Source organism: Segniliparus sp., from assembly GCF_051660745.1.
Classification (GTDB): domain Bacteria; phylum Actinomycetota; class Actinomycetes; order Mycobacteriales; family Mycobacteriaceae; genus Segniliparus.
On the sequence record NZ_JBOFQF010000028.1, the window covers coordinates 279338 to 391671 of the forward strand.

Here is a 112334-nt window from a genome sequence, read left to right on the forward strand (position 1 = left end):
CTCGCCGAGCAGGTGCAGTCGCACGAGCAGATCTCGCGGAACCTCAACGAAGGGTGGCGGGGGACCGCCGCCGACCGTGCCGCCGGGGACGTGGACGACCACCTCGCGAAAATGCGGAGCAACGCCGAAGGCGTGGCCCAACTACGGACGGCCTTGAGCAACGCAGGCAACGAGCTCACCTCCGCGCGGTCGAACGTGCTCAACTCCGTGTCGCAGCTGGAGTCCAACGGTTTCCGGGTCGGCCAGGACTGGTCCGTCCAGGACGCGTCCGGCAAGAAAGGCATGCAGCGCTCGTACTTGCAGCGCGACGGCGTGTCCCAGCTGCGCGACGCGCTCACTGGCCTCGACCAGGCGCAAGAGGGAGCAGGCCGGGCGATGCAAGCCGCGCTGGAGGGCATCAAGCCAGTGGACTCGAAGGACGCGATGATGTTCGGACCGAGGAGTCCTGCAAAAGATGAGCCCGAGGTTCCAGCGGCCTGTGCGGCACAGAAGAAAGAATATGACGCGGCTATAGCTGAGCGTGAGCAGCTCACTCTAGCTGGTCCTGGCGAAGCTACCAAGGGGCCTGCAGCTGTTGCCGCTCACAATGAGAAAGTTATGAAAAATGCTGAGCGTGGCGCAGTAGCTAAAAGCGCGCTCAATCTCTGTATCGAAAAAAACAGCGGGGGAGGTCGTCGGCCAGGGCGAAACCCCACTCAAGATAAACGGCTTCAGCCAGGTGAGATTAAGAAACTGAAGAAAGCCGGGATTGATCCAGAGAAATTAAAGGGCGATAAGAGAACTGGTCAGTTGGATTTATTTAAAGATGAAGAGGGAAATATTTATATAAAGCCGAAAGATGGAAGCGGTCCTGGTGAGCCGACAGGAATCAATATTAATAATATAGGAAACTGAATTGGAGCAAGCGATGGAACCTGTGCGTGAGTTGGACGAGTCTTGGCCAACCACTATCAAACCTATTATTAACGTGACCGGATCATTTGATCCGGGTGTCTTTACAAGTGAGATCTCTTTAACTCCAACGGAAACGGCTAGAGCAGGTGATCCGCGCACTCCACATACGCCGTTGCTGAAGTTCGCCGAGGACTCGTGGAGGATGAATCTCGGTGAGCGAGAGTCATTAGATATCGAGGTAGAGCTAGACCGTTTGCTTGCTGTGTTGATCCCGATCTGTGAAAAGTTTAGGACAACTGTAGAAGCGATGGGGCTCAGTGCCGAGGCTGCATTCGTGGTAACTATGAGCAGGATGCCGTACCCTGCCGTATCTCTTAGGCCAGATCAGATCGAACAGCTCGCGAAGCTCGGTATGTCCCTCGATATCGATGTCATGTAGGCCAGTTCTGATAAGTAGAGCATTGAAGCGCTTGATGGGTTGAGGGAGTCTTGTCCGGGTTGGGTAACCTCTCACCCCAGGCGGCGCAGGCCCTCGCGGATCGCCTCGGCGGTCTCCTCGGGCTTGACGAGCCGCCGCCAGGCCGCGCCGAAGACGAAGGTGGCTTTGTCGCCCTTGCGGCGGGGGATGACGTGCAGGTGGGTGTGGAACACGGTCTGCATCGCGGCCCGGCCGTCGTTGACGACGAGATGCGTGCCCGCGACGCCGAGGTCGCTGCGCCGGATGGCGCGGGCGATGCGCTGGCCCATGCGGAAGATCTTCGCGCCGTTCTCCGGCTCCAAATCCTCAAGGTAGGGGCTGTGCGGCTTGGGGATCACCAGGGTGTGCCCCCGCGTCACCGGGCGGATGTCGAGGAACGCGACGACGTCCTCGTCCTCGTAGACCCGGTACGCGGGGCCGACGCCCGCCACGATCGCGCAGAACACGCAGTTCTCGACGGATGTGTCGGCGGGCATGGGGCGCTCAGCCGTTCCGGCGGGTGAAGGACCCTCGGTCGAGGTTGTAGTTCAGGAAGTCGAGGTCGGGCCTGCGGACCCGGCTCCAGTTGAACGCCCACCGGGCGAAGTGCTCGGGCTCGACGATCGGGTAGATGACCTTCTCGACCAGGTTCTCCTGCAGGATCAGGGCGAAGGGCTCGTAATAGCGCTTGCCGTCGATGGTGAACGTCGGCAGGCCCAAGAGGTCCGCGAGCTTCGCCTCGGGGTCCGAGAGGCCGGGGAACTGCTGCCGGGGCTCGGGGCGGATGATCTGGCGCAGCTCTTCCACGTCCTGCGTGGTGAAGAGGAGGGTGTAGTGGAACCCGATGCTCGCGAGGCTCTCGTACTCGTCGTGCACGCCCTTGTGGATCTGGACGCCCGCCTGCGCGAGGGGGTTGTCCGCCAGATGCGCGGGAAGCGGGTGCTTCGCGGTGGCGACCTGCGGGAGGAAGACGAACATGTTGCGCGCGCGGGGCAGCTCGTGCAAGGGCAGCTGCACGTCGGTGGCCTCGGTGGTGGGCAGTCGGAACTCGGGGAACGGCTTGCCGACGAGCGCCTGGAACTGCGGCGCGAGGTCGGGCTCCCAGGGGTCCTGCTCGATGTCGACAGGGAAGGCTTCTCCGCCGAAGTGGATGTCAGGCATGCTCGGCTCCTGCTCGGTCGTAGAATTTCGCTGTCGTCATGGTTCTGCGCTGTGGTCCTTCGCTCTTGTCGCTTCCCCCGTATGGGCGGGTCAAGGCTAGCACGCCCCGGTGCGGAACCCGTATAACCCCGTCTGACATACTCTAACGCCGTCGCCCGTTTGGTGGCAGGAATTCGACAGGAAAGTGAGTTTTCGCATGGCGCAAGCTCTATCGCAAGGCGGGTCAGCGTTGACCCTCGGCGTCGTCCGGGAGACCGGGGCTGACGAGCGCCGAGTGGCCTTGGTGCCGAAGGTCGTGAGCATTTGGACGGCGAAGGGCCTGCGGGTCGTCGTCGAGCCAGGCGCCGGGCTCGGCTCGCTCATCCCCGACGAGCTGTACACCGAGGCGGGCGCCGAGCTCGGCGATCCCTGGTCGGCGGACATCGTCGTCAAGGTGGCCCCGCCGACCGCGGACGAGATCGCGAAGCTGCGCAGCGGCTCCACTTTCATCGGCTTCCTCGCGCCGCGCACCGCGACCGAGAACATCGCGAAGCTCGGCGCGCAGGGCGTGCAGGCCTACGCGATCGAGGCGATTCCGCGTATCTCGCGCGCCCAGGTGATGGACGGCCTCTCCTCGCAGGCGAACGTCTCGGGCTACAAAGCGGTGCTCCTCGGCGCCTCCCTGCTGACCCGGTTCTACCCGATGCTCACCACGGCGGCGGGCACGGTGAAGCCCGCGACGGTCCTGGTGCTCGGCGTCGGTGTCGCGGGCCTGCAGGCCCTTGCCACGGCGAAGCGCCTCGGCGCCCGCACCACCGGCTACGACGTGCGCCCCGAGGTCGCGGACCAGGTCCGCTCCGTTGGCGCGCAGTGGCTCGACCTCGGCATCGAGGCTGCTGGCGAGGGCGGTTACGCCCGTGAGCTCACCGATGAGGAGAAGGCGCAGCAGCAGCAGGCGCTCGAAGACGCCATCAAGGGCTTCGACGTGGTGATCACCACGGCGCTGGTGCCGGGACGCCCGGCCCCGCGCCTGGTCACGGCGGCTGCTGTGGAGGGCATGCGCCCCGGCAGCGTCGTCGTGGACCTCGCGGGCGAGACCGGCGGCAACTGCGAGCTCACCGAGCCCGGCCAGACCGTCGTCAAGCACCAGGTGACGATCGCCTCCCCGTTGAACCTCCCGGCCACCATGCCGGAGCACGCGAGCGAGCTCTACTCCCGCAACATCTCGGCGCTCCTCGAGCTTCTGGTCAAGAAGACCGAGGCGGGGGCGCTCGCCCTCGAACCGGACTTCTCCGACGAAGTCTTGGCCAAGTCCATCGTGGCGGGAGCACCCGCCACCCCGTCCACCTCGGCATAAGGCGGCAACGTTGAACGCACAACATTTGCTGGACAGCATCGCGGTGCTGGTCCTCGCAGGCTTCGTCGGCTTCTCGGTGATCTCGAAGGTGCCCAACACCCTGCACACCCCGCTGATGTCCGGCACGAACGCCATCCACGGCATCGTGGTGCTCGGCGCGCTGGTGGTGCTGGGCGACCTGAAGGCGGACACCCCGTGGTACGTGTGGGTCATCGCCTTCGTCGCCCTGATCTTCGGCACGCTCAACGTGGTCGGCGGCTTCGTGGTCACCGACCGCATGCTGGGCATGTTCAAACCCAAGACCAAGACCCCCTCGAAGGAGGCCTGAGCCATGTCTGACTCGACGCTCGCCCTGGTGGTCGACGCCCTGTATATCGTGGCCTTCGGCCTGTTCATCTACGGCCTCATGGGCTTGACCGGCCCGAAGACGGCCGTTCGCGGCAACTACATCGCGGCGGTCGGCATGGTCCTCGCCGTGGTGGCCACCCTCGTCAAGATCTTCCCCACCGCGACCCCGTTCGCGTGGGGCGTGATCGTGGTCGGCGCGGCCATCGGTATCGCGGGCGGCGTGCCGTCGGCGCTCAAGACCAAGATGACGGCGATGCCGCAGCTTGTGGCCTTCTTCAACGGCATGGGCGGCGGCACGGTCGCCCTCATCGCGTGGTCGGAGTTCATCACCAGCCGGGGCTTCTCGGACGAGGCCTCGGGCCCGGCCCAGATCGGCGGCTCGCTCTTCGGCGCGATCATCGGCTCGATCTCCTTCTGGGGCTCGATCATCGCGTACGCGAAGCTCCAGGAGCTGCTCTCGGGCCGTCCGATCAGCATCGGCAAGCTGCAGCAGCCGCTCAACCTCGTGCTCTTCGCGGTCGCCATCGCCTCCGCCGTGGTCATCGGGGTCAAGGCGGGCTCCGGCGGCGCCGACTGGTGGTGGATCGTCCTCTTGCTCGTGTCGTCGGGCGTGCTCGGCGTGTTCGTGGTGCTGCCCATCGGCGGCGCGGACATGCCCGTGGTCATCTCGCTGCTCAACGCGCTCACCGGCCTCTCGGCCGCTGCGGCGGGCCTCGCGCTGGACAACCTCGCGCTGGTCGTCGCGGGCATGATCGTCGGCGCCTCCGGCACGATCTTGACCAACCTCATGGCCAAGGCCATGAACCGCTCCATCCCCTCCATCATCGCGGGCGGCTTCGGCGGCGGCTCGGCTGCCGTCGCCGCTGGCGGCGCGGACGCGGGCGACAAGCAGGTCAAGGCCACCAACCCTTCGGACGCGGCGATCCTGCTGTCCTACGCGAACCAGGTCATCGTTGTCCCCGGCTACGGCCTCGCGGTCGCGCAAGCGCAGCACGCGGTCAAGGACATGGCCAAGATGCTGGAGAGCAAGGGCGTCGAGGTCAAATACGCCATCCACCCGGTGGCTGGCCGTATGCCCGGGCACATGAACGTGCTCCTCGCCGAGGCCGACGTGCCGTACGAGGCGCTCAAAGAGATGGACGAGATCAACGACGAGTTCAAGCGGACCGACGTCGCGATCGTCCTCGGGGCCAACGACGTCACCAACCCGGCGGCGCGCAACGACCCGAGCTCGCCCATCCACGGGATGCCCGTGCTCAACGTTGACGAGGCGAAAGCCGTCATCGTGGTCAAGCGCGGCATGAGCTCAGGGTTCGCCGGGATCGACAACCCGCTGTTCTACGCCCCCAACACCACCATGCTCTTCGGCGACGCCAAGAAAGTGGTCGGCGAGCTGATCGATGAGCTCAAAGCGCTCTAAACGAGCTCTCAGCAGCACCAGCGCGCTCGCAACGGCTTTGGCCGTGGCGGGCGCGCTGGTCTCTAGTTGCTCGGAGCAGGCAGGCGGGAGCCCCGGCTCTGGTCCGGGCGCGCTGGTGGCCGACGCGCCGCTGCGGCTGACCGGGGGCAGCGCCGCGCTCGGCGACAAGGCGGAAGTCCACTACGTCGCATACGGCTCAACCTCTGGGGTCGACGGCTCCGCCGCCCTCGTGAGCGGCATTGTGTTCGTCCCGAAGGGGAAGCCCCGGCCGCCCGAGGGGTACCCGCTCGTCTCGTACGGGCATGGCGCGGTCGGCTTCGACAGCGACTGCGGCCCGACCATGACGAAAGACCTCGGCCTCGCCGACACCACACGGGTCTCGAAGCTGCTCGACGCGGGATACGTCGTCGCGGTCTCGGACTACCAGGGCCTCGGCAAGGGGGCCGAGCCCGAGGAGGGCGGGGCAGGGCTGACGCACCCGTTCCGCGAGCCGAGGACCACAGGCTACAACCTGATCGACGCGGCCCGCGCCGCCAAGGCGCTCCTGGGCAGGCTCGGCACGGCGCTCTCTGGCAAATGGGCCGTCTACGGCGAGTCGCAGGGCGGGGAAGCGGCGTGGGCCGCAGGCGACCTCGCCGCAGGCTACGGCTCTGGGGCTGATGGGCTCACGTTGATCGGCGTGGCCGCAGAGAAGCCGCCGACCGACTTCACCTGGCTGGTCGACGGCGCTGCGGCGGGCACGCTGGGCCCTGGCGACCAGATCTCCTACCTTCGCCTGCTCAGGGGACTGAGCGTCGCGCACCCGGAGCTGAGGCTCGACGACTATGTGCGCGGACCGCTGGCCGACAAGGCGAACCAGAAGACGATCTTGGGCTGCTTCGCGCGCGGCGGAGCTCGGATCTTCTCGATCGCGAAGCTGCTCGGCCCGGCGGACACGAGGGCGTCTGCGCAGCAAGCAGATCAGCTCAGAGCATGGCTGAAGGGTTGGAAGCTGCCGCTTGCGGCGGAGAAAAGCTCCGGGGCCCCGTTCTTCGTCGCGGCGAGCGTCCAGGACGAGGTGGTGCCGGTGGCAGCCGTGCGCCGAGGGATCGCCGAGGAGAAGGAACGGGGGACTGCGGTCCAGGAGATGGTCGAAAACGGCGGGAAGCACCGGGAGTTCGACGACTCGTCGGAGGCTATCGCGTGGCTCGGGGACCAGTTCGCGGGACGGCAGGCTCCGGGCGGCTACTGAGCCGCTTCCGAGTCCGGTTTCGGTATATCGCGGAGCGCTCGCAGCGCGCCCTTGCTCGGGGTTTGGGGAGGAATTGCGAGGGGCAGCCCGAGGAGAACCGGCCACATGATGAGGCCGGTGTTGACGGGGATCCCGGTGTTCGCCCCGCCCCAGAGGAGCACCTGCCAAGGCAGCGCCGCCGCCAGCGCCAGGACCGATGCGCACATGCCGAGCAGCTGATTGCGGCGCAGCCTTGGCCGTGCGAGCCGAGTTGCTTTGATCGCGGCTGCGACGAGCGCGATGAACAGCAGGCTGACTGCGATGTAGAGCCCGAACCCCGCTGTTCCCGCCGCGGACGTTCCCCCCTGGTGCCGCCACGGTTTCGACTGAGCTGTCGTGAGGATCTGCATGAGCAGGCAAAACGAGCCGTAGAGCGGCCAGAACCGCCATCCCTGGGGAGAAGAGCGGTCCAACAGCGCGGTGAGCTTGTCCGAGTCCAAGGAGTCGGGGTCGATCGGCTCAGGGCGGACCGGCGGCTTGGCCCAGAGGATCGGCCAAGGAGGGGGTCCAGGATCGTCGGCCCCAATCACCGGCGCCGTCATCAGGCTCCCCTTCTTCCCCGTGCTTGTCTGGCGCTGGTCCGCGCGTGACATGGCTATCGTAGGCGCTCGGCGCCGGAAGGTCCGGAGCCAATAAAAACAGGCCCTGCGCCATGACCAGCACCCCGGCCAGCGTCCATCCGACGAGCTGGTGCTGCTGCGGCGCCGGATCCGCCCACAAGAACCGCTGCCACGGCATGAGCAACAGCATGCCGACCACGATCGCCGGCGCCCCGAGGAGCTCGTGCCAACCCCGACGAGGGCCTGAGCCTCGGGCGACGAGCGCGCACGCGACGAGCACGGTGAAATACATCGGCCCGAGCGCGGCGAAGCGCAGCGCCGCTATTCCGGAGGCCGGATCGGGCCCGAGCCAGCCGGTCGTCGGCTCTTCGACCCAGCCGAGCCGGTACGGCGCGACCAGCTCCCACACCACGACCGCCGCGACGAGGGCGTGCGCGAGGCGGCTGGCACGGGGATAGAGCCAGAGCACTCCGACCCCGGCGAGCAGCACGGCGGCGACGTCCCTGGCCTCGTGGCGGACCGCGACTCCCTCCGAGAGCCACACGACCGAGTCCCACGGATGGGCGACCAGCGCCGCCGCGAGGACGCTGCAGCATCCGAGGGTTTGGCGCGCGCTTGCGATGCCGAAGCCGAGCGCGCCGCGCATCGCCGCGGCAACGTCGGCGAACACGACGAGCATCACGCCCGCCGCCAGCGAGATCAGGAGGAGCTGGTACCCGCGCGCCGTCATCGGGGCGTCGCGGCTCGCGTCGAGCGTGTCGGTGGGGAAGTCGAAGAGCCAGCCGACCAGCCTGGCCAAGAGCAGGCCGAACACCAAGGCCGCGGTCATGGTGAGCCAGGACCGGGCCTGCGGTCGGGGCGGGGGCGCGACGGGCCGGGGGTCTTCCGGCTCGGCAAGACTCGCGATCAAGCCGCCTGCGAGCAGACCAGGGCCGGACGCGGCCCGTCTGAGCCGGTCCAGTTCTTGTTCGAGCAGCTCCGCTCCGGAGCGGCGCGACGCCTCGCTCACCGTTTCAACAGTAGTCGACGCAGGCGTTCTGTGGGGTATTCTGCGTCCTCATGCACTTGCGAAGCCTCACCCTCAAGGGCTTCAAATCTTTTGCCGCCCCCACCACACTGGTGTTCGAGCCGGGGGTGACCGCCGTGGTCGGGGCGAACGGGTCGGGGAAGTCCAATATCGCGGACGCGTTGTCCTGGGTGATGGGGGAGCAGGGCGCGAAGTCGCTGCGCGGCGCGAAGATGGACGACGTCATTTTCGCGGGCACGAGCAAACGCCCCGCGCTCGGGCGGGCGGAGGTCACGCTTGTCATCGACAACGCCGACGGCGCTCTCCCGATCGACTACACGGAGGTGGCGGTCACCCGGCGGATGTACCGCGACGGCGGGGGAGAGTACCTGATCAACGGGGACCCGTGCAGGCTCATGGACGTGCAAGAGCTCCTGTCCGACTCGGGCATCGGCTCGCAGATGCACGTGATCGTCGGCCAGAACCGCCTCGCGACGATGCTCAGCGCCCGTCCGCACCAGTGGCGCGAGCTCATCGAAGAGGCTGCGGGGGTGCACAAGCACCGCAAGCGCAAGGACCGCGCCTTGCGCAAGCTGGAGGCCACGAGCTCGGACATGACCAGGGTCGGCGACCTCGTGGTCGAACTGCGCAGGCAGCTCAAACCGCTCGGCAGGCAGGCCGAGGCGGCGAAAAAGGCCCATGCGGCAGGGGCGAAGCTCCGAGACGCGCGGCGGCGGCTCGCCGTCGCAAAACTCGCCCAGACGCAGGAAACGGCGAACGACGCCGGGGGATCGGCGCGGCAGACTGCGGCCAGGCGGGAGGCCGCGCAGCGCGAGCTCGACGCGAAGCTGTCGTTGACCAGCGCGGACGAGGAAGCGTTGCGGGTGGTCCGGTCCGCGACGGGCCGGGCCCGCGAGCAGGCCGAGCAGCTCGGCCTCGTGGTCGAGCGGGTGCGCGCCACCGCGCGGGTCGCGGACGAGCGCGCGCGCCAGCTCGCGAAGCACGCGGCGGCTCCCCAGCTGGAGGAGGACCTGACCGATCAGCGAGCCGAACTGGTCCTGGCATGCGGCGAGCTCGAAGCGCAGTCGGCTGCCTCGGCGGCCGCGTTGGAGGCCGCTCGCGAGGCGGAACGTTCGGCGAAGGCCGAGGCGAGCCAGGCGGACGGACGGCTGCGGGCGCAGGAACAGGAGTTGCACCGGCTGCGGGCGCATGCCGCGAAGGCCTCGGGACAGGCGGCGAGCTTGGCGGGGAAGGCGCAGGCGCTCCTTGGAGAGGCCGAGCACGCCCGGCAGGCGAGCGCGGAAGCGCATGGCCGGGCCGAGCGGGCGAAAGCCGACGCCACCGGGCTGAAGACCGCGCAGGCGGAGCGCGACCTGGCGTGGCAGGAGGCCCAGCTGCGTTCGGACGAGGCGAGCCGGGCGGAGGCCCTGCTGGTCGAGCGCGTCGAGCAGAGCACGGCGACGGAGTCGGGCTTGAAGGGCAGGACAGCCGCGCTCGTCGCGAGGATCGAGGCCTTGGAGTCGACGGTCGCCCCGGCGGACGGGGCGGCGTGGCTCTTCGAGCATTCGCCCGCCAAACCGACCGGAGTCCTCGCCGAACGCGTGAAATCCCGCGCCGGATACGAGCGGGCGCTCGCGGCGGCGCTTGGCGCGTTCGCCGAGGCGGTGGTCATGGATTCCCCGGAGGCGGCGTTCGCGGCGGCCTCCGCCCTCGGCGAAGCGGGGGAAGGCCAAGCCGCGCTGGTGTTCCCGCCAGGGCGGGGACAGGTCCGTCCCGAGCCGGTCGAGCTGCCCAAAGGCGCGCAACAGCTCCTGGCCTTGGTCGAGGCCGACGACGAGCTCGCCCCCGCGCTCGCGGGCCTCATCGCGGGCGTGGTCGTGGTGGAAGCCCCGCAGGAGGCGCAGGCCGTGCTCGCAAAGCATCCGCAGGCCAAAGTGGTGACCAAATCCGGGAGCCTGATCGGCCTCGGCTGGGCGGTCGCGGGGGTGGGCCGGAGCACCGGCGTGCTCGACGTGCAGGCGCAGATAGCCCGTGCCCGCGACGAGCTCAAGGCGGCGCAAGGCCAGCTCGGCGATGCGCAGCGGGCCGTGGAGCACGATCGCGCGGAGCTCGTTTCGGCGCGGCAGTCCAGCGCGCAAACGCGCGCCGAGCTGACCGAGGCGGCGGCGGACCGCGCTGTCGCGGGCGAATCGCTCGCGCGCTCGACCACGCAAGTGGAGACGCTGGAGATGGAGTCGAGGCGGACCTCGACGCGGGCCGAGGCGCTGGCGCAGCAGGCGCAGGAGTTGACCGTCGTGATCGAGCAGGCCGAAGCGGCCCACCGGCAGGCGCAGGGCGAGGCGGAAGGGCTCGCCGCGCGATTGGAGCAGGGGGCTGGGCTGCGGCAACAGACTGGCGCGGCGTTGGAGGAGGTCCAGGCGAGACGCGGGGCCGTCGAGTCCGAGCACGCCGCGCTCAAGGAGCGGGTGGTCGCGGCGAGGGCAAGGATCGCCGAGTTGGAGGCGAGGGAGCACCGGCTCAAGGCCGCGCAGGAGCAAGCGCTGCGGCAGGAACGAGCGCGCCAGCGCGCGCTCGCCGCCCATGCGGTTGCGGTGCGGCTCGGCGACCGGGCGCACACGGTCTGCGAAGCGGCGCAGGCCCGTCATGACCGGTTGCGGCGCAGAGTCGCGGAGCAGGTCGAGAGCATGAAGGAGGGGCAAGCGCAGGTCGCGGCGGCTCGTGAGCGCCTCGCCGAGGCGGAGCGCGCCGCGCACTCCGCCGAACTCGCCGCGACCACTGCGGCGGAGCGGTCCAAGGCCGCCGAGACCGAGGTGGTCGAGCGGTTCGGCATGACTCCCGCCGACCTTGTCGCAGAATTCGCCGAGGAGGACCCGGCGAGCTTCGACCAGGAGCAGCTGGCCGAGGCGGTCAAGGTCGCCGAGCGGGAGATCTCGGCTATCGGCCAGGTGAACCCGCTCGCGTTGGAGGAGTTCGCCGCGCTCGAAGAACGGCACGGGTTCCTCACCGCTCAGCTCGACGATCTGACCAAAGCGCGCAAAGACCTCCTCGACGTGGTCAAAGACGTGGACGACCTCGTGGTCCGAGTGATCCGCGAGGCTTTCGACGACGTGTCCCGCGAGTTCGCCGGGGTTTTTGGGACGCTCTTCCCCGGCGGGGAGGGCTCCTTGGAGCTGACCGACCCCGCCGACCTGCTCACGACGGGGGTCGAGGTCAAGGCCCGGCCTGCGGGCAAAAAGGTGCAGCGGCTGTCCTTGCTGTCCGGCGGCGAGCAGTCGTTGACCGCGCTCGCCGTGCTGGTCTCGATCTTCCGCGCCCGGCCGTCGCCGTTCTATATCTTCGACGAGGTGGAGGCGGCGCTCGACGAGGTGAACCTGCGCCGTCTGCTCGTGATCCTCGACGAGCTGGCGCGTTCGGCCCAGCTCATCATCATCACCCACCAGCGTCCGACGATGGAGATCGCCGACGCCCTCTACGGCATGAGCATGCAGGGCGACGGGGTGACCCAGGTCGTCTCCCAAAAAGTCTCTTCTTGACGGTTGAGACGGCGATCTCCTGCGTTGTCGGTCCCCCACTCGCAGGGCTTGTGGGAGGTGCCCCCACCTCGCGTACAGCCGCTCGTTCCTCGCTGTATTCGTACGCGTCGTCGCCTGCCGCCTTGGATCTCGTCCGTCGCAACTGCCAGCCCATTGAGGCACGGTTCGATACTCTCGGGCAGCGGGCATGCGGTACACTGACGCGGGCGCGGGTTCGGGGTGTTCTCCGACAGTCTGAAGCCGGATCGCGCAGCGCGGCGCGGATGGAACCAAAACGTAGTGGGAAGCGTCTAACAGAGAGAGCGCCTGCGGGGGCTTGTGGTCACGTGGAGAAAGGAGCGCCCCGATGGTGGACACTTCGGTATCCGATCAAGCCGTGAGCATGGTGGTTTCGGCGTGCGACGAGCTGATCGGCCATCTGGACAAAATCGGCGGCGACGTGGACGCCCTCGCGAGCGTCAGCGGGTCTAGCGGGGCGTGGGGGGCGAGCCCGGACGGCAAGAAACTGGAGCAGAAGCTCCACGAGTACACGACGACGGGGTGCAAGGCGGACGGGCTCAAAAAGAGCGCCGAAGAGCAGAAGAAGACCATCGAGAGCTACAAGAGCCTGCTGCACAGCGGAGCGCAGAAGTTCTTCGACCAAGACGAGGAATCGGGCAAGAAGATCGACAACACGGTCGACGGGGACGCGTCCAAAGACGCGCAGGGCTTGTCGAAGGGTTCGAGCCAGTCGTCTGGCGCTGGGGATGGCCAGGGCGGCGCTGCTGCGGGTGGCGGCGCTGCTTCCAGTGGTGGCGATTCGGCTGGTGGGGGCCAGGGCGCCGGTGGGGGCGCGTCGAGTGGCGGTTCTCCTTCGGGGGGCGGTTCCTCTGGCGGCGGTATGGGGAATATGGCTGGGATGGCCAGTCAGGGGATGCAAGGGGCTCAGCAGGCGATGCAGGCTGGGATGCAGGGGGCTCAACAAGCGGCGCAGGCTGGGATGCAGGGGGCTCAGCAGGCGATGCAGGCTGGGATGCAGGGGCTTGGCGGGGACCACGGCGGCGGCGACCACGCCGAGAAAGACCACGACGGCAAGGACGACCAGCGCGACGGGCATGGCGACCGCGGAGATCGCGGCGACCGGGACAGGGGCGACCGGGACAGGGGCGACCGGGACAGGGGCGACGACGTAGATCGCGCTGCCGACCCTGGTCGAGTGGGGGATATCGCGGAAGGGCTGCATGACAGCGGTCCCAAGCACGATGGTCCGCCGCCAGGTTCGACTCCGCCTGCTGGGGCGCCGCCGCTCAGCGGTCCGCCGCCGGGCTCGACTCCGCCTGCTGGGGCGCCGCCGCTCAGCGGTCCGCCGCCGGGCTCGACTCCGCCTGCTGGGGCGCCGCCGCTCAGCGGTCCGCCGCCGCCTGCACGGGCGGCTTCTTATGACGGGGGCGGCCGGTAATGGGCGATGTCGATTACAACGCCATGGTCGACTCGGGTTGGCAGCAGCTGCTGGCGTTCGCGCAATCGGTCAATCCGGAGGGCGTGCAGACGGTGGCCGACAAGTGGGCGGCGCTGGAGAGCGACATCCCGAACGCGTACATCGGTTTCAAAACGAAGCTCAACACCATTTTCGGCGTCGAATGGACCGGCGCGACGGCGGACGCGGCCAAGAGCGCCTCCGAGCGCCTCGCGCAGGGCATGGACCAGAACGTCGAGCGGATCTCGGTCGTCGCGGCGAAGACGCGTGCGCTCGCGCAAGCGGCGCACGAGGTCAAACGGGCAGCCGAGAACGCGCAGTCGCAGATGGGCCAAAAAGGGACGGAGACGAAGCAGTACCAAGAGATCGGCCGGGAGCTGGCGCAGGCGCTGCACGGATTCTACGGAGCGAAGGGCGAGGATCCGCTCGGCGAGCTGGAGCCGTTCCTGTCCGTTGCCCCGCTGATGTTCAAGAACCCGGACGATCCGTCCGGGGACCACGACGACGGGAAGAAGAAACACGGCTCCGAAAACGGCGGCGAGGACAAAGAGGCCAAAGGCAAAGACAGCGGCGAGGACAAAGACGGAGAGAAGCCGAAGGACGGCGGATCCGAGGGGAAGCCTGGCTCGGGCGAACAGTCCGGCGGGGCGGGCTCAGGGCAGCAGTCGGGTGGTGGCCAGGGATCCGGCGGTGGTCAAGGCTCTGGTGAGGGCCAGGGATCGGGCCAGGGCCAGGGATCGGGCCAGGGCCAGGGCTCGGGCTCGGGCTCCGGTGGTGGTTCGCCTTCGGGTGGTGGCTCGGGCTCGGGCGGTGGTTCGCCTTCGGGTGGTGGCTCGGGCTCGGGCGGTGGTTCGCCTTCGGGTGGTGGCTCGGGCTCGGGCGGTGGTTCCCCGTCTGGCGGAGGCTCGGGCTCGGGCGGTGGCTCGCCTTCGGGCGGAGGCGACCATGGCGAGAAAGACCATGGCGAGAAACACGAGAAAGACCACCACGAGAAAGACGATCACGAGAAAGACCACGCGGGCGGCGGCGAGGACCCTGACGACAACGGGGACCACGACCAAGACGCGCGCCAGGCCGAGGACGCGAAGCACGGCTTGCTCGCAGATGACGACCGGCCGGGACTGGCCGCTGGAGCCGAAGACGGCGCGAGGCCTGAGGCCAGCGCGTCGCTCGCGCATGACGCGGCGCCGCCGCCAGGAGCCGGGCTCGCGCCCGAAGCGCCGTCCACGAGCGGAGCTTTCGGCGCGGAGCACCATCAAGGCGAGGCCCCGCCGCAGCAGCTCGCCCAAACGCGTGTCTCTGCAGCGGAGCTTGGAGTTCCTGTGGCGCCCGCGTCTTTGATGGGACCTGCGCCGCATTCTCCGATGGGCGGAGCGTCGCTCGGGATCATGCTCGAGCATGGATTGCCGCTGGATCCGTCGCCCACATGGCAGCCGCTGAGCGAGCGGATCCAGAGCAATGCGCCGCTGCCGAGCTGGTCCGGCGGCGGGGGCTCGTTGATGGGACAGGACTTCCAGGCCAACACTGAGGCCGTGCAGCAGGCGAGCGCGCAGCAGCAGGTGCATATGGCTTCTCCGAGCCCTGCGCCGCCGCCGGGGCCTTATAGTGGTGGTTCGTTGTTGGGGCAAGATTTCCAGGCGCAGACCGAGGTACCCCAGGGCTCTCAGCCCCCGGACCTTCGTTCCGCCGATAATCAAGGAGGCACACGGTAATGGGAGATGTCGATTACAACTCCATGGTCGATTCGGGCTATCGGCAACTGCTCGAATTCGCGCAGTCGGTGGACCCGTCCGCGATCGAAAGCCTGGCGAACAGCTGGAAGCAGCTCTCCCAGGACATCCCCGAGGCGTACCAGGGCTTTAAAAACAGCTTGAACACCGTGTTCGGCTCGGAGTGGACGGGCGAGTCGGCGGATGCGGCCCGAAGCGCCTCCGACCGGCTCTGCGCGGGCATGAACAACAACATCGAGCGCGTCGCCAACGTGTCCGACAAGCTCCAGGCCATGGTGGACGCCGCGCACGCGGTCAAGAGCCTGGCCGCGCAGGCGCAGGAGCTGTTCAACAAGAAAGGCGTGAGCCAGCAGGAGTGCCAACAGATGGCCCAAGAGCTCGCCAGCGCGCTGCAAGCGCTCTACGGCGCCCCGGGCCAAGACCCGCTCGGCAAGCTCGAACCGTTCGAAAAGGTCGCGCCGCTGGTTTTCGCCAAGCCGGACGACGTCCTCGGCGACATCGGCGAGGGCAAGTCCAAAGGGGACGGCGGGGCTGAGGATCCCAGCGGCAAGGGCGACGCGACCGGCGACGGCAAGGGCGAGGGCAAAGGCGACGGGAAAGGCGAGAGCAAAGGCGAGGGCCAGGGGGCTGGAGCAGGCTCCGGCTCCGGCTCTGGCGGCGGGTCGCCCTCGGGCGGCGAGGGCTCCGGGGCTGGCTCCGGCGCTGGCGCTGGTTCGCCCTCGGGCGCTGGCGCGGGCAGCCCGTCCGGCCTCGGCTCCCCAGACCTCGGTTCGACCAGCCCGATGTCGTCCGAGCTCGCGCCGATGGACCCGGCCACAGCGAGGGGCATCGGCGGCGGCATGGGCGGCGGCCATGGCGGCGGTGGCGGGATCGGCGACAAGGAGAAGAAGCTTTCCGCGGCTCCTGCCAAGGCGGACGCGTCGAATAAGCCCGTGGTGAACGTGAACACGCCGAGCCTCGACGGGCTCAAGGGCCAGTCCGGCATGGGCGGTATGGGCGGCGGCATGGGCGGTATGGGCGGCGGCGCCCATGGCGGCGGCGGTGGCGAGGGCAAGGAGCATAAGACTCCGGACTACCTCATCAACAGCGACCACGGCTTCGACCTGGTCGGGCACGCGTTGCCAGTGGTGTCGCCGGAGGTCATCGGCGAGCTCGACAAGGGCGAAGTCAAGAGGATGGAAGCCGCCAGGGACAAAATGGCCCAAGAGGTGGCGCAGAAGGGCTGAGGCCCGTTACTGGTACACGCCTTTTTCGCGGGCCATGTCGGCGACCGTTGCGCGGACGGCGCCGCGTTGCGCGTCGATCTCCTCGGACAGATGCGCGAGCCAAGCCCGCCACCGAGGGTCTGGCTTCGGCCCTGCGGCTTCCCGCTCGGCCGCGAGCAGCTCTTTGCTGTTCGCGAGTCGGATTTGTCCGGAGCGCAGCCGGACGGCGAGCGGGCGGGCCTTCGGGCCGAACGATGCGAGCGCGGCTTTCGCGCTCGCCAGGCGGGCGGTCACATCGGCCAGCGCGCGCGAATCTGCGCATCCAGAGCGCACATCGTCGGCCTCGTCGGACAGCGCCGCCGCGAGCCAGGCTCCTTCGGCGCGGGTGGCTTTGCGCCAGAGGCCGAGGAGCGCGAGCGGGCTGAACGCCGTCATCGCGAAGAGCGGCCAAGGCGCGGCCACGACGCACAGCGAGACCACGCCGAAAAGGCCGAGTCCGAGGCCGACTTGCCACGCGCGGCTCCGAATCGGTCGCAGCACTGCGGACGCGAAGCCGAATCCGGCGACAACGGCCCACACCCAGGCCCAGCCGTTTGTGACAGAGGCGAATGCCGCTCGGGCCACGCCGTCGAAAAGACAGGCCAGTGCTGCTGATCCGAGCACGGCTGCCGTGGCGACGGCGAGGCGGCGGAGCTTCGTCGCCCCGGCCGCGTCGCGGGCGGCGGCGAGTCCGTACCCCGCGATCGCGGGGGCGGCCCACGGCGCGGCGGCGAGGGCGAACCAATGCGGCAGCCCCACTGCGAGCGATCCTGCGAGCCTCTCGCCCGGATTGTCGGCGGCGCCGTGCGCCAAGGCCAAGAGCAGTTGCCCGGACCACATCCCGAGGCCGCAGCTCATGCCGATCTTCATGCCATCGGTCGGCCGCAACGCCCGTTCTCCGGCGAGGGAGAGGAGCAGGAACACGCCGAGGACCGCCAAGACGTCATGGGACGAGGGCATGGCCAGCCAACGGGCGAGCGCGCCGCCGTTGGCGAGGCCGAGCATTTTGACCAGCAGTTGGCCTGTCGCGCGGTCTGTCTCGGCGGCGAGCACGGCGCAAGCGGCTCCCCAGCCGAGCCCGCCGCCGAGCAACGACCGTGGCAAGGTCGCGTGCGGGTCGAGCGCCCAGCCGAAGGCCGCGACCAGGGCCGCTCCGGCGAAGGCGAGCACTGTCCAAAGCAGGAACGTGCCGCCGCTGGCTCCGGCGAGCTCATGGGGCCCGCGCCAGAACAACGCCGCGCCGAGGACCGCGAGATAGGCCCAGAAGGCGGTGTCTCGTGGGCGGAGGAAAGCGCGGCCGTTCACGGGGTGATCCTCACGCTGGCCTGGAGCTCGCGCCACTTCTCCCAGAGGGGTTTCTGTCCCGGCCCGCTCAGCTCAGGACCTTGCCCGTTGGTGGAGAGCACCAGGAGGAGCACGGTGGTGCCGTAGTCGTACAGCAGTGCCTGGTGATTGCGGTCGAGATCGTGGTTGCGGGAATTCCAGACGTGGTAGTTCTGCTCGATCTGGAGCACGCGGAGGGGTTTGCCTCGGGAGTCCTTGACGGTGACGGGCACGGGGTAGAGGTTGATGCGATCACGGACCCCGAGTTTCACGGCCGCGTATTTGCGCAAATAGTCTTCCGCGTTCGGCACGTGGTCTTCCCGGAGGATCCGAAGCTCGGCCCCGTCCTGTTTGACGACGAGCTCGCGATGTTGGTCGTCGAACGGTTCGAGGCCCCAGCCGGAGAAGGAGGACAGGCTCACCGACACCTCCGGGCGGATAGTGCCGAGGCTTTGCGTGGCGGCGGTGGCGCTCACCTGCGCCAGTCGGTCCCGGGTCTTCGCGTTGACGACGCCGGGCACGAACAGCACCACAGCGGTGAGCGCGAGGACGGTCGAGCTCGCGAGCCACCCGCGATTGGGGAAGGCCCGTGCGACGATCCACGGCGAGGCGAGCACGAGAGCCCCGGTCCACCGCAGCAGCGACCAGGCAGGCCGCAGTATCCACCGCCAGAGGGGCCGTAGGAGCCATCGCCAGATTTGCAGGCCTGCCCAGCGCAGCGGCAGCCAGAGGACGGGCCGCAGTGCCCACTGCCAGAGGGGCCGTAGGAGCCATCGCCAGATTTGCAGGCCTGCCCAGCGCAGCGGCAGCCAGAGGACGGGCCGCAGTACCCACTGCCAGAGGGGCCGTAGGAGCCATCGCCAGATCTGCAGGCCGATGAAAACGATTGCCGCCCACAGCAGCTGGAAGGGCTTCGCCAACCCCGAGAGGACAGGCGTGAGCAGAACGCGGTCAGACCACGCGCGCGCCCGAGAAGTCAGCTTCGTCACTTGAAGCATTGTGGCGTCTGGCGGAAGCGCAGTTCACAGGCCCCTCGGAAGAGGGGGCCCGGCGAGCGGCCCGGTCTGGACTTGCCCTAGAGCACGCTCCAGGTTTTAGGGTGGTCGTATGCGCATCAACGTATGCGCGGTCCGTCTGCACATTTGGAGGAGATCATTGTGACTTTGTCCGTACCCGCGTACGCCGCTTTCTCGCCGACCGAGCCGCTGCGCCCGACGGTGGTGGAGCGCCGGGAGCCCGGCCCCAAGGATATCGTCATCGACATCGCGTGGGCGGGGATCTGCCACAGCGACATCCACACCGTCCGCAACCAGTGGGGGCCTGCGAGCTTCCCGGTGGTGCCTGGCCACGAGATCGCGGGCGTGGTGACCCAGGTCGGCTCGGAGGTCGAGAAGTTCAAGGTCGGCGACCACGCGGGCGTCGGCTGTATGGTCGGCTCCTGCGGCGAGTGTCCGAACTGCAAGGCGGGCGACGAGCAGTACTGCTCCGGCTCGGGCATGATCGGCACGTACAACGCGGTGGGCAAGGACGGCCTGCCGACCTACGGCGGCTACAGCGACCTGATCGTGGTGGACGAGGGCTTCGCGCTCAAGGTCCCGGACAACCTGCCGCTCGACCAGGTCGCGCCGCTCTTGTGCGCGGGGATCACCACGTACTCGCCGCTGCGGCACTGGAACGCGGGCCCCGGCACGCGCGTCGGGGTCGTCGGCCTCGGCGGGCTCGGGCATATGGCGGTGAAGCTGGCCGACGCGATGGGCGCCGAGGTGACCGTGCTCAGCCAGTCGCTGCGCAAGCAGGAGGACGGGCTCAAGCTGGGCGCGGACCACTACTACGCGACCAGCGACAAGGCGACGTTCAAGCAGCTCGCCCGCTCGTTCGACCTCATCCTCAACACGGTGTCGGACGGGGTGGACATCGCGGGCCTGCTGGAGCTTTTGGACATCGACGGCACCCTCGTGCAGTTGGGCTTGCCGGAGCACCCGCTGAACATCGGCCCCTCGCCGCTGATCATGGGCCGCCGCCGCTGGGCGGGCTCGCTCATCGGCGGGATCGCCGAGACGCAGGAGATGCTCGACTTCTGTGGCGAGAAGGGTATCGGCTCCGAGGTGGAGCGGATCGAGTCCGGGCAGATCAACGAGGCGTACGATCGAGTCGTCAAGAGCGACGTCCGCTACCGGTTCGTCATCGACGGCAACACCTTCAAGGCGTAATGCGGGAGCTGGCCGCTTCGTGGCCAGCTAGAATCTCAGGCATGCCTGACTCTCCACCTTTGTTGCGCCGGATCGATTTGCGCGGCAGCGCGCATTCGGCCCGAGAACTGCGCGACATCGTGCCCCGGGGCGAGGTCGCGGTGGACTCGGTGGCGGACACGGTCGCGGAGATCGTGCGGACGGTCGCCGAAGGCGGGGCGCAGGCTGCCCTCGCTTTCGGCGAACGCTTCGACGGCGTCCGCCCGGCACAGGTCCGGGTGCCCGCTGCGGCGTTGAAAGAGGCGGAGGCGGAGCTCGACCCGGCGGTTCGGGAAGCTTTGCTCGAAGCCATCGCCCGCGCGCGACGAGGGCATGAGGCGCAGCTGCGTCCGGAGACGACCACGGTCCTCGCCGACGGAGCCACAGTCCGGCAGCGCTGGGTGCCCGTGGAGCGGGTCGGCCTCTATGTCCCCGGCGGCAAGGCGGTGTACCCGTCGAGCGTCGTCATGAACGTGGTGCCCGCGCAGGTCGCAGGCGTGCGGTCGATCGTTGTCGCCTCGCCGCCGCAGCGCGGCAACAGCGGGCTGCCGGATCCGCTGGTGCTCGCCGCTGCGGCGCTGCTCGACGTGGACGAGGTGTGGGCGGTCGGCGGCGCGCAGGCGGTCGCGCTCTTGGCGCACGGGGGCACGGACACGGACGGGGCGGAGCTGGACCCGGTGGACGTGATCACCGGGCCGGGGAACATCTTCGTCGCGGCGGCCAAACGGCTCGTCCGCTCGCGCGTCGGCATCGACGCCGAGGCCGGGCCGACGGAGATCCTCGTCCTCGCGGACGACACGGCCGACCCCGCGCATGTCGCGGCCGACCTCATCAGCCAAGCCGAGCACGACGAGAACGCGGCGAGCGTCCTGGTCACTCCTTCGGAGCGGTTCGCTGAGGCCGTCGAGGCAGAGCTCGCGCGGCAGCTCCCCGCCGCCGAGCGCCAGACGCAGCTTCGCGCGGCCCTCGCGGGCCCCCAGTCCGCCGTGGTCCTCGTCGACGACCTTGAGCAGGGGATCGCGGTCGTGAACGCGCACGCCCCGGAGCACCTGGAAGTGATCACCGCCGACGCCGCGGCGGTGGCCGGGCGGGTGAACGCCGCAGGGGCGGTGTTCGTCGGCCCGTGGGCCCCGGTCAGCCTCGGCGATTACTGCGCCGGGTCCAACCACGTCCTGCCCACCGCCGCGACAGCGCGGCACAGCTCCGGCTTGGAAGTGGGGGTGTTCTTGCGAGGCATGCAGGTGGTCGAGTACACCGAGGCGGCGCTCCGAGAGGTCGCGGGCCACGTCCAGGCGCTCGCCGCGGCCGAGCAGCTGCCCGCGCACGGCCAGGCGGTCAAGGCGAGGTTCGCATGAGCGTCCCCCGCGAGCGGGAGGTACCCCCAACCCGCTTGTCCGACCTGCCGCTGCGGGAGGAGCTGCGGGGCAAAGAGCCCTACGGCGCTCCGCAGCTGGAAGTCTTCGCGCGGCTCAACACGAATGAGAACCCGCACCAGCCCGCGACCGAGCTGATCGACGATTTGGAGAAGTCTGTCGCGCACGCGGCGGTCGAGATGAACCGCTACCCGGACCGGGACGCGGAAGCCCTGCGCGAGGATCTCGCCAGCTACCTCGCGAAACGCACCGGAGTGCCGCTCGCCGCCGCGAACGTGTGGGCCGCGAACGGCTCGAACGAGATCCTCCAGCACCTCTTGCAGGCGTTCGGCGGGCCGGGGCGCGTCGCGCTCGGCTTCACCCCCTCGTACTCGATGCACCCCATCATCGCGCGCGGCACGCACACGGAATGGGTCGAATGCCCTCGGCGGGGCGACTTCTCCATCGACCTCGGCGCGGGCCTCGCGGCCATCGCGGAGCGCCGTCCGGACGTGGTGTTCGTGACCACCCCGAACAACCCGACCGGAGCCGTCGTCCCGACCGACCAGATCCGCGCCATCGTCGAAGCCGCCCCGGGCATTGTGATCGTGGACGAGGCGTACGGCGAGTTCACCGACGAGCCCAGCGCGATCCGGTTGATCGACCAGTTCCCGACCAAGCTCGTGGTGACCCGCACGATGAGCAAGGCGTTCGCGTTCGCCGGGGCCAGGCTCGGCTATTTCGCGGCTTCGCCCGCGATGGTCGACGCGATGCTGCTGGTGCGCCTGCCGTACCACCTCTCGGTGCTCACCCAGGCCGCCGCGCGCGCCGCGCTCCGGCACGCCGACCTCACACTGGGGTCGGTCGCAGATGTGGCCGCCGAGCGCGACCGAGTGGTCGGCGCGTTGCGGACAATGGGCTACCACGTCTATCCGACGGACGCGAACTTCCTGCTCTACGGGTTCTTCCCGGATGCGGGAAAGGCGTGGCAGGCGTATTTGGACCGGGGCGTGCTCGTCCGCGACATGGGCTTGCCGCACCTGCTCAGAATGAGTGTGGGATTGAAGGCTGAGAACGACCTGTTCCTTGAGATCAGCGCGGACTTGGAGAGGAAGGAGACCCGGTGACCGATCGCCGAGCCCGGATCGAACGGGCGACCAAAGAGACCAAAGTGCTCGTCGAGATCGACCTCGACGGCTCCGGGGCGGTGGACGTCGCCACCGGCGTGCCCTTCTACGACCACATGCTCACCGCGTTCGGCGCGCACGGCGGCTTCGACCTGACCGTCCACGCCGAAGGGGATGTCGAGATCGAGGCGCACCACACGGTGGAGGACGTGGCGATCTGCCTCGGCCAGGCGATCCGCCAGGCGCTCGGCGACAAAGCCGGGATCACCCGCTTCGGCGACGCGTGGGTGCCGATGGACGAGTCGCTCGCGCACGCCGCGGTGGACGTCTCGGGGCGGCCGTACTTCGTGCACGTCGGGGAGCCCGAGACGCTTGAGGCGTTCACGATCTCCGGCTCCTCGGTCCCGTACCACACCGTGATCAACCGGCATGTCTTCGAATCGCTGAGCTTTCACGCGCAGATCGCGCTGCACGTCCGAGTGATCCACGGCAGGGACCCGCACCACATCACCGAGGCGGAGTACAAGGCGGTCGCGCGGGCGCTGCGCCAGGCGGTGGCCATCGACCCGAAGGCGCACGGCAAGGTCCCCAGCACCAAGGGCGTCCTATGACTTCTGTCGTCGTGTTCGACTACGGCTACGGGAACGTGCACTCGGTCGCGAAGGCCGTCGCGAAGGCAGGCGCGCAGGTGCAGGTCACTGCGGACCCCAAGGCGGCGCTCGCCGCCGACGGGCTGCTCGTGCCCGGAGTCGGCGCGTTCGACGCGTGCGCGAAAGGATTGCGGGACGCGGGCGGGGACAAGCTCGTCGACCAGCGCCTCGCTGGCGGAAGGCCGGTCTTGGGGATCTGCGTCGGGATGCAGGTGCTGTTCGAGGGGAGCGAAGAGCACCACCACGACATCCCCGAGCCGGGGCTTGCGCAGTGGTCTGGCAGGGTCGAGCGCCTCGCCGCGCCGGTGCTGCCGCATATGGGCTGGAACACTGTGGACTTCCCCGAGGACAGCGAGCTCTTCGCCGATGTCGCCAAGGGCTCCCGGGTGTACTTCGCGCACTCCTACGCGGCGCGGGAGTTCTCGCTCGTCGGCGGGGGCCCCTTCGCGGCTCCGCGAGTGACCTGGGGCGAGCACGACGACAAGTTCGTCGCGGCGGTGGAGGCCGGGGCGCTGTGGGCGACCCAGTTCCACCCGGAGAAGTCCGGCGCGGTCGGCAATCAGCTGCTGCGCAACTGGCTCGAGCATTGTGGAAGACTGTCATTATGACCAGACCGCAACCGTCGCGCGCGGCTTCGATGCACGGGGCAGTGGACTTGTCCGCGCTGAAAGCCCAAGCCGACCGCCCGGCCCCGCCTCAGGCTCCGTCGCAGGCCGCCCCTCCGGTCGACTCCGAGCACGTCTTCGACGTCTCCGAGGAGGATTTCGAGATCCAAGTCTTGGAGCGCTCGACGCGCCAGGTCGTCGTCGTCGACTTGTGGGCGACCTGGTGCCAGCCGTGCAAGCAGCTCTCGCCGGTCCTTGAGGGCTTGGCCGCGCAGTCCGGCGGACGCTGGGTCCTCGCCAAGGTGGACGTGGACGAGAACCAGCGGATCGCGCAGATCTTCGGGGCGCGGTCGGTCCCCACCGTGGTGGCTATCGCGGCGGGCAGGCCGGTGAGCGCGTTCCAAGGCGCGCAGCCCGAGTCCGCCGTGAAGCAGTGGCTCGCGGACGTGCTGGAGCAGGCCGCGCCGGTGCTCGGGCAGGAGGCTCCTGCGGAGGAGTCGGTGGACCCGAGGCTGGTCGCCGCTTCCGAGGCGCTCGCGAGCAATGATTTCGCCACGGCGAAAGCGCTGTTCGAGGACATCAAGGCGCGCGGGGCAGACGAGACAGAGGGCTCGCAGAAGGCTGCGACGCGCAAAGCGACCGCCGAGGCAGGGCTGCGCGAGGTGGCTTTCCTCGAGCGCGTGAGCGCGATCTCCCCAGAGGTGCTGCGCGTGGCGCAGGAAAACCCCGGCGATATCGACGCGCAACTCGCGGCCGCGGACCTCGAAGTGGCGGCGGGCCGCGCCGATCAGGCCTTCGACCGGTTGATCGGCGCGGTGAAAGCCAGCCCGGAGCCCGGCAGGACGGCCGCGCGCAAACGGCTTCTGGACCTCTTCGAGCTGTTCGAGCCTGCGGACCAGACCGTCATCGCCGCGCGGCGGAAACTGGCCAGCGCGCTGTACTAGCCGCGCAGGCGCCGCTCTGTCAGGAGAGCGGCGGGTACTGCTTGACGCACACGTCTCGCGGCCCGACGACGCCCACTCGGAACGCGTTGAAACGAGTGAGCGCGCTCGGCGCGGCCTGGCCGTTGATGTCTTGCGCGATGTAGCCGTGCTGCACGAGCTCGCTCGACGGCTTGTCGAGATCCCCAGGGGTGAGAATGATCGGCTTGTGCGCGGCGTCGATCCCGTATTCGCCGACGATGCTGCGCAGCCACGCGCCTGCGAGGCAGGCTCCGACCAGTCCCGCGCCGAGCCCGGCGCGGGGCTGTCCGAGCTGCTTGAGGTAGGCGAGGCCGAAGCGGGAGGCGATGACGGAGAAGGCCGCGGTGTCCCCGGTGATCTGGAGCGGCACGCCTTCGGATTGCGTCGGCGTGCCGATCTTGGCGAGCGCCGCGATGTCGAGGCTCACGGTGTTGTTCGCCTCGCAGTACAGCGCAGGCGGCGCCTTCTGCGGGTCGGCGTCGATTTTTTGGTTCGGGCAGTTCTTGTCGATCCCGTCGTAGGTGACATTCGGCATGCTGGTCAGCGCGCCTTGGTAGAACTGCGTGATGGACGGGATGATGTATTGCCTGAGGTGCTCGCGGTCGATGGGGATGTTGTCCTGGCCGATCTGCGGCTCGGCGACGATGGGCAGCCCGTTGCGGCGTTTGTCGATCTCTTGCCTGTTGATCTTCGCGCAGGCGTCCGCGCCGTCGGCGAACCCCATGCGGAAGGCGCTGATCCGGTCGAAGCCGCTCCCGTGCTCCTTCTCCTTGTAGTCGCTTTCGGAGGTCGACTGGGGGTCGTCGCGCAGGGCGAGCATCGCGGCGAGGATGGTGTTGAGCCCGTTCGCCGAGTTCAGCTGGAAATGTTTCGCATGCCCTTCGACGACATGGCGGATGAAGAAGCCCGCGAAGCAGTCGGCCTGCTGCTCGAAGACGATGGTCGGGTCGGTGTCCTGGACGAGATTGGCCAGGTGCTGGATCCGGTGCCCGTACTCGTGGGCGAAGACCGCCACGATCGCGATCGGGGGGAACTCGTTGTCGAGGAGCGGCATGAGGACGCCCCGGTCCCAGGCGATGGCGTCTTCTCGGAAGCAGTACATCGCGTTCGGCTTGTGGTAGACATTGCTGCCGCACGCCTCGGCCCCGTCCTCGCGGGCGTCGTACGAGTAGAGCGTGTCCACAGGTTGGAACGGGGCTGCTTGTTTGAAGTATTTCGGCAGTTTCACGCGCCAGAACGCCTCGATGTCGTCGAGCGCCGCGATGGCGAGCTGGTCGGTCTGCTTCCCCGCGCCGTCCTCGCCCTGCGTGCCCTTGACCGAGCGCGGCGGCACGGGCACGCCCGCCTTGAGGCCGTTCGGCCCCCCGGCAGAGGGCAGCCCCGGCACGACGTCCCGGTAGCTCGGCGGCATCCGGGAGGAATTGCCGGAGACAGTCTGGACGCAGCCCGTCGCCACGAGGCAGAGGGCGACGAGGAGGAAGAGAGAACTCCCACGGTGACGCATAGGGGAGATCATAGAGCTTGTCGTTCGGGGACGAGCCAGATGGCCGGGCGTTTTCTGCGATGGCGGCCTTGTCCGTGGAAGCCTATCGTTTGGGCACGAGCCAGATCGCGGAGAGCTTCGCGATGGAGATCTGCGCAGAGGCAGGCCTGCCGTGCCATGGCTGCGCGTCGGCCGTCACCGATCCAAGATTGCCGTTGCCCGAGCCCGCGTACAGCTCGGCGTCGGTGTTGAGCACTTCGACCCATTCGCCCGCGTCGGGCAGCCCAACCCGGTAGCTCGACAGATCGGAGCCGGACAAGTTCACCACGCACGCGAGCTTGTCGCCGTCCGAGGAGATCCGCAGGAAGGAGAGCACGTTGTTCTGCGCGTCGTTCGCGTCGATCCACTCGAAGCCCGCAGGCGAGGCGTCGAGGCTCCACAGCGCCGGATGCTCGCGGTAGACCGGGCCGATGTCACGGACCAGCGCCAGGATCCCTCGGTGCAGCTCGCCCTCCCAGCCGTCGAGCTGCCACCAGTCCAGCCCCTTGTCGGCCGACCACTCGGCGCGTTGCCCGAACTCCTGGCCCATGAAGAGCAGCTTCTTGCCGGGATGCGCCCACATGTACGCGAGGTAGGACCGGACGCCCGCGGCTTTGTCGTGGCTCGGCCCCGGCATCCGCGACCACAGCGTGCCCTTGCCGTGCACCACTTCGTCGTGGCTGATCGGCAGGACGTAGTTCTCGCTCCACGCGTACATGAGCGAGAAGGTGATCTCGTTGTGGTGGTACATCCGGTGGATCGGGTCGTGGCCGAAATAGCGCAGCGAGTCGTGCATCCAGCCCATGTTCCACTTCATGTTGAAGCCGAGGCCGCCGAGCGAGGTCAGCCGGGTCACGCCGGGCCAGGCGGTGGACTCCTCCGCGATGGTGACCACGCCGGGGTGGTGCTTGTGCACCGTCGCGTTGAGCTCCTGGAGGAACTGCACCGCGTCGAGGTTCTCCCGCCCGCCGTACGGGTTCGGCTCCCACTCGCCGTCGGGGCGGGAGTAGTCGAGGTAGAGCATCGAGGCCACCGCGTCCACGCGGAGCCCGTCGATATGGAACTCCTCGAACCAGTAGAGCGCGTTGGCGACGAGGAAGTTGCGCACCTCGTGGCGGCCGAAGTCGAAGACGTAGGTGCCCCAGTCCGGCTGCTCGCCCCGGCGCGGGTCCGGGTGCTCGTAGAGCGGGGCTCCGTCGAACCGGGCGAGGGCCCAGTCGTCCTTCGGGAAATGCGCGGGCACCCAGTCCACGATCACGCCGAGGCCCCGGCTGTGCAGGTGGTCGACGAAGGCGCGGAAATCATCGGGGGCGCCGAATCGCGAGGTGGGGGCGAAATACGAGGTCACCTGGTAGCCCCACGAGCCGCCGAACGGATGCTCCGCGACCGGCAGGAGCTCCACATGGGTGAAGCCGAGGCCCGAAGCGTGGTCCGCGACCCGCTCGGCGAGCTCGCGGTAGCACAGGCGCCCGCCGTCGTCGGATTGGGCGAAGGACCCGAGGTGCACCTCGTACACGGCCATCGGCTCTTCGGCCGGTCTGCGGCCCGCGCGGCGGGCGGTCCACTCCTGGTCGGTCCACGCGAACACGCTCTTGGCCACCACGGACGCGGTTTGCGGCGGGAGCTCGGTCTGGAAGGCGAGGGGGTCCGCCTTCAGCCGGGCCGCGCCGTCCGCGCCGAGGACGCGGTACTTGTACTTCGCCCCGATCCCCACATCGGGGAGGAAGACTTCCCACACCCCGCTCGAGCCGAGGGACCGCATGGGCGCGGCGTGCGGGTTCCAGCCGTTGAAGTCGCCGACGACCGCGACGCCCTTCGCGTTCGGGGCCCAGACCCGGAACGCCGTGCCCGCGACCTGCCCGAAGACGACGGGATGGGCGCCGAGCGCCTCCCAGAGCCGTTCGTGGCGGCCCTCTCCGATCAGATGCAAATCCAGCTCGCCGAGCGTGGGCTCGAAACGGTAGCCGTCGTCGCCGAGGACCTCGTTGCCGTCGTCGTATTGGACGCGCAGCCGGTAGTACGGCAGGTCGAAGAGCGGGATGTACGCGCCGAAGACCCCGTGCCCGAGATGGTCGAGAGAGGCCTCGGACCCGTCCGCGAAGACCGCCGACACGCTGTGCGCGAGGGGGCGAACGGCACGGATGGTCCAGCCGGAGCCGGTCGGGTGCGCGCCGTAGACGCCGTGCGGGTTGTAGTGGGAGCCTTCGAGGAGGCGGGCGAAGTCGTGGTCGGGGATCCGGGCAGGCCCGGAGACCGGCTTCTGCTTGGCGGGCTCCACGTGGGTGAAATGCGTGCTCATTGGTCGGCTCGTTCCTGTAGGTGCTTGATCCTCGTGCTCACCGTCGGTACGCCAGCGCCTCTCGGGCGGGCGCGGGGATCGTCGGCAGGGCGACGATGTGCGCTGCGGTGAAGGCCGGGTCGAGGCGCACGTAGTTGCCGTGGCCCCATTCCCATTCCTGGCCGGTGACCTCGTCCCGGACGGGGAACCGGGCGCCGGGCTCCTGTCCGATCGCTTCGAGGTCGAGCCAGAGCGTCGTCTCGCGAGGGGCGTGCGGGTCGAGGGTCACCACGACGAGCACCGCGTCGCCAGTGGCCGGGTCGTGCTTCGAGTAGGCGATGATCTCGTCGTCGTCGGGATAGTGGAAACGCAAGGTGCGCAGCTGCCCGAGCGCAGGGTGCGCCTTGCGGATCGCGTTGAGCTTCGTGATCCAAGGCTCGAGCGAACGCCCGGAGCGCAGCGCCCCCGCGAAATCCCTGGGGCGCAGCTCGTACTTCTCCGAGTCCAAGTACTCCTCGCTGCCCGGACGCACCGGCAGGTGCTCGTACAGCTCGTACCCGCTGTACACGCCCCAGGCCGGGCTGAGCGTCGCGGCGAGCGCGGCGCGGGAGGCGAAGGTCGCCTCGCCGCCCCGGACGAGCTGGTCGGTGAGGATGTCCGGGGTGTTCACGAACAAGTTCGGCCTGCACACGTCCGCGTGGTCGACGAGGTCCGTCATGAACTCGACGAGGTCTTCTTTGGCGGTGCGCCACGTGAAGTAGGTGTAGGACTGGCTGAAGCCGAGCTTCGCGAGGCCGTAGAGCCGGGCAGGCCGGGTGAACGCCTCGGAGAGGAACACCACCCCTGGGTGCTCTTGCCAGATCCGCGCGATGAGCCAGCTCCAGAAGTCCGGCGGCTTCGTGTGCGGGTTGTCGACCCGGAAGATCCGCACCCCGAGCCCGACCCATTTGAGCACGACTTCGAGCACGGCCTGGCGCAGTCCGGCGGGGTCGTTGTCGAAGTTGAGCGGATAGATGTCCTGGTATTTCTTCGGCGGATTCTCCGCGCAGGCGATCGTGCCGTCCGGGCGGGTCGTGAACCACTCCGGATGCTCTTTGGCCCACGGGTGGTCGGGGCTGCATTGCAAAGCGAGGTCGAGCGCGACCTCGAGGCCGAGGTCCTCGGCGCGGGCGACGAACCGTTTGAAGTCTTTCTCGTCGCCGAGCTGCGGGTGGATGGCGTCGTGGCCGCCTTCGGACGCGCCGATCGCCCATGGCGAGCCGACGTCGTCCGCGTCGGCGACGAGGGTGTTGTTGCGGCCTTTGCGCGCGGTTCTCCCGATGGGGTGGATCGGGGGCAGGTACACCACGTCGAAGCCCATCGCGGCGGCCCGTTCGAGCTGGGCCTCGGCGGTGGTGAAGGTGCCGTGCGCGGGGGAGCCGTCCTCGTCCCAGCCTCCGGTGGAGCGGGGGAAGAACTCGTACCAGGCGCCGTGCGCGGCGCGGCCGCGCTCCACGAAGATCCGGTGGACGCGGCCCCGTGTCACGAGCTCCCGGACCGGGTGGCGGCGCAGGATGGACGCGACCTCGTCGCTGATCGCGAACTCTGCGCGGGCGCGGAGCGATCCGGCGGAGCGCAGTCGCGCGACGGCGGTTGTCAGGGCCCGCCGCTCGTCCGGGCCGCCGAGGGGCGCGGCTTGCTCCAGGCCGAGTGCGGTTTCAAGGCCGAGTGCTTTTTCAAGAATCCGAGCGCCCTCTTCGGTCTCGTTGGCGAACCCCTCGTCCGACTCGAGGTCGGCGGCCTCGGTCGCGAGGAAAGCCTCGATATGGCCGCGCCAGGTCGTGTACGGGTCTCGCCAGCCGTCCACACGGAACTGCCAGAGCCCCTGGCTGGCGAGCGGCACAAGCGCGTGGAAGGTGTCCGGCCTGACTCCGGGGCTCATCTGCGCGACGACAGAGTCCGGCAGTCCGGGGGTCATCGCGACGACCGTCGCGCCGAGCTTGTCGTGCCCGTCTCCCCAGACGACAGCGCTGATCGGGAACAGTTCGCCCACCGTGGCTTTCGCGGGGTACGGCTCCTCGCCGACCGCTGGAGCGATGTCGTCGATCACCAGTCGTGCGGTCATGCCCCCACGCTACCGGATGTCGCCGATAAGCTCGCCGTGAAGCTCGCCGATACGGGGCTTCCGGTAGCGCGGGGCGGGGCTGGCCGAAGATCAGCGGTCGTCGTCGGGGCCCTCGCGGTCGTCCTGGTCTTCACCAGGGCGGTCGCGGTCGTCCCGCTCTTGGCCCTCTTGGCCGGGCCGGGCGTGCTCGTCCCGCTCTTCGCCGGGCTGAGCGCGCTCCTGTCCGGGCCGGGCGTGCTCGTCCCGTTTTTGATCGGGCCGGGTGCGCTCTTCGCCGGGCCTGCCGGGGCCGTCGGGACCAGGGGGCGGCGGCGGAGGGGCGAACACTGCGGGAACGGAGGAACTCGGTTCTGCTCCGGCGACAGCCGTCGCGCCGAAGCCGAAAGCCGCGCCTGCTGCGGCCAGTCCGAGCAGTCCGACGAGACCGCGCGCTGCTTTGTGCTGGTTGAGCTCAGCCATGGATGACTCCTCTCTGAGGGGGCGACAGTCCGAGTGGAGCTGCCAGCCGCAGCCTAACGGCGGTTTCTTGGAGGGCGGCAAGCAAATAGCGACGCTCCGCCGCAGTTCTCACGATTACCGCTTATCGGACCGGCTGCCTGCGGTTTTCCGCAGTGCGAGCCCATTGTGCGCGCAATTATGATCAATGCTCTTCGCGCGCCGCGATCTCCAACAGCAGCCCTTCGAACTCGGCGATATGGGCGCGGGCCGTCTCAGCGGCGAACGGCAGCCCGAGGTCCACGCTGAGCCGCCCGTCGTAGGTGTAGATGAGATAGAGCGAGCTGAACCGGTTGTACCTGCCTGCGGCCGCGGTGGCCAAGTACTCCGCGATGGCTCCGCCGTCGAACTCCACCCACCCTCGGAAATCGTGGACCTGCAGGCTCGGGGGAGTCCGGACCGGCTCCATCACGCCCATATTCGACGTGGTGATCCGAGGAATCGTCTGCTGGTCGGTGACAAGGATTTCCGCGAACCGCAAGACCCCCTGGCACACCGCGCCGGAGGACAGGTCCTCGCGGAGCTGGGCGCGCAGCAGCGCGCCGAGGGCGACGGGATCGCTGTCGGGGAGGGCGCTGACCACCCCCGGCGAGCTGCCGAGCGCGTTGGTGACGTCCCATGTCTCGGCGGCAGGCCCCAACCAGGACCGAATGTCCACGGGCGAATCGATGTAGAGGTCGACGGCCAGATCGTCGGGCAGCTGCATCCTGCGCCGCTCGACGACGGCGCAGGCCCCCGCCACCAGGGCGTGCACCGTGGAGCCCAGTGCCTGCGCGCGGGCGTGGAGCAGAGCGGTCTGCTCCTGCGAGAGTTTGATGCGGCCCCGCGTGAACGTCGCGCCCTCGGGGTCTGGAAGGTCGGTGGGGATCGCCGCGCGGAGCCGCTCCGGGGCGCCCGCCGCCTTCTCCACGCCGTGTTCGACGAGCAGGTCTTCCGGGGGCCTCGGCACGGGGTGGGGCTCGACCGTCGGAGCACGGCCCTCGACGAGGTCGGTGTAATGCGACCAGAGCAGGGCGTGCCAATGCGCTCCGAGCTTGCCGTCCCCGATCGAATGGTGCACCACGAAAGAGACCGACGTGCGGCTCCCGTTCCGCGCGACGTCGAGGAACGCGAGCTCCTTGCTGTGGTCCGCGCGGACCGGGCCCTGGCCGCCCTCGCGCACGACGACTTCGGAGCCGCCGGGGACCACGAGGTCGAGATCCGGCAAGCCCATCGTCCGCCCCGACCGGCCAGGGACGAAACGTCCGGTCAGGACGGGATGTTCGAGACGCAAAAGCCGAAGGGCCTCGCGCAGCGCCTCGACGTCGACGGGGCCCTCGACCTCGACCGTGTACCAGATGGTCATCGCGGAGAGCGCGAACCAAGACTCCAGCGGGGACAACGGGCGGCGGAACTCCGCGCCAAGGCTTGTTTCCGGCATGGCGGCTTTCACTCCTGCGCTCACACGCCCTCCTCTCTCCAACGAGACTCCTCGTTGAGCCTCGATCTTGAAGTCTAGGCGCGGCAGGCGGTGTTTGCGAAGATTTTTTCGCCTTACGGCAAGTCGCGCGCGGCCATGTCGAGCAGCAGGTTTGTGATCCGCTCGGCGTGCAGGCGGGCGTCCTGCGGGGTCTTCGCGGCGCTGATGTCGATGGCGAGCCTGCCCAGGTACGTGCTGATGATGTGCATCGAGCCCAACGGCGGGGGCGTGCCCTCCTGGCCGGTCGCCTTGAGCAGCGCCATCAGCGGCGCCCAGTCCATTTCCACCCAGCCGAACAGCTCGGCGACCCTGGCTCCGCGCGGCGCGCGGATCTCGGGCACCACGCCGAGGTTGGTGGCGATGGTCTGCGGGATCTTCGGCTGCTCTTTGATGAAGGAGTCCGCGATGTGCAAGAAGCTCTGCTGGAGGATTCCGGACTCGAGGTCTTCCTGCATTTGCGCGATCACCTCGGCGCCGAGCGCGGCCGGGTCGGAGTCGGGGCGCGCGGCGACGACGGCTTCGGCGAAGCCGAGAACGTTCGTGCCGCCCCAGATCTCGACTGGCGGGTCGAGACGTTCGCGCAGGTCGACCGGGGAGTTCAACCCGACGGAAGCCTCGCGGTCCGGCTGCAGGTCCATGCCCTGGCGGATCGCGACGGCGATAGCGCCCGCGACCAGTCCGTGCACGGTTTGGCCGGTTTTCTTCGCGTAGGCGCGCAGCCGTGCGGTGTCCTCCGCCGAGAGCTGCGCCCGCTCCCGGACGATATCGGCTTCCGGCGGCTGCGGGAGCTCGACCGGCGCGGCCCGCTCGGCGCGGGTCGGGCCGAGCTCTTCTCGTCCGATCCCGCGCTCGGCGAGGATCTCCTCGGGGGATTTCGGGACAGGATGCGGCAGCGCTGTCGGCGCTGCGCCTTCGACCAGGTCGGTGTAGTACGACCAGAGCAGCGAATTCCAGTACGCGCCGAGCCGCCCGTCGGCGATCGCATGGTGCACGGCGAGGGAGACGAATGCCTGGCCGTCGCCGGGGACGACGTCCACCAACGCAAGCTCGGAGCCCTGCCGGATGGGGTGGGTGGCGAGCGCCGTGCCGGGACTGTGGACCACCAGCGCCGCCGGGGCCTGCTCTGCGGGCAGCACGAGCTCGAACCCCGGCATCCCCGGCAGCATCTCGGCGGCTGCGGGCAGGATTTGCGCGGCGAGCACGGGGTGGGCTTGACGCACAAGGCCCCAGGCGTCGCGCAGCTTGTCCAGGTCGAGATCGCCCTCGACACGGAACGTGAACCACATCGTGGACGAGTTCAACGCGCTGATCGCCTCGAAGATCGTCAGAGCCCTGGAGAACGCGGACGGTCCTGTCGTCTCGTGCTGCGGGGCTTCGGCGAAGGTGTCGGTCATACGGGTCCTTTCGGTTTCGTCGGCGTGCGGCAATAAACGGATAGTTCGTTCCGTTTCATCAACTTGTCTGCACGGCGAAAGATTCCCCCAGGTCAGGGGTTCTTCTTATCGGCTTGCTCACGCAGCCTGCCCAGGGCGGCTTTGGTCACAGCGAGGTCGGTGGTCTCCCAGAACGGCGGAAGGCTGGCTTTGAGGTACCCGGCGTACCGCGCCGTCGCCAGCCGGGAGTCGAGCACAGCGACCACGCCCCGGTCCGACACCGACCGCAACAGCCGCCCGAAGCCCTGGGCGAGCAGCACGGCGGCATGGCTCGCCGACACAGAGATGAAGCCGTTGCGGCCCTTCGCCTGCGCCGCATGCGTGCGCGCGATGGTCATCGGGTCGTCGGGGCGGGGGAAGGGGATCCGGTCGATCACCACGAGCGAGAGGGACGGCCCTGGCACGTCCACGCCCTGCCAGAGCGAGAGCGTGCCGAACAACGACGTCGCGGGGTCGCCCGCGAAGGTTTCGATCAACGCGCCGGTGGCGTCCTCGCCTTGGCAGAGCACCGGGGTGTCGAGCGCCTCGCGCATCGCTTCGGCCGCGACTTGGGCGGCTCGGAGCGAGGAGAAGAGGCCGAGGGTGCGGCCCCCTGCGGCTTCGATGAGCTCGCGCAGCACGTCCTGCTGCTCCGGGCTCGCGCCGTCTCGGCCAGGCGGGGCGAGGTGCTTCGCGATGTAGCAGATGCCGGACTCTTTATGCGCGAACGGGCTTCCGACGTCCAGCGAGGACCACGGGATCGCGGTCTCGCCCGCGAGCCCCCAATCTCCCGCGAGGTCGTCGAACTGCCCGCCAGGGGTCAACGTCGCGGAGGTGAGCACCACAGTCTTCTCGCCGAAAAGGCGTTCGCGCAAGAGCCCCCCGACGCTCACCGGGGCGACATGGAGCAGGCTCGGCGGTTCTTTCTCGCGCCAGTCTTTGCTCGGCGGGGACGTGGTCCAGACCGCCTCGGGCCGTGCGGAGAGGTCTTCTTGCGCGAAGACTTTCAGGGATCGGTCGCAGACCGCGACGATGTCCTCAAGGCTCGTGAGCGCGGAGAGGCGGGAGGCCGTCTCCACCGCGTTCTCCGCTTTCGGGAGGGCGCTGATGCTGGTGAGCGCGGCCGCAGTGCTGTCGCGGAGCGCGGCCACGGCCTCCTGCGCCCCGTCCGGCGCCTGTCGCCAAAACCCCTCCGGGGCTTCGGCGACGAGCCTGCCCAACACGTCGCCCGCCGTTTCAAGCCGGGCGCGCTGCTCGTCGGTGAGGAGCTTTCCGCAGCGGCGCGTCGCGATCCCGACCGGCCCCGGGCCGGTGGACCCTGTCGCGACCGACGTCACGTTGTCCACGAGCTCGTGCGCCTCGTCCACGACGACGACGGTGTGCTCGGGCAGGAGCGAGTTCTGGCCCGCGAGATCGATGGCGAGCATCGCGTGGTTCGTGACGATCACGTCGACTTTCGCCGAGACGGCCTTCGCTTTCTCGGCCCAGCAGTCGGTCCCTCTCGGGCAGCGGCTCATGCCGAGGCACTCGCCCTGTGTGACCGAGAACTGCCGCCAGGCCCGGTCGCTCACGCCGGGACGCAGCTCCTCGCGGTCGCCCGTCGTGGTCGCGTCGGACCATTCGGTGATCCGGGCGACCTCGGTCCCGAGATTGGATTGGGCGGCCCTTTTTTTCGAGGAGTGCTCTGTTCCCGAGGGCCGTCCCGTGTCGAAGAGCCCGCCGCTCGGGACGGGCGGCTCTTCGGGCTCCTCGATCAGCGGCGCGGTGAGCTTGTGGAGGCAGAGGTAATTGCCTCGGCCTTTGAGCAGCGCGAACGTCGGCGCTCTGCCAAGAGACTCGGCCAACGCCGCGCCGAGCGCGGGCAGGTCGCGGTCCACGAGCTGGCGTTGCAGGGCGATCGTGGCGGTGGAGACGACGACCGGCTCGCCCTTCCGCACGGCGTGCGCGATGGCGGGCACGAGGTAGGCGAGCGATTTCCCGGTGCCGGGCCCGGCTTGGACCGCGAGGACTTTCTTGTTGCTGAGCGCCTCCGCGACGGCGCTCGCCATCACGGCCTGGGGCTCGCGTTTCGCCCCGCCGAGATGCCCCACCGCGATGTCGAGGAGCTTGTTCACCGGTTCCGCCTTGGCCACCGAACAAGTGTACGGCATAGGGGGAGGGTTTTGTCGGTGCCCACGCCTACGCTCGTCAAGCGCTCGTCGCCTGACGAGCCAATAAATAGCTCAGCCGCCCCGAAAGGCGGCTGAGCTGAGTGAAGGGAGAACAAGATGATCAACGTTCTGGAAGGACTCCTCATCTTGGCGGCGACTTCGCTCGTTCTCGTGTTCACGATGGTGATTATCCGCGTGATCACGAAGAGCGGGGAGTAGCCGTTCAACCTGGGGGTCGGTGCGGCAACACTGGCCTCCAGGCCCTTCCTCCGCCATGGTACACCCGTTCGCGCGGTGGTCAAGCGAACACGACGCCTGCGGGCTCCAGCCGCTGTTTCGCAGCCGCGCCGCCGTCCGGTCGGACGGCGGCGCAGTGCGCGAGGAGCACGCGAGCCGTGAAACCGGCCTCGGCCGCGTCGCGGGCGGTGGCGGCCACACAGAAATCGGTGGCGATCCCGACCACGTCGACCGAGTCGACGCTCCGCTCGCGCAGCCAGTCGCCGAGCTTCGCGCCGGAGGGGCCGACGCCCTCGAAGCCCGAGTAGGCCGCGCTGTGGTGGCCCTTGTCGAAGACCGCGTCGAACCGCACGTCGGCGAGTTCGGGGCGCAGCTGCGCCCCGAGGCTCTCCGCCCGGCAGTGCGGCGGCCAGGAGTCGACATAATCCGGCTCGTCGGAGAAATGCGGCCCTGGGTCGATATGCCAATCCCTGGTGGCGACGACGAAGCCGTATCCGGCGCGGGCGGGGGAGCCGGAACGCAGCAGTTCGGCGAGTCCCGAGGCGACGGCGGCGCCGCCGGACACGGCCAACGCCCCGCCCTCGCAGAAATCGTTCTGCACGTCGACGACGACAAGCGCTCGGGCCATGGCCTGATCCTACGCCGGGCGCGGCTCAGACCTCGTAGTCGAGCCGGGTCATCATGCCTGCTTCTTGGTGGTAGGTGTTGTGGCAGTGCAGCATCCAGTCGCCGGGGTTGTCCGCGACGAGGCGGGCGGAGAGCTTCTGGCCGGGCAGGACGACGACGGTGTCTTTGCGAGGCCCTGGGGAGCCGTCCTGCCGGATGACCTGGAAGGTGTGCCCGTGCAGGTGCATGGGGTGCCACATCGTCGTCTGGTTGTCGAAGACCAGCGTCGCGTGCTGGCCCTGGCGGACCTTGAGCGACCGCATGTCCGGATAGCGCGCGCCGTTGATCGCCCAGTCGTACTTCATCATCGAGCCGCTGAGATCGACCGAGAGCGTCGTGTCGGGCTTGGCCGCGGGCAGCTGCACGGCTTCGGCAGCGGTGAACTGCTCCACCGTGCCGATCTGCCTGTCGAGCTCCGGCGGGCGGAAATCCGCAGCAGGGGCCGATCCTGCCCCCGTGGTGAGGACCGCCCGCGCGAGGGCGGGATTGCCTTGTGCTTGCTTGCCTTCCGCCGCTGCGACGAGCGGGAACACGCCGTCTTGGGCGGTGACGACCACGTCGTAGCGCTCGCCCATGCCGAGGAGCAGCGCGTCCACCTCGACCGGGCGCACCGGGAAGCCGTCGGTGTGCGTGACGGTCATCCGGTGGCCCGCGAGCGCGACGCGGAAAGCGGTGTCCGACCCCGCGTTGACCAGCCGGATGCGCACCCGCTGGCCGGACTTGGCCGAGAACGTGCTCGGCGCGGCGGGGATGCGCCCGTTGACGAGGTAGTAGGGGTAGGCGACATCGCCCGCGTCGCCGCCGAGGAGGTCGCTGCGCATCCCGCCCATGCCCGGCATGTCCATGTGGGACATGTCCATCCCCGGCATATCGGGCATGGCCATCATGCGCAAGTCCTCCCAGACCTGCTTCGGGCTCTTGCCGACGCCGTCGGTCCAATCGTCGAGGACGACGATCCACTCCGCGTCGTACGCGCCCGGCTCGGCCGGATCGTCGATGACCACCGGGAAGTACAGGCCGTAGTCGGCGTCGACCCCGGTGTGCGGATGCGCCCAATACGTGCCGGGGTTCGGCGCCGAGAACCGATAGGTGAAGGTCTGGCCGGGGGCGATATCGGCGGTCGCGGACGCCGCGCCGTCCATGTCGTTGCGCAGGGCGAGCCCGTGCCAATGGATCGAGGTGGCATGGTCGAGCCGGTTGGCCAGGGTCACGGTGATCTCGTCGCCCGCATTCGCGCGGAGCAGGGGGCCGGGCAGCCCGCCGCTGTAGGCGAGGGTGTCCACGGCGAGGCCGCCGAGGTCGACCTGCGCGGGGCCCGCGACAAGGTTCGCGGCGACGACCCGGCCGGTGTGCGGACGGGTGCGCTCGGCCTTGGCAATGGCTTCGGCGAGGCCCGAAGCCGGGGCGGGCTTGCCGCAGGCGGCCGTGCTCGCGACGGCGAGCGCGGCGAGGCCCCCCGAGACAGTCGAGACGAAGTCGCGTCGGGTCATCGGTTTTCGCGAGGGGCTGAGCATGGGGACACGATAGCATATATACCCCTGAGGGGTATGTGTGGCATATGTGGCGGCTGCGGGAGAAATGGCCCGGCGCGGCGGCGCTTCCCAAGATTTGTCGGTCTGGAGTGTGAGAATCGCCCGGTGAAGTCGTACCGGGACGTCGGCGTGGTGCTGCGCAACCATCAACTCGGCGAGGCCGACCGGATCGTCACCCTGCTCACGCGGGAGAACGGGCTGGTCCGCGCTGTGGCGAAAGGCGTCCGTCGCACCCGGTCGAAATTCGGGGCCCGCCTCGAGCCGTTCAGCTGCGTCGACGTGCAGCTGTACCAAGGCCGCAGCCTCGATGTCATCACGCAGGCCGTGACCCTCGACGCGAACAGCGAAGACATCACGGCGGACTACGGGAAGTACACCACCGGCTGCGCCATCCTGGAGACGGCGACCCTGCTCGCGGGCCCGCAAGGCGCCCCCGCGCAGGACTTGCACACGCTCACCCGGGGCGCGCTGGCCGCGCTGCGCAAAGGGGAGAAGCCCCGCGACCTGATCCTTGCCGCCTTCTTCCTCCGCGCGATGGGCCACGCGGGATGGATGCCCGCCCTGCTGGACTGCGCCCGATGCGGGGCCGAAGGGCCGCACCGGGCTTTTCATCCCCGCGCGGGCGGAGCCGTGTGCCCCTTGTGCCGTCCCCCCGGTTCGAGCACGCCGGGCCTCGGGGTGCTCGACCTCATGGCCGCGCTCGCCGAAGGCCGCTGGGACGACGCGGTCACGGCCTCGTCGTCCGCGCGGGCGCAGGCGGGCGGTTTGACCGCCGCGCACTTGCAATGCCATATGGAGCACCAACTGCGGACCCTTTCCCTCGTGGAGGGCTTGGCGGAGGCCTCATGAGCCGCGCGCCAGACCCGCATCCGTCCGGCGCCCGCGCCCCGCAGCTGCCGTCCGGAGCCGTGCCCAAGCACGTCGCGCTCATCATGGACGGCAACGGCCGTTGGGCGCAGCAACGCGGCCTGCCCCGAACGGAGGGGCACAAGCGGGGCGAGGCGGTGCTCATGGACCTCGTGCACGGCTCGCTTGAGGTCGGAGTCCAGTGGCTCTCCGCGTACGCGTTCTCCACGGAGAACTGGTCGCGCAGCCCGAGCGAGGTCAAGTTCCTCATGGGGTTCAACCGGGACGTGATCCGCCGCCGCCGCGACGAGATGCACGAGCTCGGGGTGCGCATCCGGTGGGCGGGCAGGCGGCCGAGGCTCTGGCGCAGCGTCGTCTCCGAGCTCGAGTCCGCCATGGAGCTGACCAAGCGCAACACGAAGATGAACCTCGTGATGTGCGTGAACTACGGCGCGCGGGCCGAGCTCGCCGACGCCGCCGCCCAGGTCGGGGCGCTCGCGAAAGCGGGGAAGCTCAATCCGGACCGGCTCACCGAAGAGGGGCTGCGGAAGTTCCTCTACGTGCCGGACATGCCGGACGTGGACCTCATGCTGCGCCCGTCCGGGGAGATGCGGGTGTCGAACTTCTTGCTGTGGCAGTCCGCGTACGCGGAGCTCGTGGTGCAGGACAAGCTGTTCCCCGACATCGACCGCCGCGACCTTTGGGCGGCGTGCGAGGAGTACGCGCGGCGCAACCGCCGCTTCGGCAAGGCGTAATTTCTGAGCCACCTGCCGGAATGCAGGCGCAGTGTACGGTGACGGCATGGCGTTGAAAGTGGGATTGTTGCTGCCAAGCCGTGAGACGGCCATGACCGGCACGCATGACGCGCCAGGAGTCGTCAGGTTCGCGGCCGAGGCGGAGCAGGCGGGTTTCGACTCGGTCTGGGTCGGCGATTCGCTCCTGGCCCGCACCCGTGCGGAGCCGTTGTCCGTCCTCGCGTCGGTGGCTGCTGTGACGGAGCGGGTCGAGATGGGCACGGCGGCGCTCATCGCGCCATTGCGCGCGCCGCTGCTCGGCGCCGCGCAAGCCGCCACTGTCGACCAATTGTCCAGCGGCCGGCTTGTGCTCGGCGTAGCCTTCGGCTCTCCTGTGCCAGAAAGCCGGAAGGAGTTCGAAGCCGTGTCGGTTCCGTTCGCCGGGCGGGGGAAGCGGCTCGACGAGACCGTGGATCTTTGGCGGGCGGCATGGGGCGGCAGGCAGAGCTTCAGCGGAGATTTGTTCTCGATCGAGGACCTTGGCGGCGCTCTGCCGCCCGCCCGCAGGGGCGGGCCTCCTGTATGGCTTGCGGGCGGGGACTCCCAGACGGTGGTCGAACGGGTCGCGGGACGCTACGACGGCTGGCTGCCGTACCTGCCGGACTCTGGGGCGTATGCCCGAGCATGGGAGCGGATATCGGAGCGGGCGAGCCGGGAGATCACGCCTGCGCTCTACGCCACGGTGAACATCAACGACGACAAGCAGGCTGCCGCCGAGCAGCTCGACGGCTATATGCGGGCGTACTACCGGCAGCCGCTCGACGCGATGTCCGCCATTCAGGCCGTCTGCGGCGGCTCGGCGCAGGAATGCCTGGACTGGCTTGCGCGGTATGTGGAGGCGGGCGCGCGGCATTTGATCTTGCGGATCGGCTCGCTCGATCCGCACGTCGAAGTCCTCGCCGAGCGTCTGCTGCCTGCGCTCCGTTCGCTCGCGGTGTGAAACCCACTGGTTCTGCAGGGCGCTTCGCCGCAATTGGAATGGCTGGCGCCCAGGAAGGGAGACATCTTGGAGGAATACACCGTCAAGCATTTCTCGCAGTCCAATCCGGCGGGGCCCGGCCAGGAGAGCGTCCCGGATCTGTTGCGCAGAGTCGCCGCGACGCTCGACGGCATGGGAACAATCGAGGTGCAGGATCTGATCTTGCACAACGAGATCTGCCCCGAAGGAGCGAGCTGGCCTTCGATCACGGTCTACTACACGAGCTGAGCCTGGCGGCGAGGCTCAGTCGACCAGGGCGTCGAGCGCGGCCCTTCGGGTTTCGCTTCGGCCATGTTGGACCGCGACGCGCTGCGAGAGCTCCAGCGGGTCCCACCCGTCCTCCAGCGGCGTGAGAACGCGAGGGTCGACGAGCCGGGCTCCGGACGAGGCCTCTTTTTGCAGGTCTCTGCCGACGATGGCGCTGGCGGCCCAGCGCCCGCTGACGAGGGCGGCCTCCGTCCCCGGCCCCCACGAGGTGCTCGAGCCGCACAGAAACAGGCCTTTGACTGGCGTGCGGACCCCTGGCCGGAGCGGTCCGGCCTGTTTCCGGTTGAATTCGATCCCGTATGCGGACCCTTCCGTCGTCCTCGTGTACCGCTCCTGGGTGACCGGTGTGGACAACTCCTTGTACACGACAGAGTCGGCGAAGTTCGGGATCGCCGAGTCCGCCCTCTCGATCAGGATGTCGAGGATCTCGTCCTTGAGCTGGCGATAGTCGCTGGAGCGGCGGTATCCGGCGCCTCGGAAGTCCTCTTCGGCGATGCCCCAGCTCGCGTAGTCCATCGGGAGCGGCAGCATGATCTCCACCGCGGAGTGCCCAGCGGGGGCGTACCGGGTCCCGGCGCGGTCTTTCACGTTCGAGGAGTGGATGTACACGGGCGCTTCCCGCCTGAGCAGGTCCAGCCACTCCGCGCGCGGTTTGCCCTTCGGGTCAAATCTTCGTTCGAGTTCGTCAAACCCGATAACGGTGGGGTACACGAAGATGTCTTGGGCCGTCATAGTGTCGGCGAGGTTTGTGTTGAGTCCGATGTAGGCGTTGAAGAAGGGGGTGGCCATCTTGTACTTCGCGATCCGTCGCGCGTATCGGCGCGAGATGTGCTCCTCGCCGACCATCTGGAGCATGGTCTTCTTGATATCGGCGCCGGAGACCACCACCGGGGCGGAATAGTGTGTGCCGTCGCGGAGCCTGACCCCGGCGGCCCGCCCGGACTCGATGACGATCTTGTCGACGAAGGCGTTCACCCGGATCTCGCCCCCGTAGCTGCGCACGACGTCCGCGAGATGGGCCGACAGGGTCTGGCCGCCGCCTTTCGGATACCAGCTCCCGCCGTGGATGAACATGCGCTGGAAGATGGCGTAGATCCCGAACGGGAGCCGTGACGGCGGGCAGTCGATGCTGCCGAACGGCGAAGAGAGGACGATTTGCAGATTCTTGGAGAACCCGAAATGATCGAACACCGCCTGCGAGCTTGAGGCGAGCCATCGCGCGGCCGATCCGGTTTTGAGCACGCCGAGCGTCGAGCGCAGGAGCGAGGACGGTCCGCGGTCGCGGTCGAAGGAGCCTGCCTTGCGCAGGAGCGGGACGAATTTCTTGATCGCCGCCGTTTCGTCGGGGAAAGTCTCGATCAATCGGTTTTCGTACTCCTGCCAGCCTCGGGGCGGGGCGAAGGACACATCGGGAAGCTGGTACGTCTCGAACGCCTTGGGGTCCAGTTCGAGGAATTCGACCCTGCCATCTGCCCCGAGGCTCTGGAACAGCGCAGGCAAGATCCCGCCGGGGCCGCAGTCGCCCATGTGGTGCACGCCGACGTCCCACCCCCATTTGCGCTCACGGCGGAACACGTGAGAGCTACCGCCGATCACCTGGTATTGCTCAAGGACGAGGACCGATTTCCCGCAGGCCGCGAGATGCGCCGCAGCGGATATCCCGCTCAAGCCCGAGCCGATCACGATGGCGTCCCAGTCCCGAGATCGCGTTTCTGGCATTGCTGCTCCTTTTCGGACTGCCGCAGGCAGGCTCGCGAGCCCGTTGCTCGCGTTGGCACGCCTGGGACGTGGGCCACATTTGGATATCTTGTATATCATACCTCATAGAGAAATGCCCGTGTCGGGGATCACGATTTCGGCTGGGGCGAGGCGTGGTGCGACGGTTGTGCTCTCCCGGCGGCTAGACCAGTCGGTCGACGACCTTCCCGCCAGCCACCTCGACGCGCCGGTTCACCCGTACAGCGTCGAGCATGCGCCGGTCGTGGGTGACCAGAAGGAGCGTGCCCGTGTAGGAGTCGAGCGCCGACTCGAGCTGCTCGATGGCCGGGAGGTCCAGATGGTTGGTCGGCTCGTCCAAGACGAGGAGGTTCACCCCCCGCGCCTGCATGAGCGCGAGCTCGGCGCGGGTCCGCTCGCCGGGGGAGAGGGTCGCGGCAGGGCGGAGCACGTGCGCGGCGGAAAGCCCGAACTTCGCCAACAGAGTGCGCAGGTCCGCTGTTGGCAGATCGGGCAGGATCGCGCCGACGACCTCGATGAGCGGCTCGGGGGAGCTGAGCGCCTCGCGGGGCTGGTCGATCTCGCCGACGACAGTGCCGGAGCCGAGATGGGCCTCGCCCTCGTCCACCGGCGTGCGGCCGAGCAGGGCGGCGAGCAAGGTGGACTTGCCCGAGCCGTTCGCCCCGGTGATCGCAATACGGTCGGCCCAGTCGACTTGCAGGTCGACCGGGCCGAGCGTGAACTCGCCCCGGCGCACGACCGCGCCGCGCAACGAGGCGACGACGTTGCCGGAGCGGGGCGCGACAGCGATGGAATAGCGCAGCTCCCATTCCTTGCGCGGCTCCTCGACCACTTCGAGCCGCTCGATGGCGCGCATGCTCTGGCTGACCTTCGAGGCTTGTTTCTCCGTGGAGTCCGCCCGGAAATTCTTCACGAACTTGTCGTTGTCGGTCGCTTTGCGGCGGGCGTTGCGGACCCCGTGCTCCATCCAGTTGCGCTGGGTCCGGGCGCGCTCCTCCAAACCCGCCTTCGTGTCCGCGTACTCCTCGTACTGCTCCCGCGCATGCCTGCGGACTGTTTCGCGCTCCCGCAAATACGCCTCGTAGCCGCCGCTGTACTCCTTGGTCGTGCGCTGGGCGAGGTCCAGTTCGAGCACTCGGGTGACCGTGCGGGCCAAGAACTCGCGGTCGTGGCTGACCAGCACCACGCCCGCTCGCAGATCCGAGACGAAGGCCTCGAGCCGTTCGATCCCGTCCAAGTCGAGGTCGTTGGTCGGCTCGTCGAGCAGATAGACGTCGTAACGGCTGAGCATGAGCGCGGCGAGCCCGGTCCTTGCGGCCTGGCCGCCGGAGAGCGCGCTCGTGGGGAGGTCGAGCAACGATTGGAAGCCCAGCTCTGCGGCGACGGTTTCCAGGCGCGCGTCGGCGTCGGCGCCGCCGAGGCGGAGCCAGCGGTCGAGGCAGTCGGCGTAGTGGTCGCCGCTCTCCGGGTCTTCGGCGAGCTGCTCGGCGGCCGCGTCGAGCGCCTCTTGGGCGGGCCCGACCCCGGCGCGCTGGAGCAGGAACTCGCGGACGGTCAGGGCCTCGTCCCGCTCATGGGTTTGCGTGAGGTAGCCGATCAGCGCGGAGCTCGGGTGGGCGGCCACGGTTCCAGCCTGCGGGCGCGCCCGGCCCGCCAAGATTTCCAGCAGGGTCGATTTCCCCGCGCCGTTGACCCCGACGAGGCCGACGACGTCGCCAGGCGCGACGACGAGGTCGAGATCAGAGAACAGCTCGCGCGCCCCGAACGCGGCTTTGAGGCCTTTGGCCACCAGCGTTGTGTCCATGGCGGCCACAGTACACACATCGCGGGCTCTCGAATAACGAATTTCAGGCGGTCGGCGGGGCGGCGGCCTTCTCAAGCTCGGCGAGCTTGTGCCGCAAGTTCTTCAGCTCGGTGCGCGCCACGCCCTGTTGGACGGTGACGACCAGCTGCCCGCGCCGCTCCGAGAAGAAGGTGACGGCCCATTCCCACAGGGTGGCCACGCGGTTGCGGTACCCGACGAGGTAGACGAGGTGCAGCCCCAGCCAGGCCAGCCAGGCGAGGAGCCCGCCGAACTCGACCTTCCCGACCTTGACGACCGCGTAGAAGCGGCTCACCGCCGCCATCGAGCCCTTGTCCCAGTAGCGGAACGGCTTGCGGCTCGCGGGGTCGGCGCCTGCGAGCCCGGCCTTGATGGCTTTCGCCGCGTAGGCCCCGCCTTGGATCGCCCCTTGGGCCACGCCGCAGACTCCGGGCACCGCCATCATGTCGCCGACGACGAAGACGTCGGGGTGGCCGGGGAGCGAGAGGTCCGGGCCCACTTCGACTCTGCCGGAGTGGTCGAGCTTGACGCCGCTCTGCTCGGCGAGCTGGCCGCCGAGCGGGCTCGCCGCGACCCCTGCGGACCACACCTTGCAGAAGCTGGGGAGGACCTCGTCCGTGCCGTCCTTCGCGTGGACAGTCACGCTGTCCGCGTCCACATGCACAACCCGCCTGTTGAGCAGGAGCTGGACGCCGAGCTCTTCGAGGCGGCGCGCGGCCTTCTCGCCGAGGCTCTGCCCGAACGCCTGCAAGAGCGAGGCCGAGCCGTCGACGAGGACGACCCGCGCGACAGCGGGGTCCACCCTCCGGTACGCGCCTTTGAGCGTGCCTCGGACCATCTCCGCGATCTGCCCGGCCAGCTCGACGCCGGTGGGGCCGCCGCCGACGACGACAAAGGTCAGCAGCTTCTCGATCTCTTGCGGATCCTCCGACAGCTCCGCCTGTTCGAACGCGCCGAGGATCCGCGCCCGGATCTCCAGCGCGTCGTCGATGGTCTTCATGCCCGGCGCGAACTCGGCGAACTGGTCGTTCCCGAAATACGACTGCTCCGCGCCCGCCGCGACGACCAGGCTGTCGAACCCGGTGGTCGTTGTCCTGCCGAGGAAGTGCGAGCGCACCTTCTGGGCGGCCAGATCGATCTCGACGACCTCGCCGACGAGCACGGTGGCGTTGCGCTGCTCGGCAAGGACGACCCGGGTCGTCGGGGCGATCTCGCCCTCGGCGATGATCCCGGTCGCGACCTGGTACAGCATCGGCTGGAACAAGTGGTGCGTGGTCTTGCTGATCAAGGTCACATCGACATCGGCGTGCCGCAAGTGCTTGGCGGCGGCCAGGCCGCCGAAGCCAGAACCGATGATCACGACACGGCGGCGAGGCGAGGCGTGGTCCCTCTGTGTGTTCACGCCCATGATCCTAGTGGCAGCAGGCCTTAGCGGCAGTCCGAGCAGTCGCCGAAAACCTCGACCACATGGCTCACGTTCGAGAACCCGTGCTGGGCGGCGATCTGGGCCGCCCACGCCTCGACTCCTTCCCCGGAGACCTCCACGGTCCGCCCGCAGCCACGGCAGACGAGATGGTGGTGGTGCCCGGTGGAGCATTTGCGGTACAAGGTCTCGCCGTGCGCGGTGAGGACCACGTCGACGGCTTCCTCAGAGGCGAGCGTGGCGAGCGTCCGGTACACCGTCGTGAGGCTCACCTGGGCGCCCCGGTCCACCAGCTGCGAGTGCAGATTCTGGGCGGAGCGGAACTCTCCGACCTCGTTCAAGAGCGCGGTGACGGCCGCGCGCTGGGAGGTGGACCGGCCTTGGCGGCGGGCGGGCGCTTCGGCTGCGGTCACAGCCCGCCTTCTTCGGCGTGGCTGACCGCGGCGACGACGATCTCGGCGAGGTGGTGGTCCGCCAGCCGGTACATCGCCTCGCGGCCGGACCGCTCCACGGCGACGATCCGCTGCTCGCGCAGCACGCGCAGGTGCTGGCTCACCAGCGGCTGCGGCAGGCCGAGCGCGTCGACCAGCTCGTGGACGCAATGCGGGGCGGAGCGCAGGCGGAGCACGATGGCGATGCGGACCGGGGCGGCGAGGGCGCGAAGGATGTCGCCAGCCGTGGCGAGCGTGGTTTTGTCCGGCAGCGGGCTCGCGCCGGGCGGCACGCGGCGGCTGGTGTGCGGCTCGCTGTCGTCATGGGGCTCCGTGTCGACCGGATCGGCGGCGCCTCCGAGGAGGGCGGATCCGGCCAGCGGCTGATCATCCACTCGCATAGCCTGGTCTCTCCTCCTGAGTCGTTGCCTGAGCCGCTCCGCTGCTGTTGGGCGGCGCCTTCAGCTTAGCCGGTTCCGCGACGTGTGGCAGAATCCTTCGAGCGGCGGGGTGCGCCATAGCGGGGCACGTTAAGAATGCAAGGAGATAGGACGAGAGTGGCTTCTTCCCAGAAGGGCAGCGTTGTCGACGCGGTCGCGAACCTCGCCAAACGACGTGGTCTGGTCTACCCGTGCGGCGAGATCTACGGCGGCACGAAGTCGGCCTGGGACTACGGCCCGCTCGGAGTCGAGCTCAAAGAGAACATCAAGCGCCAGTGGTGGCAGTCCGTGGTCACCTCGCGCGAGGACGTGGTGGGGCTGGACTCCTCGATCATCCTGCCGAGGCAGGTGTGGGTGGCCTCCGGCCACGTCGAGGTGTTCAACGACCCGCTGGTGGAGTGCCTCAACTGCCACAAGCGGCACCGCCAGGACCACATGCAGGAGGCGTACGCGGCGAAGAAAGGGCTCGACGACCCGGACTCGGTCCAGATGACGGAGATCGTGTGCCCGGACTGCGGCACCAAGGGGAAGTGGACCGAGCCGCGCGACTTCAACATGATGCTCAAGACCCACCTCGGGCCGATCGAGACCGAGGAGGGCCTGCACTACCTGCGCCCGGAGACCGCGCAAGGCATCTTCGTGAACTTCGCGAACGTCGTCACCACCGCCCGGCGCAAGCCGCCGTTCGGCATCGCGCAGATCGGCAAGAGCTTCCGCAACGAGATCACCCCCGGCAACTTCATCTTCCGCACCCGCGAGTTCGAGCAGATGGAGATGGAGTTCTTCGTCGAGCCCCAGACCGCGGCCGAATGGCACCAGCATTGGATCGACACCCGCCTGCAGTGGTACGTCGACCTCGGCGTCGACCGGGACAACCTGCGGCTGTACGAGCACCCGAAAGAGAAGCTCTCGCACTACTCGGACCGCACGGTGGACATCGAGTACCGGTTCCGGTTCCAGGGCTCGGAGTGGGGCGAGCTCGAAGGGGTGGCGAACCGCACCGACTTCGACCTCACCACGCACGGCAAGCACTCCGGCGTCGACCTCTCCTACTACGACCAGGCCGAGAACCGCCGGTACACGCCGTACGTCATCGAGCCTGCGGCAGGCCTCACCCGCTCGCTCATGGCCTTCCTCGTCGACGCGTACTCGGAGGACGAGGCCCCGAACACGAAGGGCGGGGTGGACACGCGGACGGTGCTGCGCCTCGATCCGCGCCTCGCGCCGGTGAAGGCCGCCGTGCTGCCGCTGCAAAAGGACGGCGAGCTCGTGGCGAAGGCCAAAGACCTCGCCGCCCGGCTGCGCAAGCGGTGGAACATCGACTACGACGAGACCCAGGCCATCGGGCGGCGCTATCGGCGGCAGGACGAGATCGGCACGCCGTTCTGCATCACCGTGGACTTCGAGACGCTTGAAGACCAGGCTGTCACGATCCGCGAGCGGGACACGATGTCGCAGCAGCGCGTGGCGCTCGACCAGGTCGGCAGGTTCCTCCTGGAACGGCTGGACCCGTCGGGGCTGTAGCCCGGACCCGTTTGCGGACTCCTCCTCGTTCCGCGAGAACAGGGGGGTGTTGCCCTTGTGGCGGGTGGTGTGCGGGCTCGTCGCGTGCCGCATAGAATCGTGTCTGCGCCTCTTGCTGGGCGCGGTGAGAGGTTGGAGCCCCGACCCTGGGGCAGGAGAGCGGTGGTCATCATGTCCAGCGGCAAATTGGTGCATTTCGACGCGGTGCGCGGATTTGGGTTCGTGGCGCCGGACGCGGGCGGCGAAGACGTGTTCATCCACGTCAACGACTTCGAAGAGGCGATCGTCGACGAGCGGATGCTGCGTCCGGGCGCGGTGCTGGAGTTCGAGGTCGAACGCGGCGGAAGGGGCTTGAAGGCGGTCAATGTCCGTCTGGTGCACCAGGGCGACGGCGAGCTGCCCGTGGCTGCTGCGGCGGACGAAGCCGAGGAGGAGCCGCATCCCGCCGCTGCGCCTGCGCCACGACCCGTCCGGGCGGCGGCAGGCGTGACGACGCTCGGAGCCGAAGAGTTCGCTTTAGAGATCACCGAGATCCTGTTAGACGCCTCCAGCAGTCTCACAGCGCGCCAAGTGCTCACTATCCGTCGGCGATTCGCGGAGTTCGCGCAGGCAAGGGGCTGGGTTCGCGATGCGTGATATCAAGTGAGCCTGCATAACGCGGCCCACGGGCGCGCATACGAGTACGACGAGACCGCCTTCGAGAGGCTCGCGCCGGAGCCTGTGAAGCAGGCCGACCAATGGCGCGGCGTGCATGACGCCCGCTCCGACTTCTCGCGCGACAGGGCCAGGGTGCTGCACTCCGCCGCGTTGCGCAGGCTCGCGGACAAGACGCAGGTGGTCGGCCCGAAAGAGGGGCACACGCCAAGGACGCGCCTCACCCACTCGTTGGAGGTCGGGCAGATCGGCAGGGCTGTCGCGATGGGCCTCGGCGCGGACCCCGACCTCGTGGACCTCGCGGGCCTCGCCCACGACATCGGCCATCCGCCGTACGGGCACAACGGCGAGCAGGCGCTCGACGAGTTCGCCGAGCGGTGCGGCGGTTTCGAGGGGAACGCGCAGAGCTTCCGCGTCTTGACGCTGCTCGAGCCGAAGCGGCTCGACGGCGAGGGCCGCAGCGTCGGGCTGAACCTGACCCGCGCGGCGCTCGACGCGGTCTTGAAGTACCCGTGGCTCGCGGCGGGCCACGGCGAGAAGAAGCTCCGCAAGTACGGGGCCTTCCACGAGGACGCTGCCGCGTTCCACTGGGTCCGCGACGGCGCGGGCCTGTCCGCCCGCCAGGGCGACGGGCGGCCGGAGCGCTGTGTCGAGGCGCAGATCATGGACTGGTCCGACGATGTGGCGTACTCGGTGCACGATATGGAGGACGCCGTGCTCGCAGGCCGGTTCGACCTTCGCGAGCTTGCCGACCCGAACCAGTGGTCGAGGGACGACGCGTTCGCGCCAGGCTTTGACGAGTCGGAGCTCGCGGAGGCCGGGGCGCGGCTCTGGGGCCTCGACGCGGTGCGGGCGTGCGTCGGATACGACGGCTCGCTCGCCGCGTCGGTGGCGCTCAAGCAGCTCACCACCGAGCTGGTGTCGCGGTTCGCGTCCGAGGCGGTCGCGGGGACGAAGGCGGCGTACGGGGACGGGCCGTTCGGCAGGTTCGCGGGCGGCCTCGCCGTGGCCCGGGAGGTCCGGGCCGAGGTCGCGGTGCTGAAAGTGGCGGCCCTCCGGTTCGTCATGCAGGACTCGGACCGCCTGCGCGAGCGCGCCGGGCAGCGCGAGCGGGTGCGCCGCGTGGCGGAACTGGTCGCGAGTCGGGCCCCGGACTCGTTGGACCCGATGTTCGCCTGTTTGTGGCACGAGGCCTCGGACGACGCGGCGAAGGAGCGGGTGGTCGTCGACCAGTTGGCGACGATGACCGAAACTCAGCTGGAGCGTCTGGACCCCGACGGAGGTACAATCCGCTTGTGATCGCTCCTTCGGATATTGAGACAATCCGAGAGCGCGCCCAAATCGCCGAAGTCGTCGGCGACTACGTGTCGTTGCGTCCGGCGGGCCACGACCGGCTCAAGGGCCTCTGCCCGTTCCACGAGGAGCGCACCCCCTCCTTCCAGGTGACCCCGAGCAAGGGGTTCTACCACTGTTTCGGCTGCGGGGAGAGCGGGGACGTCTACCGTTTCCTGCAGAACATGGAGCACGTCGGGTTCGTGGAGGCGGTCGAGATGCTCGCCGACCGGATCAAATACCAGCTGACCAGGGTCGACGACAGCGCCGACCGGGTCCAGGACCGGGGGACCAAGCGGCGGCTGCTCAGCGCCAACCAGACGGCGGCCGATTTCTACGCGGGCAGGCTGATGGGCGAGGACGCCGCGCCCGCCCGGGACTTCCTCAAAGGCAGGGGCTTCGACCGGGAGCTCTCCGAGCGGTTCGGCTGCGGCTTCGCCCCGCGCGGATGGGACCACCTCGTCCGGCATCTGCGGACGAGAGGCTTCGCGGAGTCGGAGATGGAAGAGGCCGGGCTCGTGAGCAAGGGGCAGCGCGGCGTCGTCGATCGGTTCCGGGGCAGGCTGCTGTGGCCGATCCGCAACGCCTCGCGGGAGGTCATCGGGTTCGGCGCCAGGCGCATCTTCGACGACGACAACGGCCCGAAGTACCTCAACACGCCCGAGACGAAGCTGTACAAGAAATCGCAGGTCCTTTTCGGCCTCGACCAGGCGAAGCGGGACATCGCGAACAAACACCAGGTCGTGGTGGTGGAGGGCTACACGGATGTGATGGCGATGCACGCGGCGGGCGTGCCCACCGCTGTCGCCTCCTGCGGCACGGCCTTCGGCGCGGAGCACATCGGGGTGATCCGGCGGCTGCTCTTGGACGACGAGAAGTCGCACGGCGAGGTGATCTACACCTTCGACGGGGACAACGCGGGGAAAGCGGCCGCGCTGAAAGCATGGGACGGCGACCAGAGCCTGGTGGCGCAGACGTTCGTGTCCCTCATGCCCGAGGGGCTCGACCCCTGCGACACCAGGCTGCAGCGCGGGGAGGAGGCGTTGCGGGAGCTGGTCGCCCAGCGTGTGCCGCTCCTGGAGTTCGCGACGCGCGCCACGCTTGCCGAGTTCGACCTCGCGACTGCGGAGGGAAGGGTCGGCGCGCTGCGCCGGACGGTGCCGATGGTGGCCAAGATCAAAGATGTCGCGTTGCGCGACGAGTACGCCCGCCAGCTCGCGGGCTGGGTTGGCTGGGAAGACACGGGCCAAGTGCTGAGCCGGGTCCGCGAGGAGGCGGGCGAGAAGCCCGCGCGCCGCGAGCAGCGCGCCGCCGAGCCCCATATCTCGCGCAGCCCGGGCCGCTCCCCGTCGGCGCGGGACTGGTCGCAGCGCGAGTCGCTCAAAGCCTTGCTGCAGCACCCGAAGCTCGCGTCGGAGCAGTTCGCCGGGGTCTCCCCGACGGTGTTCGCGCGGGAGGACTACCGGGCCGTCCGCGACGGCGCGGTGCGGGCGATGGAGGCCGCGCCTGGGCTGGACGGGCACGGCTGGGTGCAGGCGGTGTGGGAGCAGACGGGCGAGGAGCAGCTCCGGTCGTTGGTCGTGGAGCTCGCGGTGGAGCCGATCGCCACCTCGGAGGGGCAGATGGCGAAGTACGTCGGCGCGGTGCTCGCCCGGTTGGAGCTTTTCGACGTCGAAGACCAGATCGCGGAGCTGAAGTCCGAGCTCAGCAGGAACGAGCGCTCAGGGGACGAGGCGCGTTTCAGCGAGGTGTTCGGCGAACTCGTGGCGTTGGAGTCGTACCGGCGCGCGCTGCAGAAGCTGGTGAACGGGGAGGACGGCCTGTCCGGCGGCTAGCGGGCCGAGCCGCCCTGGCCGGGAGCCGGGCCGCCGCCAAGCGCGTCGCCCGCCTGCTTGCGGGCCGCCGCGATGGCCTCGGCGACCAGCGGGTTGGACTGGACGGTCTTGGTGAAGTTCAGCAGTTGCTCGTAGCGCTCCCGACCGGCGCGGGCGCCGAAGACGTAGCCGATGCCAGCTGCGATCAAAAGACGGATCATGGCGCCGAGCCTACACGAGGGCGCCTCGGATAGGGCAGACTCGAAGCCATGGCGTGGCAACGAGTCCGAGGTAGCATCTGCCGCGAAGGCGACGTGGTCTTTGAGGTCATGAACGGGATGATCACGAACCGCGAGGGCTTCGCGGACTGGGCGCAGCGTTGGCCGATGCGAGAGCCGCCGCCCTATCTCGGCAGGCTGTGCCCCGGGCTCGTCGACATCCACTGCCACGGCGGCGGCGGGCACACGTTCTGCACCACGAATCCGGACGAGGCGCGCAAGGCGGCTGAGTTCCACCACCGCAGCGGCTCCACCACGGTGGTGGCGAGCCTGGTGACCGCCCGAGAGGAGGTCCTGCAGGCGCAGATCCGGGCCTTGCGGCCGCTGGTCCACGAGGGCGTCGTCGCCGGGATCCACCTCGAAGGCCCGTTCCTCGCGACGAGCCGGTGCGGGGCGCAGGACCCTCGCTACCTCGCGAAGCCCGACGCGCTCATGGCCAGGCGCTTGCTCGACGTGGGGGAGGGCACGGTGGTCATGATGACGATCGCGCCGGAGCTGCCCGGCGCGGACGAGGTGGTCGAGGTGCTGGACGAGGCAGGCGTGACGGTGGCGCTCGGGCACACCGACGCCGATTACACGACGTTCCGCCGAGCGCTCGACGCGCCGAAACGGAGGGTCGTCACCCATCTCGGCAACGCCATGGCGCCCCTCCATCATCGGAACCTCGGCCCAGTCGGGGCAGTTGTGCACAAGTTTTCGACCGGAGGCGGGGGGATGACGTATGTCGAGCTCATCGCCGACGGCGAACATGTCGCCGACGAGTTCGTGGAGATGATCGCCGCGCTGGACAACTCGAACGTCGCCCTGGTGTCGGACGCGATGGCGGCGACGGGCAAACCCGACGGGCGGTACCGGCTCGGAGAGCTGGACGTGGTGGTGCAGGACGGGGTCGCCCGGCTCGCCAACGGCGCGCTCGCGGGCAGCACGAGCACCTTGGGGGGGATCGCTCGAAGAGGAGAGCGCAGTGCCTTCGATATGGAGCTCTACGCCAGCCTCGGGCCTGCGGAAGCATTGGGCTTGGCCGATGTCGGCAGGCTGGAACCAGGCAACCGCGCCGACTTCCTCGTGCTCGACGACGACAACCGGGTGCGGAAGGCGATGCGGCGGGGGGAGTGGCTCTCCTGAGTTCCGGCGTGCCCAAAACGCCGCTCGGACCTGCTCATTTGCGGGGCCGCCGAAGAATGCGCTAAGGTATGTCCTCGCGCCACGAGCACCCCGGCAACGCCCGGAATGCGAGTGGACATGCGGATGTAGCGCAGCTGGTAGCGCATCACCTTGCCAAGGTGAGGGTCGCGAGTTCGAATCTCGTCATCCGCTCGGTCACCGGAACGTTCCGCTTCCCGTGCCTGGCTGATCCTCTCAGCTTGATCCGAGATTATCACGGACATTTTGCCAGGTCAGGGATTTATCGGCCTGATATCAGGCAAATGCTCGCGATCTTCTCCGATCCGGGCGCGGTAGGCTCTTTGGAGCGGCCACGACATGTGGCGGCGACTTCGGTGGAGTGGCCGAGAGGTGAGGCAGCGGCCTGCAAAGCCGTCCACACGGGTTCGAATCCCGTCTCCACCTCGATATTTCGGTATCGGGGACTTCGTGCGGTACTATGCACGAGCACATCGGGTGCCCGACTCAGGTCGGCGGACCCGGAACCTGCGCGATTAGCTCAGCGGGAGAGCGCTTCCCTGACACGGAAGAGGTCACTGGTTCAATCCCAGTATCGCGCACCACGGCGAGCCCGGGCGAAGGCAGATCCTTCGTCCGGGCTCATTTTTTTGCGAACATTTTGATCATTTTTTCGAGCGCGCTTCCTGAGGGGGGCTTGCTGGGGGCGGTCGTCCTCGCCGCCAGGGGCAATGATCGACCGCGTGGAGTGGCGTGCTTGTCGCGGGCGAAGAGGGCCCTGGCTGTTGGCGGCCCAAGGGCGGTTCTGCGTCAGCCCGGGCGGTGGGCGTGGTGGTCGTCCAGCTCGTCGCGCCACCGCTTCCACATGGCGCTGCGACGTCGAACTGCAACGTCAAGAAGTGCAGAATTGGGCAAATTGCGTATGAAAGGAGTTTTTTTATTGTGCTGGCGCAAGCGGCCATGCGAGGATCCACGCGTGATCTCGCGCCGTACATCAAGTCTTTTCCACCGCACCGTCGCGCTTTGTGGGTCCGCGATGTCCCTTCTCGGGTTCGCGGTTCCCTTGGCCCATGCCGAGCCTTCGGCAAATACTGTGGACACGGCGGATTATTTGATCGCCGCGCGCGGTCGGGGCGGAGAGGTCGCGTTCCTCTCTCCTGACGGCAAGATTTTGTGCGGCGTGCCGACCGAGCAGTTTCCAACAGTGTTCTGCGTCTCGACCTCTGGCCAGTTCCCGGAGGCTTTGAAGCTGCCGACGCTCACAGCTCCTGCCCCGGAGGACGAGAACGCGGACGACGAGGGCCAGGCTCCGAAGACCGTCGCCAAAACCGCGACACAGATCGAGCTCGGATACCATCCGGCCACGCCTGCGGGGCCGCAGCAAGGAGCTCCGACGGCGATAGTGTCGCCAGCCAACTGGCAGCAGGAGAAATGGTCGAACTTCAAAGCGGACCAGGCGAAGGTCTTGCCTGCGGGGAAGAGCATCAGCGCGAGCGGGTTCACCTGCACGGCGACGAATGCGAGCGAAGTTCGTTGCATGGCCGAGGGGGTTCAGTGCTGGACCGACACGTCGCAGAACCCTGTGTGGAACCGGGTTTGCACCCAAGGGCAGAACAATATCGGCTTTGTGGTCTCCCAGGCCCGGTACGAGCTCTTCAACGTCGTGTCGGCGACAGCAGTGAGGAATCGCGACTCCGGGTCGTCGTAGCGCCTTCTTCGCCGAAGGGCGCGCGCCTCGCTCCGTGCTAGCTCCAGGCGCGGTGGCCTCCTTGCCTGCCGCCGAGCAGCCTTGGCGCGGCGGTGATACCCTCGACCGGTCGGTCGAGGATAGGCTGGTACGGCATGGTCGAATTATTTGGAAACTCTGCAGTGCTCGCTGTGGTCGTGATCGTGGTCGTGGTCGGATGCGCGACCGGGTACTTCAAGAGCCGGTCCGGGCGCGCGGTCGTGCCGGCGGCTCCGGCCCAAGGCGACGGGGTGTCTTGGGCGGAACCGGAAGCGGGCGGTCCGGGCTGTGCTGCGCTGAGAGGAAACGTGGAACGCCTCAATGAAGCGGTCAGCGCCTACCAGGCCACGTCCACGAGGTTTAAGGCAACGATCAAGAATTTGAGCTCGGACGATCCGGGGAGCATCACGCAGTCCGAGCGCGGCCAGGTGGGCGCCGCCGCGCGGGAGATGGCGATACGCCTGCGCGCCATGGCGGCAGCGGCGGGGAGGATCTCGGACGACGCGGAGCGCTTCTGGGCGAACGGGAGCGACATCGGCGCGGAGCTGCGCGACGCGGCGCGCGAAGCCGTCGCGGCAGCCGCCGTTTACGTGGAGGGCGCGGAGGGCAGCGCGAAGTACTTCGAGAAAGTGGCGGCCTGGCACAACGGTCGAGGCCTGCCTTACGGGAAGCCGTCTCACCCCGGTGCGGGCGCCGCGCCCCTGTACGAGCGGCTGGACGTGCTGTGGCGGCTCGCGGGCTGTTGACCTCGTTCGCGGTCTAAGGGTTTTCGATCACCATTTGAGCGCGTTTGCCGTTGCCAGCGGTTGGCGGTGGCGATTAGACAACGCAAGAAATCCCAGCTAAAGTAGGCGCTCGGCAAAATGCCACACGTAAGGTCTCGTAGCTCAGTGGGAGAGCGTCCGCCTCACACGCGGAAGGTCGCTGGTTCGAAACCAGCCGGGACCACATCGAAAATTTGAAGCTGTGGCTGCGCGAGCGCCCAGCCCTCTCTCTCGCCTATCGGATCGCCGTGGCGGTCGTCGGAGGCGTCGTCTTCGTCGCAGGCGCCGTCATGATCCCGTATCCCGGGCCGGGCTGGGCGGTCCTCTTCCTCGGACTCGGCATTCTGGCCACCGAGTTCCCCTGGGCGGCGCGCGTCCTGCGGTGGGCCAAACGGCAATACGACCGTCTGATGGCGTGGCAGCGAAGGCAGCCGCTCTGGTTGCGGGCGCTGTTGGCGCTCCTCGCGCTGGCGTTCACTGTGCTGACGTTGTGGCTGCTCGGGGCGCTCGCCATCGCGGGGCGGCTGATCGGGCTGGACGAGCCGTGGCTGCGCAGCCCGCTGGGCATCTGACAATTCCAGGGGACAGGCCGGTTACCATGGTCAGATCCGAAACCTTGTTTTGCATGCAACCCATCTCGAACGGAGCAACCCCATGGTCGACCTGATCGCCCCGCCCGCCTCGGCATCCGCGCTGAAGGTGCAGGCCGGGACGACCGCGAGCGCGGCGGTGCGGGAGGCGGGGCTCTCGACCTCCGGGCCGGAGGCGGTCGTCGTGGTCCGCGACGCGGACGGGGCGCTGCACGACCTCGCGTGGGTTCCGGAGGAGGACGTCCTGGTCGAGCCGGTTCCGGCGGACTCCGACGATGGCCGCTCGGTCATCCGGCACTCCGCCGCGCACGTGCTGGCGCAGGCGGTGCAGCAGGAGTTCCCGCACGCGAAGCTGGGCATCGGTCCGCCGATCAAAGACGGCTTCTACTACGACTTCCGGGTGGACCACGCGTTCACCCCGGAGGACCTGGCGCGGCTCGAGACCCGGATGCGCAAGATCATCAAGGCGGCGCAGCGGTTCTCCCGAAGGGTCGTCGAGGTCGAGGAGGCCCGCGTCGAGCTCGCGGACGAGCCGTTCAAGCTGGAGCTGATCAGCGACAAATCCGGAGTCGACGACCCGGAGGTCATGGAGGTCGGCGGCAAAGAGCTGACCATCTACGACAACCTCAACCCGCGCACGGGGGAGCGCGAGTGGGCCGACTTGTGCCGGGGCCCGCACATCCCGACCACCAAGCACATCCCGGCGTTCAAGCTCACCCGCAGCTCGGCGGCGTATTGGCGCGGCGACCAGTCCCGCGACAGCCTCCAGCGGATCTACGGCACCGCGTGGGAGTCCGCCGAAGCCCTCGAACAGCACCTCGAGCTGATCGCCGAGGCGGAACGTCGCGACCACCGCAAGCTCGGCGCGGAACTGGACCTGTTCAGCTTCCCCGACGAGCTCGGCTCGGGCCTGCCGGTCTTCCACGCCAAGGGCGGCGTCCTGCGCAAGGAGCTCGAGGACTACTCGCGCGCCAAGCACATCGAGGCGGGCTACGAGTTCGTCTTCACCCCGCATATCACCAAGGCGCACCTGTACGAGGTCTCCGGGCACTTGGACTGGTACGCGGACGGGATGTTCCCGCCGATGCACGTCGACGCGGAGCTGAACGAGGACGGCACGGTGCGCAAGCCGGGGCAGGACTACTACCTCAAGCCGATGAACTGCCCGATGCACAACCTGATCTTCCGCTCGCGCGGCCGCTCGTACCGCGAGCTGCCGCTGCGCCTGTTCGAGTTCGGCTCGGTGTACCGGTACGAGAAGTCCGGCGTGGTGCACGGCCTCACCCGCGTGCGCGGGATGACGCAGGACGACGCGCACATCTACTGCACCCGCGAGCAGATGAAGGACGAGCTGACCAAGACTTTGCAGTTCGTGCTCGACCTGCTCCGCGACTACGGCCTCGACGACTTCTACCTCGAGCTGTCGACCAAGGACGAGGAGAAGTTCGTCGGCGCGGACGAGATCTGGGAGGAGGCCACCCGGACCCTGGCGGAGGTGGCCGAGGCTTCCGGCCTCACCCTCGTGCCTGATCCGGGCGGGGCGGCGTTCTACGGCCCGAAGATGTCGGTGCAGGCGAAGGACGCGCTCGGCCGGACCTGGCAGATGTCCACGATCCAGCTCGACTTCAACCTCCCCGAGCGGTTCGGCTTGGAGTACACCGGCTCGTCCGGCCACCGGGAGCGCCCGGTCATGATCCACCGCGCGCTCTTCGGCTCCATCGAGCGGTTCATCGGGGTGCTGACCGAGCATTACGCGGGGGCGTTCCCGGCCTGGCTCGCGCCGGTGCAGGCGATGGGCATCCCGGTGAGCGACGACCACGTCCCGCATCTGCGCGCGTTCGTCGACTCGCTCCGCGCGGGCGGGATCCGCGCCCAGCTGGACACGAGCGACGACCGGATGCAGAAGAAGATCTTCACCCACACCGGGCAGAAGGTCCCGTTCCTCGTCCTCGTCGGCGCTCGGGATGTCGAGGCAGGCACGGTGAGCTTCCGGTTCCGCGACGGCAGCCAGCGCAACGCGGTGCCGGTGGACGAGGCGAAGGGCTTGGTCGTGGACTGGGTCGCGCGCCGCGAGAACGCCTCTCCCACGGCGGAGAGCTTCGGCTCGGCGGGATAGGGCCATGAGCGAGCAGCCGGAGACGATGCGCGACCAGGGGCCGGGGGAACCGGACCACCTGGCCCGGCTCTGGTCGCCGTTCCGCATGCAGTACATCGCGGAGGGGCCGAAGACGGGCGAGGCCGCGAACCCGTTCGCGGAGCTGCCGAGCCTCCCCGACGAGGAGGGCCTCATCGTGGCGCGGGGCGAGCTGGTGTACGCGGTCTTGAACCTCTACCCCTACAACCCCGGCCACCTGATGATCGTCCCGTACCGGACTGTCGCGGAGTTCGAGGAGCTCACGGTCGAGGAGAGCGCCGAGCTCGTGGCGTTCACCCAGGAGGCACTGCGGACGATCAAGCGGATCTCCCGGCCGCACGGGTTCAATGTCGGGTTCAACCTCGGCGCGGCCGCGGGCGGCTCGGTCGCCGCGCACCTGCACCTGCATATCGTGCCCCGGTGGGGCGGGGACGCGAACTTCATCACGGTCATCGGGGCCAGCAAGGTGATGCCGCAGTTGCTGCGGGACACCCGTGCTCTGCTCGCCGAAGCGTGGGGCCAGAGTCCCGTCTGATCGGTCGCGTACGCTAAGGGCGGCAAAATCGTCGGAGACGAGAGGAGATGGCTTTGCTGGTGGTGACCACGAACGACTTGCCCGGCTGGGAGATACAGCGGGTGTGTGGCGAGGTGTTCGGCCTGACCGTCCGCTCCCGCAACGCGTTCTCACAGATGGGCTCCGGCTTCAAATCGATGTTCGGCGGCGAGCTGCAGGGGATGACGAAGAACCTGGCCGACAGCCGGAACCAGGTGATGGGCAGGATGATCGACGAGGCGCGCGCCCGAGGCGGCAACGCCGTCGTCGGCATGCGGTTCGACACGTCGGAGATGGGCGAGGTGTTCACCGAGATGTGCGCGTACGGCACCGCCGTTGTGGCGGTCCCGGTCACCGAGGCCGCCAAGCAGACGGCAGCGCAGCTGGGCTATCCGCAGTTCGGGCCAGGCGGAGTGCCGCAACAGCCTGCCGCGCCCCAGCCGCAGGCTCCGCAGCAGCCCGGCCCGTACGGCCCCGGTGGCTACCCGCAGCAGCCCGGCCCGTACGGCCCTGGTGGCTACCCGCCCGCAGGGCAATACCCCCCGCAGCCGGGTCTGTAGTAGTGCTGTCGTCGCTCGTCAAACCCGCTGTCTCGAAGGTCATCGCGCCGCTTGGCGGCGCGCTGGTCCGGTGCGGGGTGACCCCGAACGTGGTGACGGTGGTCGGCACGCTCGGCACAGTGGCTTCCGCCCTGGTGTTCTTCCCGACCGGCCACCTCATCCTCGGAGCCGTGGTGTGCGGTGCGTTCGCGGTCTTCGACATGCTCGACGGGGCGGTCGCGCGGGCTTCTGGCGGCGGCACGAGGTTCGGCGCGGTGCTCGACGCGAGCTGCGACCGGATCGCGGACGGGGCGATCTTCGGCGCGCTGGCCTATTGGGCGGCATTCCCGTTGGGCGCCGCGAAGATGGGCCGAGCAGCGGATTCGTACTTCACGGCGACTCGCCAAAAATACGTCTACATCCCGAATTCCGCCGTCTCCTCGGAAGGGACGCAGCTCAGCCCCGAGGGCTTCCAGCTGCTCTTCGTCGGACTCCTGGTCTGTTTGGTCTCGGCGCTCACGATCTCCTATATCAAGGCGCGGGCCGAGGCGAGCGGCCTCAACGGGGACGGCGGGTGGATCGAGCGTCCGGAGCGGCTTGTCATCATTCTCGTCGGAGCCTTGCTCACCGGGCTCGGCGTGTGGCAGGCGCTGCCGCTCGCGGTCGCCTTCCTGGCGCTCACCAGCGTGATCACCGTCGGCCAGCGGATCCTCTCGGTCTGGCGCGGCTCGAAACAGCCTGACGGGCCCCAATGAGTGAGAGCTTCAAAACTGTGACCCTGAAAGACCGGGCCGCCATCTGGGGCTATAGCGCAGGTTGGGGCCTTGTCCGTCTCGCGCCGGAAAGCGCCGCCCGCGCGACGTTCCGCAAGGGGGCCGACTTCGCGTTCCGCCGAGGGGCGGGGGCGCAGCTGCGCAAGAACCTCGCGCGAGTGCTCGCCGTCCCGACCGACCAGGTGCCGGAGGAGCTGGTCCAGCGCAGCTTCCGCTCATACGCCCGCTATTGGCGCGAGGCGTTCCGCCTCCCGGCCATGGACCAGGCGCGGCTGGCGCGCGACGTGGACGCGGCGGTGACCCAGCAGCAGCATTTGGACGAGCCGCTGTCCCAAGGGCGGGGCGTGGTGATCGCGCTGCCGCATATGGGGAACTGGGACCTCGCGGGCGTGTGGCTGGTGGCGCGGCACGGGCAGTTCACGACCGTCGCGGAGCGGCTCAAGCCCGAGTCGATGTACCAGAAGTTCTTGGCCTACCGGGAGTCGTTGGGCTTCGAGATTCTGCCCCATCTGTCGGGCGCCGACGAGGCGGCGGGGGAGGGCCCGTACAAGGTCCTCGCCCAGCGCTTGAGGGAGGGCAAAGTCGTGTGCCTCCTGGCGGACCGAGGCATGAGCCGGGGCAGCGTCCCGGTGCAGTTCTTCGGCGAGACGGCGCGCTTCCCGCTGGGCCCGGCGAAGCTCGCGGTCGAGACTGGCGCGGCCCTGGTCACCGCGCACACCTGGTACGAGCCTGTGGGCAGGCCCGAGGGCCGCTGGCGAGCCGAGATCGGCCCGGAGCTCGACACGGGCGACGGGGTCGAGGCCGCGACCGGACGGATCGCCGCAGCCTTCGAGACCGCTATCGCAGCACGCCCCGAAGACTGGCACATGTTGCAGCCCTTATGGGATATCGACAGGTGACCCCGGCGCTCTGGCGGCACTGTGCTGTGTCTCCACCGCCGACGGGCGGGCCTGCGTTGCTCCGCTTTGCCGGGGCCTTGGATCTCATCCACCAGTTTCACCGGGGGAGGTCTGCCGCATGAGGATCGGCATGGTCTGCCCCTACTCGCTGGACGCGCCGGGGGGCGTGCAGGCGCATGTCCTCGAACTCGCCCAAGTGCTCATCGACCAGGGGCACAAGGTGCAGGTGATCGCCCCGGCGAGCGACGGCGCGCAACTTCCCGACTACGTGTGCTCCAGTGGCGACGCGTTGGCCGTGCCCTACAACGGCTCGACGGTCCGGCTGCAGTTCGGCCTCGGGGCCCTCGCGAAACTGCGCCAATGGATCGCGCAGGGGCGCTTCGACGTGCTGCATGTGCACGAGCCGAGCGCGCCGAGCCTGTCGTTCCTCGCGGTGAAGGCGGCCGAGGGGCCGATCGTCGCGACGTTCCACGCGGCAGCGGTCCAGTCGCTCATGCTCGCCGCGCTGCGCCCCGTGCTGACCCCTTACTACGAGAAGATCGTCGGACGGATCGCCGTCTCCCCGCTCTCGCGACGGCTGCAGATGCAGACCGTCGGCGTCGGCTCGGTGGAGATCCCCAACGGCCTGCACGTGCGGGACTTCCACGAGGCCGAGCCGTTGCCCGGATACCCGCGCGGTGGCGGGACGATTTTGTTCCTCGGCCGGTACGACGAGCCGCGCAAGGGCTTCGTGACGTTGCTGCGCGCGTTGCCGCGCATCGTGGCGAAGCACCCCGAGGTGGAAGTGCTGGTCGTCGGGCCGGGCGACGAGCGCAGAGCGCGGGCGAAGGCGGGGGAGCATGCAGGCAGGCTGCGATTTTTGGGCCAAGTGAGCCAGGCGGACAAAGCGTCGGCGCTGCGTTCGGCGGATGTCTTCTGCGCTCCGAACACGGGCGGGGAGAGCCAGGGCATCGTGCTGCTGGAGGCGATGGCCGCGGGCGCGGCGGTGGCCGCGAGCGATCTTGAGGCGTTCCGCCGGGTGCTCGGCGTCGATGAGGCTGGGGGCGGAAGGGCCGGGCTGCTCCTTCCGATCGGAGACGGCGAGGCGTGGGCGGAGGGAGTCGGCGCGCTGCTCTCGGACCCTGTCTCGCGCGAGCGCAGCGTCGCGGCAGGCTTCGAGGTGGTCGCCGCGTACGACTGGACTGTGATCGCCAAGCAGATCCTGCGGGTGTACGAGACGGTCACGGTCGGCTCGCCCGGCGTCCGGGTGGCGGGCGCATGACGCTGCTGCTCGTCGTCGCGCTCGTGGTCCTGCTGCTCGGGATGCTCCTGTTCGCAGGATGGATGGTCAAGACTGCGCGACGGCTGGACCGGCTGCACGTGCGCCGCGATCTGGCCTGGCAGGGCTTGCTCGCGGCGCTCGACCGCCGGGCTCTCGTGGCGCGGACCGTCGCCGCGCAGCTCGGCCCGAGCGGGGCTGATCTCGCCCGGATCGCCCGCGCGGTGGAGACGGCCGCTGTGCCGAACGGTGCTGCGTCCGCAGAGGCCGCCTCGGGGGATGCCCGGCCCGGCCGCGAACAGCTGGAGAGCGAGCTCTCGGTCGCGTTGGCCGGGGTCGGCCAGGGCGGGTTCTCGGACCAGCTCTTGGAGGAACGGGCCGACGCAGAGTGCCGGGTGCGTTTCGCGAGGAGCTTTTACAACGAGGCGGTCAGGGACACGCTCGCGCTGCGCACGAGACCTGCGGTGCGTCTTTTCAAACTCGCTGGCAGCGCCCCGCTGCCGGTTTATTTCGAGATCGCCGAAGGGCTCGGGCCGAGGGCCGAGTAGGTTTGTGATGTGGCTGACATATCGAACTCTGTCGAACTGAACTCTGCCGAACTAACCGCCGCTCAAACCGCGCGCGCGATGCTGCCGTTCGACCGGATCCATGCGAGCGGCTATTTCCTCCCCGAGGTGGCCGAACGGTTCGCCGCGATCGGGGTGACCGACCCCCACACGCGCTATCTCGCCTCGCGGGTCGCGCCGATGGGCGCGGTGGCCTCGGAAGTCGTGGTGGCGACGTTCTACAACTTCAATCCCGACATGGTCGTCCCGCGCATGGCGCTCGCGTGGTCGTTGGCCTCCCCTGAGGAGTTCTGGTCCACGCGCCTGGCCGGGGTGGGCGCGGGGCTCCGAAGGGCGTGGGGCGAGGAGCTGATCGCGTCGCCGGAGTTCCTCGAAGCCGCCGATCTCGCCGAAGAGGCAGCGAAGACGCTGGACGCGTTCGACGCGCCGGGCCGCCCGCTCTTCGCCGGGCATCTGCGGCTGCAGTGGCCGCAGGAGCCGCACCTTCGGCTCTGGTTCGGCCTCACCCTGCTGCGCGAGCATCGGGGCGACGGGCATGTCGCCCTCCTCGCCGGATACGGGCTGACCGGCCTGGAGGCGAGCATCACCTACTACGCGACGGGCGCCGCGCCGATGCCGAAGGAGTTCGTCCAGGCGAGCCGGGGATGGTCGGCGGAGCAATGGGAGGCGAGCGCGGACGGGCTGCGCGAGCGAGGCCTGCTCGCGGACGGGCCGGAGGAGGCGCTGACCGGCCAAGGGCGAGCGATGCGCGAGCGGATCGAGGCGCTCACCGACCAAATCTCGGAGGCGCCCTGGCGGCGGCTCGGCGCGGAGCGCTCGGCCCGGCTCGCCCTGCTCCTCGGCCCGCTCCGGGCCAAGTTGTTCGAGTCGGGGGCGATCCCAGCCGCGCCGCGCCGTTCGCGCTAGCAACACCAGCCTCATTGGTCACACCAATCCCACTAGTCAAGCACAATCCGATAACGGCAGGCCTCGCCCGTCCCGGCCCGGGGCGTCGGCGGCGCAAAATCGTCGGGAAATGACACCCGTGGAGAACACGGACGCGAGCCACCCGAGATTGAGCGAGGCAACGATGAAGACCCACACTGGCGCAAAGGCCCTGCGCGGCTTCCCCGCGTTCCTGCTCTTCGCCTGCGCGTCGCAGGCGGTCCTCGGGCTCGCCCCGGCTTCGGCGGCCCCCGCCGCCGACCCGATCGACGCGATCATCGTCCCGGCGGCGGGCGCGAACGAGGTCTACGGGCACGACTTCACCTCGTCGCCGGTGAACTCGGCCCCGTCCGAGCCGGAGAAGGCCCTCGGCAACTGCGGCAACGCGCAGGCCGCCGCGTTCTCCGAGCCGTGGACCTCGTACCGCTCGGTGCACTACAGCACGTACAACAACCTCGGCCCGACGCAGCGGGTGGCGATCTACGCCGACGAGGCCGCCGCCGCGAGGGCGTTCGGCAAGCTGACCGCCCAACTGGCCTCCTGCAAGACCGCCGCTCCGGCGGCCCCGGCGCCGAGCGCCCAGCCCAGCCCGGCTCCGGACGCGGCCCAGCCCGCTGGCGAGAGCCCCGCCCCGCAGGCGCCCGCGAGCCCCGCTCAGACAAGCCCCGCGCAGCAGCCCGCCGCGCAGAGCTTCACCGTCGCGGCGGCCACGGCGGACACCGCGAAATGGGACGACTACGTCGGCTTCAGCCAGGTTTCCGGCCTGCCGTACCACTGCTTCCGCGAGGCGCACCAGCACGCAGCGGTGGTCCTTGAGGTCGAGACCTGCGACCTGGACGACAACGGCTCGTTGACCTCGGCGATGGCAGGCAAGATGCTCGCCCAGATCCCGGCCGCCTGACTTCTCGGGCAGCGATCCGCAGACGCGAGCAGGCCAGTGGGAAACCACTGGCCTGCTCGCGTCTGCGGACGTTATTTCCGGCTCGCGCGGCGGCATACGATGAAGACATGACAGCGCAACAGATCCACCAGACAGGCACCGGCAAGGTCAAGCGAGGCATGGCCGAGATGCTCAAAGGCGGAGTGATCATGGATGTGGTCACCCCCGATCAGGCGAAAATCGCCGAGGACGCGGGCGCTGTCGCGGTCATGGCGCTCGAGCGCGTTCCCGCCGACATCCGCGCGGAGGGCGGAGTGTCGCGGATGAGCGACCCCGACATGATCGACGGCATCATCAGCGCGGTGAGCATCCCCGTCATGGCGAAGGCGCGGATCGGCCATTTCGTCGAGGCGCAGATCCTGCAAAGCCTCGGGGTCGACTACATCGACGAGTCCGAGGTGCTGACCCCGGCCGACTACACCCACCACATCGACAAGTGGCAGTTCACCGTCCCGTTCGTCTGTGGGGCGACGAACCTCGGCGAGGCGCTGCGCCGGATCGCCGAGGGCGCCGCGATGATCCGCTCGAAGGGCGAGGCGGGCACGGGCGACGTCTCGAACGCCACGACGCATATGCGCTCCATTGGCGGGGAGATCCGACGGCTGGCCTCGTTGGACGAGTCCGAGCTGTACGTCGCGGCCAAGGAGCTCCAAGCTCCGGTCGACCTGGTCAAGGAAGTCGCCTCCACGGGCAAGCTCCCGGTGGTGCTCTTCACGGCGGGCGGGATCGCGACGCCCGCGGACGCCGCGCTCATGCGCCAGCTCGGCGCGGAGGGCGTGTTCGTCGGCTCGGGCATCTTCAAATCGGGCGACCCCGCCGCGCGGGCGAAAGCGATCGTCGCGGCGACGACCTATTACGACGACCCCGGCATGCTCGCCAAGATCTCGCGGGGCCTCGGCGAGGCGATGGTGGGCATCACGGTCGACTCGCTGCCGGTCTCGCACCGGCTGGCCGAGCGCGGCTGGTAGGCAGAGCCGCGGGCAGGACGCGGTCCGAGGCAACATTCCAGCAGCGTGATCCTGACCGCGTCGAGCTGCTCGGCCTCGTCCTATCGCCAGTCGCCTCGTTGGCGCGCTGAGCGCTGTCGTGGTTGTGGGCGATACTCGGAGCCATGTCCGACTCCTCGCCCCAGTTCCGAGACCTCGCGCCCGAGCTCGACCAGATCGCCAAAGAGCTGGATGTGCGCTCGGTGCTCATCATGCGCTCCACCCCGGCGCATATGCGGGTCGAGGCCACGGCGGGCGAGGCGGAGGCCGTCTACACGGTGGGAGCCGAGGGCCGCAAGGGCGCGGTGTTCGAAGACGCGCACGAGCTGTACTGCGAGCGCGTGGTGAACACCGGCCAGGCGCTTTTCGTCCGAGACTCGGCCGAGGACCCCGAGTTCGCGGGGAACGAGGACGAGGCGGAGCACGGCCTCAACAACTATCTCGGGGTCCCGGTGCTGGGTCCGGACGGCAGTGTCTTCGGCACGGTGTGCGTGCTGGACGACAAAGCGAGGGACTACACCCCCGAGCAGCGCGCCCGACTCGACGAGCTCCGCGCGGCGGCGGAGCGGGCGCTCGCATCGGACTGAGCCGTCACGCCTTGGCCGCGGACCTGCTCTGGCCGGGCAGCGGCGCTTTGGCCCATGCGACCGCCACGTCCTCGATCAAGTACGAGGGGGCGGGCCGGGCGCTCGCGAATCCGGCGAGAAAACTCGATTCGAGGGCTTCGACCGCCACCTCGCGGGCCTCTCGGCGGTTCGGGACCATGCGGACCCCTTCGAGCGCGCCGTTGTGCCCAGGTGAGAACCCGATGTTCGCGTTCACGCAGGCTCCGGCGATTTGATCGCACAAGTCCACCGGCTCGGCTCCCGCGTGGATCCTGGTCCGGACGGCGATGTCGAAGCTTCGGTCCGCGCCATGGGCCTCGACCGTCCAATCGATCCGGTCGGCGGACTGGACGTGCCGGATATCCGCGCGCTCGTGGACTCCGGGGAAGGCGCGCCCGCCGACGAGAGGGACGACGCGCGAGTCGGTGTGCCGCAGCGGGACGTAGACGCCGACCGCCGTCGCCCCGGACTCGGTCTCCCATTCGACGGAGATCCGATGCGCGGCGGCCTGGAAGCCGAGGCCGAGGAGGCCGGGGAGCGGTCTCGGCCGCACCTGGTCGAACCGAAGGAGGCAGCAGCCGACGACGACCCCGGCGTCGGTCGCATGCGGGCGCAGGCCAGCAGGCAGGCGGGGCCGCACCTCGTCGGGGTCGGCGACGAGGTTGACCAGCAGCCGCCGCTTGATGTGCCCACGAATCTCCACGGGGAGATTCTCTCATTGCAGAGAAATTTCGCGCGGCTGGCCCTATGATCTCCACTTGGACGAAGACGGTTCCAAGCAGGCTGCGGCTCGTGAAGGTTGAGGGGAATAGTGCGCGCGTTCGATGAGATTCTCGACTGGGACCTCGCGGCGTTGGAGACGGGCGTGGACGCCGTGGCCAAACGCTCCGCAGGAGCGGCAGAGTACGGCAGCGCGGTGCGGACCTCGCCCGCTTTCCACGGCTGGACCGGCGCTGCGAGCGAGCAGGCGGGGGCCTTCGCGGGCAGGCACGCGGACCACAGCGACCAGATCGCCCGCCATGCGAAGGAGCTCCTCGGCCCGTTGCGCGACTACGCCAACGGCGGGAAAGACCTCAAAGGCCGAGCGCAGCAGCTCGCCGAACAGGCCGCGGCGCACGGCTGCCGGATCGGGCCGGACGGGAGCGTCGTGGACGGCGCGGCTCGAACGGGCCTGTACGGGCGGAACATCAAACAGCGTTTCGCGGCGCAGGCGAAAGATCTGATCGACCAGGACGCGGTGCTGCACCGGCGGCTCGCCGACGCCATCAAGACCAGCTACGCCAACGACAGCCGGGCCGGGGCCGAGACAGGCGCTGGGGCAGGGCCGGGGGATGGCGCAGACGCTGGGAGCGGCGCAGGTTTCGACCGCTCGTTGCATCTAGCGGGGGCCACGAACGCCCGCGACATCGGCGGCTACCAGACCTCGGACGGCCGCGCCGTGCGGACCGGGGCGGTGTTCCGGAGCAATCGCCTCGAAGACCTCACCGACGCCGATATCGCGGAGCTCAAAGCCCGAGGCCTCCGCCAGGTCGACGACCTGCGTTCCCCCTCGGAGCAGGCCGAGGCCCCGGACCGGGAGATCCCTGGCGTGCGGACCGCGTCGCGCCCGATCTTCGGCGACAGCTACAACTCGGGCGGCATGACGAAGCTGTACACGGACTTCGTGTCGCAGCCGAAGGAGCGCGCGCAATTCGCGGCCGTGCTCCGCGACATCGAGAACTCGCCCGGCCCGATCCTGTACCACTGCACGTCGGGCAAGGACCGGACCGGCTGGACAACGGCGGTGCTGCTCTCCGCCCTTGGCGTGCCCCGCCAAACCGTGGAGCAGGACTATATGCTCAGCAACGACTACCTCCACCAGTCCCCGGCCGCTGGTTCTCGGGACGGAGTGGACTCCGCGTGGCTGGACGCCGCGTTCGCGGCGGCGGACAAGCAATACGGCGGGATGGACGGGTATGTGCGGCAAGGTTTGGGCTTGAGCGACGCGGACGTCCAGGCGCTGCGGGCCAAACTGCTCGTGTGACGCGTTCCGGTCCGAACCGTTTGCTCCGAGCAGGCGGCGGCGCGGCGGGCCGGGCTACTATGGCGGTATGGGTGAGCCACGTCTCTCGTTCGACCTCGACAAGCTGCCCCGCGGCGGTCCGCGCGCGTCGCGGCTGGACCGGTGTTTGCAGACCGACCGGCAAGAATTCCTCGACCGGGACGATGTGCCGTACCGGATCAAGGGCTCGGTGATCCGCTCCCTCGACCGGATGGGGGAGCGGTGGCGGTTGCACGAGAAATTCGCCGAGCTGGCCCTCGAACAGGTCGCGGGCACGCCGAGCCCGAAAATCCTCGAGCTCGGGTCGGGGCATGGCGGGCTCTCGCGCAAGCTCCTGCAACTGCATCCGAGGGCGGAGGTCGTGATCACCGATGTCGAGCCGGAGTCGGTGGCGAGGATCCGGGACAGCGATTTGGGCAGCCATCCGAGGGCGACGGTGAAGATCGAGGACGCGACCGCGATCGATGCTCCGGACGGGACGTACGACCTCGTGGTCTTCGCGCAGTCTTTCCATCATTTGCCGCCGAGGCTCGCGAGCAAAGTCATAGGAGAAGGAACCCGTGTCGCCAAGAAGTTCCTGATCATCGACCTGCTCCGGCCCCCGTCTCTGGTGCTTCTGGCGGGATTGCCGATGTTCCTGCCGATCGCCGCGATCACGCAGGGCTTGCCGACTGCCCATGACGGGTTCATCAGCATGCTCCGTGCGTACAGCCCCGCCGCGTTCCGCGCGCTCGCCAAGGCCGCAGATCCCGATATCAAGCTTTGGACCAGGACCGACGGGCTCCAGCAAGTGGTCGTGGCGAGCAAGCTGGTCTGAATTTTTCTTCTATTTTTCCTTGTGCTGCCTGGGGTTTTCGGTTAGAATCGAACGTATGGACAGTACGGTGGGAGCCGGTTCGGCGGTGAGGGATTTGTTCGCCGCGCTGGCGGAGTTGGAGCGCGAGGAGGCGGTGCTGTTGTCGCGCGAGGCCGTGCTGGTGGGCGCACTCGTACGGGAAGATCTCGCAATTGATGGAGGCCCAGTATCTGCGCCTGGACCCCGACTGGTGCAAGAAGCGTCGGGAAAGAGCGAGGAAACAACGCTCGTTCACCATCACCCCGGTCTGGGGGCACCTCCCACGAGCTCTGCGAGTGGGGGACGACGGCATGGCGGATTTGCGCGGGACGATGCCATTGGAAGCGGCAGCCGAGTTGCGCGAGCGCCTCGACGCCATCGCCCGCACGGTGTGCCCCGACGATCCACGCCCCATCTTCACCCGCCACAGCGACGCGTTGGCTGTCCTCGGATCTGAGCACCAACTCACCTGCCAATGCGACAAGCCCACCTGCCAAGCCGCCGGGCGCCCCGCACGGCACGCCAAGAACATCGAACTCGTCGTGCAGCTCTCCTCGTTGATCTCAGGCGAGGATGTCCCCGCGCTCCTCAACGGAGCCCCGATTGACCCCGAACTGGCTCGAATACTCGCTAAAGCCGCCAAACGAATCACATTCACCACCACACCAGACCAATCTCCCCCACTCGCTAGCGCTCGCGGGAGGTACCCCCAACCCACACCGAGCCTCGAAACCCACGTCAACACACGAGACTCGCACTGCCGATTCCCCGGCTGCCACCGAAGAGCACGCACCGAACTCGACCCTCCCCCACGGCCCCGAGGGGGCCGCGGGCGGTACCCCCACATCCCGTTCAACCACGAAGCCCCAGAATCAGGCGGCTTCACTGTCCCCGACAACCTCAAACGATTGTGCAGACACCACCACCGAGCCAAAACACACGGACACTGGCAAGACCAACAATCACCCGACGGAACCGTCCACTGGACCAGCCCAACCGGCCGGCGCTACCTCACTACTCCCGGCTGAGTCCGGAGAGCCTCAAGGCTGTTCGCTAGCATTTCCGGCATGCGTGCCCTCTTCCCTTCGTGCGTCGCGGCAGTCCTTGTGCTGTGTGCGCCGGCGTTGCCCGCGCTCGCCGATCCGGTCGCGGTCCTGCTGCAAGGAACACAGAACTCGCGGGACATCGGGGGCGTCCGCACGACAGACGGGCACGTCGTCAAACGCGGTGTGGTGTATCGGAGCGACTCGCTCGGGACGTTGTCCGCGACAGGCTTGGCGGATATGGCCCGGCTGGGCGTCCGGCAGGACGACGACCTCAGGACGGACAAGGAGCGCGGAGACGTTCCAGACCGGCTGCCGGAAGGGGTGCAGCACAACGTCCGGCAGGTCTTCAGCCAGGCGGACTTCGCACGATTCCGAAGCGGCCAGGACCAGTTCTACCGTTCCTTCGTCTCGTTCCAGGACGCGCGCGACGCCGTGGCGCAGGTGCTCAGGGACATCGAGCACGGGCCTGAAGCCCTGCTCTACCACTGCTCGGCGGGGCAAGACCGGACCGGTTGGGTCACGGCTGTGCTGCTGACGCTCCTCGGTGTGCCGAGGGAAGCCGTGAACACGGACTACCTGCTCAGCAACGTGTACCACCAGGCGGCGGGCAGCTCGATGCGAGTGGGCCTCGGCGACTTGGACTCGGCTTTCGCGGAAGCGGACCGCGCCTATGGCAGCTTCGGCGGTTTCGTCCACGACGGGCTCGGGATCGGCGACGACGACATCGCCGCGCTCAAAGCGAAACTGCTGGAGTGACGGCTAGACGAGCTTTTCTCCCGGGCCCTCGCCAGGCGCGTCGGGGAAGACGCTCGCTTCGCGGAACGCCTCCTGCAGCCCGCGCAGCCCGTCTCGGATAGGCTTGCCGTGCAGCCCGAGGTCGGGCGTGGCGGCTTGCACGAGCCCGGCGAGGGCGGTGATGAGCTTGCGCGCCTCGTCGAGGTCGACGTTCTCGCTGGAGGCGGGGTCGGGATCGGCGAGGCCGAGCTTTTCCGCCGCCGCGCTCATCAGCAGGATGATCGCATTGCTGATCACCTCTGCGGCGGGAATGCCTGCGAGTTCGCGGACGACCCGCTCGGGAGCTTCGCCGATGTCTGCTGGTGCCGTGTCGTTGCCTGCTGGCGTCTGGGGGCTCATATCTGTTAGACTCTCACACCGAGACCTGCCCCGGAGCTTTCGGGGCGAGCAAGAGGAGCCCGCTCCCACCGCATGGACATCATCTGACGACAGCTCGCCTGTCCAGTCCACAGCGGTCCGTCTGATAGTCCCACCGGGCTAGACATCGCGTCTTTTCCGTGGGCTTTCTCGGTGTGGGACCCCCGTGCTCAGGTCACGACTTTGTCCGCAGCCAGAGGAGGCCCCATCAGTACAGAGACCCGCATCAACGACCGCATCCGCGTTCCCGAGGTCCGTCTTGTCGGACCCGCAGGCGAGCAGGTGGGGATCGTTCGCGTGGAGGAAGCTCTGCGGCTTGCGATCGAGGCCGACCTCGACCTTGTGGAAGTGGCTCCCGACGCCCGTCCGCCGGTTTGCAAGATCATGGACTACGGGAAGTTCCGCTACGAGGCCGCGCAGAAGGCCCGCGAGTCGCGCAAGCACCAGCAGAACACTGTCATCAAAGAGCAGAAGCTGCGGCCGAAGATCGACGACCACGACTACGAGACCAAGAAGGGCCACGTCGTCCGGTTCTTGGAGGCCGGGGCCAAGGTCAAGGTGACGATCATGTTCCGAGGGCGCGAGCAGTCCCGGCCCGAGCTCGGGCACCGTCTGCTGCAGCGGCTCGGCGCGGACGTCAGCGAGCACGGGTTCGTCGAGACCATTCCCCGGCTGGACGGCCGGAACATGACGATGATCCTCGCCCCGCACAGAGGGGCGAAGACCCGCGCGAAGGCAGCGCAGGACGCAGTGGCTCCGGCTCGGGGCGCGAGCTCCCCGGCGCAGGCGGCTCCCGCGCAGGACAACGTGGAGGCTGCTCCTTCGGAGATCGCCCCCGCAGAGACTTCCCCGGCCCCCGAGAACAACTCGACGGCCGAGTAATCACAGACGACCAACAGCACAACAAGGAGAGAACATGCCGAAGAACAAGACGCACACGGGAGCCGCAAAGCGGTTCAAGGCGACCGGCGCGGGCAAGCTGATGCGCCAGAAGGCGGGCAAGCGCCACAACCTCGAGGTGAAGCCCACGAACGTGACCCGCCGCCTCGACGGCAAGGCCGAGGTGAGCCGCAACGACGTCAAGCGCGTCAAGCGTCTGCTCGGACTCTGAGCCCTCGCCGGGCACACAAACTTTTCGACCCCCGTCAACTTCTCAAGAATAGGAACGACTCATGGCACGTGTGAAACGCGCAGTCAACGCGCACAAGAAGCGGCGCACCATCCTCGAAGCCTCGAAGGGCTACCGGGGCCAGCGCTCCAGGATGTACCGCAAGGCGAAGGAGCAGCAGCTGCGCTCCCTCGTCTACGCCTTCCGCGACCGGCGTGCCCGCAAGGGCGAGTTCCGCCAGCTGTGGATCACCCGCATCAACGCGGCGGCGCGGGCGAACGGCCTCACCTACAACCGTTTCATCCAGGGCCTCGCGCTCGCCGAGATCGAGGTGGACCGCAAGGTTCTCGCCGAGCTCGCGGTGCACGAGCCTGAGACCTTCGCCCAGCTCGTCGAGGTGGCCAAGGAAGCTGTGGCCGACCACCTGGTCTCGGCCAAGGCGTCCTGACCCTGACAGAAGATTTCGGCGATCGCGGCCTCCTCACTGCCCAATCCAGGCGTGTGATGGAGGCCGCGAAGCTTTTATCCCCTGTTGGGCGGCGCAAGGCGGGGGAGTTCCTCGCCGAGGGGCCGAACAATGTGCGCGCCGCGCTCGCCACGGGCAAAGCGGTGGAGCTCTTCGCGAGCGAGGCGGCGGCCCGCGAGCACGGCGAGATCGTCGCCGCCGCGCACGAAGCCGGGATTCCGACGAGGCTCGTGGACGAACGCGCCGCGCGCAAGCTCACCGACGCGGTGACGCCCGTCGGCCTTGTCGTCCGCTGCCCGCTGCTCGACCGGTCGTTGGCCGATGTCGTCGACAGCCTGGGGCAGGCTCCACTGGTCGTCGCGCTGGTCGAGCCGAGGGATCCGGGCAATCTCGGCACGGTGCTGCGCGCGGCGCACGCCTTCGGGGCAGGCGCGTTCCTCGTGCTCGGCGACGGGGTCGACCCGCACAATCCCAAGGCGGCCCGGTCGAGCGCGGGCAGTCTTTTCTCCGTTCCGCTGGTCCGGGAGCGCGACGTGCCGTCGGCGTTGGCCGCGTTGCGCGCCGCCGGGCTGCGCCTGCTCGCGACCACGGCGGACGGGGAGCTCCAGCTCGACCAGGCGGGCTCTGTGCTCGCGGGCCCCTGCGCGTGGCTGCTCGGGAACGAGGCGCACGGGCTGCCGGAAGCTGTCGCGCGCGAGGCGGACTGCCGGATCGCCGTGCCGATGCGCCCGGCCGCAGGACTTGAGCCGCCGGAGAGCTTGAACCTCGCGGTCGCGGCGGGAGTCTGCCTCTACGAGACCGCGCGCGCCAGGGTCCGGTAGAGTCGCAGCAGACGGTCATTTCGCCATATGGCGAATTCCATATGGAATCCATGCGGATGACGAGCGCGCTGAAAAAGCTGAAAAAGGAGAGCACGTGAGCGACGAGTTGGGGGCGGCGGTAGCCGCTGCCAAAACGGCTTTCGCGAAAGCCGAGGACTTGCCCGCGCTGGCTGTGGCGAAGGCGGAGCACCTGGGGGAGCGCAGCACCGTCGCGCTGGCCCGCAGGTCTCTCGGCGAGCTGCCCGGCCCGGAGCGGGCCGAGGCGGGCAAGGCGGTGAACGCCGTCCAAGGCGAGATCAAGGCCGCGCTCGAGGCGCGCCAGGTCGAGCTGGAGGCGGAGCGCGAGCGCCGCGTCCTCGCCGAGCAGGCCATCGACGTCACGCTGCCCGCGAGCCGGATCACGCCCGGCGGCAGGCATCCGATCGACCTGCTCGTCGACCGGGCCTGCGACGTGTTCGTCGGCCTTGGCTGGGAAGTCGCGGAAGGCCCGGAGCTCGAAGCAGAGCACTACAACTTCGACGCGCTCAACTTCCCGTCCGAGCATCCCACCCGGACTCCGCAGGACACGTTCTACGCGCAGGGCCCCGACGGCGGGCACTCCGGGCTGGTGCTGCGCACGCACACTTCGCCGGTGCAGGTGCGCGAGATGCTCTCCCGCCAGGTGCCGATCTATGTGATCGCCCCTGGCCGGGTGTACCGGAACGACGCGATCGACTCGACGCACGCCCCGGTCTTCCACCAGATCGAAGGCCTCGCGGTGGACAAGGGCCTGACCATGGCGCATCTGCGCGGCACGTTGGACGCGTTCGCGCAGGCGATGTTCGGCGACCGGGTGCGCTCGCGCTTCCGCCCGCACCACTTCCCGTTCACCGAGCCATCCGCCGAGTACGACATCTGGTTCGAGCGCAAGAAGGGCGGGCCCGGCTGGATCGAGTGGGGCGGCTGCGGCATGGTGCACCCGAATGTGCTGCGGGCTGGCGGGATCGACCCCGAGGTGTACACCGGGTTCGCCTTCGGCATGGGCCTCGACCGCACGCTCATGCTCCGCGAGGGACTGTCCGACCTGCGCGACGTCTGGGAGGGCGACGTGCGGTTCACCGCCGCGTTCGTCGGCCGTTCCGAGGGAGAGGAGTAGTCGTATGAAAACGCCGTACTCGTGGCTCGTCAAAGCGCTGGCCGAAGACAACCCTGGGTTCAAGACGAGCCCGCACCAGCTCTCCGAGGCGCTCGTTCGCCTCGGCTTCGAGGTCGAGGACCTGAGCGAGCCGAAGCTCGTCGGCCCGATCGTGGTCGGGCGGGTGCTCGAGATCGAAGAGCTGGCCGAGTTCAAGAAGCCGATCCGGTTCTGCCAGGTCGAGGTCGGCGAAGACGGGCCACGCGGGATCGTCTGCGGGGCGACGAACTTCGCGCCGGGCGACCTCGTCGTCGCAGCCCTGCCGGGCGCGGTGCTCCCCGGCGATTTCGCCATCGCCTCGCGCAAGACGTACGGGCGTGTCTCGGACGGGATGATCTGCTCGGTCGCCGAGCTCGGCTTCGGCGGCGACCACTCGGGCATTCTGGTGCTGCCGGAGGGGACCGCCGAGCCGGGAACGGACGCGATCTCGGCGCTCGGCCTCGCCGACCCGGTCTTCGACCTCGACATCACCCCCGACCGGGGCTACGCGCTCTCGGTCAGGGGACTCGCCCGGGAGCTCGCGATCGGGCTCGGGATCGCGCACACCGACCTCGCGCAGCGCGTCGTCCAGCCCGCCGCCATCCCGCCTGCGGGCAGTGCCGACGCCTCTGCGACTGCGGGCGGGGCATGGCCGATCGTCGTGCAGCCCGCCACGCCGCTCGCGGGCTACAGCGTCCTCGAACTGCGCGGCGTCGACCCCTCGGCCCCGTCCCCGTGGTGGATCAAGTCGCTCTTGGCGAAGGCCGGGATCCGTTCGATCAGCCTCGTCGTGGACGTCACGAACCTCGTGATGGTCGAACTGGGCCAACCGCTGCACGCGTTCGACGCCGACAAGCTCGTCGGCGCGGTCCAGGTGCGCGAGGCGAGGCCGGGCGAGACGATCACGACGCTCGACGGCGCGCAGCGCGCTCTGGACGAGAAAGACGTGGTCATCGCGGACGACACCGGCCCGGTGGCGCTCGCGGGCGTGATGGGCGGCGAGAGCTCCGAGGTCGGCCCCTCGACGACTCGCGTCCTCCTCGAGGCGGCGAGCTTCGACCCGAGCCGCACCACACACACCTCGCGGCGGCTGGGCTTGGTGAGCGAGGCTTCGCGGCGGTTCGAGCGGGGCGTGGACCCGTTGGTGGCTCCGGTGGCCCTCGCCCGGGCCGCGCAGCTGATCGTCGAGCTCGCGGGCGGCGAGGTCGCGGCGCAGCGCAGCGAGGTGCTGCGCAAGACCGAGCAGCGGCCGATCATCATCCCGGTGGACTTGCCAGACCGCACGGCGGGCATGGCGTACCCTCCGGGGACGACTCCGCGCCGCCTTGTGCAGCTCGGCTGCACGGTGTGGGGGGAGCGCGAGCTGGTGGTCTTCCCGCCGAGCTGGCGCTCGGACCTCAGGCAGAAGGCGGATCTGGTCGAAGAGGTGCTCCGTCTGGAGGGCGTCGACCGCATCCCCTCGATCCTGCCGAAGGCGACTGCGGGCAAGGGGCTTTTGCCGTCGCAGTGGCTGCGGCGCAAAGTCGGCTCGGCCCTCGCCGAGGAGGGGTTCCTCCAGGTGCCGGTGAGCCCGTTCTTCTCCAGCTCGGTCTTCGACGACTGGAACCTGCCCGCGAACGCGGGACGCCGGCGCACCGTGCGCCTCGCGAACCCGCAGGACTCTGCGAAGCCGGAGCTCGCGACCACGCTGATGCCGGGCTTGCTGGACGTGATGTCCCGAAACCTCTCGCGAGGGATGACGGACCTCGCCGTGTTCGCCATCGCCCAGGTGGTGGGCACGGCGCTCAAACCTGCGACGATCCCGTCGATCCGGTCCGACCGGCCGCCGTCGGTCGCGGAGCTGCGGGCGCTGTCCGAACGAGTCCCGGTGCAGCCGGTCCACCTCGCGGTGGCGCTGTGCGGCGACCGCATCCCGGCAGGCCCCTGGGGCAAAGGCCGGGCCGTGGAGCCCGCGGACATCTTCATGGTGGCCGACGTGCTCGCGCGCGCGGCAAAGGTGAAATTGACCCGCAAGACCGCGCACCATGTGCCCTGGCATCCGGGCCGGTGCGCGTACCTGCAGGCCGGGCCGTGGACGGTGGGCATCGCGGGCGAGCTGCACCCTGCGGTGCTGGAGCGCGCGGGCCTGCCGCCGGGGACGTGCGTCCTCGAGCTGAATCTGAGCGCGTTGGGGTCCGAGGGCTTCGAGGAGCACCGCAAGCCGATTCCGCCGATCTCCACCTATCCGCCGGTGCGCCAGGACATCGCGGTGACCGTCGCCAAGAGCGTGCCCGCGGCGAGCGTGGAGCGCGCGGTGCGCGAGGGCGCGGGCGATCTTTTGGAGAGCATCCGCCTCTTCGACGTGTACTCGGGCCCGCAGGTGGGCGAGGGCCGCAAGTCGCTGGCCTACTCGTTGACGTTCCGTGCTGCGGACCGGACGTTGACCGAGGATGAGGCGAGCGCGGCGCGCGGCGCTGCGTTGGCGGAGGCGGCGAAGCGTTGCGGGGCGGAGCTTCGGTCCTAGCGGTGTTTGGCGGGGCATGTGGGCGAGGGCTGGCAGTGTCCTCTGCGCCTACTCGTTGGCGTTCCGTGCTGCGGACCGGACGTTGACCGAGGATGAGGCGAGCGCGGCGCGCGGCGCTGCGTTGGCGGAGGCGGCGAAGCGTTGCGGGGCGGAGCTTCGGGCCTAGCGCGAAGGCTTGTCGTCGTCGGGCTTGAGCCTGTCTTCGGCGGCGAGCCGCCCGTGCCCGGATTCCCAGTCGGGCGGATCCAGGCGGACATACCCGAGGTCTCGCCAGGGGCCTTCGCTCAGACCGGTGAGGGCGGTGCGGATTTTGCGCCGCCACCTCGGCTCTTGCGGCTGGCCTGCCGCGACTGTCTTCTGCTCGTGTAGACGCTTGCGCCGTGACTCCCATGTGCCGTCTGACATGACCAAAGAATACCATGGAGTACTCTAGATCGGACGGGTTACGGAATGAGGACGACTTTCCCCCGCGCGTGCCCGGTCTGCAGATAGCGGTGCGCGGCGGCGGCTTCGCGCAGCGGGAACGTCCGGTCCACGACGACTTCGAGGTCGCCCTGCCCGGCGAGGCGCAGGAGCTCGGCCCGGGCGTTGTCGCGGAACTCCTGGCCGGGGCGGACATGCGGGCTCATGCCGTGCCCGCCAGAACCTGGGCCGTGGCCGCCGATGGCGCCGAGCCCCTCTGCGGCGGCGCGGGCGAACGCGGCGATGGTGACGAACCTGTTTTTGTCGACGCCGTTGGCGGCGAGCAGCGCCAACGAGACGTCGACCGCCTCGTCGGTGCCCACGCAGTCGAACGCGGCAGTGATCGGGCCCAATGCCTCGACCCGCTCGTGAAGGCCGGGGCCGTATTCGACCGGCACGGCGCCGTACGCGCGGAGCTGGTCGTGGCGAGCGGGGCTCGCTGTGGCGATCACCCGCACGCCGCGCTGTCGGGCGAGCTGCGCCGCGAGGAGGCCGACGGCCCCCGCGCCGCCGTGCACGAGGAGCGTGTCGGCGCTGTGCCCCTCTCCGGCTCCGTGCAGCCCGATCACGTCGAACGCGTGCAGCGCGGTCGACCCGGCCAGCAGGAGCCCGGAGGCCTGCTCGAAGCTCAGCGAGGCGGGTTTGTGCAGCACGTCCTTCGCCGGAACCAGCAGCTGCTCGGCGTACCCGCCGAACACGCGGAACGCCACCACCTCGTCCCCGGGCCGCAGCGTCCCGGTCGGGCCCTTGGCATCCGGACCGGCTTCGGACACGACGCCCGCGATCTCGAACCCGATCCGAAGCGGCAATGTCGAGGGGTCGAAGCCGCGTTGGCCGCTGTACCGCTTCCAGTCCGCCGGATTCGCGCCTGCCGCGCGGACGTCGACCACGACTTCCCCAGGTCCGGGGTCCGGGACGGGCAAATCTCGCAGTTCGAGCACATCAGGACCGCCGAAGGCTGTTGCGACCACGGAAAGCGCCATAACAAAGCCAACCGCCGTCTCGCCGGGGCTATTCCCCGTATGGGAGAATATCGGCATGAGCACGAGCACCTTGATCCTGCTGCGCCACGGCGAGAGCGAATGGAACGCGAAGAACCTTTTCACCGGCTGGGTGGACGTCGCGCTGTCGGAGAAGGGCGTCGGCGAGGCCAAGCGCTCGGGCAGGCTCATCGCGGAGGCGGGCCTTGAGCCGGACATCGTGCACACCTCGCTCCTTCGCCGCGCCATCACCACCGCGAACTACGCGCTGGACGAGGCGGACCGGCTGTGGATCCCCGTGGTGCGGGACTGGCGGCTCAACGAGCGGCACTACGGCGCCCTTCAGGGCCTCAACAAGGCCGAGATCAGGGACAAATACGGCGACGAGCAGTTCATGCAGTGGCGGCGCAGCTACGACACCCCGCCGCCGCCGATCGAGGCGGGCAGCGAGTTCTCCCAGGACCTCGACCCCCGGTACGGGCCCCAGGACGGCGGCCCGCTGACCGAATGCCTCGCCGACGTGGTGGCTCGGATCGTCCCGTACTTCGAGCACGACATCGCCAACGAGCTGCGCGCGGGGCTGACGGTGCTCGTCGCCGCGCACGGCAACTCGCTGCGGGCTTTGGTCAAGCATCTGGACGGGATCTCCGACGAGGACATCGCCGAGGTCAACATCCCCACCGGCATCCCGCTGCGCTACGACCTCGACAAACATCTGAAGCCGGTCGTCAAGGGCGGCGTGTATCTCGACCCCGATGCGGCCGCCGCAGGCGCGGCGGCGGTGGCCGCGCAGGGCGGACAAGGCCACTAAAGAACCCATTGGAGAGCACGGGCCGCGAGGGAATAGCCCGCGCCCGTGGTGTGTTGTGGGTCATATGCCGTTTGAGCCCCGCACGCCCGGCCCCGACCATCCCATCGTTGTCGAGCCGACCCACGACCATGTGGTGGTGCGGATCGGCGGGGTTGTCGTGGCGGAGAGCTCGCGGCCGGTGGTGCTGTACGAGTCGACCTATCCGGCCGTCTACTACCTGCCTGCCGACGACGTGGACTGGACGGCGCTGCGAAGCAGCGAGACCAGCACGTACTGCCCCTACAAGGGGGAGGCCGCGTACTACGACGCGGTGACCGGGGGCGGCGTGGTCGCCGACGCGGCCTGGAGCTACCCGGAGCCGTATCCGGCGGTCGCCGCCATCGCGGGGCGTCTCGCGTTCTATCAGGATCGGACGCAGATCTTGGTGGCGGCGGGGAGCTGACCTCTCGCTGATTTTTTCTTCTTCCTGCGATTTTGCCCACCTTCGCCGCGCTGCGCGATAAGCGCTCTGCTAGGCTCTTTTCGAGATCGCGCCTTTTGTCAAGAGTAAAATTTCGCGTGATTCTAATAGAACGATTGATCGAATTGGCGAGCTGGAGAAGTTCGCCGGAAAAGCCGCAACGCCCCGAGAACAGGAGCAGGTTATGACGAATCCGACCCCGCGAGCAGTGTCGCTGAGCGATGACGCGGCACGCGTCCTCGCGAACGCGACAAAGACCGTCCCCCAGCAGCCGAGCATCACCCCGAGGTGGCTGGTCCGCCTCCTGTCCTGGACCCCGGTCGAGGCGGGCATCTACCGCGTCAACAAGGTCGCCAACCCGGAGACCGTCAAGGTCTCGTGCGACAACCACGACGAGTCGCCGCTCGCGCACACCTTCGTCGACTACGACACGAACCCGAGGGAGTACCGGCTCAAAGCGGTGCAGACCATCCTCGACGTGCACACCCGGATCTCGGACCTGTATTCCAGCCCGCACGACCAGATCACCCAGCAGCTGCGGCTCACGATCGAGGCGATCAAAGAGCACCAAGAGGGCGAGCTCATCAACAGCCCCCAGTACGGCCTGCTGGCGAACACCGCCCCCGAGCAGAAGATTTCCACGCTCGGCGGCCCGCCCGCCCCGGACGACCTCGACCACCTCATCAGCAAGGTGTGGAAAGAGCCGGGCTTCTTCCTGACGCACCCGCTCGGCGTTGCCGCGTTCGGCAGGGAGTGCACCCGCCGCGGCGTGCCGCCCGCAACGGTGAGCCTCTTCGGATCCCAGTTCCTCACCTGGCGCGGCATCCCGATCATCCCGTCGGACAAGGTCCCGGTGGTTGACGGGAAGACGAAGTTCTTGCTCCTGCGCACCGGCGAGGCGCGCCAAGGCGTCGTCGGGCTCTTCCAGCCGGGCCTCGCGGGCGAGCAGGGCATGGGCCTCTCGGTCCGCTTCATGGGCATCGACCGCAGCGCGATCGCCTCGTACCTGGTGTCCCTGTACTGCTCGCTCGCGGTGCTGACCGATGACGCCCTCGCAGTGCTCGAAGACGTCGATGTGGAGAAGTTCCATGACTACGCCCCCAAGTACCTCAAGCGCTGACGCGGGTCGGGAGTCCGGCAGGATCCGCGACTCCGCTTCCGCTCCGAACGTCTCAAGCGCTGACGCTTGGCTCCCGGACGAGGCGACGTTGAACCGTTTGGCAGCGGAGTTCTTCACGGCCCTCCCCGGGACCAGCCCGGCGACCCCGCCAAGCCCGGCGAGCCCCGGGTCGGCCCCGGGGGCCGTGTCGGTCCCCGGGCCGCTCGACGTCTCCGCGACGCCGGACGTGTCTGCGAAGCCGCCTGCCGTGCCGGGGTTCTCCCCGGCGGGCGTGGGCGGGTTCTCGCCGGACCTGCCCGACTCGGTGCTGAGCGCGTTGGGCCTTGTGCCCACGAGTCCCTCGGCGCCTGCGCCGAGCGTCCCGGCGAACTTCACCCCGCCCGCGCAAAGCCTGCCCGCGTCCTACGGCCCCGTGTCGGTTCCTGCGGCCTCGGTCCCGGAGTTCTACTTCTTGGAGGAGATCTCCCGAGCGCAGCCGCCTGCCGCGGTCGTGCCTCCCTCGGCGCCTGTCGCGCCGAGCTTCGTGGACCTCGCCCCGTACCTGGAGGAGCCCGCCACGGGCTCTGCGGGCGGGGGAGCGGTTCCCGCTGCGGCCGTTCCGGCCTCGGCGGGGGGCCGTCCGGTCTCCGGCGGCGCGCCAGGCCTGGACGTCAGAGGCGTCCGGGCGGATTTCCCGATCCTCTCGGAGCGGATCAACGGCCACCCGCTGATCTGGTTCGACAACGCGGCCACGACCCAGAAGCCGCAGGCGGTGATCGACCGGCTGGCGTACTACTACGCGCACGAGAACTCGAACATCCACCGCAGCGCGCACACGCTCGCGGCCCGGTCGACCGACGCGTACGAGAAGGCGCGGAAGATCGCGGCACGGTTCATCGGAGCGGGCTCGCAGGAGGAGATCGTCTTCGTCCGGGGCACCACCGAGGCGATCAACCTGGTCGCCAACTCGTGGGGCCGGAAGAATCTGCGCGAGGGCGACGAGATCATCGTCTCGAACCTGGAGCACCACGCGAACATCGTCCCGTGGCAGCTCATCGCGCAGCAGACCGGCGCGGTGATCAAGGTGATTCCGGTGGACGAGCGGGGCGACCTCCTGCTCGGCGAGTACCAGAACCTCCTCTCCGAGCGCACGAAGATCGTCTCGGTCACGCATGTGTCCAACGCGCTCGGCACGGTGACCCCGATCGAGGCCATCGTGGACGCCGCCCACCGGGCGGGCGCGAAGGTGCTCATCGACGGCGCTCAGTCGGTCGCCCACGCACCGGTGGACGTCGCCTCGCTCGGCGCCGACTTCTTCGTGTTCTCCGGGCACAAGATCTACGGTCCGACCGGGATCGGCGTGCTGTACGGCAAGCGCGAGGTGTTGGAAGACATGCCGCCCTTCCAAGGGGGCGGCAACATGATCGCCGACGTGACCTTCGAGCGCAGCGTCTTCCAGCCGCCGCCGGGCAGGTTCGAGGCGGGCACTGGGAACATCGCGGACGCGGTGGGCCTCGGCGAGGCGCTGGAGTACGTGGAGCGGATCGGGCTTCCCGCGATCGCGGCGTACGAGCACCACTTGCTGGAGCACGCCACTGCGGAAATGCTGCAGATCCCCGGCCTGCGGATCTTCGGATCCGCTCGGGAGAAGGCGAGCGTCCTCTCGTTCACGCTCGCGGGCTACGAGCCGATCCAGGTCGGCCAGGCCCTCAACGAGCTGGGCATCGCCGTGCGCGCCGGGCACCACTGCGCGCAGCCGATTCTGCGCCGCTTCGGCCAAGAGACGACGGTCCGTGCTTCGCTGGCCTTCTACAACACTATCGACGAGGTGGATTTCTTCGTCGCGGCGTTGCGCAGGCTGGCGGCGGACTCCGGGACTCGGTAGCGGCGAAGAGCCTCCGTGGCGAACGGGGAAGCACTGCTTCGTCGCGGCGTTGCGCAGGCTGGCGGCGGACTCCGGGACTCGGTAGTCGGCTATAGAACCGAAAAGGCCCCGCTCGCGACGCGAGCGGGGCCTTTTCGCTTTCAGGCCGCGAGATGCTTGCCGAGCCAGGCGAGCTCGTCCGGCAAATGCGCGCCCCAGAACGCCCCGTCGTGCCCGCCGGGGGAGAAGCCGCCCTCCGGTTTGGGGTCCAAGCCTGCGATGAACGAGCGGGTTGCCGAGGCGAACGGGTCGGAGTCGCCGATGTCGATCCGCAACGGGATCTGCGACAGCGCTCCGCGCAGCTCGAAGCCGCTGTAGCGTTGATGGTCCTCGGCGGAGTCGAACGCGCCCGGCGCGATGCCAGTGCCGGGAAGCCACAGGGCGGGGCTCGCCGCGCAGATCGCCGCCGTGCGCGCGGGGCCGAGGAGCGCCCCGATCCGCAATGCCCCGAACCCGCCCATGGAGATGCCGTGGAAGGCGACTTTCGAGACGTCCAGGCCGCGCTGGCCCAAGAGCGGGATCAGCTCCTGGAGGACCATCTGGCTCGCGTCCTCGCCGGTGGCCCGGGGATGGAAGTAGGTGCCCTCGCCCATCTTCCCGCCGTCGAAGCCGACCACGGCGAAGGGGCGCGCGCCAGCGGCGATCCCGCCCGCGAAGTCGAAGCCGAAGACTTCGGTGTGGTCGCCGCCGAGCCCGTGCAGATGGATCACCGGGCGCAGCGGGCCGGTCGCGCCTTTCGGACGCAGAATCGCCCACCCGGTCTCTCGCCCATTGCGGAATTTCGAGGCGAAGCTGCCGGTCTCGATGTCTGCGGGGTCGGCGAGGGCGTGGCAGCCGACCCAGCCGAGCGCGCCGACCGCCGCTGCGGCGCTTGCGCCCACGAGGAGGCGACGACGTGAGACCAGCCCCGGCGGCAGGTCGCGGCGAGTGGTGTGCGGCATAGGCTCAAGTTTCTGTGACGGGGTCGAGTACGATGCTGTTGATGGACGATCACAGCGTAATCGGTGGGCAGGCGAACGGCGCGCGCGCGGCAGCGCGCGACCGGCGCCGTGCCCGGTTTTTGCCGCTCCTCGCGTCGGGTTTTCTGCTGGCCGCATGCCAGTCCCCGCTGCCAGAGGTGCACATCGGGAAACACGTCGAGGTGATCGCGCACGAGGGGGGCAGGGGCCTGTACCTCGGGGACTCTGTCGCAGCGTTCCAGAACGCGCTCGAACTGGGGGTGGACGTGCTCGACCTGGACGTCGTCCCAGGGAAGGAGCAGGGGCCTGAAGGGCGGCCGGGGCACCAGCGCCCCGTGCCGCTCGTGTGGGGCGATTTGACGGCGGACTCGTCCAAATGCGACGGCCAGTTCACCGGGCAGCCGCTCAAGGAGCTCACATTCGCCCAGGTCGACACCTTGGTCTGCGACAAGGCCGCATCGCGGTTCCCCGGCCAGAAAACAGAGTCCGGCAACAAGATCGCGGTGCTGTCGCAGGTCTTCAACCTCATCGACCGCAGATCGAAATTCACCTTCGACATCGAGATCCGCACTGTCCCGAACGACGCGTCGTCGTCCACGCCGGAGCAGGCGGCGGGCTCTGTGCTCGCCGAGTCTGTGAAGGACCACCGGGAAGGGCAGGTCCGGATCAAGAGCTTCGACTGGCGCAACCTCGACTTCGTCCGGAAGCAGAATCCGAAAATCAGGCTGATCGCGCTGTACGACGAGAAGACGTTCTTCCCCGGCAGCCCTTGGCTCGGCTCGGTGGATTACGCCGCCGTGGGCGGCGACCCGGTCAAAGCCGCGCAGCAGATCGGCGCGGAAGCCCTTTCGCCTTGCTACACCACGGCGGGCTGCGCCGGATCGACCCCGCCGGGGCCCGGAGCCCCGTTGCTCGACAAGGGCCTGGTCGACCGGGCGCACAAGGCGGGGATCAAGGTCGTCCCGTGGACGGTCAACGACGAGAAGGCGATGGCGGGCCTCATCGACCTCGGAGTCGACGGCATCGTCACCGACTACCCGGACCGCCTGCGCGAAGTGCTCAAGTCGAAGGGCCTCGAAGCCCCCGACCCGTACAAGCCCCCGGTCGCGAAGACTCTGCAGAAAAACCCGCCGGGGCTGGACAACTAAGGCCTTGGCGACGGAGCCCGCCAGCAGCCCGCCTGCGCACTAGCCCAGCAGCTCACTGGCTCACGCGTCTCGCGGCTTCGCCCGCGAGGTGCTTGGCCTGCGCGCAGTCGATCTGTCCGCTGACCACGACGTAGACGGGCTCGGCTTCGTTTGCCGCCGGTTGCGGCGCGCCGGGTGCGGGCGAAGCGGCCGGGTCCTGCCCCGGCTCAGACGCTTTCACATACGCCGTGCAGCGCGGCCCGGTGGGAGCCTTGGGCTTCGCGGCAGGGGTCGCCGGGAGCCGTTTGCCCGGCGCGGCGCCTTTCGGCGGCGGCGGGGCGACAGCGGCGAGCACCTGCGCGAGAGGGGTCGCGGCAGGGTCCGTCCACACCGGGACGTCGCCCTCTTTGCTCGTCTGGAACGGGGCGACCGCCTTCTCCGGCAGCCTGCGGAACTCGGCCCAGAGCGAGCGCTCGTCCGGGACCGACACCAAACCGCAGCGGTAGGCCGTCGTGTCCGCGAAATCCAGCTTCGCCTTTTCCTCGTCGGCGACGACCGCGCAGGGGTCTTGGTCCAGGATTTTCTCCGAGACGGCGCGCAGGGGGATGCTGATCGGCTTCGCTTTCACGATGGCAGTGGTCACCGAGTTGGCGAGGCCGCAGGGGTTGTCGTGCCGGTAGGCGCGCACTTGGATTTTCGCGTCGGGCACGTCCCTCGGCGCTCCGGGGTATTTGGCGAGCCCGGAGTCGAAGAAGAAGGAGCATGTCGCCAGATCGCCCGAACGGCCCTGGTACACGGCTTGCCCGTCCACTTCGAAGTACTCCTCGCCGGGACTGCGGTCGGCGTCGGGGACGAGCCCGACCTCGAACGACTCCCCGGCGCCGTCGTCGGCGAACGAGAGCTTGCACGAGTCGAGCGTGTCGGCGGGAGCCGTTTTGACGAGCGGCGGCGCAGACTTGGCGAGATCGTCCTTCGGGACGAGGCCGCAGGGGTCGGCCCTGCGGATGGCGCGGAGCACGAGGAGCGTCGACTGCGAGGTGCCGTCGAGGTCTCGCGCGTACGCGGGCAGCTCGCCCGCGAAGAAGGCCGAAGGGTCTGCCTTGACCCGGCTCGTCGTCGCGGGACCCGCCGGGTCCGTGCCGCACGCCGCCATGAGCAGGGCGAGGGGGAGGAAGCCCCAGCCGCTGTTCTTGTCGAGGACGTTGATCATGCCTGTGACGCTTGGCGTGCTTTGAACTCTTTGCGCCGCCGGTGCAGGATCGGCTCGGTGTAGCCGCTCGGCTGCTCCCTGCCTTGCAGGATCAGCTCCTTCGCCGCCTGGAAGGCGATGTTCGAGTCGAAGTCGGGGGCCAGCGGCTGGTAGGCCGGATCGCCCGCGTTCTGCTCGTCCACGATCACAGCCGTCCGCTTGAGGCTCTCGACGACCTGCTCCTCGGTGATCACGCCGTGGTGCAGCCAGTTCGCCAGGGTCTGGCTGGAGATCCGCAGCGTCGCCCGGTCCTCCATGAGGCCGATGTCGTGGATGTCGGGAACCTTCGAGCAGCCGACGCCGTGGTCGATCCAGCGCACCACGTAGCCGAGGATGGACTGGCAGTTGTCGTCCAGCTGCTCTTGCAGCGCGGCCGCGCCGAGCTTCGCCGGGTCGCCGAGCGGCGGGGTGAGCAGGTCCTCGATCGGGCCGGGCTCGCGCTTGGCGATCTCGTCCTGGCGGCGGAACACGTCCACCTCGTGGTAGTGCAGCGCGTGCAGCGTCGCGGCCGTGGGGGAGGGCACCCATGCGGTGGTCGCCCCGGCGAGCGGGTGGGCGATCTTCTGCTCGATCATCGCGGCCATGAGGTCCGGCATCGCCCACATGCCCTTGCCGATCTGCGCGTGGTGCGCGAGCCCGGCGTGCAACGAGACGTCGACGTTGTGGTTCTCGTAGGCGTTGTACCAGGTCTGCGCCTTCTGCTGGCCCTTGGGGACGACGGGGCCCGCCTCCATGCTGGTGTGGATCTCGTCGCCGGTGCGGTCGAGGAAGCCGGTGTTCACGAACGCGAGGCGCTCGCGCGCGGCGTAGAGGGCCGCCTTGAGGTTCGCGGAGGTGCGCCGCTCCTCGTCCATGATGCCCACCTTGATGGTGTTCTCCGGCAGGCCGAGCAGGGCCTCGACCTTCTGGAAGGTCTCGACGGCGAAGGCGACTTCGGCGGGGCCGTGCATCTTCGGCTTCACGATGTAGATCGACCCGGCGCGGGAGTTGCGCCACTGGTTGTCGGCCTTGATCCCGTGCAGGGCGACGAGCGAGGTGACCAGCGCGTCGAGCAGGCCTTCGGGGATCTCCCGGCCCTGCGGGTCGAGGACCGCGTCGATGGTCATGAGGTGCCCGACGTTGCGGATGAAGAGCAGCGAGCGGCCAGGAAGGACGACCTGCCCGCCGTTCGCGCCGGTGTAGGCCCGGTCCGGGTTCAGGGAACGGGTGAAGGTCTTCCCGCCCTTGACGACCGCTTCGGTGAGCGTTCCCGTGTTCAGGCCCAGCCAGTTGCGGTAGCCGAGGACCTTGTCCGCCGCGTCAACGGCGGCGACGGAGTCTTCGAGGTCGACGATCGTGGTGATCGCCGACTCGATCAGCACGTCTTTGACGCCTGCGGGATCGGTCTGGCCGACCGGGCTCTGCGGGTCGATCTGGATCTCCGCGTGCAGCCCGTTGTGGACCAGCAGGACGGCGGTCGGCGAGGACGGCTCGCCGACCCAGCCCGCGAGGACCTCCGGGTCGGCCAGGCCTGCCTGGCGGCCGTCGGCGGTGGTCACGAGGAGCTTGCCGCCTGCGATCGTGTACGCGGTGGAGCCGATGTGGCTGCCTTCCTCGAGCGGGGCGATCACGTCGAGGGTCTTGCGGGCGTAGGCGATGACCTTGTCCCCGCGCACCGGGTTGTAGGACTTGCCCTTCTCGGCCCCGTCCTCCTCGCTGATCGCGTCCGTGCCGTACAGCGCGTCGTAGAGGGAGCCCCACCGCGCGTTGGCGGCGTTGAGGGCGTAGCGGGCGTTGAGCAGGGGCACCACGAGCTGCGGCCCGTTCGTGCCGGAGATCTCCACGTCCACGTTCTCCGTGGTGACGGCGAAGTCCTCGGGCTGCTCGCCAAGGTAGCCGGTCTCGCGAAGGAACGCCTGGTACGCGTCGGGCTGGAAGCCGTCGCGCCTGCTCCGGTGCCACTCGTCGATGGCGCTTTGGAGCTCGTCGCGGCGGGCGAGCAGCTCGCGGTTGCGGGGGGCGAGCTCGGCCAAGATCTCGGCGAAGCCGGACCAGAAAGCAGCAGGGTCCACGCCGGTGCCGGGGATCGCCTCGTCCGTCACAAAGTCGTAGAGCTCTTTCGCGACTTGGAACCCGTGGACATTGACCCGTTCAGACATGACGACCTTCCTTATTGGCTACGTGGATAATTCCATGCTAGTCGGACCTGCCGAGCGGATTTTTCGGACCGTCCATCAAACCCCGCACGAGGTCTTCGAGCGAGGCGAGGCCGACGACCGCGCCCTCCTCGCCGACCACGAGGGCCAGCTGGGTCGACTCCGCCATCATCGCGGCGAGCGCGTCGTCGAGGTTGAGGGCGGCGGACACCTGCGGCAAGGGCCGAAGCTGCGGGCCGAGCTCGTCCGCGCCCCGAGCGTCGCTGGTCATGAGCGCTAACGCGTCTTTCAGGTGCACGTAGCCGAGGAAGCCGCCCGAGCCCGCCCCGCCGGGCCTCGTCGCCGGACTCTGCCGGATCGTTCCCGGCTCCGCCGTGACGGGCGGTCGGCTTTGCTGGTCGGGGGCGGGGTGGCGGACCGGGAAACGGGAGAACCCCGTTCGCGCGACAGCCGCTTCGATCTGCGCCGCAGTGGGGCCTGCCACACTGCCGTTCGCGGCGAGACGGGCGGGCAGGCTCACAACCTGTTCGAGCGGGATCGCCACTTCGGCGAGCGCGCGGTCGCCGATGGACAACAGCCGGGTGAGCCTGCGGTGCTCCTCCTCGTCCAGGAGGCCCACTTTGCGCGACTCGCTGATCATCGCCCCGAGCTCGGCCACGGAGACAGCGCTGTCGAACTCCTCTTTCGGCTCGACGCCGAGGAGGCGCACGATCGCCGATGCGGTCTTCTGGAACGCCCAGGTCACCGGCGCGGTGATCCGGACCCACGCGACCAGCAGGCCGGAGAGGAGCATCGCGGCCCGCTCCGGTCCGGAGAGCGCGAGGTTCTTCGGCACCATCTCGCCGAACAGCACGTGGACCGACGCGACCAGCGCGAGGGAGAGGACGAGCGCGACCGGGTGGGCGAGGACGGCTGGCGCGTGCGCGAGCTCGGCGACCTTGCCGAGCGCCGCCGCGAACATGGGCTCCGCGATCCACCCGAGGGCGAGGGACGCGAGGGTGACGCCGAGCTGCGCCCCGGTGATGAGCGCGGGCAGCCTGCCGCCGATCGCGATCACCTCTTGCGCAGCTCGGCTGCCTTGGTCGGCGAGGGTCTGCAGCCGGTCTTTGCGCGCGGAGATCAACGCGAATTCCGCGGCAACGAACAGGCCGTTGACAGCGATGAGGGCGACGAACCCGATGATTCCCCAGATCATGCGTGCCTGCCTTGCGCGCGGAGGTCAACGCGGCGGTGCTCCACTGCAACGAGCAGGCCGTTGACAGCGATGAGGGCGACGAACCCGATGATTCCCCAGATCATGCGTGCCCGTTCCCCGTCTGGCGCTCGCCGAGCCAGAGCCGGTCGATGCGTCTGCCGTCCATCTCCAGCACCCGGACCCACCACGAGGAGGGCACTAGGAGGGTCTCGTCCTCGTCGTCGGCGTGGATCTGCGGGAGCTGCAGCTCGTCGCCGACCTCGGGGATGCGTCCGAGCACGTGCAGCACGAGGCCCGCGACGGTTTCGAAATCCCCGTTCGGGCTGCGGTAGCCGGTCGCCTCGTCGAGCTCGTCGGTGCGCAGCAGTCCCGAGCAGACCCAGCCCGCCAATTCGTCCTGCGGGTCGACCGGCTGGATCGCGAGCTCCTCCCCGTCGTCGTGCTCGTCGGTGACCTCCCCGACGATCTCTTCCACGAGGTCTTCGAGCGTGACGATGCCCGCGGTGCCGCCGTATTCGTCCACGACCCACACGACCTGCATTTTCTCCCGGCGCAGTTGCGTCATGAGCGCGTCGCCGTCCAATGTCGCGGGCACGGAGGAGACTGGGCGCGCGAGCGTCCCCAGCAGGCTGTGCCCGCGCTGCGCCCTCGGCACCTCGACGGCTTGGCGCACGTGGACGAAGCCGAGGGCCTCGTCGAGGTCGGAGACTTGTTCGCTGCTGCCCGCCGGGAGGACGGGGAAGCGCGAGTGCCCCGTCTCGGCCGAGATGCGCAGCAGCTCGTCCACGGTGTTGTCGGCCAACAGCGCGACGATGCGCGATCGCGGGGTCATGACTTCTTCCGCCCGGCGTTCTCCGAACCGCAAAGACCGGTCGATGAGCTGCGCCTCTTCTTTCTCCAAGGCGCCGTGCACGGCGGAATTGCGCACGAGGACGACGAGCTCGCTCGGGGACCGGGCGGAGCGGAGCTCTTCGGCGGGCTCGACGCCGAAGCCGCGCACCACCGCGTTCGCCGCGCGGTTCAGGCCCCGGATCACCGGCGCGAAGAACGCGGAGAACCGGACTTGGAACGGCGCGGTCGTGCGCCCGAGGGTCAGCGGCTTGGCGATGGCCAGGTATTTCGGGACGAGTTCGCCGAGCACCATCGACAGGCAGGTCGCCACGACGAGCGCGGCGGCCGACTCGACGGCGTGGACGGCGGGCTCGGGGACGAGGAACGCGATCGAGGGCCGCAGCACGTCGGCGAGCACGGGCTCGGCGAGATAGCCGGTGGCGAGCGTGGTGAGGGTGATGCCGAGCTGGGCCCCGGAGAGCTGGAACGACAGGTGGCGGTGCGCCCGCACGAGGGCTTTCGCCCGGCGGTCGTTCCTCAGCCGGTAATCGGTCTCGACCCTGCCCCGCTCCAACGTGGTGAGCGAGTACTCGGCGGCGACGAACACCGCTGTCCCAGCCGTGAGGGCCAGGAAACCGAGGATGCTCAGGACTTGTACCAAAATATGCGGCATAGTTATGTCGCAACAGGCGCGCGGTCGGCGCCTAGCGCGAGGGTGTCACCCCCGCGCCGGTACTTCCAGGGTCGTCGCTCACATCGTGGATATTAGCAGAACGTCAAGATCGCTCTTTGACGATTAGCCTTTGACTTCGGAGCCGTCGCCGGACCACAGGGTGTGCCATTTGCCCTCGTCGTCGGTGCGGGCGCGTGGGCACTGTCGAGCCGAAGTGGTCGAGCTGCTCTTAGCCTTTGACTTCGGAGCCGTCGCCGGACCACAGGGTGTGCCATTTGCCCTCGTCGTCGGTGCGGGCGTAGGTATGCGAGCCGAAATAGTCGCGCAGCCCCTGGATGAGCGACGCGGGCAGGCGCTCGGCGCGCAGTCCGTCGTAGTAGGCGAGGGTGCTGGCGAATGCAGGGGCGGGGATGCCGAGTCCGACGGCGGTCGCCACCACTTTGCGCCACGAGCCGAGCGCGTGGGCCACCGCGTCGGTGAAGTACGGGGCGAGCAGGAGGCTGGGCAGCTCCGGATCCGCGTCGTAGGCTTCTTTGATCTTGTTGAGGAAGCTGGCCCGGATGATGCAGCCGCCGCGCCAGATCGTGGCGAGGTCGCCGGGCTTCACGCCCCAGTTGTTCTCATCGCTGCCCGCTTTGATCTGGTCGAAGCCCTGGGCGTACGAGACGATCTTCGAGGCGAAGAGCGCCTGGCGCACGTCCTCGACGAACCCGTCGAGGTTCGGCTTCTCGGCGAGCGGGCCGGAGGCCAGGCCCACTGCGGCTTTGCGCTGCGCGCGGGAGCCGGAGAGCGCGCGGGCGAAGACCGCTTCGGCGATGCCGGTGACCGGGACGCCGAGGTCGAGCGCCGATTTGACGGTCCACCGGCCGGTGCCCTTCTGCTCGGCCTCGTCCACGATCACGTCTACCAGCGGTTTGCCGGTGCGCGGGTCCTTGTGGCTGAGCACCTCGGCGGTGATCTCGATCAAGTAGCTTTCGAGCTCAGTGGTGTTCCACTCGCGGAAGATGTCGGCGATCTCGCCCGCAGGCAGGCCGAGCACGTCCTTGAGCAGCTGGTACGCCTCGGCGATGAGCTGCATGTCGGAGTACTCGATGCCGTTGTGCACCATCTTGACGAAGTGTCCTGCGCCGTCCGGGCCGATGTGGGTGCAGCAGGGGACGCCGTCGACGTGCGCGGAGATGGACTCCAGCAGCGGGCCGAGGGATTTGTAGGACTCGGCGGGGCCGCCGGGCATGATCGACGGGCCTTCGAGCGCGCCGACCTCGCCGCCGGAGACACCCATGCCGACGAAGTGCAGCCCGCGCTCGCGCAGCGAGGCCTCGCGGCGGATGGTGTCGGTGAACAGCGAGTTCCCGCCGTCGATGATGATGTCGCCCTGTTCCATCTCGGCGGCCAGCTGCTCGATCACGGCGTCGGTGGCAGCGCCTGCCTGGACCATGATGAGGGCGCGGCGCGGACGCTCGAGCGCGTCCAAGAACTCGCGGATGGTCTCGGTGCGCACGAATTCGCCTTCCGAGCCGTGGGCTTCGAGGAGGGCGTCGGTGCGTCCGGCGCTGCGGTTGTGCAGCGCGACAGTGTGGCCATGGCGGGCGAGATTGCGCGCGAGGTTGGCGCCCATGACGCCGAGGCCGGTGACTCCGATTTGTGCTGTGCCGGTGGGAATGCTCACCCTTACACCCTAGCGTGTAAGACGCGGATCGTCCTTGTGAGGGCGAGCAATCTGGTTGTCCCCGCTTGTCTCTCGTCCCGCACGGGGACGACGGCTAGCGGAGAAGCCGGGAGAGCTCTTCGAGCCATGGCACGGCGAGGGCGATAGTCGGGAAGACCAAGACCACGGAGGCTGCGAGATAGGCCGGGACGGAGATCCATGGCGACGGCTCCGGGGCGCAGAGCCGGTGGACTCTGTCCAAGGTGAACTCGCCGCCTGCGGCGATAGCCCCCGCCGGGGCCGCGGTGTCGGCGAGCGCGATGAGGGCGCGGGCGACCGGGGCCGCGCCGACGACCGAGCGCGCGTGGTCGTCGGCCAGCATCTCCACGAGCATGCGGACGCTGGTGAGCGCGGCGGCGGATCGGACGAAACGGGGGAATGCCTCGTAGATCGCGGTGAACGCCTCCAGGATGAGGTCGTGGCGGGCCCGGAGATGCGCCCGCTCGTGGCTGATCACCGCTTCGAGCTCGCTCGGCGCGAGCGAGTCGACGGTCCCATGGCTGAGCACCAGCCGATGCCGAAGGCCCGGCAGGCAGTATGCGAACCGCTCCTCGGCGGCGAGCAGGCGAAGGTCGTCCTCGGCGTGCTCGGGGATCCGCCGGTCGCTGGTGAGGAGGTCCACGAGCATGCGGTGCCGGGCCCGGCGGGCGCGCAGCGAGACCGCGAGGCGGACGGCGGAGTAGCTCAGCCGGGCCCCGACCAGGAGCGTCAAGGCGAAGACGGAGACGCAGAACACCCACATCGGCCAGCCCAGCGTGGCGATCTGGGCATGGACGTCTTGTGTCGGGCGGCCGTCGGGGCCGGGCAGGAGCACCCGGCTCGCGATGGCGAGCCCGCAGCTGAAGGCGGAGAACACGGCGGCGATGGCGACGGCCTGCCACAGCACGAGCGCGGCGCGCGGCGCGCGCTGCGGCCACCGCGAGGCTGCCAGCCACGCCGGGATCGGCCCTGCGAGGAGGAGGGCGAGGGTCCCGAAGGCGACGGGTGTCACCCTTCGTCCGCCCCGTTCGGGGCCACGGGGTCGGGCTCTTGCTGCAGACGCAGCGCCTCGCGCATGGCGCGCGCCTCGCCGGGGCTCACTTGGCCGATGAACCGGACGAGGGCGGCGGCGCGGACGCTGGAGTCCGGCGCCTGGCCCAACGCGTCGACCAAGAGGGCGGCCACCAGGTCCTCGCGGGGCTGGGCGGGGGAGTAGCGGTGCGCGCGGTCTTCGCGGCGCTGGATGACGAGGCGTTTGCGGGCGAGGCGCTGGAGCACGGTCATCACCGTGGTGTAGGCGAGGTCGCGGTCCGCCGCGAGCTCCTCGTGCACTTGGCGCACGGTGAGCGGCGCGGGGGAAGCCCAGAGGCGTTCCATCACCGCGCGTTCCAATTCGCCAAGGCCGTGCATCATTGCAGTATATCCTACCCCCTTGACAAGAAAGGTTAGCCTTACCTATAGTGGAACTCGCCGGACGGAGCCGAGGGCTGCGGCGAAGTCCGGATCGAAGTCGGTGTCCCGCCACGCTGGTGGTGGGCGGGACACCGACTTTTTTCTTCCCCGGCCCCGCCGCTCCCGCGCGGGCGCGCGGCTACGATGGTCCGCATGGCAGACCTCGACCCAGACCTGTTGGAAGCGCTCCAGATGGACGATCCCACGGGGTTCAACAAGTTCCTCGGGCTGCGCTACGGAGAAATCAGCGGCGCCTCGGTGGCCGCCGAGCTCGCCGTGACCGAAGACCACCTCCAGCCCCACGGCATTGTGCACGGCGGCATCTACGCCTCGGTGGTGGAGACGCTGCCGAGCGTTGGCGGGACCGTGTGGCTCGGCGGCAAGGGGTACTGCGTCGGGGTCCACAACGCCACCGACTTCTTCCGCCCGACCCGCGCGGGGGCGACGCTGCGCGCGAAGGCGGTCCCGGTGCACCAGGGCAAGAGCCAGCAGCTGTGGCGCGTTGAGATCGTGAACGACGAGGGCAAGCTCGCGGCGGCAGGGGAGCTGCGAGTGCACAACATCTACTTCGGCGAGGGCGGGAGCTGATGCTGCTCACCCCGCACGAGCAAGAGCGCCTGCTCCTCTCCTACGCCGCAGAGCTGGCCAGGCGGCGCAAGGCGCGCGGCCTCAAGCTCAACCACCCCGAGGCGGTGGCGATCATTTCGGACCATGTCCTGGAGGGGGCGCGGGACGGGCGAACGGTCGCCGAGCTGATGGACTCCGGGCGGGGCGTGCTCGCGCGCGAGGACGTCATGGAAGGCATTCCGGAGATGCTGCACGACGTGCAGATCGAGGCGACGTTCCCGGACGGGACCAAGCTTGTGACGGTGCATCACCCGATCGGGTGACGCTCGCGATCCGCCGCCCTGGCCAGCGCGTACAGCGCCATGCGCCGATTGGCCATCTGATGCTCGCCGAGGAACGCGCAGCCCGCGTGTTCGAGCACCCGCCGGGCCCCCGCGTTGCGGTGGTCGGGGTCGAACATGACGCGCTCGCAGCGCGGATCGAGTTCGAGGAGGCTCGCGACGAGGCGGGGGAGCAGGCTCGTCATGAGCCCCTTGCCCGTCATGGCGGGGTCGGCGATCGCGACATGCATCCCCAAGTCGAAGGGGCCTGCCTCGTACCGGTCGCCGATCGAGTCTTGCGCGGCGCGGTAGATCTCGAGGTACATGCAGGGCTTGCCGTCGGACTCGACGATGCAGGGCAGCGAGTACGAGCCGTCGGCCTGCGCTTTGAGCTGCTCGCGCCACCGTTCGTCGGGCCAGTCCTGCTCCCAGCCCCGCACGAGCTCGGGCTGGCGCATCCATGCGGCGACGAGCGGCGCGTCCGTGTCGGGGTCTGCTGGGCGCACGCGGAAGGGGGCTTCGAGCTTCGGCGCGGGCGGCGCGGGCACCCATGCGGGGCCGGGCGCGATATGGCGCGGCAGGCCGGGGCGAGGTCGTGTCATTCGGGCCTTTCTGCGTCTCTCCGGGTCTGCGTCTCTCCGGGTAAGAATATAAGGCTAGGCTATCCTCGTTTGTGGGGGCGCGGCGGTCGGAATAAACGTCGGGCAGGGCGAGTTGCAGCCGTCGTGCACGAGTCCCACACGACTTTCCAGATCGGCCAGATCAAGATCACCCAGCTCGTCGAGCTCTATCCGTGGGAGTTCCCCGCTCGGGGCTGGTTCCCCGAGCTGACCCCGGAGCAAGCGGCAGTGGCGGCCGAGCACTACCCCGCGGCGGTCGTCGACGACACGACGTGGGTCGTGGCGCTGCGCAATTACGTGGTCGAGCTCGGCGGCAAGGTGATCGTCGTGGACACCTGCGCGGGCAACCACAAAACCCGGCCGAACATGTCCGAGCTGCACCAGCTCGGCACGGACTACCTCGAACGCTTCGTGCGGGCGGGCTTCGACCCCGAGCGGGTCGACATCGTGGTCAACACGCATCTGCATCCGGACCACTGCGGCTGGAACACCCGGCTGGCAGACGGGGCGTGGCTGCCGAGCTTCCCGAACGCGGTCCATCTCTTCGACCGGGCGGAGCTGGAGTTCGCGAGGACGGTCGGGCCGAGCGGTCTGCTCGGGGCGCTCTCCGAGGACGTCGGCAACATGTACGAGGACTCCGTCCTGCCGATCCTCGAACAAGCTGAGCACGAGCTCATCGAGGCGGGGGAGGAGATCCTGTCGTTCGGCGCCGCCAGAGTCGCGACGCTCGCGACTCCGGGGCACACGCCAGGGCATCTGGCGGTGGAGGCCCGCGACGGCGGGGACGGCGTGATCCTCTCCGGGGACGTGCTCCACCACCCGGTCCAGGCGCGCTATCCGGATCTGCGGTTCGTGGGGGACGCGGACCCCGAGCAGGCCGTCCGGACGCGGCGGGAGCTGTTGGCGCGTTGCGCGGACGAGGGGCTGCGCCTGCTCACCGCGCATGTGGCGACTCGGCCCGGCTCTGCGCTGCAAGCCCCGCTCGGCGTGGTCCGCGATGAGGCGGACGGCGGCTTCGACTGGGTTGTGTGAGCGCCGGGCCGGGCTTTCGGGCGCCGGGCGCGGCTCAGCGGTACCAGCCGAGCACGCGGGAGGCGAGGAGCACGAGCCCCAACGAGATCGCCGCGACCACGACGAGGCCGATCACCGCGACGAGGAACGGGCGCCACCCGGACTTGGCGAGCTGGCGGAAGTCGGTGGACAGGCCGACTCCCGCGAAGGTCAAGAGGAACGCCCATTTGGACAGGTTGTCGACATTGGCGATCTGCCCCTTGCTCAACAGGCCCGCCGTGGCGACAGCCGCGACGGCGACGAAGCCGAGGACGAACTTCGGGAACTTCTGCCAGAGGAATTTCGCCCGCGCGGCGCCGCCCTGCGGCGCTTCCCCTTCGCCCCGAGCGGCCCAGTAGATGGCGAAGCCCAGCACCACGAAGCCGATCAGCCCGTTGCGCACCGACTTGACCAACACGGCGGTCTTGCCCGCCTCGGGGGAGTACAAGTAGCCGGTCGCGGCTGTCTCCGCCGTGTTGTCCACGGCCAATCCGGCCCACAGCCCGAACTCGTGGTCGGTGAGGCCGATGGCGTGGCCGAGCGCGGGCAGGGTGAACAGCCCGACCGCGCCGAGCGTGAGGATCGCGGCGATGGCGTAGCCGGCTTCGGAGTTCTTCGCCCGGATCGCGCCCTTGGCCGCGACGATCGCGGAGACTCCGCAGATCGAGGTGCCGATGGCCAGGAGCGAGCCGAGTTTGCCGGAGAGCCCCAACAGCCGCGCGGCGAGCAGGATGACCGCGCCCGCGACCACCATGTCCACGATGATCTGCACGAAGGCGAGCCCGCCGAGCTTGACGAGGTTCAGGAGCAGGAACCGGACTCCCAGCAGGACGATGCCCGCCTTGAGCCAGAACTCGTATGTGGCGACTCCGGGCCGGAACACGGGGCGAACGCCGACGGTGTTCACGATGACGAGGCCGAAGAGGATGGCCCAGAGCACGTACTCGATATCGGGCAGCGGCGTGTGCGTGGCGGCTCCGATGGCTTTGAGCTCGGCTTGCGCCCACTTGCCCGCCAGCCCGACCGCGAGCAGGAGCGCGATCCCGGGGAGGAGCGCGAGCGCGCCTCGCACGGTCAGCGGCCCGTTGAACACCGGCCCGTCGAACGGCGAGTCCTCCGGCTCCTCGGCGGCCGTGGCGCGCTCGGCCGCAGCCGTCCCCGCGCTCACCAGGGGATCCTCGGCAGCACGCCGAGCGCGGCCAAAGCGACGACCGCCCCGCTGGCGATCACCGCCCACCAGTCGGCTCCGAGCCCGCGCCGGGCGGGCGGCGGCGTTGCCGCGGTTTCTGGGTCGTGTTCGGCCATGGCTGTAGCCTGGCACGGCCCGCTCTTCGGGGCAACCATTTGCCGCACCGGGAACGCAACCCAGGCCGAGCGGACGAACTTGCTGCTCAAGTACAGTGATCGCATGATTCCTGGCGAGATACTCGGCTCCACTGGCTACGCCCCCAGCTATATCGAGTTGAACGAGGGCAAGCCGTCGATTCCGTTCGAGGTGTGCAACACCGGCGACCGGCCGGTGCAGGTCGGCAGCCATGTCCATTTCGCCCAGGCCAACACGGCGCTGCGGTTCGACCGGGATCGCGCGCACGGGCTGCGGCTGGACATTCCGGCAGGCACGGCGGTGCGCTTCGAGCCGGGCGTGGCCAAGCAGGTCTTCCTGACGCCGCTCGGCGGAGCCCGCTACGTGCCAGGTCTGAGCCTCGACCCGCCGGGGAGCCTCGGCGCGCCCGTGGAAGTCCAGATCATAGAAGAGAGCAGCGAAGACGGGGTCGAGGAATGAGCCGCATCGACCGGGTCCGCTATGTGGGCCTCTACGGGCCGACCGTCGGCGACCGGATCCGCCTCGCGGACACGGACCTGTTCATCGAGGTCACCGAGGACCGTTGCGGGGGCCCCGGCCTCGCGGGAGACGAGGCCGTGTTCGGCGGCGGGAAAGTGCTGCGCGAGTCGATGGGCCAGGGGCGGGCGACCCGCGCGGAAGGGGCTCCCGACACCGTCATCACCGGCGTGGTAGTGCTCGACTGGTGGGGGGTGGTCAAGGCCGACGTCGGGATCCGCGACGGGCGGATCGTCGCGCTCGGGAAAGCGGGGAACCCGGACACGATGGACGGCGTGCACCCCGACCTCGTGATCGGCCCGTCCACCGAGGTGATCGCGGGGAACGGGAAGATCCTCACGGCGGGGGGGATCGACTGCCACGTGCATTTCATCTGTCCGCAGATCATCCCCGAGGCGCTCGGCTCCGGGCTCACCACGCTGATCGGCGGCGGCACCGGCCCGGCCGAGGGCTCGAAGGCGACCACGGTGACCCCGGGGGCGTGGCATCTGGCCCGGATGCTGGAGGCGCTCGACGGCCAGCCGATGAACTTCGTCCTGCTCGGCAAGGGCTCCACGGTGTCCGAGGAAGGCATGTGGGAGCAGCTGCGCGCGGGCGCCTGCGGCTTCAAGATCCATGAGGACTGGGGCGCGACGCCCGCGGCCATCGACGCCTGCCTGCGGGTCGCGGACGCGTCGTGCACGCAGGTCGCGCTGCACACGGACACGCTCAACGAGCTCGGCTACGTCGCGGACACCCTGGCCGCGATCGGCGGGCGGGGCATCCACACCTACCACACCGAAGGCGCGGGCGGCGGGCACGCACCGGACATCATCACGGTCGCCGCGCACACGAACGTGCTGCCCAGCTCGACCAACCCGACCCGGCCGCACACGGTGAACACCATCGACGAGCATCTCGACATGCTCATGGTCTGCCATCACCTGAACCCGGCGATCCCCGAGGACCTCGCGTTCGCGGAGAGCCGCATCCGCCCGTCCACGATCGCGGCGGAGGACTTGCTCCACGACATCGGGGCGATCTCGATGATCGGCAGCGACGCCCAGGCGATGGGCCGCGTCGGCGAGGTGGTCATCCGCACGTGGCAGACCGCGCACGTCATGAAGCGCAGGCGGGGGGTTTTGCCCGGGGGCGGGCTGGCCGACAACCTCCGCGCGCGCCGCTACGTCGCCAAGTACACGATCTGCCCGGCGATCGCGCACGGGCTCGACCACGAGATCGGCAGCGTGGAGCCGGGCAAGCTCGCCGACCTCGTGCTGTGGGACACCGCGTTCTTCGGGGTGCGCCCGCATCTGGTGCTCAAGGGCGGCATGATCGCGTGGGCGCAGATGGGCGACGCGAACGCCTCGATCCCCACGCCGCAGCCGGTGCTGCCGAGGCCGATGTTCGGCGCGGCGGCGGCCCCGCAGACCTCGGTGCACTTCGTCGCCCCCGCCGCGCTGGAGGCGGGCCTCGCCGACCGTCTCGCGGTGCGCAGGCGCCTGGTCGCCGCGAAAGACGTGCGCGCCGTGCGCAAGTCGGACCTCAAGCTCAACGACGCGACTCCGGACATCCAGGTCGACCCGGACACGTTCACGGTGCGCGTGGACGGCGAGGTGTTCGAGGAGCAGCCCGCCGAGGTGCTGCCGATGGCGCAGCGCTACTTCTTGTTCTAGTTCTGCTGTTCTAGCCCGCCGAATTCGGGGACGCAGAGAAACTTGCATACGCAATATTTGTGTGCGTACTATATTGCGCATGCAGATTGATTTGAACGGAAAGACCGCCCTGGTGACCGGGTCCACGCAGGGCATCGGCTTCGCCATCGCGAAAGCGCTCGCCGCCAGCGGCGCCCGCGTCGCGCTCAACGGCCGCTCGCAGGCCAGCGTGGACGGCGCTGCCGACCGGCTGCGGGGCGAGGTTCCAGGCGCCGATCTGGTCGCGCTCGTCGCCGATGTCGCGACAGAGGAGGGCGCCGCCGCGGCGGCCAAGGCGTTGCCCGAGGTCGACGTGCTCGTGAACAACCTCGGGATCTTCGGCTCGGCGGAGCCGCTGGAGATCTCCGACGCCGAGTGGCGGCGCTATTTCGAGGTCAACGTGCTCTCCGCGATCCGGCTCACCCAGCAGTACCTCCCGGCGATGACCGCGAAGGGCTGGGGCCGGATCCAGTACATCGCCAGCGACTCCGCCATCGCCATCCCGGCCGAGATGATCCACTACGGGGTGTCGAAGACCGCGCTCTTGGGCGTCTCGCGCGGCTTCGCCAAAGCGGCGGCGGGCACCGGCGTCACGGTGAACTCGGTGATCGTGGGGCCGACGCACACCGGCGGGGTGGAGGACTTCGTCTACCAGCTGGTGGACAAGTCCCTGCCGTGGGAAGAGGCGCAGCGCGAGTTCATGAAGGCATACCGGCCGCAGTCGCTGCTGCAGCGGCTCATCGAACCGGAAGAGGTCGCGAACCTGGTCGCGTACTTGAGCTCCCCGCTCGCGTCGGCGACGACCGGGGCGGCCGTCCGGGTCGACGGCGGATACGTGGACGCGATCGTGCCCTGATCGGCGCGCTATCCTTTGGTGCGATGAGCCCCGTGTCCGCCCTCCTGCTCGCGCTCGCCGACTCGCGGCTGCCGACCGGGGCGCACGCGCACTCCGGCACGATGGAGGAGGCGATCGCCTCGGGCATGGTCTTCGACCTCGCGAGCGCGGAGGCGTTTCTCGTGCGCAAGGCGAAGACCACGGGCCTGACGGGCGCGTCGATCGCCGCGCACCTCGCGGCGGGGCGGTGCGACGTGGCGCGGGCGGAGCGTCTCGCGGACTCGCGGACCCCCTCGCCCGCGTCAAGGGACGCGTCTCGGGAGCAGGGCAGAGGGCTGGCCCGGCTGGCCAGGACGAGCTGGCCGGATTTCGCGGCGGCGCTGCCGAACCAGCCCCATCTGAGCAGGCCCCACCTGTCCACTGTGCTCGGCGCGCTCGGCGCTCACCTCGGCCTGCCCCCCGGCGATGTGGCGGGGCTCTTCGTCTACACGTCCATGAGCGCCGCGGCGACGGCGGCTCAACGCCTGCTCGCCTTAGACCCCTCGCTCATGGCGGCGGCGACGCTGCGCCTCTCGGCGCTCTGCGACGAGACGGCCGAACGGGCCGCGAGCGGATTGCAAGAGCTCTCCGACCCGCTCGGCGACATCCTCGCGGAACGGCACGAGCTGAGGGACCAGGCTTTATTCCGGTCCTGAGGCTCGAAAGCTCAGCGGCCGAGCTTCGACTCGAAGCCCGCGCAGTAGGTGGTGACCAGCACGCACTCCTGCGCCCCGGCCTTGCAGGCGTCGAGGACGCGGACCTCGCGCGCGTCGGTGTCGTCGTCATCGCCGAGCTCGGCGAAGAACTGGGCGTTCTTCACCTCTTTGCCGTCGTCGTCCTTGCCAGTCTTGACGCCCTTGGCGACAGTGGCGCAGGCGTTGGTGAAGCTGGTGACGACTTTGCAGTCGGTGGCGCCGTTGCGGGCGCAGAGGTCTTTCGCGAAGCCCTCTTCGGTCTTGCGGGTCGCGGGGCCGGAGATCGTGCCGATCGCCCCCGTGCTCGGCGAGACGGCGATGGCGGCGTTCCAGTTCTCGTCCGCGGAAGCGGTGGACAAAGCCGAGGCCATCGGGGCTACGGCGAGTGCTGCGGAGGCGATGAAGGTCGATAACAATCTCATAACGAGGGATTGTAAAGGCAAGGCGGAATTTGTGCGAGCCGAACCGCAATGCGTCCGAAGAATTCAACAAGTTGTTCATCAGATGAACTCTTCGCGGGGCAGATCGCGCCGCGGACGAGCCCTTGCTCGGGCGGAGCCGGGTCTTGCCCTGAAGAGCCTTGCCCTGAAGAAACACGGCGCGACGGGTACGGTGATCGGGTGAATCACACCTCCGCGTTCAAGGGGATCCGGCCCAGCCCTGTCTTTCTCGGCATACTCGCGGCCACCGCGTTCGGCGGAGCGCTCGCCTGGATCGGCGAGCCAGGCGGGCCGTTGGCGACTTTCGGGGCTTTCGTCTTCGTCCTGGCGGGCTGGTTGACGACGCTGTGCCTGCACGAGTTCGGCCACGCCTTCGCCGCGTGGCGGTTCGGCGACCACGACGTGGCGATCAAGGGCTACCTCGACCTCGACATCCGCCGCTACACCGATCCGATCAACTCGTTGGTGATCCCCCTGGTGATCATCCTGATCGGGGGCATCGGCCTGCCGGGGGCCGCCGTCTACCTCGACACGCAATGGATGGGCAAGAAGCAGCGCAGCATCATCTCGCTGGCCGGGCCCGCGGCGAACCTCCTCGCCGCCGTGGTCTTGCTCGGCGCGGGCGCGGCGGGCGAGGCCTCGCTCGCGTGGATCGACTGGGACGGCGCTGGCGGCGGTGTGTTGCGGCCCGGGCACTTCGTGTTCTGGTCCGCTGTGCAGTTCCTCGGGCTCTTGCAGGTCTTCGCCTTGGTGATCAACCTCCTGCCGATCCCCGGCCTCGACGGCTACGGCGCGATCGAGCCGTGGCTCTCCTACGAGACCCAGCGCAAGCTGCACCCGGTCCGGCAATGGGGCTTCCTCGTCCTCTTCGGCATCCTGCTGCTCCCGAACCCCGTCGGCTCACTGGTGCGCAGCTTGATCTGGCAGGTGTTCGACCTGCTCGGCGGCAACGGGCTCCTCGCCGCGTACGGCCAGCACTTCGCGTTGCCCTGGCAGCGGTGAGCAGGGCCGCGCGGGCGCGCGGCGGCGAGTTGCCAGATTGCTCGGGAACAGGCGTCCTGGCGGGCCGGAGCCGATTAAGCTTGGCGGTGTGAGCAGCGCGACCCCGGCACAGGAGGGCACGGCACAGGCGGCTTCCTCCGTGTGGCGCTTCGAAGGATTCGACCTCGACCGGTATTTCACGAGGATCGGCTACACGGGGGGAGCGGAGCCGACTTTCGAGACGTTGCGCGCGCTGCAGCTCGCGGACGCCACGAGCATTCCGTGGGACAACATCGACATGGTCTTGGGCAGGCCCGCAGTCCTCGACCCCACAGGGGTCTTGGACAAGATCACCATCGGTCGCCGAGGCCTGACCTGCGAGGAGCGAACGACGCTCTTCGCGGCGGCGCTCTCCGCCCTCGGCTTTCATGTCGAATGCCGCTCCGCCAGGGTCAGGATGGGGGCGAAAAAGATCACCGGCCTGTCGCACGCGGTGGTCTGGGCGGAGGTCGACGGGCTCGCGTACGCGTGCGACGTGGGCTTCGGGGTGGGGCCGCTCGAGCCGGTGCGGCTCGAAGACGGGGCGCGCAGCGTGGTCGGCCGGTGGGAGCACGCGATACGGCGGGAGGACGGCGAGTGGGTGCTCTCGGGCCTCCGCGAGGACGGCTGGGTCGATTTGAGCGCTTTCGCCGACGTTCCCCGCTATCCGGTGGACAACCTCTACACGAACCACTTTTTATCGACCCATCCCAGATCGCCGTTCCGCAAGAGCCCGCGCGTGTCTCGGATCAATGCGGAGCAGATGGTCGTGCTCAACGAGGGCGAGCTGCGCGTCGCGACCCCGGTCGAAACGCTGAGCGCCGTCGAGGTCGCCCCGGAGGACACGCCCCGTGTGCTCGAAGAGGAGTTCGGCGTGGTGCTCGGGGCGGAGGACGGCGCGCTTGTGGTCGCGAGGATCCGGGACATGCGGGACAAGCCCGCGTACAACACCCCGGAGGAGATCCTCGGCTGACGGCGCTCGGCGGGGCTCTGCGGAAGGCCGAAAAAGGATCTTGTCGTTTTCGGCGCGGGGGCGTAGCGTTTCTCTTGCCAGCGGCAATTACCAGATGAGGTGATTCGTTTGAGTATCGTCGGCACGGATTGGCACACCTTCACAGCCTGGGGCAACGGGTATTACACGGTCCAGGTGAATATCCCGCCCGCAAATGTCGCCGTTGAGACCGCTTTGTACGGACAAAGCGGCGGAGGCACGAATTACGCCGGAATCATGCACTACCGCCGCCGTCTGTCCAACGGCACGGACAAGGATATCGATTTCGGCGCTTGGACAAGCTGGCCCGCAGTGTTCTACGACCACATCAGTTCGGTCACGTTCGCCACGGCGACCGGTTCGGACCAAGAGGCGTGGCTCATCGGCCGCATGGATTACTGGGGATAGGTGAAGTCATGGAATTCAGTTCAACAGGACTGCACAAGGTGCAGTCGGTCAGTTCCTGCCTGCTCTTCGACCCGCGAGACGGGAGCATACGGCACCTGCATCGCGTCGTGACGATCGAAGGCGCTGCCCCGACGTCGAAGGCCGAGCTCGAAGCTCAGACTTTGGCGGAGGCGAAGAGGCTGGGATTGCCCGCAGAACAGTTGCAGGTGCTGCACGTCGACGAAGAGGCCTTGGCGGAGCCCGCCCGCTACTCCGTCGACCTGACCACGAGAAAGCTCGTGAAAGGCAAACAGCTGGCGCACGCAGGCATGCCCGGACTGGGCGTGAACGGCCGAGCGTGAGACCGTGAGGCGCAGGCGGCGCGAGAGCGCGGCCTGCCGATGAGAGGGAAGGCGCGGACCGAGCCGCTGGCCGCGCCCTCCTGCTCGTCGTCTAGCTCGAAGCGGCTTTCGAGACGGGCGCCGAGGATTCGATCTCGGACGCGCCGCCAACTTCGGGAGCCGCCTTGTTCTCGCTCGTCTCCTCGGCCGCTGCCGCCGCTTGCTCGCGCAGGATCGCATTGCGCTCCAAAAGCGCGATACGGGCTTGGATCTGCTGGTGCGTGATGGTGAGCTGCGCCCTGCCCGGCGTGATGAAGGCGGCCAGCCAGGACAGCGTCGTCGTCAACCGGCTCTTGAACCCGACCAGGTAGTACAGGTGGATGAAGAGCCAGAGCACCCAGGCGAAGAAACCGGAGAACTCGAACTTCCACACCTTCGCCACCGCGGAGAAGCGGGAGATGGTGGACATCGAGCCTTTGTCGAGATATTTGAACTGCGTGCGGGGCTCGCCCTTGAAGTCGCCCTTGATCATTTTCGCGACGTGCTTGCCGCCTTGGATCGCGCCCTGGGCCATGCCGGGGACGCCGGGGACCGAGGCCATGTCGCCGATCACGAAGATGTCCGGGTGGCCGGGGAGGGACAGGTCTTTGTCGACGACGACCCGGCCCGCGCGGTCGAGCTCGACCCCGGTCTGCGCGGCGAGCTGCTTGCCGAGCGGGCTGGCAGACACCCCGGCCGACCACACTTTGCACTTCGTGGCGATGGTGTGCAGGTTGCCCTCTTTGTCCTTGTAGGTGACGCCGTCCTGGTCGACGTCCACCACGATCGCGTCGAGCCGGACCTCCACGCCGATCTTCTCAAGATGCTGCTTCGCCTTGAGGCCGAGCTTCGCGCCCATCGGGGGAAGCACGGCGGGCGCGCCGTCGAGGAGGATGATCCGCGCTTTGCGGGCGTCGATGTTCTTGAACGCGTTCTTGAACGTGCGGTGGGCGAGCTCGGCGATCTGGCCCGCGACCTCGACGCCGGTCGGACCGGCGCCGACCACGACGAAGGTGAGCGCCCGCTCTTGCTCGACGGGGTCGTTGGTCGCCTCGGCGAGCTCGAACGCGCCGACGATGCGTCCGCGCAGCTCGAGCGCGTCGTCGATGGTCTTCATGCCGGGGGCGAACTCGGAGAAGTGGTCGTTGCCGAAGTAGGACTGGTCGGCGCCCGCGGCGACCACCAGCGTGTCGTACGGCGTGGCGACCACGGTCGCGGCACGGCGGCGCGACCCCGCGATCCGGGACACCACGGTCTTCGACGCGGTGTCGATCTGCTCCACGTCGCCGAGGAGCACTTTCGCGTTCTTCTGCTTGGCGAACATCAGCCGGGTCGGCGGGGCGATCTCGCCCTCGGAGAGGATGCCGGTCGCGACTTGGTAGAGCAACGGCTGGAAGAGGTGGTGGGTGGTCTTGGCGATGAGCGTGACCTCGACGGGAGCCCCGTCGAGGGCCTGCGCGACATTGACCCCGCCGAAACCGGATCCGATCACCACCACACGCCGAGGAGTCTCTTGTGGGGTCTGGCTCATGCGGTTCGCCTCCTGTAGTGTCCGCGTTCTCTACCCCATTGCATACCACAAGAGGGGGTCCCATGTCCGCCGGGAATCACTGACGCGCGCGGCCGCATCGGCTCCGACGTGGGATGGAGGCGAAGACGCGGCCCCAGGAATTTCCAGTTGTTACAGAAGACACAGGATCGCCGCGCCCAAACCGGGGCGGGCCCGGCCCAGGTCAGCCGCCGAGCGAGACGAGGATCCGGCCGTTCTGCTCCCACGCGCTGTAGACCGCGAGCCTGCCGACTCCCTCGCTGGTGCACAGGCCGCTCGCGAGGCTGAAGGCGTACTGGTGCAAGGGGCACACCACCACGCCGAGGTCGACTTGGCCGTCCGCGATCGGCCCGGCCTTGTGCGGGCAGACGGCGGAGGTGGCCCGAAGCTCGCCGTTGTCGAGCAGGAAGACGGCGATCTGCGCGCCGTCCACCGCGTACGCGCGGCCCTCGCCCGGCGTGAGGTCGGAGACGGGCCCGACGTCGTGGGCCTCGCCCGCCTGCGGCGGAGGAGAAACGCTGTCCACCTGCAAAGGTCTAGCCACGGCTGCCTGCCTCCATGTTCGCGGCCGGCTTGTCGCCGGAGCGGATCGGGACCAGCGGCAACGGCACGAGCGGCAAGGCCGACTGGAATTGCGCCGGAGATTTCGGCTCGGCGCGCTCCAGCCAGGGGTCGCGGTATCCGTCCACCGATTGCTGCATACGCGCCTCGAGCCCCTCGCAGATTCCTTCCGCGTCCTCGACCAAGAGCCGCTTGAGCTCGTCCAGGCCGACGCGTGGCACCCAGGTGTAGGTGCGCTCCAGCCATTTCGCGTCCTCGCGGTAGTGCTGGATGAACCGGCTCGCGACGACGAGCACCTCCTCGGCGGAGCCGACGGTGGCCAGGAGGTCGCCCTTGCGGATATGCGCCCCGGCCGCTCCGCCGACGTAGATCTCCCATCGGCCGTCGCCGACCGCGACGACGCCGAAGTCCTTGCACAGCGCCTCCGAGCAGTTCCGGGGGCATCCGGCGACGGCGAGTTTGAGTTTCGCGGGGGTTTCGAGGCCTTGGAAGCGCTCCTCGATCTTGATCCCGAGGCCGGTGGAGTCGTCGAGGCCGAAGCGGCAGAAATCGCGCCCGACACAGGTCTTCACCGTGCGGAAGCTCTTCCCGTAGGCGTACCCGGACGGCATGCCCAGGTCGCCCCAGACCTTCGGCAGGTCTTCTTTTTTGATCCCCAGCAGGTCGATGCGCTGCCCGCCGGTCACCTTGACCATGGGGACGTTGTACTTGTCCGCCACATCGGCGATCTTGCGCAGCTGGTCGGGCGTGGTGACCCCGCCCTTCATCTGCGGCACCACCGAGAACGTGCCGTCCTTCTGGATATTGGCGTGCACCCGGTCGTTGATGAACAACGCGCCGCGCTCGTCCACCCAGTCCGGGCCCCACACCATCCGCAGGAGCGAGGCGAGCGCCATCTTCGCCGAGGCGTCCTCCCCGTTCGGGGCGAGCGCCGCGAAGACCTGCGAGACCGCCCGCAGGTCGCGGGCCCTGACCTCCTCGAAGAGCTGGGCTTTCGTCAGCGGGATGCACGGCACGTAGTAGTCGGCGGCTGGGTCGGCGGTGAGCGCGCCGCCCGCCGCGCACGCCACGATGTCGGCGACCAGGCCCTTGCAGGAGCCGCAGCCCTTCCCCGCGCGGGTCTTCGCGACCACCTCGCCGAGCGAGGTCGCGCCCGCCTCGACGCACGCGACGATGTGCCCCTTGGTGACGCCGTTGCAGTTGCAGACCTGGGCGTCGTCGGCGAGCTCGGCGGCCCCGGCCGCAGCGGAGGGCGTCCCCATGTCGAAGAGCATGCTGATGCGCTCCTCCGGCAGGGCCACCTTGTCGTCGAACGCCTGGGAGAGGAAGCCGACCTTGCTCACATCGCCGAGGAGCATGGCGCCGATGAGCTTCCCGTCGCGGACCACGACGGATTTGTAGGTGCCGCTCTTGGGCTCGTAGAACTGGACGAACTCGTCGTCCGGGCGCTCCGGGCCCTTCACGCCCATCGCGGCGACGTCGACGCCTGCCACTTTGAGCTTGGTGGTCAGGCGCGAACCGTGGTACGCGGCCTTCGGGTCCTTCCCGGTGAGGTGCTCGGCGAGGACGATCGCCTGCTCCCACACCGGCGCGACGAGGCCGAAGGTCTCGCCCCGGTGCTGGCAGCATTCGCCGATCGCGTAGATCGACCCCTCGTCCTCGCAGCGCATCTGGTCGTCGACGACGACTCCGCGCTCGACGACGAGCCCGGCGGAGCGGGCCAGCTCGGTGTTCGGGCGGATGCCCGCCGCGACCACCACCATGTCGGCGGGGATGACCTCGCCGTCTTGGAACTGCACGCCGGTGATCTCGTCCTGCTCGTCGCGCACGACTGCGGTGGTGCGCGCCGAGGTGCGCACCACGATGCCGAGCTCTTCGATCCGGGACCGCAGGATCGACCCGCCGCGCTCGTCGAGCTGCTGGTTCATCAAGTGGCCGGGGGAGTGCACGACGGTCACGTCCAGGCCCTGGGTCTGCAGGCCGTACGCGGCTTCGAGGCCAAGGAGGCCTCCGCCGACCACGACGACGGTCGTGCGGTCGCGGGAGGACGCGAGGTCGAGCATGCCGTTGGTGTCGGCGATGGTCCGGAAGCCGAAGACCCCTCTGCCGAGCCTGCCGTCCGCCTCGCGGAGCCCGTCCATGTTGGGGTAGAAGACATTGCTGCCGGTCGCGACGACGAGGACGTCGTAGGGGATCTCCCGGTCGCTCTCGCAGACGACGGTCTTGCCAAACCGGTCGATCTTCACCGCGCGGTCCCCGGCGTAGAGGCGCACGCCGTGCTCGCGGTACCAGCTCATCGGGTTGAGGAAGAAGTCCTCGCTCTCCAGCGTCGTCTCGCCGGAGAGCACATGCGAGAGCATGATGCGGTTGTAGTTGCCGTAGGGCTCGTCGCCGATCATCGTGATCTCGAAGAGGTCCGAGCCGCCCCGCGCGATGATCTCCTCGGCGGCGCGGGCCCCCGCCATGCCGTTGCCGATCACGACGAGCTTGCGCCGCTGGTCGGATTGCTGGTTCTGCGCTGTCACGGTCAGACCTCCATGAGTCCGAAGTCGACGACGATCTCGCCCGCAGTGCCCGCGGGCGCCGCGACGACGAGTTCGAGCCTGGAATCCGGGTCGACGTCTTCGACGACCCGCAACGGGATGTTCACCCCCGAGCGGGCGCCCATGGGGAAGTGGCGCATCGGGGCCCCGTCGCGCCAGAGCGAGACGACGACGAGCTCGTCCGTGGAGTTGCCGCCCCGGAAATACAGCGGCTGGGCCGTGGTCCCCGGGGGCACGGTGTAGACCAAGGCGGGGTCGATGAGGGCAGGTTTCGAGAGGCCCTCGCCGGAGAACGGAAAAACGCCTTGGAGAAATTTCGGGGTGCTCGCCATAGTCTCCGAGGGTCGTCGGCGGTGGTGACGCAACCACTACGCCTATGTTATCGAGTCATCAACAAGATCTCAGCGCCTCGCGCCGAGGGCTGTGCGGGCAAACCCCGGGCTCCTCTCGGAGCGGTCGCGCCGTCGTGGGGGCAGAAGTCTCGACGATCCGCGCGACCCCTGTGTGCAATAATGGGCGAAGTTCTATCGACTAGGGCGACATGCCTGGTCAAGAGGGTGAAGGAGCTTGATCGCATGACTGGACCGTACGGCCCGTCAAACCCGTATGGGGCCCCAGGAGGCAATCCCGGCAACCCGTACGGCCAGCCCCAGCAGCCCCCGTCGCCCTACGGCGGCAGCCCTTATGGCGGGCAGCCGCAGCAGCCCCCGTCGCCGTACGGCCAGCCGCAGCAGCCTGGGCCGTACGGGCAGCCGCAGCAGGCTCCGTCGCCCTATGGCCAGCCGCAGCAGCGGCCGTACGGGCAGCCGCAGCAGGCTCCGTCGCCCTATGGCCAGCCGCAGCAGCCTGGGCCGTACGGGCAGCCGGGGTTCGGGGCTCCGCAGCAACAAGGCGGGGGAGCGCTCAAAGGCGTCCTCATCGGGGTCGGCGTCCTCGTCTTCGTCGGCGTCCTCGGGTTCGTCGGGCTCTGGTTCTTCGGCAGGCAGAAGGTGCTCGACACCAGCCAAGCGGCCAAGGACGTGAAGGGCGTCCTCACGGCCGCCGCGCCGAACGGATACGGCGAAACCAACATCACCGATGTGAAATGCCCCGATCTCGGCAGCGTCATCAAGGTGGAGAAGGACAGCACGTTCACCTGCTCCTTGAAGAAGGACGGCAAGCAGACCACGGTGAAGGCCAAGTTCACCAACGACGACGGCGACTACCAGGTTGGTCCGGCGGATCAGCCGTAAAGGGCTTCGAGCAATCGGCGCGCGGACGCGCCCGCCCCGAGCTCCTCGGCGAGCGCTGTGTACCGCGCCAGGTCTGCGGGCTGGGACGAGATCGCGTCGTCGCGGTCCAATCGGACCGGGGCGTCCTCGCGGGTGAGGACCACGCGCACCGCCCGGTCGATGTAGTCCTCAGCGGCGACGAGCGCG

At 68.9% G+C, this 112334-nt stretch carries 107 protein-coding genes, 4 tRNA genes and 1 pseudogene (2 of these 112 running past the window's edge); 70 read left to right on the forward strand and 42 right to left on the reverse strand.

Annotated elements, in window-relative coordinates; translation table 11 throughout:
- A protein-coding gene (locus ACRC20_RS08830) for a polymorphic toxin type 33 domain-containing protein (protein ID WP_438685989.1) crosses the window boundary here: on the forward strand, positions 1–894 show its 3' portion. It extends 87 nt beyond the left edge of the window; 894 of the gene's 981 nt are visible here — the last part of the coding sequence; its start codon lies beyond the left edge, outside the window; the stop codon is at positions 892–894.
- A gap of 1 nt (position 895) precedes the next feature.
- Positions 896–1333 carry a DUF4279 domain-containing protein gene (locus ACRC20_RS08835; RefSeq protein WP_438685990.1) on the forward strand — a complete coding sequence of 146 codons (438 nt, stop codon included), beginning with the start codon at positions 896–898 and terminating at the stop codon, positions 1331–1333.
- Between the two features lie 71 nt (positions 1334–1404).
- Here ACRC20_RS08835 and ACRC20_RS08840 read toward each other — a convergent pair whose 3' ends face one another.
- Both ACRC20_RS08840 and ACRC20_RS08845 read right to left on the reverse strand, forming a co-directional pair.
- Positions 1405–1848: an HIT family protein gene (locus ACRC20_RS08840; protein ID WP_438685991.1), complete on the reverse strand. Its 444-nt coding sequence runs from the start codon at positions 1846–1848 to the stop codon at positions 1405–1407.
- A gap of 7 nt (positions 1849–1855) precedes the next feature.
- Positions 1856–2512 (reverse strand): hypothetical protein, encoded by a 657-nt coding sequence (locus ACRC20_RS08845; RefSeq protein ID WP_438685992.1) that lies wholly within the window; start codon positions 2510–2512, stop codon positions 1856–1858.
- 196 nt (positions 2513–2708) lie between these two features.
- Between ACRC20_RS08845 and ACRC20_RS08850 the strand changes: the two genes are divergently transcribed.
- From ACRC20_RS08850 to ACRC20_RS08865, 4 genes are read left to right on the forward strand one after another with little or no spacing between them, the layout of a single operon-like run.
- A complete protein-coding gene (locus ACRC20_RS08850) occupies positions 2709–3848 on the forward strand; it encodes an NAD(P) transhydrogenase subunit alpha (RefSeq protein WP_438685993.1) in 1140 nt (379 codons plus the stop codon).
- Positions 3849–3858: 10 nt separating this feature from the next.
- A complete protein-coding gene (locus ACRC20_RS08855) occupies positions 3859–4176 on the forward strand; it encodes an NAD(P) transhydrogenase subunit alpha (RefSeq protein WP_438685994.1) in 318 nt (105 codons plus the stop codon).
- 3 nt (positions 4177–4179) lie between these two features.
- A complete protein-coding gene (locus ACRC20_RS08860) occupies positions 4180–5616 on the forward strand; it encodes an NAD(P)(+) transhydrogenase (Re/Si-specific) subunit beta (RefSeq protein ID WP_438685995.1) in 1437 nt (478 codons plus the stop codon).
- A 43-nt stretch (positions 5617–5659) separates the two neighbouring features.
- Positions 5660–6847 carry a lipase family protein gene (locus ACRC20_RS08865; RefSeq protein WP_438685996.1) on the forward strand — a complete coding sequence of 396 codons (1188 nt, stop codon included), beginning with the start codon at positions 5660–5662 and terminating at the stop codon, positions 6845–6847.
- Here the strand turns inward: ACRC20_RS08865 and ACRC20_RS08870 are convergent.
- Both ACRC20_RS08870 and ACRC20_RS08875 read right to left on the reverse strand, forming a co-directional pair.
- Positions 6841–7428, reverse strand: coding sequence for a hypothetical protein (locus ACRC20_RS08870; protein WP_438685997.1), 588 nt, complete (start codon positions 7426–7428; stop codon positions 6841–6843). The genes ACRC20_RS08865 and ACRC20_RS08870 overlap by 7 nt on opposite strands.
- Positions 7346–8455 (reverse strand): hypothetical protein, encoded by a 1110-nt coding sequence (locus tag ACRC20_RS08875; protein WP_438685998.1) that lies wholly within the window; start codon positions 8453–8455, stop codon positions 7346–7348. The genes ACRC20_RS08870 and ACRC20_RS08875 overlap by 83 nt, the downstream gene beginning before the upstream one ends.
- A 50-nt stretch (positions 8456–8505) precedes the next feature.
- On the opposite strand from ACRC20_RS08875, the gene smc reads away from it, so the two are divergent.
- The 4 genes from smc to ACRC20_RS08895 all read left to right on the forward strand — a co-directional run bounded on the left by smc (position 8506) and on the right by ACRC20_RS08895 (position 16397).
- Positions 8506–11985, forward strand: coding sequence for a chromosome segregation protein SMC (smc, locus tag ACRC20_RS08880; protein WP_438685999.1), 3480 nt, complete (start codon positions 8506–8508; stop codon positions 11983–11985).
- Positions 11986–12361: 376 nt separating this feature from the next.
- The gene (locus ACRC20_RS08885; protein WP_438686000.1) at positions 12362–13423 is read left to right on the forward strand and encodes a hypothetical protein; all 1062 of its coding nucleotides are present in this window, start codon (positions 12362–12364) and stop codon (positions 13421–13423) included.
- Positions 13423–15153: a hypothetical protein gene (locus ACRC20_RS08890; protein WP_438686001.1), complete on the forward strand. Its 1731-nt coding sequence runs from the start codon at positions 13423–13425 to the stop codon at positions 15151–15153. Before ACRC20_RS08885 ends, ACRC20_RS08890 begins: the two co-directional genes overlap by 1 nt.
- Positions 15153–16397: a WXG100 family type VII secretion target gene (locus ACRC20_RS08895; protein ID WP_438686002.1), complete on the forward strand. Its 1245-nt coding sequence runs from the start codon at positions 15153–15155 to the stop codon at positions 16395–16397. Before ACRC20_RS08890 ends, ACRC20_RS08895 begins: the two co-directional genes overlap by 1 nt.
- Before the next feature lie 6 nt (positions 16398–16403).
- Here the strand turns inward: ACRC20_RS08895 and ACRC20_RS08900 are convergent, their stop codons facing one another.
- Entirely contained in the window at positions 16404–17720 is a 1317-nt protein-coding gene (locus ACRC20_RS08900) for a hypothetical protein (RefSeq protein ID WP_438686003.1), read from the reverse strand.
- Positions 17717–18736, reverse strand: a complete 1020-nt coding sequence (locus tag ACRC20_RS08905) for a hypothetical protein (RefSeq protein ID WP_438686004.1) — start codon at positions 18734–18736, stop codon at positions 17717–17719. Before ACRC20_RS08905 ends, ACRC20_RS08900 begins: the two co-directional genes overlap by 4 nt.
- A gap of 123 nt (positions 18737–18859) precedes the next feature.
- Here ACRC20_RS08905 and ACRC20_RS08910 point away from each other — a divergent pair, with 123 nt between their 5' ends.
- From ACRC20_RS08910 to ACRC20_RS08935, 6 genes are read left to right on the forward strand one after another with little or no spacing between them, the layout of a single operon-like run.
- Positions 18860–19948: an NAD(P)-dependent alcohol dehydrogenase gene (locus tag ACRC20_RS08910; RefSeq protein WP_438686005.1), complete on the forward strand. Its 1089-nt coding sequence runs from the start codon at positions 18860–18862 to the stop codon at positions 19946–19948.
- 41 nt (positions 19949–19989) lie between these two features.
- Entirely contained in the window at positions 19990–21321 is a 1332-nt protein-coding gene (hisD, locus tag ACRC20_RS08915) for a histidinol dehydrogenase (protein ID WP_438686006.1), read from the forward strand.
- The gene (locus ACRC20_RS08920; RefSeq protein WP_438686007.1) at positions 21318–22445 is read left to right on the forward strand and encodes a histidinol-phosphate transaminase; all 1128 of its coding nucleotides are present in this window, start codon (positions 21318–21320) and stop codon (positions 22443–22445) included. The genes hisD and ACRC20_RS08920 overlap by 4 nt, the downstream gene beginning before the upstream one ends.
- Complete coding sequence (gene hisB, locus ACRC20_RS08925) at positions 22442–23056, forward strand: imidazoleglycerol-phosphate dehydratase HisB (RefSeq protein WP_438686008.1); 615 nt, start codon at positions 22442–22444, stop codon at positions 23054–23056. The genes ACRC20_RS08920 and hisB overlap by 4 nt, the downstream gene beginning before the upstream one ends.
- Positions 23053–23703 (forward strand): imidazole glycerol phosphate synthase subunit HisH, encoded by a 651-nt coding sequence (gene hisH / locus ACRC20_RS08930; protein ID WP_438686009.1) that lies wholly within the window; start codon positions 23053–23055, stop codon positions 23701–23703. Before hisB ends, hisH begins: the two co-directional genes overlap by 4 nt.
- 29 nt (positions 23704–23732) lie before the next feature.
- Complete coding sequence (locus ACRC20_RS08935; RefSeq protein WP_438686201.1) at positions 23733–24644, forward strand: tetratricopeptide repeat protein; 912 nt, start codon at positions 23733–23735, stop codon at positions 24642–24644.
- A 19-nt stretch (positions 24645–24663) separates the two neighbouring features.
- Here ACRC20_RS08935 and ACRC20_RS08940 read toward each other — a convergent pair whose 3' ends face one another.
- The 9 genes from ACRC20_RS08940 to ACRC20_RS08980 form a co-directional block, all read right to left on the reverse strand.
- Entirely contained in the window at positions 24664–26166 is a 1503-nt protein-coding gene (locus tag ACRC20_RS08940) for a peptidase (RefSeq protein ID WP_438686010.1), read from the reverse strand.
- Between the two features lie 82 nt (positions 26167–26248).
- A complete protein-coding gene (gene glgB, locus ACRC20_RS08945) occupies positions 26249–28483 on the reverse strand; it encodes a 1,4-alpha-glucan branching protein GlgB (protein ID WP_438686011.1) in 2235 nt (744 codons plus the stop codon).
- A 37-nt stretch (positions 28484–28520) separates the two neighbouring features.
- On the reverse strand, positions 28521–30566 hold the full coding sequence (locus ACRC20_RS08950) for an alpha-1,4-glucan--maltose-1-phosphate maltosyltransferase (protein ID WP_438686012.1): 2046 nt from the start codon (positions 30564–30566) through the stop codon (positions 28521–28523).
- 90 nt (positions 30567–30656) lie between these two features.
- The gene (locus tag ACRC20_RS08955; protein WP_438686013.1) at positions 30657–31025 is read right to left on the reverse strand and encodes a hypothetical protein; all 369 of its coding nucleotides are present in this window, start codon (positions 31023–31025) and stop codon (positions 30657–30659) included.
- Between the two features lie 181 nt (positions 31026–31206).
- Positions 31207–32505 (reverse strand): phthiocerol/phthiodiolone dimycocerosyl transferase family protein, encoded by a 1299-nt coding sequence (locus ACRC20_RS08960; RefSeq protein WP_438686014.1) that lies wholly within the window; start codon positions 32503–32505, stop codon positions 31207–31209.
- An 89-nt stretch (positions 32506–32594) separates the two neighbouring features.
- Positions 32595–33914 (reverse strand): phthiocerol/phthiodiolone dimycocerosyl transferase family protein, encoded by a 1320-nt coding sequence (locus ACRC20_RS08965; protein ID WP_438686015.1) that lies wholly within the window; start codon positions 33912–33914, stop codon positions 32595–32597.
- A gap of 92 nt (positions 33915–34006) precedes the next feature.
- Positions 34007–36082 (reverse strand): ATP-dependent DNA helicase, encoded by a 2076-nt coding sequence (locus tag ACRC20_RS08970; protein WP_438686016.1) that lies wholly within the window; start codon positions 36080–36082, stop codon positions 34007–34009.
- 298 nt (positions 36083–36380) lie between these two features.
- Positions 36381–36947: an isochorismatase family protein gene (locus ACRC20_RS08975; protein WP_438686017.1), complete on the reverse strand. Its 567-nt coding sequence runs from the start codon at positions 36945–36947 to the stop codon at positions 36381–36383.
- A gap of 25 nt (positions 36948–36972) precedes the next feature.
- Positions 36973–38499 (reverse strand): multicopper oxidase family protein, encoded by a 1527-nt coding sequence (locus ACRC20_RS08980; protein WP_438686018.1) that lies wholly within the window; start codon positions 38497–38499, stop codon positions 36973–36975.
- Between the two features lie 123 nt (positions 38500–38622).
- Between ACRC20_RS08980 and recO the strand changes: the two genes are divergently transcribed.
- The 4 genes from recO (at position 38623) to ACRC20_RS09000 (ending at position 41364) form a co-directional block, all read left to right on the forward strand.
- Positions 38623–39366 (forward strand): DNA repair protein RecO, encoded by a 744-nt coding sequence (gene recO, locus ACRC20_RS08985; RefSeq protein WP_438686019.1) that lies wholly within the window; start codon positions 38623–38625, stop codon positions 39364–39366.
- Positions 39303–40118 (forward strand): isoprenyl transferase, encoded by an 816-nt coding sequence (locus ACRC20_RS08990; RefSeq protein WP_438686020.1) that lies wholly within the window; start codon positions 39303–39305, stop codon positions 40116–40118. Before recO ends, ACRC20_RS08990 begins: the two co-directional genes overlap by 64 nt.
- A gap of 46 nt (positions 40119–40164) precedes the next feature.
- On the forward strand, positions 40165–41097 hold the full coding sequence (locus ACRC20_RS08995; RefSeq protein ID WP_438686021.1) for an LLM class flavin-dependent oxidoreductase: 933 nt from the start codon (positions 40165–40167) through the stop codon (positions 41095–41097).
- 66 nt (positions 41098–41163) lie between these two features.
- Entirely contained in the window at positions 41164–41364 is a 201-nt protein-coding gene (locus ACRC20_RS09000; protein ID WP_438686022.1) for a hypothetical protein, read from the forward strand.
- Between the two features lie 15 nt (positions 41365–41379).
- Here ACRC20_RS09000 and ACRC20_RS09005 read toward each other — a convergent pair whose 3' ends face one another.
- From ACRC20_RS09005 to ACRC20_RS09025, 5 genes are all read right to left on the reverse strand, one after another.
- Positions 41380–43122, reverse strand: coding sequence for a phytoene desaturase family protein (locus tag ACRC20_RS09005; protein WP_438686023.1), 1743 nt, complete (start codon positions 43120–43122; stop codon positions 41380–41382).
- Between the two features lie 181 nt (positions 43123–43303).
- Complete coding sequence (locus ACRC20_RS09010; protein WP_438686024.1) at positions 43304–44944, reverse strand: ABC-F family ATP-binding cassette domain-containing protein; 1641 nt, start codon at positions 44942–44944, stop codon at positions 43304–43306.
- A gap of 43 nt (positions 44945–44987) precedes the next feature.
- A complete protein-coding gene (locus tag ACRC20_RS09015) occupies positions 44988–46370 on the reverse strand; it encodes an NAD(P)/FAD-dependent oxidoreductase (RefSeq protein ID WP_438686025.1) in 1383 nt (460 codons plus the stop codon).
- Between the two features lie 20 nt (positions 46371–46390).
- On the reverse strand, positions 46391–46798 hold the full coding sequence (locus ACRC20_RS09020; protein WP_438686026.1) for a Fur family transcriptional regulator: 408 nt from the start codon (positions 46796–46798) through the stop codon (positions 46391–46393).
- On the reverse strand, positions 46795–47217 hold the full coding sequence (locus tag ACRC20_RS09025) for an ArsR/SmtB family transcription factor (protein ID WP_438686027.1): 423 nt from the start codon (positions 47215–47217) through the stop codon (positions 46795–46797). Before ACRC20_RS09025 ends, ACRC20_RS09020 begins: the two co-directional genes overlap by 4 nt.
- A gap of 135 nt (positions 47218–47352) precedes the next feature.
- Here ACRC20_RS09025 and ACRC20_RS09030 point away from each other — a divergent pair, with 135 nt between their 5' ends.
- From ACRC20_RS09030 to dnaG, 4 genes are all read left to right on the forward strand, one after another.
- Positions 47353–48780: a glycine--tRNA ligase gene (locus tag ACRC20_RS09030; protein ID WP_438686028.1), complete on the forward strand. Its 1428-nt coding sequence runs from the start codon at positions 47353–47355 to the stop codon at positions 48778–48780.
- A 171-nt stretch (positions 48781–48951) separates the two neighbouring features.
- A complete protein-coding gene (locus tag ACRC20_RS09035; protein WP_438686029.1) occupies positions 48952–49416 on the forward strand; it encodes a cold-shock protein in 465 nt (154 codons plus the stop codon).
- Between the two features lie 6 nt (positions 49417–49422).
- Entirely contained in the window at positions 49423–50733 is a 1311-nt protein-coding gene (locus ACRC20_RS09040) for a deoxyguanosinetriphosphate triphosphohydrolase (RefSeq protein ID WP_438686030.1), read from the forward strand.
- Positions 50730–52601 carry a DNA primase gene (gene dnaG, locus ACRC20_RS09045; protein WP_438686031.1) on the forward strand — a complete coding sequence of 624 codons (1872 nt, stop codon included), beginning with the start codon at positions 50730–50732 and terminating at the stop codon, positions 52599–52601. Before ACRC20_RS09040 ends, dnaG begins: the two co-directional genes overlap by 4 nt.
- Here dnaG and ACRC20_RS09050 read toward each other — a convergent pair.
- The gene (locus tag ACRC20_RS09050) at positions 52598–52801 is read right to left on the reverse strand and encodes a hypothetical protein (RefSeq protein WP_438686032.1); all 204 of its coding nucleotides are present in this window, start codon (positions 52799–52801) and stop codon (positions 52598–52600) included. The two genes, dnaG and ACRC20_RS09050, sit on opposite strands and share 4 nt — an antisense overlap.
- A 48-nt stretch (positions 52802–52849) precedes the next feature.
- Between ACRC20_RS09050 and ACRC20_RS09055 the strand changes: the two genes are divergently transcribed.
- The 19 genes and pseudogenes from ACRC20_RS09055 (at position 52850) to ACRC20_RS09145 (ending at position 67219) form a co-directional block, all read left to right on the forward strand.
- A complete protein-coding gene (locus tag ACRC20_RS09055) occupies positions 52850–53983 on the forward strand; it encodes an N-acetylglucosamine-6-phosphate deacetylase (protein WP_438686033.1) in 1134 nt (377 codons plus the stop codon).
- 119 nt (positions 53984–54102) lie between these two features.
- Positions 54103–54175 (forward strand) — tRNA-Gly (locus tag ACRC20_RS09060).
- 181 nt (positions 54176–54356) lie between these two features.
- Positions 54357–54427: transfer RNA gene (locus ACRC20_RS09065), tRNA-Cys, on the forward strand.
- An 83-nt stretch (positions 54428–54510) separates the two neighbouring features.
- A tRNA-Val gene (locus tag ACRC20_RS09070) sits at positions 54511–54585 on the forward strand.
- Between the two features lie 488 nt (positions 54586–55073).
- On the forward strand, positions 55074–55688 hold the full coding sequence (locus tag ACRC20_RS09075; RefSeq protein ID WP_438686034.1) for a hypothetical protein: 615 nt from the start codon (positions 55074–55076) through the stop codon (positions 55686–55688).
- Positions 55689–55822: 134 nt separating this feature from the next.
- Positions 55823–56452: a hypothetical protein gene (locus ACRC20_RS09080; RefSeq protein WP_438686035.1), complete on the forward strand. Its 630-nt coding sequence runs from the start codon at positions 55823–55825 to the stop codon at positions 56450–56452.
- Between the two features lie 130 nt (positions 56453–56582).
- Positions 56583–56654 (forward strand) — tRNA-Val (locus ACRC20_RS09085).
- 10 nt (positions 56655–56664) lie between these two features.
- Complete coding sequence (locus ACRC20_RS09090; protein WP_438686036.1) at positions 56665–57042, forward strand: TIGR02611 family protein; 378 nt, start codon at positions 56665–56667, stop codon at positions 57040–57042.
- An 82-nt stretch (positions 57043–57124) separates the two neighbouring features.
- Positions 57125–59176 (forward strand): threonine--tRNA ligase, encoded by a 2052-nt coding sequence (thrS, locus tag ACRC20_RS09095; RefSeq protein ID WP_438686037.1) that lies wholly within the window; start codon positions 57125–57127, stop codon positions 59174–59176.
- Positions 59177–59180: 4 nt separating this feature from the next.
- A complete protein-coding gene (locus ACRC20_RS09100) occupies positions 59181–59729 on the forward strand; it encodes an HIT family protein (protein ID WP_438686038.1) in 549 nt (182 codons plus the stop codon).
- A 53-nt stretch (positions 59730–59782) separates the two neighbouring features.
- A pseudogene (locus tag ACRC20_RS09105) lies at positions 59783–60100 on the forward strand (YbjQ family protein); the annotation flags it as partial.
- Positions 60101–60309: 209 nt separating this feature from the next.
- Positions 60310–61041, forward strand: coding sequence for a CDP-alcohol phosphatidyltransferase family protein (locus ACRC20_RS09110; protein WP_438686039.1), 732 nt, complete (start codon positions 60310–60312; stop codon positions 61039–61041).
- Positions 61042–61058: 17 nt separating this feature from the next.
- Complete coding sequence (locus ACRC20_RS09115; RefSeq protein ID WP_438686040.1) at positions 61059–61958, forward strand: phosphatidylinositol mannoside acyltransferase; 900 nt, start codon at positions 61059–61061, stop codon at positions 61956–61958.
- Positions 61959–62076: 118 nt separating this feature from the next.
- On the forward strand, positions 62077–63219 hold the full coding sequence (locus ACRC20_RS09120; protein WP_438686041.1) for a glycosyltransferase family 4 protein: 1143 nt from the start codon (positions 62077–62079) through the stop codon (positions 63217–63219).
- Positions 63216–63764: an NUDIX hydrolase gene (locus ACRC20_RS09125; RefSeq protein ID WP_438686042.1), complete on the forward strand. Its 549-nt coding sequence runs from the start codon at positions 63216–63218 to the stop codon at positions 63762–63764. Before ACRC20_RS09120 ends, ACRC20_RS09125 begins: the two co-directional genes overlap by 4 nt.
- Positions 63765–63773: 9 nt before the next feature.
- On the forward strand, positions 63774–64688 hold the full coding sequence (locus ACRC20_RS09130; protein ID WP_438686043.1) for an SCO6745 family protein: 915 nt from the start codon (positions 63774–63776) through the stop codon (positions 64686–64688).
- 109 nt (positions 64689–64797) lie between these two features.
- Positions 64798–65607, forward strand: a complete 810-nt coding sequence (locus ACRC20_RS09135; protein WP_438686044.1) for a sensor domain-containing protein — start codon at positions 64798–64800, stop codon at positions 65605–65607.
- A 107-nt stretch (positions 65608–65714) separates the two neighbouring features.
- A complete protein-coding gene (gene pdxS, locus ACRC20_RS09140) occupies positions 65715–66614 on the forward strand; it encodes a pyridoxal 5'-phosphate synthase lyase subunit PdxS (protein ID WP_438686045.1) in 900 nt (299 codons plus the stop codon).
- 143 nt (positions 66615–66757) lie between these two features.
- Positions 66758–67219: a GAF domain-containing protein gene (locus ACRC20_RS09145; protein WP_438686046.1), complete on the forward strand. Its 462-nt coding sequence runs from the start codon at positions 66758–66760 to the stop codon at positions 67217–67219.
- Between the two features lie 4 nt (positions 67220–67223).
- On the opposite strand, the gene ACRC20_RS09150 is transcribed toward ACRC20_RS09145, so the two are convergent.
- Positions 67224–67940, reverse strand: a complete 717-nt coding sequence (locus ACRC20_RS09150) for a DUF2071 domain-containing protein (protein ID WP_438686047.1) — start codon at positions 67938–67940, stop codon at positions 67224–67226.
- Positions 67941–68048: 108 nt separating this feature from the next.
- On the opposite strand from ACRC20_RS09150, the gene ACRC20_RS09155 reads away from it, so the two are divergent.
- The 4 genes from ACRC20_RS09155 to ACRC20_RS09170 all read left to right on the forward strand — a co-directional run bounded on the left by ACRC20_RS09155 (position 68049) and on the right by ACRC20_RS09170 (position 71915).
- The gene (locus tag ACRC20_RS09155) at positions 68049–69260 is read left to right on the forward strand and encodes a tyrosine-protein phosphatase (protein ID WP_438686048.1); all 1212 of its coding nucleotides are present in this window, start codon (positions 68049–68051) and stop codon (positions 69258–69260) included.
- 67 nt (positions 69261–69327) lie between these two features.
- On the forward strand, positions 69328–70095 hold the full coding sequence (locus ACRC20_RS09160; RefSeq protein WP_438686049.1) for a class I SAM-dependent methyltransferase: 768 nt from the start codon (positions 69328–69330) through the stop codon (positions 70093–70095).
- 92 nt (positions 70096–70187) lie between these two features.
- On the forward strand, positions 70188–71141 hold the full coding sequence (locus tag ACRC20_RS09165; RefSeq protein ID WP_438686202.1) for a DUF222 domain-containing protein: 954 nt from the start codon (positions 70188–70190) through the stop codon (positions 71139–71141).
- Between the two features lie 39 nt (positions 71142–71180).
- On the forward strand, positions 71181–71915 hold the full coding sequence (locus tag ACRC20_RS09170; protein WP_438686050.1) for a tyrosine-protein phosphatase: 735 nt from the start codon (positions 71181–71183) through the stop codon (positions 71913–71915).
- A 3-nt stretch (positions 71916–71918) separates the two neighbouring features.
- Here ACRC20_RS09170 and ACRC20_RS09175 read toward each other — a convergent pair whose 3' ends face one another.
- The gene (locus ACRC20_RS09175) at positions 71919–72293 is read right to left on the reverse strand and encodes a DUF1844 domain-containing protein (protein ID WP_438686051.1); all 375 of its coding nucleotides are present in this window, start codon (positions 72291–72293) and stop codon (positions 71919–71921) included.
- Between the two features lie 225 nt (positions 72294–72518).
- Here ACRC20_RS09175 and infC point away from each other — a divergent pair, with 225 nt between their 5' ends.
- The 6 genes from infC to pheT all read left to right on the forward strand — a co-directional run bounded on the left by infC (position 72519) and on the right by pheT (position 78362).
- Positions 72519–73193 (forward strand): translation initiation factor IF-3, encoded by a 675-nt coding sequence (gene infC, locus ACRC20_RS09180; RefSeq protein ID WP_438686203.1) that lies wholly within the window; start codon positions 72519–72521, stop codon positions 73191–73193.
- Positions 73194–73227: 34 nt separating this feature from the next.
- Positions 73228–73422: a 50S ribosomal protein L35 gene (gene rpmI / locus ACRC20_RS09185; RefSeq protein ID WP_438686052.1), complete on the forward strand. Its 195-nt coding sequence runs from the start codon at positions 73228–73230 to the stop codon at positions 73420–73422.
- A gap of 61 nt (positions 73423–73483) precedes the next feature.
- Positions 73484–73867, forward strand: coding sequence for a 50S ribosomal protein L20 (gene rplT, locus ACRC20_RS09190; protein ID WP_438686053.1), 384 nt, complete (start codon positions 73484–73486; stop codon positions 73865–73867).
- A gap of 56 nt (positions 73868–73923) precedes the next feature.
- A complete protein-coding gene (locus tag ACRC20_RS09195) occupies positions 73924–74706 on the forward strand; it encodes a TrmH family RNA methyltransferase (protein ID WP_438686204.1) in 783 nt (260 codons plus the stop codon).
- A 94-nt stretch (positions 74707–74800) separates the two neighbouring features.
- The gene (gene pheS, locus ACRC20_RS09200) at positions 74801–75841 is read left to right on the forward strand and encodes a phenylalanine--tRNA ligase subunit alpha (RefSeq protein ID WP_438686054.1); all 1041 of its coding nucleotides are present in this window, start codon (positions 74801–74803) and stop codon (positions 75839–75841) included.
- A 4-nt stretch (positions 75842–75845) separates the two neighbouring features.
- Entirely contained in the window at positions 75846–78362 is a 2517-nt protein-coding gene (gene pheT, locus ACRC20_RS09205) for a phenylalanine--tRNA ligase subunit beta (RefSeq protein WP_438686055.1), read from the forward strand.
- 162 nt (positions 78363–78524) lie between these two features.
- Here the strand turns inward: pheT and ACRC20_RS09210 are convergent, their stop codons facing one another.
- Both ACRC20_RS09210 and ACRC20_RS09215 read right to left on the reverse strand, forming a co-directional pair.
- The gene (locus tag ACRC20_RS09210) at positions 78525–78767 is read right to left on the reverse strand and encodes a hypothetical protein (RefSeq protein WP_438686056.1); all 243 of its coding nucleotides are present in this window, start codon (positions 78765–78767) and stop codon (positions 78525–78527) included.
- Between the two features lie 38 nt (positions 78768–78805).
- Positions 78806–79807, reverse strand: a complete 1002-nt coding sequence (locus ACRC20_RS09215; RefSeq protein WP_438686057.1) for an NADP-dependent oxidoreductase — start codon at positions 79805–79807, stop codon at positions 78806–78808.
- Between the two features lie 55 nt (positions 79808–79862).
- Here ACRC20_RS09215 and ACRC20_RS09220 point away from each other — a divergent pair, with 55 nt between their 5' ends.
- The 4 genes from ACRC20_RS09220 to ACRC20_RS09235 all read left to right on the forward strand — a co-directional run bounded on the left by ACRC20_RS09220 (position 79863) and on the right by ACRC20_RS09235 (position 84059).
- Entirely contained in the window at positions 79863–80615 is a 753-nt protein-coding gene (locus ACRC20_RS09220) for a phosphoglyceromutase (RefSeq protein ID WP_438686058.1), read from the forward strand.
- Between the two features lie 64 nt (positions 80616–80679).
- Positions 80680–81057 (forward strand): DUF427 domain-containing protein, encoded by a 378-nt coding sequence (locus ACRC20_RS09225; RefSeq protein ID WP_438686059.1) that lies wholly within the window; start codon positions 80680–80682, stop codon positions 81055–81057.
- A gap of 202 nt (positions 81058–81259) precedes the next feature.
- The gene (locus ACRC20_RS09230; RefSeq protein ID WP_438686060.1) at positions 81260–82195 is read left to right on the forward strand and encodes a family 2A encapsulin nanocompartment shell protein; all 936 of its coding nucleotides are present in this window, start codon (positions 81260–81262) and stop codon (positions 82193–82195) included.
- Positions 82119–84059 carry a family 2A encapsulin nanocompartment cargo protein cysteine desulfurase gene (locus ACRC20_RS09235; protein WP_438686061.1) on the forward strand — a complete coding sequence of 647 codons (1941 nt, stop codon included), beginning with the start codon at positions 82119–82121 and terminating at the stop codon, positions 84057–84059. The genes ACRC20_RS09230 and ACRC20_RS09235 overlap by 77 nt, the downstream gene beginning before the upstream one ends.
- Positions 84060–84199: 140 nt before the next feature.
- Here ACRC20_RS09235 and ACRC20_RS09240 read toward each other — a convergent pair whose 3' ends face one another.
- Positions 84200–85039 carry an alpha/beta hydrolase gene (locus tag ACRC20_RS09240; protein ID WP_438686062.1) on the reverse strand — a complete coding sequence of 280 codons (840 nt, stop codon included), beginning with the start codon at positions 85037–85039 and terminating at the stop codon, positions 84200–84202.
- Between the two features lie 41 nt (positions 85040–85080).
- On the opposite strand from ACRC20_RS09240, the gene ACRC20_RS09245 reads away from it, so the two are divergent.
- A complete protein-coding gene (locus ACRC20_RS09245; protein ID WP_438686063.1) occupies positions 85081–86205 on the forward strand; it encodes a glycerophosphodiester phosphodiesterase family protein in 1125 nt (374 codons plus the stop codon).
- 52 nt (positions 86206–86257) lie between these two features.
- Here ACRC20_RS09245 and ACRC20_RS09250 read toward each other — a convergent pair whose 3' ends face one another.
- From ACRC20_RS09250 to ACRC20_RS09280, 7 genes are all read right to left on the reverse strand, one after another.
- The gene (locus ACRC20_RS09250; protein WP_438686064.1) at positions 86258–87394 is read right to left on the reverse strand and encodes a hypothetical protein; all 1137 of its coding nucleotides are present in this window, start codon (positions 87392–87394) and stop codon (positions 86258–86260) included.
- Complete coding sequence (locus ACRC20_RS09255; protein ID WP_438686065.1) at positions 87391–89571, reverse strand: malate synthase G; 2181 nt, start codon at positions 89569–89571, stop codon at positions 87391–87393. Before ACRC20_RS09255 ends, ACRC20_RS09250 begins: the two co-directional genes overlap by 4 nt.
- 37 nt (positions 89572–89608) lie before the next feature.
- Positions 89609–90763 (reverse strand): hemolysin family protein, encoded by a 1155-nt coding sequence (locus ACRC20_RS09260; protein ID WP_438686066.1) that lies wholly within the window; start codon positions 90761–90763, stop codon positions 89609–89611.
- 100 nt (positions 90764–90863) lie between these two features.
- On the reverse strand, positions 90864–92255 hold the full coding sequence (locus ACRC20_RS09265; protein WP_438686067.1) for a hemolysin family protein: 1392 nt from the start codon (positions 92253–92255) through the stop codon (positions 90864–90866).
- Positions 92256–92496: 241 nt separating this feature from the next.
- Entirely contained in the window at positions 92497–93936 is a 1440-nt protein-coding gene (gene gndA / locus ACRC20_RS09270) for an NADP-dependent phosphogluconate dehydrogenase (RefSeq protein ID WP_438686068.1), read from the reverse strand.
- A gap of 94 nt (positions 93937–94030) precedes the next feature.
- Positions 94031–94966 carry a M56 family metallopeptidase gene (locus ACRC20_RS09275; protein ID WP_438686069.1) on the reverse strand — a complete coding sequence of 312 codons (936 nt, stop codon included), beginning with the start codon at positions 94964–94966 and terminating at the stop codon, positions 94031–94033.
- Entirely contained in the window at positions 94963–95364 is a 402-nt protein-coding gene (locus ACRC20_RS09280; RefSeq protein ID WP_438686205.1) for a BlaI/MecI/CopY family transcriptional regulator, read from the reverse strand. Before ACRC20_RS09280 ends, ACRC20_RS09275 begins: the two co-directional genes overlap by 4 nt.
- 195 nt (positions 95365–95559) lie before the next feature.
- On the opposite strand from ACRC20_RS09280, the gene ACRC20_RS09285 reads away from it, so the two are divergent.
- Together ACRC20_RS09285 and ACRC20_RS09290 are read left to right on the forward strand one after the other, a co-directional pair.
- Positions 95560–95994 carry a PaaI family thioesterase gene (locus tag ACRC20_RS09285; RefSeq protein WP_438686070.1) on the forward strand — a complete coding sequence of 145 codons (435 nt, stop codon included), beginning with the start codon at positions 95560–95562 and terminating at the stop codon, positions 95992–95994.
- A complete protein-coding gene (locus ACRC20_RS09290) occupies positions 95994–96296 on the forward strand; it encodes an urease subunit gamma (protein WP_438686071.1) in 303 nt (100 codons plus the stop codon). Before ACRC20_RS09285 ends, ACRC20_RS09290 begins: the two co-directional genes overlap by 1 nt.
- On the opposite strand, the gene ACRC20_RS09295 is transcribed toward ACRC20_RS09290, so the two are convergent.
- Positions 96281–96895, reverse strand: a complete 615-nt coding sequence (locus ACRC20_RS09295) for a GNAT family N-acetyltransferase (RefSeq protein WP_438686072.1) — start codon at positions 96893–96895, stop codon at positions 96281–96283. The genes ACRC20_RS09290 and ACRC20_RS09295 overlap by 16 nt on opposite strands.
- 123 nt (positions 96896–97018) lie before the next feature.
- Here ACRC20_RS09295 and ACRC20_RS09300 point away from each other — a divergent pair, with 123 nt between their 5' ends.
- The gene (locus tag ACRC20_RS09300) at positions 97019–97945 is read left to right on the forward strand and encodes an MBL fold metallo-hydrolase (RefSeq protein WP_438686073.1); all 927 of its coding nucleotides are present in this window, start codon (positions 97019–97021) and stop codon (positions 97943–97945) included.
- Between the two features lie 34 nt (positions 97946–97979).
- Here ACRC20_RS09300 and ACRC20_RS09305 read toward each other — a convergent pair whose 3' ends face one another.
- Together ACRC20_RS09305 and ACRC20_RS09310 are read right to left on the reverse strand one after the other, a co-directional pair.
- On the reverse strand, positions 97980–99056 hold the full coding sequence (locus ACRC20_RS09305) for a YeiH family protein (RefSeq protein ID WP_438686206.1): 1077 nt from the start codon (positions 99054–99056) through the stop codon (positions 97980–97982).
- 71 nt (positions 99057–99127) lie between these two features.
- On the reverse strand, positions 99128–99268 hold the full coding sequence (locus ACRC20_RS09310; RefSeq protein WP_438686074.1) for a hypothetical protein: 141 nt from the start codon (positions 99266–99268) through the stop codon (positions 99128–99130).
- A 103-nt stretch (positions 99269–99371) separates the two neighbouring features.
- On the opposite strand from ACRC20_RS09310, the gene ureB reads away from it, so the two are divergent.
- From ureB to ACRC20_RS09330, 4 genes are all read left to right on the forward strand, one after another.
- Positions 99372–99746 carry an urease subunit beta gene (ureB, locus tag ACRC20_RS09315; protein ID WP_438686075.1) on the forward strand — a complete coding sequence of 125 codons (375 nt, stop codon included), beginning with the start codon at positions 99372–99374 and terminating at the stop codon, positions 99744–99746.
- Positions 99743–101458, forward strand: a complete 1716-nt coding sequence (locus tag ACRC20_RS09320) for an urease subunit alpha (protein WP_438686076.1) — start codon at positions 99743–99745, stop codon at positions 101456–101458. Before ureB ends, ACRC20_RS09320 begins: the two co-directional genes overlap by 4 nt.
- Positions 101459–101537: 79 nt before the next feature.
- The gene (locus ACRC20_RS09325) at positions 101538–102332 is read left to right on the forward strand and encodes an SDR family NAD(P)-dependent oxidoreductase (protein ID WP_438686077.1); all 795 of its coding nucleotides are present in this window, start codon (positions 101538–101540) and stop codon (positions 102330–102332) included.
- Positions 102333–102355: 23 nt separating this feature from the next.
- Positions 102356–103006: an urease accessory protein UreF gene (locus ACRC20_RS09330; RefSeq protein WP_438686078.1), complete on the forward strand. Its 651-nt coding sequence runs from the start codon at positions 102356–102358 to the stop codon at positions 103004–103006.
- An 11-nt stretch (positions 103007–103017) separates the two neighbouring features.
- On the opposite strand, the gene ACRC20_RS09335 is transcribed toward ACRC20_RS09330, so the two are convergent.
- Positions 103018–103467 (reverse strand): DUF4189 domain-containing protein, encoded by a 450-nt coding sequence (locus ACRC20_RS09335; protein ID WP_438686079.1) that lies wholly within the window; start codon positions 103465–103467, stop codon positions 103018–103020.
- A gap of 198 nt (positions 103468–103665) precedes the next feature.
- On the opposite strand from ACRC20_RS09335, the gene ACRC20_RS09340 reads away from it, so the two are divergent.
- From ACRC20_RS09340 to ACRC20_RS09355, 4 genes are all read left to right on the forward strand, one after another.
- Complete coding sequence (locus tag ACRC20_RS09340) at positions 103666–104487, forward strand: site-2 protease family protein (RefSeq protein ID WP_438686080.1); 822 nt, start codon at positions 103666–103668, stop codon at positions 104485–104487.
- A gap of 88 nt (positions 104488–104575) precedes the next feature.
- Positions 104576–105478 (forward strand): arylamine N-acetyltransferase family protein, encoded by a 903-nt coding sequence (locus tag ACRC20_RS09345; RefSeq protein ID WP_438686081.1) that lies wholly within the window; start codon positions 104576–104578, stop codon positions 105476–105478.
- A 108-nt stretch (positions 105479–105586) separates the two neighbouring features.
- Positions 105587–105904 (forward strand): hypothetical protein, encoded by a 318-nt coding sequence (locus tag ACRC20_RS09350; RefSeq protein ID WP_438686082.1) that lies wholly within the window; start codon positions 105587–105589, stop codon positions 105902–105904.
- 8 nt (positions 105905–105912) lie between these two features.
- A complete protein-coding gene (locus ACRC20_RS09355) occupies positions 105913–106245 on the forward strand; it encodes a hypothetical protein (protein ID WP_438686083.1) in 333 nt (110 codons plus the stop codon).
- A 91-nt stretch (positions 106246–106336) separates the two neighbouring features.
- Here ACRC20_RS09355 and ACRC20_RS09360 read toward each other — a convergent pair whose 3' ends face one another.
- From ACRC20_RS09360 to ACRC20_RS09375, 4 genes are all read right to left on the reverse strand, one after another.
- On the reverse strand, positions 106337–107794 hold the full coding sequence (locus ACRC20_RS09360; protein ID WP_438686084.1) for an NAD(P)/FAD-dependent oxidoreductase: 1458 nt from the start codon (positions 107792–107794) through the stop codon (positions 106337–106339).
- Between the two features lie 202 nt (positions 107795–107996).
- Positions 107997–108338 carry a Rieske (2Fe-2S) protein gene (locus tag ACRC20_RS09365; RefSeq protein ID WP_438686207.1) on the reverse strand — a complete coding sequence of 114 codons (342 nt, stop codon included), beginning with the start codon at positions 108336–108338 and terminating at the stop codon, positions 107997–107999.
- 10 nt (positions 108339–108348) lie between these two features.
- Positions 108349–110898: a nitrite reductase large subunit NirB gene (gene nirB / locus ACRC20_RS09370; protein WP_438686085.1), complete on the reverse strand. Its 2550-nt coding sequence runs from the start codon at positions 110896–110898 to the stop codon at positions 108349–108351.
- Positions 110899–110900: 2 nt separating this feature from the next.
- Positions 110901–111248 (reverse strand): molybdopterin oxidoreductase, encoded by a 348-nt coding sequence (locus ACRC20_RS09375; RefSeq protein WP_438686086.1) that lies wholly within the window; start codon positions 111246–111248, stop codon positions 110901–110903.
- Between the two features lie 243 nt (positions 111249–111491).
- Here ACRC20_RS09375 and ACRC20_RS09380 point away from each other — a divergent pair, with 243 nt between their 5' ends.
- A complete protein-coding gene (locus ACRC20_RS09380) occupies positions 111492–112148 on the forward strand; it encodes a DUF4333 domain-containing protein (RefSeq protein WP_438686087.1) in 657 nt (218 codons plus the stop codon).
- Here the strand turns inward: ACRC20_RS09380 and ACRC20_RS09385 are convergent.
- Positions 112139–112334, reverse strand: the final stretch of a protein-coding gene (locus ACRC20_RS09385; RefSeq protein WP_438686208.1) for a 5'-3' exonuclease. Its footprint extends 755 nt past the window's final position; the window shows 196 of its 951 coding nt (coding positions 756–951); its start codon lies beyond the right edge, outside the window; the stop codon is at positions 112139–112141. The genes ACRC20_RS09380 and ACRC20_RS09385 overlap by 10 nt on opposite strands.

Bases quoted from the DNA above. Each gene is read 5' to 3' on its own strand.
- ACRC20_RS08840 (WP_438685991.1), bottom strand. From the start codon at position 1,848: ATGCCCGCCGACACATCCGTCGAGAACTGCGTGTTCTGCGCGATCGTG.
- ACRC20_RS08845 (WP_438685992.1), bottom strand. From the start codon at position 2,512: ATGCCTGACATCCACTTCGGCGGAGAAGCCTTCCCTGTCGACATCGAG.
- ACRC20_RS08850 (WP_438685993.1), top strand. From the start codon at position 2,709: ATGGCGCAAGCTCTATCGCAAGGCGGGTCAGCGTTGACCCTCGGCGTC.
- ACRC20_RS08860 (WP_438685995.1), top strand. From the start codon at position 4,180: ATGTCTGACTCGACGCTCGCCCTGGTGGTCGACGCCCTGTATATCGTG.
- ACRC20_RS08870 (WP_438685997.1), bottom strand. From the start codon at position 7,428: ATGACGGCGCCGGTGATTGGGGCCGACGATCCTGGACCCCCTCCTTGG.
- smc (WP_438685999.1), top strand. From the start codon at position 8,506: ATGCACTTGCGAAGCCTCACCCTCAAGGGCTTCAAATCTTTTGCCGCC.
- ACRC20_RS08890 (WP_438686001.1), top strand. From the start codon at position 13,423: ATGGGCGATGTCGATTACAACGCCATGGTCGACTCGGGTTGGCAGCAG.
- ACRC20_RS08895 (WP_438686002.1), top strand. From the start codon at position 15,153: ATGGGAGATGTCGATTACAACTCCATGGTCGATTCGGGCTATCGGCAA.
- ACRC20_RS08905 (WP_438686004.1), bottom strand. From the start codon at position 18,736: ATGCTTCAAGTGACGAAGCTGACTTCTCGGGCGCGCGCGTGGTCTGAC.
- ACRC20_RS08910 (WP_438686005.1), top strand. From the start codon at position 18,860: ATGCGCGGTCCGTCTGCACATTTGGAGGAGATCATTGTGACTTTGTCC.
- hisD (WP_438686006.1), top strand. From the start codon at position 19,990: ATGCCTGACTCTCCACCTTTGTTGCGCCGGATCGATTTGCGCGGCAGC.
- ACRC20_RS08920 (WP_438686007.1), top strand. From the start codon at position 21,318: ATGAGCGTCCCCCGCGAGCGGGAGGTACCCCCAACCCGCTTGTCCGAC.
- hisH (WP_438686009.1), top strand. From the start codon at position 23,053: ATGACTTCTGTCGTCGTGTTCGACTACGGCTACGGGAACGTGCACTCG.
- ACRC20_RS08935 (WP_438686201.1), top strand. From the start codon at position 23,733: ATGCACGGGGCAGTGGACTTGTCCGCGCTGAAAGCCCAAGCCGACCGC.
- ACRC20_RS08940 (WP_438686010.1), bottom strand. From the start codon at position 26,166: ATGCGTCACCGTGGGAGTTCTCTCTTCCTCCTCGTCGCCCTCTGCCTC.
- glgB (WP_438686011.1), bottom strand. From the start codon at position 28,483: ATGAGCACGCATTTCACCCACGTGGAGCCCGCCAAGCAGAAGCCGGTC.
- ACRC20_RS08950 (WP_438686012.1), bottom strand. From the start codon at position 30,566: ATGACCGCACGACTGGTGATCGACGACATCGCTCCAGCGGTCGGCGAG.
- ACRC20_RS08955 (WP_438686013.1), bottom strand. From the start codon at position 31,025: ATGGCTGAGCTCAACCAGCACAAAGCAGCGCGCGGTCTCGTCGGACTG.
- ACRC20_RS08965 (WP_438686015.1), bottom strand. From the start codon at position 33,914: ATGACCGACACCTTCGCCGAAGCCCCGCAGCACGAGACGACAGGACCG.
- ACRC20_RS08970 (WP_438686016.1), bottom strand. From the start codon at position 36,082: ATGCCGTACACTTGTTCGGTGGCCAAGGCGGAACCGGTGAACAAGCTC.
- ACRC20_RS08975 (WP_438686017.1), bottom strand. From the start codon at position 36,947: ATGGCCCGAGCGCTTGTCGTCGTCGACGTGCAGAACGATTTCTGCGAG.
- ACRC20_RS08980 (WP_438686018.1), bottom strand. From the start codon at position 38,499: ATGCTCAGCCCCTCGCGAAAACCGATGACCCGACGCGACTTCGTCTCG.
- ACRC20_RS08990 (WP_438686020.1), top strand. From the start codon at position 39,303: ATGCCATATGGAGCACCAACTGCGGACCCTTTCCCTCGTGGAGGGCTT.
- ACRC20_RS08995 (WP_438686021.1), top strand. From the start codon at position 40,165: ATGGCGTTGAAAGTGGGATTGTTGCTGCCAAGCCGTGAGACGGCCATG.
- ACRC20_RS09005 (WP_438686023.1), bottom strand. From the start codon at position 43,122: ATGCCAGAAACGCGATCTCGGGACTGGGACGCCATCGTGATCGGCTCG.
- ACRC20_RS09010 (WP_438686024.1), bottom strand. From the start codon at position 44,944: ATGGACACAACGCTGGTGGCCAAAGGCCTCAAAGCCGCGTTCGGGGCG.
- ACRC20_RS09015 (WP_438686025.1), bottom strand. From the start codon at position 46,370: ATGGGCGTGAACACACAGAGGGACCACGCCTCGCCTCGCCGCCGTGTC.
- ACRC20_RS09025 (WP_438686027.1), bottom strand. From the start codon at position 47,217: ATGCGAGTGGATGATCAGCCGCTGGCCGGATCCGCCCTCCTCGGAGGC.
- ACRC20_RS09030 (WP_438686028.1), top strand. From the start codon at position 47,353: ATGCAAGGAGATAGGACGAGAGTGGCTTCTTCCCAGAAGGGCAGCGTT.
- ACRC20_RS09035 (WP_438686029.1), top strand. From the start codon at position 48,952: ATGTCCAGCGGCAAATTGGTGCATTTCGACGCGGTGCGCGGATTTGGG.
- ACRC20_RS09050 (WP_438686032.1), bottom strand. From the start codon at position 52,801: ATGATCCGTCTTTTGATCGCAGCTGGCATCGGCTACGTCTTCGGCGCC.
- ACRC20_RS09055 (WP_438686033.1), top strand. From the start codon at position 52,850: ATGGCGTGGCAACGAGTCCGAGGTAGCATCTGCCGCGAAGGCGACGTG.
- ACRC20_RS09080 (WP_438686035.1), top strand. From the start codon at position 55,823: ATGGTCGAATTATTTGGAAACTCTGCAGTGCTCGCTGTGGTCGTGATC.
- thrS (WP_438686037.1), top strand. From the start codon at position 57,125: ATGGTCGACCTGATCGCCCCGCCCGCCTCGGCATCCGCGCTGAAGGTG.
- ACRC20_RS09100 (WP_438686038.1), top strand. From the start codon at position 59,181: ATGAGCGAGCAGCCGGAGACGATGCGCGACCAGGGGCCGGGGGAACCG.
- ACRC20_RS09120 (WP_438686041.1), top strand. From the start codon at position 62,077: ATGAGGATCGGCATGGTCTGCCCCTACTCGCTGGACGCGCCGGGGGGC.
- ACRC20_RS09125 (WP_438686042.1), top strand. From the start codon at position 63,216: ATGACGCTGCTGCTCGTCGTCGCGCTCGTGGTCCTGCTGCTCGGGATG.
- ACRC20_RS09135 (WP_438686044.1), top strand. From the start codon at position 64,798: ATGACACCCGTGGAGAACACGGACGCGAGCCACCCGAGATTGAGCGAG.
- pdxS (WP_438686045.1), top strand. From the start codon at position 65,715: ATGACAGCGCAACAGATCCACCAGACAGGCACCGGCAAGGTCAAGCGA.
- ACRC20_RS09145 (WP_438686046.1), top strand. From the start codon at position 66,758: ATGTCCGACTCCTCGCCCCAGTTCCGAGACCTCGCGCCCGAGCTCGAC.
- ACRC20_RS09160 (WP_438686049.1), top strand. From the start codon at position 69,328: ATGGGTGAGCCACGTCTCTCGTTCGACCTCGACAAGCTGCCCCGCGGC.
- ACRC20_RS09170 (WP_438686050.1), top strand. From the start codon at position 71,181: ATGCGTGCCCTCTTCCCTTCGTGCGTCGCGGCAGTCCTTGTGCTGTGT.
- ACRC20_RS09175 (WP_438686051.1), bottom strand. From the start codon at position 72,293: ATGAGCCCCCAGACGCCAGCAGGCAACGACACGGCACCAGCAGACATC.
- rpmI (WP_438686052.1), top strand. From the start codon at position 73,228: ATGCCGAAGAACAAGACGCACACGGGAGCCGCAAAGCGGTTCAAGGCG.
- rplT (WP_438686053.1), top strand. From the start codon at position 73,484: ATGGCACGTGTGAAACGCGCAGTCAACGCGCACAAGAAGCGGCGCACC.
- ACRC20_RS09195 (WP_438686204.1), top strand. From the start codon at position 73,924: ATGGAGGCCGCGAAGCTTTTATCCCCTGTTGGGCGGCGCAAGGCGGGG.
- pheT (WP_438686055.1), top strand. From the start codon at position 75,846: ATGAAAACGCCGTACTCGTGGCTCGTCAAAGCGCTGGCCGAAGACAAC.
- ACRC20_RS09210 (WP_438686056.1), bottom strand. From the start codon at position 78,767: ATGTCAGACGGCACATGGGAGTCACGGCGCAAGCGTCTACACGAGCAG.
- ACRC20_RS09215 (WP_438686057.1), bottom strand. From the start codon at position 79,807: ATGGCGCTTTCCGTGGTCGCAACAGCCTTCGGCGGTCCTGATGTGCTC.
- ACRC20_RS09220 (WP_438686058.1), top strand. From the start codon at position 79,863: ATGAGCACGAGCACCTTGATCCTGCTGCGCCACGGCGAGAGCGAATGG.
- ACRC20_RS09225 (WP_438686059.1), top strand. From the start codon at position 80,680: ATGCCGTTTGAGCCCCGCACGCCCGGCCCCGACCATCCCATCGTTGTC.
- ACRC20_RS09230 (WP_438686060.1), top strand. From the start codon at position 81,260: ATGACGAATCCGACCCCGCGAGCAGTGTCGCTGAGCGATGACGCGGCA.
- ACRC20_RS09235 (WP_438686061.1), top strand. From the start codon at position 82,119: ATGACGCCCTCGCAGTGCTCGAAGACGTCGATGTGGAGAAGTTCCATG.
- ACRC20_RS09240 (WP_438686062.1), bottom strand. From the start codon at position 85,039: ATGCCGCACACCACTCGCCGCGACCTGCCGCCGGGGCTGGTCTCACGT.
- ACRC20_RS09245 (WP_438686063.1), top strand. From the start codon at position 85,081: ATGGACGATCACAGCGTAATCGGTGGGCAGGCGAACGGCGCGCGCGCG.
- ACRC20_RS09250 (WP_438686064.1), bottom strand. From the start codon at position 87,394: ATGATCAACGTCCTCGACAAGAACAGCGGCTGGGGCTTCCTCCCCCTC.
- ACRC20_RS09255 (WP_438686065.1), bottom strand. From the start codon at position 89,571: ATGTCTGAACGGGTCAATGTCCACGGGTTCCAAGTCGCGAAAGAGCTC.
- ACRC20_RS09260 (WP_438686066.1), bottom strand. From the start codon at position 90,763: ATGATCTGGGGAATCATCGGGTTCGTCGCCCTCATCGCTGTCAACGGC.
- ACRC20_RS09280 (WP_438686205.1), bottom strand. From the start codon at position 95,364: ATGCACGGCCTTGGCGAATTGGAACGCGCGGTGATGGAACGCCTCTGG.
- ACRC20_RS09285 (WP_438686070.1), top strand. From the start codon at position 95,560: ATGGCAGACCTCGACCCAGACCTGTTGGAAGCGCTCCAGATGGACGAT.
- ACRC20_RS09290 (WP_438686071.1), top strand. From the start codon at position 95,994: ATGCTGCTCACCCCGCACGAGCAAGAGCGCCTGCTCCTCTCCTACGCC.
- ACRC20_RS09295 (WP_438686072.1), bottom strand. From the start codon at position 96,895: ATGACACGACCTCGCCCCGGCCTGCCGCGCCATATCGCGCCCGGCCCC.
- ACRC20_RS09310 (WP_438686074.1), bottom strand. From the start codon at position 99,268: ATGGCCGAACACGACCCAGAAACCGCGGCAACGCCGCCGCCCGCCCGG.
- ureB (WP_438686075.1), top strand. From the start codon at position 99,372: ATGATTCCTGGCGAGATACTCGGCTCCACTGGCTACGCCCCCAGCTAT.
- ACRC20_RS09320 (WP_438686076.1), top strand. From the start codon at position 99,743: ATGAGCCGCATCGACCGGGTCCGCTATGTGGGCCTCTACGGGCCGACC.
- ACRC20_RS09325 (WP_438686077.1), top strand. From the start codon at position 101,538: ATGCAGATTGATTTGAACGGAAAGACCGCCCTGGTGACCGGGTCCACG.
- ACRC20_RS09330 (WP_438686078.1), top strand. From the start codon at position 102,356: ATGAGCCCCGTGTCCGCCCTCCTGCTCGCGCTCGCCGACTCGCGGCTG.
- ACRC20_RS09335 (WP_438686079.1), bottom strand. From the start codon at position 103,467: ATGAGATTGTTATCGACCTTCATCGCCTCCGCAGCACTCGCCGTAGCC.
- ACRC20_RS09355 (WP_438686083.1), top strand. From the start codon at position 105,913: ATGGAATTCAGTTCAACAGGACTGCACAAGGTGCAGTCGGTCAGTTCC.
- ACRC20_RS09360 (WP_438686084.1), bottom strand. From the start codon at position 107,794: ATGAGCCAGACCCCACAAGAGACTCCTCGGCGTGTGGTGGTGATCGGA.
- ACRC20_RS09375 (WP_438686086.1), bottom strand. From the start codon at position 111,248: ATGGCGAGCACCCCGAAATTTCTCCAAGGCGTTTTTCCGTTCTCCGGC.
- ACRC20_RS09380 (WP_438686087.1), top strand. From the start codon at position 111,492: ATGACTGGACCGTACGGCCCGTCAAACCCGTATGGGGCCCCAGGAGGC.